At 57.4% G+C, this 115,343-nt stretch carries 91 protein-coding genes and 1 pseudogene (2 of these 92 cut by a window edge); 43 read left to right on the top strand and 49 right to left on the bottom strand.

What is annotated here, in order from left to right; translation table 11 throughout:
* From U5A05_RS07970 to brnQ, 6 genes are all read left to right on the top strand, one after another.
* A protein-coding gene (locus U5A05_RS07970; RefSeq protein ID WP_261741570.1) for a 2-oxoglutarate dehydrogenase E1 component crosses the window boundary here: on the top strand, nt 1-1,244 show its 3' end. It extends 1,588 nt beyond the left edge of the window; the window shows 1,244 of its 2,832 coding nt (coding positions 1,589-2,832); the start codon falls outside the window, past its left edge; its stop codon occupies nt 1,242-1,244.
* A gap of 41 nt (nt 1,245-1,285) precedes the next feature.
* The gene (gene odhB, locus U5A05_RS07975; RefSeq protein WP_261741571.1) at nt 1,286-2,500 is read left to right on the top strand and encodes a 2-oxoglutarate dehydrogenase complex dihydrolipoyllysine-residue succinyltransferase; all 1,215 of its coding nucleotides are present in this window, start codon (nt 1,286-1,288) and stop codon (nt 2,498-2,500) included.
* A 105-nt stretch (nt 2,501-2,605) separates the two neighbouring features.
* Nucleotides 2,606-4,042, top strand: coding sequence for a dihydrolipoyl dehydrogenase (lpdA, locus tag U5A05_RS07980; protein WP_261741572.1), 1,437 nt, complete (start codon nt 2,606-2,608; stop codon nt 4,040-4,042).
* Nucleotides 4,043-4,268: 226 nt separating this feature from the next.
* Nucleotides 4,269-5,435, top strand: coding sequence for an ADP-forming succinate--CoA ligase subunit beta (gene sucC / locus U5A05_RS07985; protein WP_261741573.1), 1,167 nt, complete (start codon nt 4,269-4,271; stop codon nt 5,433-5,435).
* Nucleotides 5,435-6,316, top strand: coding sequence for a succinate--CoA ligase subunit alpha (sucD, locus tag U5A05_RS07990; RefSeq protein WP_048358600.1), 882 nt, complete (start codon nt 5,435-5,437; stop codon nt 6,314-6,316). Before sucC ends, sucD begins: the two co-directional genes overlap by 1 nt.
* 358 nt (nt 6,317-6,674) lie before the next feature.
* A complete protein-coding gene (gene brnQ / locus U5A05_RS07995) occupies nt 6,675-7,988 on the top strand; it encodes a branched-chain amino acid transport system II carrier protein (protein WP_321836071.1) in 1,314 nt (437 codons plus the stop codon).
* A gap of 140 nt (nt 7,989-8,128) precedes the next feature.
* Here the strand turns inward: brnQ and U5A05_RS08000 are convergent, their stop codons facing one another.
* Nucleotides 8,129-8,398 carry a hypothetical protein gene (locus U5A05_RS08000; protein ID WP_261742397.1) on the bottom strand — a complete coding sequence of 90 codons (270 nt, stop codon included), beginning with the start codon at nt 8,396-8,398 and terminating at the stop codon, nt 8,129-8,131.
* A 233-nt stretch (nt 8,399-8,631) separates the two neighbouring features.
* Here U5A05_RS08000 and htpG point away from each other — a divergent pair, with 233 nt between their 5' ends.
* Nucleotides 8,632-10,536 carry a molecular chaperone HtpG gene (gene htpG / locus U5A05_RS08005; RefSeq protein ID WP_261741575.1) on the top strand — a complete coding sequence of 635 codons (1,905 nt, stop codon included), beginning with the start codon at nt 8,632-8,634 and terminating at the stop codon, nt 10,534-10,536.
* A gap of 58 nt (nt 10,537-10,594) precedes the next feature.
* Nucleotides 10,595-11,323 (top strand): dienelactone hydrolase family protein, encoded by a 729-nt coding sequence (locus U5A05_RS08010; protein WP_261741576.1) that lies wholly within the window; start codon nt 10,595-10,597, stop codon nt 11,321-11,323.
* Between the two features lie 192 nt (nt 11,324-11,515).
* Here U5A05_RS08010 and trhP read toward each other — a convergent pair whose 3' ends face one another.
* The 9 genes from trhP to U5A05_RS08055 all read right to left on the bottom strand — a co-directional run bounded on the left by trhP (nt 11,516) and on the right by U5A05_RS08055 (nt 20,941).
* A complete protein-coding gene (gene trhP / locus U5A05_RS08015; RefSeq protein WP_321836072.1) occupies nt 11,516-12,856 on the bottom strand; it encodes a prephenate-dependent tRNA uridine(34) hydroxylase TrhP in 1,341 nt (446 codons plus the stop codon).
* A 65-nt stretch (nt 12,857-12,921) separates the two neighbouring features.
* The gene (locus U5A05_RS08020) at nt 12,922-13,788 is read right to left on the bottom strand and encodes an aldose 1-epimerase (protein ID WP_321836073.1); all 867 of its coding nucleotides are present in this window, start codon (nt 13,786-13,788) and stop codon (nt 12,922-12,924) included.
* A 26-nt stretch (nt 13,789-13,814) separates the two neighbouring features.
* The gene (locus U5A05_RS08025; RefSeq protein WP_261741579.1) at nt 13,815-14,729 is read right to left on the bottom strand and encodes an EamA family transporter; all 915 of its coding nucleotides are present in this window, start codon (nt 14,727-14,729) and stop codon (nt 13,815-13,817) included.
* A 147-nt stretch (nt 14,730-14,876) separates the two neighbouring features.
* Nucleotides 14,877-16,157 (bottom strand): TRAP transporter large permease, encoded by a 1,281-nt coding sequence (locus U5A05_RS08030; protein ID WP_321836074.1) that lies wholly within the window; start codon nt 16,155-16,157, stop codon nt 14,877-14,879.
* Nucleotides 16,158-16,685 carry a TRAP transporter small permease gene (locus U5A05_RS08035; RefSeq protein ID WP_261741581.1) on the bottom strand — a complete coding sequence of 176 codons (528 nt, stop codon included), beginning with the start codon at nt 16,683-16,685 and terminating at the stop codon, nt 16,158-16,160.
* A gap of 61 nt (nt 16,686-16,746) precedes the next feature.
* Nucleotides 16,747-17,730, bottom strand: coding sequence for a TRAP transporter substrate-binding protein (locus U5A05_RS08040; RefSeq protein WP_261741582.1), 984 nt, complete (start codon nt 17,728-17,730; stop codon nt 16,747-16,749).
* A gap of 63 nt (nt 17,731-17,793) precedes the next feature.
* Nucleotides 17,794-18,681, bottom strand: coding sequence for a glucurono-1,5-lactonase (locus tag U5A05_RS08045; protein WP_321836075.1), 888 nt, complete (start codon nt 18,679-18,681; stop codon nt 17,794-17,796).
* A gap of 48 nt (nt 18,682-18,729) precedes the next feature.
* Complete coding sequence (locus U5A05_RS08050; RefSeq protein ID WP_321836076.1) at nt 18,730-19,557, bottom strand: NAD-dependent epimerase/dehydratase family protein; 828 nt, start codon at nt 19,555-19,557, stop codon at nt 18,730-18,732.
* 178 nt (nt 19,558-19,735) lie between these two features.
* On the bottom strand, nt 19,736-20,941 hold the full coding sequence (locus U5A05_RS08055; protein ID WP_395247447.1) for an OprD family porin: 1,206 nt from the start codon (nt 20,939-20,941) through the stop codon (nt 19,736-19,738).
* A 270-nt stretch (nt 20,942-21,211) separates the two neighbouring features.
* On the opposite strand from U5A05_RS08055, the gene U5A05_RS08060 reads away from it, so the two are divergent.
* The gene (locus U5A05_RS08060; protein WP_321836077.1) at nt 21,212-22,294 is read left to right on the top strand and encodes an AI-2E family transporter; all 1,083 of its coding nucleotides are present in this window, start codon (nt 21,212-21,214) and stop codon (nt 22,292-22,294) included.
* On the opposite strand, the gene U5A05_RS08065 is transcribed toward U5A05_RS08060, so the two are convergent.
* Nucleotides 22,291-24,408, bottom strand: coding sequence for a TonB-dependent receptor family protein (locus U5A05_RS08065; protein WP_321836078.1), 2,118 nt, complete (start codon nt 24,406-24,408; stop codon nt 22,291-22,293). The two genes, U5A05_RS08060 and U5A05_RS08065, sit on opposite strands and share 4 nt — an antisense overlap.
* A 435-nt stretch (nt 24,409-24,843) precedes the next feature.
* On the opposite strand from U5A05_RS08065, the gene U5A05_RS08070 reads away from it, so the two are divergent.
* Complete coding sequence (locus tag U5A05_RS08070) at nt 24,844-25,113, top strand: short-chain dehydrogenase (protein ID WP_321836079.1); 270 nt, start codon at nt 24,844-24,846, stop codon at nt 25,111-25,113.
* Between the two features lie 554 nt (nt 25,114-25,667).
* On the opposite strand, the gene nuoN is transcribed toward U5A05_RS08070, so the two are convergent.
* The 22 genes from nuoN to U5A05_RS08180 form a co-directional block, all read right to left on the bottom strand.
* Nucleotides 25,668-27,137 (bottom strand): NADH-quinone oxidoreductase subunit NuoN, encoded by a 1,470-nt coding sequence (gene nuoN, locus U5A05_RS08075; RefSeq protein WP_261741589.1) that lies wholly within the window; start codon nt 27,135-27,137, stop codon nt 25,668-25,670.
* Nucleotides 27,138-27,144: 7 nt separating this feature from the next.
* The gene (gene nuoM / locus U5A05_RS08080; RefSeq protein ID WP_261741590.1) at nt 27,145-28,677 is read right to left on the bottom strand and encodes an NADH-quinone oxidoreductase subunit M; all 1,533 of its coding nucleotides are present in this window, start codon (nt 28,675-28,677) and stop codon (nt 27,145-27,147) included.
* A gap of 38 nt (nt 28,678-28,715) precedes the next feature.
* Nucleotides 28,716-30,569, bottom strand: a complete 1,854-nt coding sequence (nuoL, locus tag U5A05_RS08085) for an NADH-quinone oxidoreductase subunit L (protein ID WP_261741591.1) — start codon at nt 30,567-30,569, stop codon at nt 28,716-28,718.
* Nucleotides 30,566-30,874, bottom strand: coding sequence for an NADH-quinone oxidoreductase subunit NuoK (gene nuoK / locus U5A05_RS08090; protein WP_019412103.1), 309 nt, complete (start codon nt 30,872-30,874; stop codon nt 30,566-30,568). The genes nuoL and nuoK overlap by 4 nt, the downstream gene beginning before the upstream one ends.
* A 1-nt stretch (nt 30,875) precedes the next feature.
* On the bottom strand, nt 30,876-31,379 hold the full coding sequence (gene nuoJ, locus U5A05_RS08095; RefSeq protein WP_261741592.1) for an NADH-quinone oxidoreductase subunit J: 504 nt from the start codon (nt 31,377-31,379) through the stop codon (nt 30,876-30,878).
* Nucleotides 31,380-31,388: 9 nt separating this feature from the next.
* The gene (gene nuoI, locus U5A05_RS08100; protein ID WP_016780194.1) at nt 31,389-31,937 is read right to left on the bottom strand and encodes an NADH-quinone oxidoreductase subunit NuoI; all 549 of its coding nucleotides are present in this window, start codon (nt 31,935-31,937) and stop codon (nt 31,389-31,391) included.
* A gap of 12 nt (nt 31,938-31,949) precedes the next feature.
* A complete protein-coding gene (nuoH, locus tag U5A05_RS08105; RefSeq protein WP_060691357.1) occupies nt 31,950-32,957 on the bottom strand; it encodes an NADH-quinone oxidoreductase subunit NuoH in 1,008 nt (335 codons plus the stop codon).
* Nucleotides 32,954-35,668 carry an NADH-quinone oxidoreductase subunit NuoG gene (nuoG, locus tag U5A05_RS08110; RefSeq protein WP_321836080.1) on the bottom strand — a complete coding sequence of 905 codons (2,715 nt, stop codon included), beginning with the start codon at nt 35,666-35,668 and terminating at the stop codon, nt 32,954-32,956. The genes nuoH and nuoG overlap by 4 nt, the downstream gene beginning before the upstream one ends.
* A gap of 132 nt (nt 35,669-35,800) precedes the next feature.
* Nucleotides 35,801-37,156: an NADH-quinone oxidoreductase subunit NuoF gene (gene nuoF / locus U5A05_RS08115; RefSeq protein ID WP_261741594.1), complete on the bottom strand. Its 1,356-nt coding sequence runs from the start codon at nt 37,154-37,156 to the stop codon at nt 35,801-35,803.
* Complete coding sequence (nuoE, locus tag U5A05_RS08120) at nt 37,153-37,650, bottom strand: NADH-quinone oxidoreductase subunit NuoE (RefSeq protein WP_261741595.1); 498 nt, start codon at nt 37,648-37,650, stop codon at nt 37,153-37,155. Before nuoE ends, nuoF begins: the two co-directional genes overlap by 4 nt.
* Before the next feature lie 2 nt (nt 37,651-37,652).
* Nucleotides 37,653-39,437 carry an NADH-quinone oxidoreductase subunit C/D gene (gene nuoC / locus U5A05_RS08125; protein ID WP_261741596.1) on the bottom strand — a complete coding sequence of 595 codons (1,785 nt, stop codon included), beginning with the start codon at nt 39,435-39,437 and terminating at the stop codon, nt 37,653-37,655.
* Nucleotides 39,438-39,510: 73 nt separating this feature from the next.
* Nucleotides 39,511-40,185 carry a NuoB/complex I 20 kDa subunit family protein gene (locus tag U5A05_RS08130; RefSeq protein ID WP_019828514.1) on the bottom strand — a complete coding sequence of 225 codons (675 nt, stop codon included), beginning with the start codon at nt 40,183-40,185 and terminating at the stop codon, nt 39,511-39,513.
* Nucleotides 40,186-40,195: 10 nt separating this feature from the next.
* A complete protein-coding gene (locus U5A05_RS08135; protein WP_003446990.1) occupies nt 40,196-40,609 on the bottom strand; it encodes an NADH-quinone oxidoreductase subunit A in 414 nt (137 codons plus the stop codon).
* Nucleotides 40,610-41,282: 673 nt separating this feature from the next.
* A complete protein-coding gene (aceA, locus tag U5A05_RS08140) occupies nt 41,283-42,608 on the bottom strand; it encodes an isocitrate lyase (protein WP_003446991.1) in 1,326 nt (441 codons plus the stop codon).
* A 231-nt stretch (nt 42,609-42,839) separates the two neighbouring features.
* Nucleotides 42,840-43,583, bottom strand: a complete 744-nt coding sequence (locus tag U5A05_RS08145) for a secretin N-terminal domain-containing protein (RefSeq protein WP_321836081.1) — start codon at nt 43,581-43,583, stop codon at nt 42,840-42,842.
* A gap of 207 nt (nt 43,584-43,790) precedes the next feature.
* Complete coding sequence (locus U5A05_RS08150; RefSeq protein ID WP_261741598.1) at nt 43,791-44,213, bottom strand: GNAT family N-acetyltransferase; 423 nt, start codon at nt 44,211-44,213, stop codon at nt 43,791-43,793.
* Nucleotides 44,206-45,372 (bottom strand): ribosomal protein uL16 3-hydroxylase, encoded by a 1,167-nt coding sequence (locus tag U5A05_RS08155; protein ID WP_261741599.1) that lies wholly within the window; start codon nt 45,370-45,372, stop codon nt 44,206-44,208. The genes U5A05_RS08150 and U5A05_RS08155 overlap by 8 nt, the downstream gene beginning before the upstream one ends.
* Before the next feature lie 83 nt (nt 45,373-45,455).
* Complete coding sequence (gene purB / locus U5A05_RS08160; protein ID WP_261741600.1) at nt 45,456-46,826, bottom strand: adenylosuccinate lyase; 1,371 nt, start codon at nt 46,824-46,826, stop codon at nt 45,456-45,458.
* A gap of 126 nt (nt 46,827-46,952) precedes the next feature.
* Nucleotides 46,953-47,576 (bottom strand): high frequency lysogenization protein HflD, encoded by a 624-nt coding sequence (gene hflD, locus U5A05_RS08165; protein WP_261741601.1) that lies wholly within the window; start codon nt 47,574-47,576, stop codon nt 46,953-46,955.
* Entirely contained in the window at nt 47,573-48,706 is a 1,134-nt protein-coding gene (mnmA, locus tag U5A05_RS08170; protein WP_261741602.1) for a tRNA 2-thiouridine(34) synthase MnmA, read from the bottom strand. The genes hflD and mnmA overlap by 4 nt, the downstream gene beginning before the upstream one ends.
* 59 nt (nt 48,707-48,765) lie before the next feature.
* Nucleotides 48,766-49,212 (bottom strand): NUDIX hydrolase, encoded by a 447-nt coding sequence (locus U5A05_RS08175; RefSeq protein ID WP_261741603.1) that lies wholly within the window; start codon nt 49,210-49,212, stop codon nt 48,766-48,768.
* A 196-nt stretch (nt 49,213-49,408) separates the two neighbouring features.
* The gene (locus tag U5A05_RS08180; protein WP_321836082.1) at nt 49,409-51,634 is read right to left on the bottom strand and encodes an NADP-dependent isocitrate dehydrogenase; all 2,226 of its coding nucleotides are present in this window, start codon (nt 51,632-51,634) and stop codon (nt 49,409-49,411) included.
* 463 nt (nt 51,635-52,097) lie between these two features.
* On the opposite strand from U5A05_RS08180, the gene icd reads away from it, so the two are divergent.
* A complete protein-coding gene (icd, locus tag U5A05_RS08185; protein ID WP_261742398.1) occupies nt 52,098-53,354 on the top strand; it encodes an NADP-dependent isocitrate dehydrogenase in 1,257 nt (418 codons plus the stop codon).
* 75 nt (nt 53,355-53,429) lie between these two features.
* Here the strand turns inward: icd and U5A05_RS08190 are convergent, their stop codons facing one another.
* A complete protein-coding gene (locus tag U5A05_RS08190; RefSeq protein ID WP_261741605.1) occupies nt 53,430-53,708 on the bottom strand; it encodes a cold shock domain-containing protein in 279 nt (92 codons plus the stop codon).
* Nucleotides 53,709-53,934: 226 nt separating this feature from the next.
* On the opposite strand from U5A05_RS08190, the gene clpS reads away from it, so the two are divergent.
* Nucleotides 53,935-54,297, top strand: coding sequence for an ATP-dependent Clp protease adapter ClpS (gene clpS, locus U5A05_RS08195; protein ID WP_261741606.1), 363 nt, complete (start codon nt 53,935-53,937; stop codon nt 54,295-54,297).
* Between the two features lie 29 nt (nt 54,298-54,326).
* Nucleotides 54,327-56,597 carry an ATP-dependent Clp protease ATP-binding subunit ClpA gene (clpA, locus tag U5A05_RS08200; RefSeq protein WP_261741607.1) on the top strand — a complete coding sequence of 757 codons (2,271 nt, stop codon included), beginning with the start codon at nt 54,327-54,329 and terminating at the stop codon, nt 56,595-56,597.
* A 52-nt stretch (nt 56,598-56,649) separates the two neighbouring features.
* On the opposite strand, the gene U5A05_RS08205 is transcribed toward clpA, so the two are convergent.
* The 6 genes from U5A05_RS08205 to aat all read right to left on the bottom strand — a co-directional run bounded on the left by U5A05_RS08205 (nt 56,650) and on the right by aat (nt 63,870).
* Nucleotides 56,650-58,296: a Na/Pi cotransporter family protein gene (locus tag U5A05_RS08205; RefSeq protein ID WP_321836083.1), complete on the bottom strand. Its 1,647-nt coding sequence runs from the start codon at nt 58,294-58,296 to the stop codon at nt 56,650-56,652.
* 95 nt (nt 58,297-58,391) lie between these two features.
* Nucleotides 58,392-61,106 carry a magnesium-translocating P-type ATPase gene (mgtA, locus tag U5A05_RS08210; protein ID WP_261741609.1) on the bottom strand — a complete coding sequence of 905 codons (2,715 nt, stop codon included), beginning with the start codon at nt 61,104-61,106 and terminating at the stop codon, nt 58,392-58,394.
* A gap of 228 nt (nt 61,107-61,334) precedes the next feature.
* Complete coding sequence (locus U5A05_RS08215) at nt 61,335-61,574, bottom strand: hypothetical protein (protein WP_321836084.1); 240 nt, start codon at nt 61,572-61,574, stop codon at nt 61,335-61,337.
* A gap of 536 nt (nt 61,575-62,110) precedes the next feature.
* Nucleotides 62,111-62,329, bottom strand: coding sequence for a translation initiation factor IF-1 (gene infA / locus U5A05_RS08220; protein WP_002553999.1), 219 nt, complete (start codon nt 62,327-62,329; stop codon nt 62,111-62,113).
* 98 nt (nt 62,330-62,427) lie between these two features.
* A complete protein-coding gene (locus U5A05_RS08225; RefSeq protein ID WP_261741611.1) occupies nt 62,428-63,135 on the bottom strand; it encodes an arginyltransferase in 708 nt (235 codons plus the stop codon).
* 54 nt (nt 63,136-63,189) lie between these two features.
* On the bottom strand, nt 63,190-63,870 hold the full coding sequence (gene aat / locus U5A05_RS08230) for a leucyl/phenylalanyl-tRNA--protein transferase (protein ID WP_261741612.1): 681 nt from the start codon (nt 63,868-63,870) through the stop codon (nt 63,190-63,192).
* A 351-nt stretch (nt 63,871-64,221) separates the two neighbouring features.
* Between aat and ftsK the strand changes: the two genes are divergently transcribed.
* The 6 genes from ftsK to cysG are packed head-to-tail and all read left to right on the top strand — an operon-like array spanning nt 64,222 to nt 71,754.
* A complete protein-coding gene (gene ftsK / locus U5A05_RS08235; protein ID WP_395247450.1) occupies nt 64,222-66,666 on the top strand; it encodes a DNA translocase FtsK in 2,445 nt (814 codons plus the stop codon).
* 50 nt (nt 66,667-66,716) lie between these two features.
* Nucleotides 66,717-67,337 (top strand): outer membrane lipoprotein periplasmic chaperone LolA, encoded by a 621-nt coding sequence (gene lolA / locus U5A05_RS08240; protein WP_133078174.1) that lies wholly within the window; start codon nt 66,717-66,719, stop codon nt 67,335-67,337.
* Between the two features lie 28 nt (nt 67,338-67,365).
* Complete coding sequence (locus tag U5A05_RS08245) at nt 67,366-68,691, top strand: replication-associated recombination protein A (protein WP_321836086.1); 1,326 nt, start codon at nt 67,366-67,368, stop codon at nt 68,689-68,691.
* Nucleotides 68,688-69,062 carry a fluoride efflux transporter CrcB gene (crcB, locus tag U5A05_RS08250; protein ID WP_321836087.1) on the top strand — a complete coding sequence of 125 codons (375 nt, stop codon included), beginning with the start codon at nt 68,688-68,690 and terminating at the stop codon, nt 69,060-69,062. The genes U5A05_RS08245 and crcB overlap by 4 nt, the downstream gene beginning before the upstream one ends.
* A gap of 16 nt (nt 69,063-69,078) precedes the next feature.
* Nucleotides 69,079-70,359, top strand: a complete 1,281-nt coding sequence (serS, locus tag U5A05_RS08255) for a serine--tRNA ligase (RefSeq protein ID WP_261741616.1) — start codon at nt 69,079-69,081, stop codon at nt 70,357-70,359.
* Entirely contained in the window at nt 70,360-71,754 is a 1,395-nt protein-coding gene (gene cysG, locus U5A05_RS08260) for a siroheme synthase CysG (RefSeq protein WP_261741617.1), read from the top strand.
* Nucleotides 71,755-71,864: 110 nt separating this feature from the next.
* Here the strand turns inward: cysG and U5A05_RS08265 are convergent, their stop codons facing one another.
* The 3 genes from U5A05_RS08265 to U5A05_RS08275 are packed head-to-tail and all read right to left on the bottom strand — an operon-like array spanning nt 71,865 to nt 76,597.
* The gene (locus U5A05_RS08265) at nt 71,865-73,052 is read right to left on the bottom strand and encodes an osmoprotectant NAGGN system M42 family peptidase (protein WP_261741618.1); all 1,188 of its coding nucleotides are present in this window, start codon (nt 73,050-73,052) and stop codon (nt 71,865-71,867) included.
* A 23-nt stretch (nt 73,053-73,075) separates the two neighbouring features.
* The gene (gene ngg / locus U5A05_RS08270) at nt 73,076-74,821 is read right to left on the bottom strand and encodes an N-acetylglutaminylglutamine synthetase (protein WP_321836088.1); all 1,746 of its coding nucleotides are present in this window, start codon (nt 74,819-74,821) and stop codon (nt 73,076-73,078) included.
* A 3-nt stretch (nt 74,822-74,824) separates the two neighbouring features.
* The gene (locus U5A05_RS08275) at nt 74,825-76,597 is read right to left on the bottom strand and encodes an N-acetylglutaminylglutamine amidotransferase (protein ID WP_321836089.1); all 1,773 of its coding nucleotides are present in this window, start codon (nt 76,595-76,597) and stop codon (nt 74,825-74,827) included.
* A gap of 320 nt (nt 76,598-76,917) precedes the next feature.
* Between U5A05_RS08275 and U5A05_RS08280 the strand changes: the two genes are divergently transcribed.
* The 3 genes and pseudogenes from U5A05_RS08280 to U5A05_RS24250 form a co-directional block, all read left to right on the top strand.
* Nucleotides 76,918-81,720: an NEL-type E3 ubiquitin ligase domain-containing protein gene (locus tag U5A05_RS08280; RefSeq protein ID WP_321836090.1), complete on the top strand. Its 4,803-nt coding sequence runs from the start codon at nt 76,918-76,920 to the stop codon at nt 81,718-81,720.
* A 228-nt stretch (nt 81,721-81,948) separates the two neighbouring features.
* Nucleotides 81,949-82,161 (top strand): hypothetical protein, encoded by a 213-nt coding sequence (locus U5A05_RS08285; RefSeq protein ID WP_321836091.1) that lies wholly within the window; start codon nt 81,949-81,951, stop codon nt 82,159-82,161.
* 7 nt (nt 82,162-82,168) lie between these two features.
* Nucleotides 82,169-82,312: pseudogene (locus tag U5A05_RS24250) on the top strand (NEL-type E3 ubiquitin ligase domain-containing protein); the annotation flags it as partial.
* 126 nt (nt 82,313-82,438) lie between these two features.
* On the opposite strand, the gene mnmC reads toward U5A05_RS24250, so the two are convergent.
* Entirely contained in the window at nt 82,439-84,418 is a 1,980-nt protein-coding gene (gene mnmC / locus U5A05_RS08290; protein WP_321836092.1) for a bifunctional tRNA (5-methylaminomethyl-2-thiouridine)(34)-methyltransferase MnmC2/FAD-dependent 5-carboxymethylaminomethyl-2-thiouridine(34) oxidoreductase MnmC1, read from the bottom strand.
* A gap of 139 nt (nt 84,419-84,557) precedes the next feature.
* On the opposite strand from mnmC, the gene pap reads away from it, so the two are divergent.
* Complete coding sequence (gene pap / locus U5A05_RS08295) at nt 84,558-86,063, top strand: polyphosphate:AMP phosphotransferase (RefSeq protein ID WP_261741654.1); 1,506 nt, start codon at nt 84,558-84,560, stop codon at nt 86,061-86,063.
* 173 nt (nt 86,064-86,236) lie between these two features.
* Here the strand turns inward: pap and U5A05_RS08300 are convergent, their stop codons facing one another.
* Nucleotides 86,237-87,628, bottom strand: coding sequence for a class II fumarate hydratase (locus tag U5A05_RS08300; RefSeq protein WP_321836093.1), 1,392 nt, complete (start codon nt 87,626-87,628; stop codon nt 86,237-86,239).
* 192 nt (nt 87,629-87,820) lie between these two features.
* Here U5A05_RS08300 and U5A05_RS08305 point away from each other — a divergent pair, with 192 nt between their 5' ends.
* From U5A05_RS08305 to U5A05_RS08335, 7 genes are all read left to right on the top strand, one after another.
* Nucleotides 87,821-88,336: a DUF2059 domain-containing protein gene (locus tag U5A05_RS08305; RefSeq protein ID WP_261741656.1), complete on the top strand. Its 516-nt coding sequence runs from the start codon at nt 87,821-87,823 to the stop codon at nt 88,334-88,336.
* An 11-nt stretch (nt 88,337-88,347) separates the two neighbouring features.
* Complete coding sequence (locus tag U5A05_RS08310) at nt 88,348-88,644, top strand: BolA family protein (protein ID WP_261741657.1); 297 nt, start codon at nt 88,348-88,350, stop codon at nt 88,642-88,644.
* A gap of 99 nt (nt 88,645-88,743) precedes the next feature.
* Nucleotides 88,744-89,682: an oxygen-dependent tRNA uridine(34) hydroxylase TrhO gene (trhO, locus tag U5A05_RS08315; RefSeq protein ID WP_261741658.1), complete on the top strand. Its 939-nt coding sequence runs from the start codon at nt 88,744-88,746 to the stop codon at nt 89,680-89,682.
* A gap of 1 nt (nt 89,683) precedes the next feature.
* A complete protein-coding gene (locus tag U5A05_RS08320) occupies nt 89,684-90,319 on the top strand; it encodes a DsbA family protein (RefSeq protein WP_321836094.1) in 636 nt (211 codons plus the stop codon).
* Nucleotides 90,320-90,329: 10 nt separating this feature from the next.
* A complete protein-coding gene (locus U5A05_RS08325; protein ID WP_261742400.1) occupies nt 90,330-92,126 on the top strand; it encodes an ABC transporter ATP-binding protein in 1,797 nt (598 codons plus the stop codon).
* A 156-nt stretch (nt 92,127-92,282) separates the two neighbouring features.
* Entirely contained in the window at nt 92,283-94,742 is a 2,460-nt protein-coding gene (locus U5A05_RS08330) for an EAL domain-containing protein (RefSeq protein ID WP_321836095.1), read from the top strand.
* 46 nt (nt 94,743-94,788) lie between these two features.
* Nucleotides 94,789-95,574: an iron-containing redox enzyme family protein gene (locus tag U5A05_RS08335; protein ID WP_261741661.1), complete on the top strand. Its 786-nt coding sequence runs from the start codon at nt 94,789-94,791 to the stop codon at nt 95,572-95,574.
* 82 nt (nt 95,575-95,656) lie between these two features.
* Here the strand turns inward: U5A05_RS08335 and U5A05_RS08340 are convergent, their stop codons facing one another.
* From U5A05_RS08340 to U5A05_RS08355, 4 genes are all read right to left on the bottom strand, one after another.
* Nucleotides 95,657-96,397, bottom strand: a complete 741-nt coding sequence (locus U5A05_RS08340) for a YciK family oxidoreductase (RefSeq protein ID WP_261741662.1) — start codon at nt 96,395-96,397, stop codon at nt 95,657-95,659.
* Nucleotides 96,398-96,439: 42 nt separating this feature from the next.
* The gene (mupP, locus tag U5A05_RS08345) at nt 96,440-97,111 is read right to left on the bottom strand and encodes an N-acetylmuramic acid 6-phosphate phosphatase MupP (protein ID WP_261741663.1); all 672 of its coding nucleotides are present in this window, start codon (nt 97,109-97,111) and stop codon (nt 96,440-96,442) included.
* 3 nt (nt 97,112-97,114) lie between these two features.
* Nucleotides 97,115-97,813: a bifunctional 2-polyprenyl-6-hydroxyphenol methylase/3-demethylubiquinol 3-O-methyltransferase UbiG gene (gene ubiG / locus U5A05_RS08350; protein WP_261741664.1), complete on the bottom strand. Its 699-nt coding sequence runs from the start codon at nt 97,811-97,813 to the stop codon at nt 97,115-97,117.
* 63 nt (nt 97,814-97,876) lie between these two features.
* Nucleotides 97,877-99,208 (bottom strand): TRZ/ATZ family hydrolase, encoded by a 1,332-nt coding sequence (locus U5A05_RS08355; RefSeq protein ID WP_261741665.1) that lies wholly within the window; start codon nt 99,206-99,208, stop codon nt 97,877-97,879.
* 107 nt (nt 99,209-99,315) lie between these two features.
* On the opposite strand from U5A05_RS08355, the gene mtnA reads away from it, so the two are divergent.
* The 13 genes from mtnA to rfbA all read left to right on the top strand — a co-directional run.
* Nucleotides 99,316-100,392 (top strand): S-methyl-5-thioribose-1-phosphate isomerase, encoded by a 1,077-nt coding sequence (mtnA, locus tag U5A05_RS08360; protein WP_321836096.1) that lies wholly within the window; start codon nt 99,316-99,318, stop codon nt 100,390-100,392.
* Nucleotides 100,393-100,735: 343 nt separating this feature from the next.
* Nucleotides 100,736-103,399, top strand: coding sequence for a DNA gyrase subunit A (gyrA, locus tag U5A05_RS08365; protein ID WP_261741667.1), 2,664 nt, complete (start codon nt 100,736-100,738; stop codon nt 103,397-103,399).
* Between the two features lie 203 nt (nt 103,400-103,602).
* On the top strand, nt 103,603-104,688 hold the full coding sequence (gene serC, locus U5A05_RS08370) for a 3-phosphoserine/phosphohydroxythreonine transaminase (protein WP_261741668.1): 1,086 nt from the start codon (nt 103,603-103,605) through the stop codon (nt 104,686-104,688).
* Complete coding sequence (gene pheA / locus U5A05_RS08375; protein WP_016780245.1) at nt 104,688-105,782, top strand: prephenate dehydratase; 1,095 nt, start codon at nt 104,688-104,690, stop codon at nt 105,780-105,782. The genes serC and pheA overlap by 1 nt, the downstream gene beginning before the upstream one ends.
* A gap of 11 nt (nt 105,783-105,793) precedes the next feature.
* Entirely contained in the window at nt 105,794-106,906 is a 1,113-nt protein-coding gene (gene hisC, locus U5A05_RS08380) for a histidinol-phosphate transaminase (protein ID WP_261741669.1), read from the top strand.
* Nucleotides 106,907-106,910: 4 nt separating this feature from the next.
* A complete protein-coding gene (locus U5A05_RS08385; RefSeq protein ID WP_261741670.1) occupies nt 106,911-109,142 on the top strand; it encodes a bifunctional prephenate dehydrogenase/3-phosphoshikimate 1-carboxyvinyltransferase in 2,232 nt (743 codons plus the stop codon).
* Nucleotides 109,142-109,828, top strand: a complete 687-nt coding sequence (cmk, locus tag U5A05_RS08390; protein ID WP_395247222.1) for a (d)CMP kinase — start codon at nt 109,142-109,144, stop codon at nt 109,826-109,828. Before U5A05_RS08385 ends, cmk begins: the two co-directional genes overlap by 1 nt.
* A 123-nt stretch (nt 109,829-109,951) precedes the next feature.
* Nucleotides 109,952-111,646, top strand: coding sequence for a 30S ribosomal protein S1 (gene rpsA / locus U5A05_RS08395; protein WP_019826775.1), 1,695 nt, complete (start codon nt 109,952-109,954; stop codon nt 111,644-111,646).
* Between the two features lie 325 nt (nt 111,647-111,971).
* Nucleotides 111,972-112,268: an integration host factor subunit beta gene (ihfB, locus tag U5A05_RS08400; RefSeq protein WP_003447108.1), complete on the top strand. Its 297-nt coding sequence runs from the start codon at nt 111,972-111,974 to the stop codon at nt 112,266-112,268.
* Nucleotides 112,269-112,292: 24 nt separating this feature from the next.
* Nucleotides 112,293-112,544: a LapA family protein gene (locus U5A05_RS08405; RefSeq protein ID WP_261741672.1), complete on the top strand. Its 252-nt coding sequence runs from the start codon at nt 112,293-112,295 to the stop codon at nt 112,542-112,544.
* A 530-nt stretch (nt 112,545-113,074) separates the two neighbouring features.
* Complete coding sequence (locus U5A05_RS08410; RefSeq protein WP_261741673.1) at nt 113,075-114,532, top strand: MBL fold metallo-hydrolase; 1,458 nt, start codon at nt 113,075-113,077, stop codon at nt 114,530-114,532.
* Nucleotides 114,533-114,640: 108 nt separating this feature from the next.
* On the top strand, nt 114,641-115,168 hold the full coding sequence (gene rfaH, locus U5A05_RS08415) for a transcription/translation regulatory transformer protein RfaH (RefSeq protein WP_321836097.1): 528 nt from the start codon (nt 114,641-114,643) through the stop codon (nt 115,166-115,168).
* A 161-nt stretch (nt 115,169-115,329) separates the two neighbouring features.
* On the top strand, nt 115,330-115,343 hold the start of the coding sequence (gene rfbA, locus U5A05_RS08420; protein WP_321836098.1) for a glucose-1-phosphate thymidylyltransferase RfbA. 883 nt of this gene lie beyond the right edge of the window; the window shows 14 of its 897 coding nt (coding positions 1-14); the start codon lies at nt 115,330-115,332; its stop codon lies off the right edge, out of view.

The following is a 115,343-nucleotide window of genomic DNA, read 5'->3' on the forward strand; positions in this document are numbered from 1 at the left end:
TCAAAGAGCCTAACAAAGAGCTGTTTGTAGACTGGCGCCCATACCTGGGTCACGCCTGGACTGCTCGTCACGACACGCGTTTTGATCTCAAGACCCTGCAAGAACTGTCGGCCAAGCTGCTGGAAATTCCAGATGGCTTCGTGGTTCAGCGTCAGGTTGCGAAGATCTACGAAGATCGTCAAAAAATGCAAGCCGGCGGCCTGCCGATCAACTGGGGTTATGCCGAAACAATGGCATACGCAACCCTGCAGTTCGAAGGTCACCCGATCCGCATGACGGGTCAGGACATTGGTCGCGGTACGTTCTCGCACCGTCACGCCGTGTTGCACAACCAGAAAGATGCTGGCACCTACATTCCTCTGAAGCACCTGTTCGAGGGTCAGCCACGTTTTGACCTGTACGACTCGTTGCTGTCGGAAGAAGCAGTATTGGCGTTCGAATACGGTTACTCGACCACCACGCCAGAGGCGCTGGTGATCTGGGAAGCCCAGTTCGGCGACTTCGCCAACGGCGCCCAGGTTGTAATCGACCAGTTCATCACCAGCGGTGAGCACAAGTGGGGCCGTCTGTGCGGTCTGACCATGTTGCTGCCACACGGTTATGAAGGTCAGGGCCCGGAGCACTCCTCTGCACGTCTTGAGCGTTACCTGCAATTGTGCGCTGAGCACAACATTCAGGTGTGCGTACCAACAACTCCTGCACAGATCTACCATCTGCTGCGCCGCCAGGTTATCCGTCCGCTGCGCAAGCCGCTGATCGTCCTGACACCGAAGTCGTTGCTGCGTCACAAATTGGCAATCTCGACCCTGGAAGATCTGGCCGAAGGTTCGTTCCAGACCGTTATTCCGGAAATCGATGCGCAAGATCCGGCGAAAGTCGGTCGCATCGTGCTGTGTAGCGGCAAGGTCTACTACGACCTGTTGGAAAAACGCCGTGCCGAAGGTCGTGATGACATCGCCATCGTGCGTCTTGAGCAGCTGTACCCGTTCCCTGAGGACGACTTGATTGAAGTCCTGGCTCCGTACAAAAACGCCAAGCATATTGTTTGGTGTCAGGAAGAGCCGATGAACCAGGGTGCCTGGTACTGCAGCCAACACCACATGCGCCGCATCATTGGCGGTCACGACAAGTCTCTCGTACTTGAGTACGCGGGCCGTGACGCTTCTGCTGCACCTGCTTGTGGTTACGCATCGATGCACGCTGAGCAACAGGCAAAACTGTTGCAAGACGCGTTCACTGTTTAACGCCTTCGCGCACTGAAACCGAATTTAAGGAACCAAAGAACATGGCTATCGAGATCAAAGCCCCAACATTTCCGGAATCGGTTGCCGATGGCACCGTTGCCACCTGGCACAAGCAACCGGGCGACGCTGTAAAACGCGACGACCTGATTGTTGACATCGAAACCGACAAGGTTGTGCTGGAAGTACTGGCTACAGCTGACGGCGTTCTGGGCGCTATCGTCAAGAACGAAGGCGACACCGTTCTGTCCGACGAAGTTCTGGGCTCCATCGTTGAAGGCGGTGTTGCTGCTGCCCCAGCCGCTGCTGCACCGGCCGCACAGGCTGCTGCTCCTGCTGCTGATGGCGAAGACGATCCTGTTGCTGCTCCTGCAGCTCGCAAGATCGCTGAAGAAAACGGCATCAACATCGCTTCCGTTGCCGGTACTGGCAAAGGCGGTCGTGTGACCAAGGAAGACGTAGTTGCTGCTGTTGCTGCCAAAAAGGCCGCTCCTGCTGCTGCGCCGGCCAAGGCCGCTGCTCCTGCCGCTGCTGCTCCGGTATTCGCTGTTGGCGACCGCGTAGAAAAACGCGTTCCGATGACCCGCGTTCGTGCCACTGTGGCCAAGCGTCTGGTTGAAGCTCAGTCGAACATGGCGATGCTGACTACTTTCAACGAAGTGGACATGACTGAAATCATGGCACTGCGTTCGAAGTACAAGGACCAGTTCGAGAAGGCCCACAACGGCGTGCGCCTGGGCTTCATGTCGTTCTTCGTCAAAGCTGCTACCGAGTCGCTGAAACGCTTCCCGGCTGTGAACGCTTCGATCGACGGTTCCGACATCGTTTACCACGGCTTCGCCGACATCGGTGTTGCTGTATCCAGCGACCGTGGTCTGGTGGTTCCGGTTCTGCGTAACGCAGAACTGATGAGCCTGGCTGAAATCGAAGGCGGTATCGCTGCTTACGGCAAGAAAGCCCGTGACGGTAAGCTGTCGATCGACGAAATGACCGGCGGTACCTTCACGATCACCAACGGTGGTACTTTCGGTTCGATGATGTCGACCCCGATCGTTAACCCGCCGCAAGCCGCGATCCTGGGCATGCACAACATCCTTCAGCGTCCAATGGCAATCAACGGTCAGGTAGTTATCCGTCCGATGATGTATTTGGCTCTGTCTTACGATCACCGCTTGATCGACGGCAAAGAAGCTGTAAGTTTCCTGGTAGCAATCAAAAACCTGCTGGAAGACCCAGCTCGTCTGCTGCTGGATATCTAATAGAAGCAGCTGCAAGCTTCAGGTGACAAGCTGCGAGAAAAAGCAGCTTGGCTTGGGCTTGCAGCTTGCAGCTGACAGCTTGTAGCTAATAGAGGATCTATTTTCATGTCTCAGAAATTTGACGTTGTAGTGATTGGTGCGGGCCCTGGCGGCTACGTTGCAGCCATCAAGGCCGCGCAATTGGGCCTTTCGACTGCTTGCATCGAAAAATACACCGACAAGGAAGGCAAACTGGCTCTGGGCGGTACTTGCCTGAACGTTGGTTGCATTCCATCCAAGGCGCTGCTGGACAGCTCCTGGAAGTATCACGAAGCCAAGGATGCATTTGCTATCCACGGCATCACCACCGGTGAAGTGAAGATGGACGTAGCTGCGATGGTTGGCCGTAAAGCCAACATCGTTAAAGGTCTGACTTCCGGCGTTGCTACCCTGTTCAAGGCTAACGGTGTTACTTCCCTGCAAGGCCACGGCAAACTGCTGGCCGGCAAGCGTGTTGAACTGACCAAGCCAGACGGCAGCGTTGAAATCATCGAAGCCGAGAACGTGATTCTGGCATCGGGTTCGCGCCCAATCGACATTCCACCGGCTCCAGTTGATAACAACGTGATCGTTGATTCGACCGGCGCACTGGAATTCCAATCCGTACCTAAGCGTCTGGGCGTTATCGGCGCTGGCGTTATCGGTCTGGAACTGGGTTCGGTATGGTCCCGTCTGGGCGCTCAGGTAACTGTTCTGGAAGCTCTGGACACGTTCCTGATGGCTGCTGACGCTGCCGTTTCGAAAGAAGCCTACAAAACCCTGACCAAACAAGGTCTGGACATCAAGCTGGGCGCTCGCGTAACCGGTTCCAAGGTTAACGGCGAAGAAGTCGTTGTGACCTACACCGACGCCAACGGCGAACAGACCATCACGTTCGACAAGCTGATCGTAGCCGTGGGTCGCCGTCCGGTGACTACCGAACTGCTGGCAGCTGACAGCGGCGTGACCATCGACGAGCGCGGTTTCGTGTTTGTTGACGATCATTGCGCCACCAGCGTACCGGGCGTATTCGCCATCGGTGACGTGGTTCGCGGCATGATGTTGGCTCACAAGGCTTCGGAAGAAGGCATCATGGTTGTTGAGCGCATCAAAGGTCACAAGACCGAGATGAACTACGACCTGATTCCATCGGTTATTTACACTCACCCGGAGATCGCGTGGGTAGGTAAAACCGAACAGGCCTTGAAAGCTGAAGGCGTTGAAGTTAACGTCGGCACCTTCCCGTTCGCAGCCAGTGGCCGTGCCATGGCAGCAAACGACACCGGTGGCTTTGTTAAAGTCATTGCTGATGCCAAAACTGACCGCGTACTGGGCGTCCACGTGATTGGCCCGAGCGCTGCAGAGCTGGTTCAGCAGGGCGCTATCGGTATGGAATTCGGCACTAGTGCCGAGGATCTGGGCATGATGGTTTTCTCCCATCCAACCCTGTCCGAAGCGTTGCACGAAGCAGCGCTGGCTGTGAATGGCGGTGCCATCCACATTGCCAACCGTAAGAAACGTTAATACCAGACAATAAGAAACCACGGCGGTTTGCCCGTCGTGAGCCTTGCTAGCAAGCCTCACCGCGGAACTTCCGCCGGACGCAGTCTTGTCTTGTTTGACCCAGGCCCGACTCCGCTCACGCGTGTGTCGGGTTTGTTGAAGCAGCACAAGCAGCAGTCACAGGTGGTGCGGCACTAATAAAAGTGCAGCGCCGAATGCGCAGTACCTAACGAAGACGGTAAAAAGCATGAATCTTCACGAGTATCAGGGTAAGCAGCTGTTCGCTGAATACGGCCTGCCAGTATCCAAGGGTTATGCAGTAGATACCCCGGAAGCAGCCGCAGAAGCTTGCGACAAAATCGGCGGAACTGAATGGGTTGTTAAAGCCCAGGTTCACGCAGGTGGTCGCGGTAAAGCGGGCGGCGTAAAGCTGGTTCGCAGCAAAGAAGACGCTAAAGCATTCGCACAACAGTGGTTGGGCAAGCGTCTGGTGACTTACCAGACTGATGCCGCTGGTCAGCCGGTCACCAAGATCCTGGTTGAATCGTGCACTGATATCGCTAAAGAGCTGTACCTGGGCGCTGTCGTTGACCGTTCGAGCCGCCGTATCGTGTTCATGGCTTCCACCGAAGGTGGCGTGGACATCGAGAAAATCGCTCACGACACTCCAGAAAAAATTCTGAAAGCAACTATCGATCCACTGGTTGGCGCTCAGCCATTCCAGGGTCGCGAGTTGGCTTTCCAGTTGGGTCTGGAAGGCAAGCAAGTTACTCAGTTCGCCAAGATCTTCGTAGGTCTGGCCAAGCTGTTCAAGGATCACGACCTGGCTCTGCTGGAAGTGAACCCGCTGGTTATCAAGACTGACGGCGATCTGCACTGCCTCGATGCGAAAATCAACATCGACGCAAACGCCATGTACCGTCAGGCCAAGCTGAAAACTTTCCACGATCCGTCGCAAGACGATCCGCGCGAAGCGCACGCTGCCAAGTTCGAACTGAACTACGTAGCGCTGGAAGGCAACATCGGCTGCATGGTAAACGGCGCTGGTCTGGCGATGGGCACCATGGACATCGTTAATCTGCATGGCGGCAAGCCAGCCAACTTCCTCGACGTTGGCGGCGGTGCTACCAAAGAACGCGTAACCGAAGCGTTCAAGATCATCCTGTCCGACAGCAATGTCGCTGCAGTATTGGTCAACATCTTCGGCGGCATCGTTCGTTGCGACATGATTGCCGAAGGCATCATCGGTGCAGTGAAAGAAGTCGGCGTGAAAATCCCGGTGGTTGTTCGCCTTGAAGGCAACAACGCTGAACTGGGCGCTAAAGTACTGGCAGAAAGCGGCTTGAACATCATCGCTGCTACCAGCTTGACCGACGCTGCTCAACAAGTTGTTAAAGCTGCGGAGGGCAAGTAATGAGCGTCCTGATCAATAAAGACACCAAAGTTATCTGCCAGGGCATCACTGGTTCGCAGGGTAGCTTCCACACCCAGCAAGCCATTGAATACGGCACCAAGATGGTTGGTGGCGTTACTCCGGGCAAAGGCGGTACCACTCACCTGGACCTGCCTGTTTTCAACACCGTGAAAGAAGCTGTAGCTGCCACTGGCGCAACCGCCAGCGTTATCTACGTACCAGCTCCTTTCTGCAAGGATTCCATCCTTGAAGCAGCTTTCGGCGGCATCAAGCTGATCGTTTGCATCACTGAAGGCATTCCTACCCTGGACATGCTGGACGCTAAAGTTAAGTGCGACGAGCTGGGTGTAATCCTGATCGGCCCTAACTGCCCAGGCGTTATCACCCCAGGCGAATGCAAGATCGGCATCATGCCAGGTCACATTCACTTGCCAGGCAAAGTAGGCATCGTGTCGCGTTCCGGCACCCTGACTTACGAAGCTGTGAAGCAAACTACTGATGCCGGTTTCGGTCAGTCGACTTGCGTAGGCATCGGCGGTGACCCGATCCCTGGTTCCAACTTCATCGACATCCTGAAGTTGTTCCAGGAAGACCCGAAGACCGAAGCGATCGTAATGATCGGTGAGATCGGCGGTTCGGCTGAAGAAGAAGCGGCTGCCTACATCAAGGCACACGTGACCAAGCCAGTTGTTTCCTACATCGCTGGTGTGACTGCCCCTGCAGGCAAGCGCATGGGCCATGCTGGCGCAATCATCTCTGGCGGCAAGGGTACTGCAGACGAGAAGTTTGCTGCCCTGGAAGACGCAGGCGTTAAAACCGTGCGTTCGCTGGCAGATATCGGCAAGGCTCTGTCCGAGCTGACTGGCTGGGCTGTCAAATAAGCCTCGCGCTTAACTGACTGCTACACCAGGCAAAGGCCACCTTCGGGTGGCCTTTGTGCGTTCTGGGGTATGCAGCTGCTACGAAGTAATGCCTATCCCAGCGAAGAAAAACCACACCAAACCATTTTTCGATGTCATTCATGCGACAACTGCGTTCGTTCATCGGACAGTCCGCCCTCTAACAGTGCGTTGTAGGAAAAAAATCGGTAATCTTGCCGCCATTCCGCAGTTCTGCGTGAGCATCCCAAAAGGAAGCCGCGCGCTAGACGGGTTGGACTTATACAGACCGACAGCATTTCCCACATCCGTACGGGAAATTCCCCTCTAAATTCCGATTCAGTAGTGTGGTATTTCCGTAATGAAAGTATTGAAAGGCCAGGACATTCTGGCACTTGGGTTTATGACTTTTGCCCTGTTCGTTGGGGCGGGTAACATCATTTTCCCGCCAATCGTTGGCCTGCAAGCCGGGCCTAATGTCTGGATGGCCGCATTGGGCTTCCTGATCACCGCAGTAGGTCTGCCGGTGGTGACTGTTATTGCGCTGGCCAAAGTTGGCGGCGGCATGGATGCACTGAGCAGCCCGATCGGCAAAGTGGCTGGTGGCTTGCTGGCGGCTGTGGCCTATCTGGCTGTTGGCCCGCTGTTCGCGACCCCGCGTACCGCCACTGTATCCTTTGAAGTCGGCTTGGCACCGTTGACCGGGGAGAGCTCGCTGGCGCTGTTCCTGTACAGCTCGGTCTACTTCCTGATTGTGTTCTTCGTTTCGCTGTACCCGGGTCGTTTGCTGGACACGGTAGGGCGCTTCCTTGCTCCGCTGAAAATCATCGCGCTGGCCATTCTCGGCATTGCTGCCGTTGCCTTGCCTGCAGGTGATGTTGGCGTTGCGACCCCTGAATACGTAGCTGCACCGTTCTCCCAAGGTTTTATCAATGGTTACCTGACCATGGATACACTGGGTGCACTGGTGTTCGGCATTGTGATCGTGAACGCCATTCGTTCCCGTGGGGTTGAGTCGCCGAAGCTGATTACCCGTTACGCAATCATTGCCGGCCTGATCGCCGGGGTTGGTCTGGCGCTGGTGTACATCAGCCTGTTCCGCCTGGGCGCGGGCAGCCATGAAGTGGCAGCGGGCGCAACCAATGGCGCGGCAGTACTGCATGCCTACGTACAGCACACCTTCGGTTCGCTGGGCAGCGGTTTCCTGGCGGTGCTGATCGCTCTGGCCTGCCTGGTAACTGCTGTTGGCCTGACGTGTGCCTGCGCTGAATACTTCAGTAAGGTATTGCCACTGTCTTACAAGACGCTGGTGATTATCCTTGCCGTGTTCTCGCTGGCCGTGTCGAACCTCGGTTTGACGCAGTTGATCGCGTTCTCCATCCCGCTGCTGACGGCGATTTACCCGCCGTGCATCGTGCTGGTGGCCTTGAGCTTCTGCAAAGGCTTGTGGCATGCGCAGGCGCGCATCGTTGGCCCGGTAATGCTGGTTTCGTTCCTTTTCGGTTCGATCGATGCGCTTAAAGGCGCTGGCCTGGGCGGTTGGATTCCGGCCCAACTGGCTAACATGCCATTCAGCGATCAGGGCCTGGCGTGGTTGGTGCCGTGCCTTGTGACCCTGCTGGGCGCAGTTGTCTGCGACCGTCTGCTGGGCAAGCGTCAAGAAGCACTCGCGTAATATCCGGATCGCCAAAAGCGTTACCGGATACATAAAAAAGCCCTGCATCTAACGGATGCAGGGCTTTTTTTATGGCTGTGTGTTCAAACACAACAAAGCCCGCATAGCGCGGGCTTTGTTTTGCATCACAAAAAGCGCTGTTACTTGCTTTCTGGAGTTGCCACTGGAGCTGCAGGAACAGCTGGAGCGGCCTCTTCAGCAGCAGCTTTGTTGGACTCGGCCTGAGCTTTGGCCGCTTCGGCATTTTCTTTCGCCGCGTCGTTCACTTTGTCCTGGGCTTCAGACATTTTTTCTTGAGCTTGCTCAGCGTGCTGAGTAGCGTCCTGAGCTTTGTCTTCGGATTTTTTATCGCAGGCAGCGAGGCCAAGCGAAGCAGCCAGCATCAAGGCAACAGCAAAAGTATTACGCATGGGGTGTTTCTCCTTATGAGTAGATCTACGGGGCGTTTGAGCGTTGTCCGATAGCTTAAGTTCCATGCTCGTACACATATATAAGTAAGGCATCGTCCGTTGAAAGTATTGGTAAAAAACCGATGCAACCTCAACAGGCCTTGAAATCTTAACCTAGGGCCCCAACTTTCATCACATCCCGCCACCAACCCATCAGGGCGTGGCTCATGCCATCTAATCGGAGTTTGATAACAATGAGCGTGGAAACTCAAAAGGAAACCCTGGGCTTCCAGACCGAGGTCAAGCAACTGCTGCACCTCATGATCCATTCGCTGTACTCCAACAAGGAAATCTTCCTTCGCGAATTGATCTCGAACGCCTCTGATGCTGTCGACAAATTACGTTTTGAAGCACTGTCCAAGCCTGAACTGCTCGAAGGCGGCTCGGATCTGAAAATCCGTGTGAGCTTCGACAAGGACGCCAACACCGTCACCCTCGAAGACAACGGTATCGGCATGAACCGTGACGACGTGATCACCCACCTGGGTACGATTGCCAAGTCCGGTACTGCTGACTTTATGAAAAACCTTTCGGGCGACCAGAAAAAGGATTCGCACCTGATCGGTCAGTTCGGCGTGGGCTTCTACTCGGCCTTTATCGTCGCCGACAAGGTTGACGTCTACAGCCGCCGTGCCGGAAGCCCTGCAAGCGAAGGCGTGCACTGGTCTTCCAAGGGCGAAGGCGAGTTTGAAGTCGCGACCGTTGAAAAAGCCGATCGCGGCACCAAAATCGTGCTGCATCTGAAGTCCGGCGAATCCGAGTTCGCTGACGGCTGGCGCCTGCGCAACATCATTAAAAAGTACTCCGACCATATCGCCTTGCCGATCGAGTTGCCTAAAGAGCAGGCCGCTGCCGAAGGCGAAGAAGCACCGGCACTGGAGTGGGAAACCGTTAACCGTGCAAGTGCTCTGTGGACCCGTCCTCGTACTGAAGTCAAGGACGAGGAATACCAGGAGTTCTACAAGCACATTGCCCATGACTACGAGAACCCGCTGGCCTGGAGCCACAACAAGGTTGAAGGCAAGCTCGAGTACAGCTCCTTGCTCTACGTACCGGCCCGCGCTCCGTTCGACCTGTACCAGCGTGAAGCGCCTAAAGGCCTGAAGCTGTATGTACAGCGTGTATTTGTCATGGATCAGGCCGAGTCGTTCCTGCCGCTGTACCTGCGCTTTATCAAAGGCGTGATTGACTCCAACGATCTGTCGTTGAACGTGTCGCGGGAAATCCTGCAAAAAGACCCGATCATCGACTCGATGAAAACGGCGCTGACCAAGCGTGTGCTCGACATGCTGGAAAAACTGGCGAAGAACGACCCTGAGAAATACCAGGGCTTCTGGAAAAACTTCGGCCAGGTGATGAAAGAAGGCCCGGCTGAAGATTTCGCCAACAAGGAAAAAATCGCCGGTCTGCTGCGTTTCGCTTCAACCCACGGTGACGACGGTGAGCAAAACGTTTCACTGACCGAATACTTGGCTCGCGCCAAGGAAGGTCAGGACAAGATTTACTACCTGACCGGCGAAACCTACGCACAGGTCAAGAACAGCCCGCACCTCGAAGTCTTCCGCAAGAAAGGCATCGAAGTACTGCTGTTGACCGACCGTATCGACGAGTGGCTGATGAGCTACCTCAGCGACTTCGACGCCAAGAGCTTTGTCGACGTGGCTCGTGGCGACCTCGATCTGGGCAACCTGGACTCCGAAGAGGACAAGAAAGCCGCAGAAGAAGTGGCCAAGGCCAAAGAAGGTCTGGTTGAGCGGATCAAGGCAGCCTTGGGCGAAAGCGTCAGCGAAGTGCGTGTATCGCACCGTCTAACCGACTCTCCAGCGATTCTGGCTATCGGTGAGCAGGACCTGGGCATGCAAATGCGCCAGATCCTCGAAGCCAGCGGTCAGAAAGTGCCTGAATCGAAGCCGATCTTCGAATTCAACCCGGCTCACCCGCTGATCGAGAAACTCGATGCAGAGCAGAGTGAAGAGCGCTTTGGCGACCTGTCGCACATCCTCTTTGATCAGGCAGCCCTGGCAGCCGGTGACAGCTTGAAAGACCCTGCGGCTTATGTCCGTCGGCTGAACAAATTGTTAGTAGAGTTGTCGGTCTAACCGCGCTATAAAAACCCGCTTCGGCGGGTTTTTTTTGTTTTGAGTTCAGGAGTTTTTAATGAAATCAATTACGGTCAGTTCAGTGGCCTATCAAATTGACGGCCAACCTTACGAAGGCCGCCTCGCTTTTGACCCGAGCCGAGAAGATCCGCTGCCGGGTTTGCTGATGGCGCCCAACTGGATGGGCATCAGCGAGGGCGCCGAAGAGATCGCCAAGTCGGTGGCCGAGCAAGGCTATGTGGTGTTGATCGCCGACCTGTACGGCCAGGCCATCCGCCCAACCAACGCTGACGAGGCGGGCGCTGCAATGATGCCGCTCAAGAATGACCGTGCCTTGCTGCGCAAACGGATGTGGGCCGCCTATGACATGCTGAAAAATCAGGGACTGGCCCAGGTCGACAGCAGCAAGCTGGCAACCTTTGGCTTCTGTTTTGGCGGCTGCTGCTCGCTGGAGCTGGCACGTAGCGGTGCACCGCTGCAGGCTACTGTGTCTTTCCACGGCTCGCTCGATACGCCTAACGCTGTCGATGCGAAGAGCATCAAGGGTTCGGTGCTGGTATTGCACGGCGCATCTGATCCATTGGTGCCAAGCGAACAGCTACCGGTGTTTGAGGCCGAGATGAATGCAGCGGGTGTGGACTGGCAATTGACCAGCTACGGCGGCGCAGTGCATTCCTTCACCGACCCGCACGCCAACGTGCCGGGCAAGATGATGTACGACGCCAAAACCTCCAGCCGGGCGTTTACCGCCATGCACAACCTGCTGGATGAAGTGTTTCGCGATTGATATCAGGGCTGTTCATGTAGCCGCTGTCGAGGCACGAGGTCGTTAACCTTGACGACTGCTGCGCAGCCGTACGCAGCCTCGCGCTGCTCGTCAGCGGCTACAGAGATACTTCAAGTGTGGGAGCGAGCCTGCTCGCGAAGATCATTCGCGAGCAGGCTCGCTCCCACTGGGGCTTGACCTGGAACAGAGTATCTACAGGGATCGCGTCATGGTCTCGCTCACGGTCAAATCCCGCATCAGCAACCCATACTGCAAATCCACCTGCTCGGGAATCGGCAGGTACACCGTGTGACCGTCACCCGGTGCCACCTGGGTCGGCAAGCCTGCGCTGTTGTGCAGTCGGTCCAGATCAAAGTGGTAGTTGCCTTTGGGTGTCATCAACTCCAGATGGTCGCCCAGGGCAAAACGGTTTTTCACCTTGACCTCGGCCAGACCGTTGCGCCGCTCGCCGGTCAACTCCCCGACAAACTGCTGGCGATGCGATAACGAACTGCCATGCAGGTAGTTCTGGTACTCATCGTGTACATGCCGACGTAAAAAGCCCTCGGTATAGCCACGCTGTGCCAGTGACTCCAGATCCGTCATCAAGCTGCGGTCAAACTCACGGCCCGCCACTGCATCATCAATCGCCTTGCGATACACCTGAGTGGCCCGTGCGCAGTAGAAGTGGGACTTGGTCCGGCCTTCGATTTTCAGCGAGTGCACGCCCATCTCGGCCAGCCGCGCCACGTGCTGCACGGCACGCAGATCCTTGGAGTTCATGATGTAGGTGCCGTGCTCGTCTTCGAACGCGGTCATCGGTTCATCCGGGCGTTGGGATTCGTGCAGCACAAACACTTCATCGGTGGGTGCGCCTACACCCAGGGTTGGCTCAACCACATTGACGATATTGCCCAGCTCGTTTTCCGTGGCCGGTTTGGTGTCGTACTTCCAGCGGCAGGCATTGGTGCAACTGCCCTGATTGGCGTCGCGCTTGTTCATGTAGCCGGACAACAGGCAGCGCCCGGAGTAGGCCATGCACAGCGCGCCATGCACGAAAATCTCCAGCTCCATGTCCGGTACTTGCTGGCGAATCTCTTCGATCTCTTCCAGCGACAGTTCGCGCGACAGGATGATCCGGCTCAAACCCTGCTGCTGCCAGAACTCGACACTGGCCCAGTTCACCGTATTGGCCTGGACCGACAAATGAATCGGCACCTGCGGGAAGTTTTTGCGCACCAGCATGATCAGGCCCGGGTCAGACATGATCAGCGCGTCCGGGGCCATGGCAACTACCGGTTCCAGATCCTTGAGGAAGGTGCGCAGCTTGGCGTTGTGCGGGGCAATATTGACCACTACGTAAAAGCGCTTGCCTTGGGCGTGGGCCTCGGCGATCCCAATAGCCAGGTTGGCGTGGTCGAATTCGTTGTTACGCACCCGCAGGCTATAGCGTGGTTGGCCTGCGTACACCGCGTCGGCACCATAAGCGAAGGCATAACGCATGTTTTTAAGGGTGCCGGCTGGGGCGAGAAGTTCGGGCGGGGCAAGGTGCATAGTCAGGTCGTTCGCAAAAAGGCGCGATGGTAGTCGAGCCTGACTGCCTGATTATTGACCTGGGTCTATAGGTTGAGCTTGAAGCTGACACTCATGCGGGTGGACTGTCCCTTATGCAGCAGCGTAAGCCCTGGGTGGCCCGGCAGGTGGTGGGCATTGACCGGATGGCTGACGGGTTCGAAGCAGAAGAAGTCCTCTCCCGGCGGGCAATACACCAGGCAGTAACGGCTATCTGTTGCTTGACACTCCAGCGAGTAACCCAGATCCGGCTGACTGATCAGTGCACTGCCATCCCACTCGGTAAAGCAGTTATCGAGTCGGGTTTGCGGCAAGCGGTTGCTCTGGTTGAAATCCCATTGCTCTGGCAGCGCTGCAAGCTCCGTGGGCAGGCCCTGGGTATCGCACAGCCAGACTTGTGCGGTCTTTGCCTGCAACCGGGTGTTGGCGGTGCGTGGCAGATACGGGTGCAGACCCAGGCCATGCCAGGCGGCGCGCTCGTCCTGATGGGTAACGCTCAGTTCGATACATAGCTGGCCGTCACTCAGGGTGTAGCGCAACTGGGCGCGGTACGCAAAAGGGCTGGAACTGTCCAGTTGCAAGCAGGCATGCCGCGGGCTGTGCTCGATCACGCTCCAGGACTGCTGCCAGGCGCTGCCATGAATGGGCAGGGGGCCGGGAGGGTTGTTGGGCTCCAAGGCAAACCAATGGCCGGCGCCATCGAAGCCTCCACTCCCTATCCGGTTCGACCAGGGCACCAGCGGATAACAGGCCAATGCGTTGGCCGAGTGGGTGCTGAGGGCGTCGCTGGCACTTGCGCGCAACAGTGGCAAGCCGCTGGCGATGATGCTCCAGTCCAGGATGCTGCCACCCACTTGCGGAGCCAGGGTCAGCCGGGTCAGGCCGTCTTCAAGGGTCAATAGCACTTGGGGCATGGGACTCTACCGTTAAGGAGGACAGTTCAATCGGCGGTACGGCGCCAGGTGAGCATCACAATACCCGCGACCACGATCAGGCCGCCGATTATTTGGCCGCTGCTGAGCAGTTGATCCAGGATCAGCCAGCCAAACAGCAGGCTCGCCACGGGCTCAACGTTCATTACCGGTGCGTTGCGGGCCATGTTCAGGCGCGTCATGCAGATAAACAGCAGGCAGAACCCTAGACCATACAGCGCAACCAGACAGGCCAGAGCCGTCCAGCCGGTGGACGAGGCGGGTAGCGACACGCCGCCCGGTAGCACGCCACTGACCCCGGCCAGGGCTGCGGCACAAAACACAATCAGCATGGTCAGCATGCTGCGCACCGTGCCGCGTAGGCTCGAGAGTTTGTGATCGGTGATCCAGAGCGCACAGGCGAACACAGAGGCGGCGGCAAAGCCGAAGAGGATCCCTTCAAGCCATTGCGCTTCGGTAGTGCCCTGGCTGGACAGGCGTTCGGGCACATCCAGGGCAAATACCAGACCGCACATGATCAGCCCCATCAGCAGCGCAGCCCGCCGGGTAGGTGCGGCGCCGCCCAGAGCCCAAGTCAGGAGCACCAGCAGAATGGGCGCCACGTTGGCAATCAACAGCGCCAGTGCCACGGGAATCCGCGCCACCGCTGAATAGATAAAGAAGCTTTGCGCCGCGATCAGCAGCCCCAGCAGCAATTGCCAACGCCAGTTGGCGGGGGTCAAGCGAGGACGTTCGCGCTGCCACAACACCAGGCTGGTCAATACCAGCAAGGTCACGCCGGCGCGGCATAGAATGGCCAATAGCAGGCCGGTGTCGTGGTCGAAGGCAATCCGGGCGGCGATATGGTTGCCCGCAAATGCACAGGCCAACAGTACCAGGATCAATACCGCGATATGACGGGGGAACAAAGCAGGAGCAGACATAAGCAACCAGCCTCCTTGGCTGGAAATAAAACCTCTTGGATAACCTTTGTGGGAGCGGGCTTGCTCGCGATGGAATCGCTGCGGTGTTTCAGCGACACCGCGCCGTCTGCATCGCGAGCAAGCCCGCTCCCACGGGCAGGGTGTGGTTTACAGCACCATGCTTGGCAGCCACAGAGAGATGGCCGGAACGTAGGTCACCAGCATCAGCACCATAAACAGCGCCACGTAGAACGGCAGCAGTGCCTTGACGGTGCTTTCGATGGACACCTTGCCCACGGCAGCCCCCACGAACAGCACTGCGCCCACCGGCGGTGTAATCAGGCCGATCCCCAGGTTGACCAGCATGATCATGCCGAAGTGCACCGGGTCGACACCGATGCCGATGATCACGGGCAGCAGGATCGGGGTCAGGATCAGAATCAGCGGTGCCATGTCCATCACGGTGCCCAGCAGCAGCAACATGACGTTGATGCACATCAGGATCACGTAACGGTTATCCGACAGCGTCAGGAACGCTGTGGTGATCTTCATCGGGATTTCCATCAGCGTCAGGATGTAACCGAAGCTGGCGGCGAAACCGATCAGGATCATCACGATGGAAATAGTCCGTACCGCCCGGTGCATCAGCTTGGGCAGGTCGCGCCATTTGTAGTCGCGGTAGATAAACATGGTGACGAAGAACGACCAGAGCACGGCGATGGCGGCCGACTCGGTGGCGGTGAAAATGCCCGACAGAATACCGCCGAGGATGATGACCATGGCCATCAGGCCCCACATCGCGTCACCGGCGATTTTCAGCGCCTGACGCAGCGGGATCACTTCGCCCTTGGGGTAATTGCGCTTGCGCGCGAAGATCATGCACAGGCCCATCAGTACCGCACTGAGTAGCAGCCCGGGCATGATCCCGGCCATAAACAGCGAAGCAATCGACACCGTGCCGCCAGCAGCCAGGGAGTACAGCACCGAGTTATGGCTCGGAGGGGTGAGCAACGCTTGCACCGAGCCGCTGACCGTCACCGCTGTAGAGAACTCGCGGGGGTAGCCTGCACGTTCCATTTCTGGAATCAGTACCGAACCTACAGAGGCGGTGTCGGCCACCGATGAACCGGAAATCGCGCCGAAGAAGGTCGAGGCCACAATGTTGACCAGCGACAGGCCGCCGCGCACAAAACCCACCAGTACCCCGGCGAATGCCACCAGCCTGCGCGACATGCCGCCCTCGGCCATGATCGCACCCGCCAGTACGAAAAACGGTATCGCCAGCAGGGAGAATTTGTTTACGCCGCCCGCGACCTGAATCATCAGGGCATCGAACGGGATATCGATCCACCAGGCCCCGACCAATGCCGACAGGCCCAGCGCATAGGCGACCGGCATGCCAATAAGGATCAGGGCGATAAAGCTGCCCAACAGTACGAAAGCGTCCATTTATACGGCCTCTTCGCTGGCTTCTACGATGTCGAACCGCACGGCACGGCGGTGGCTTTGGTCACCCAGGAAGAGTTTTTCCAGGACGAAGGAAAGAGTCACCAGACCGCCTATAGGGATCGGTAAATAGGAGATGCCTACCCTCACGGACGGCATCTCACCGATAAATTGATTCCAGGTGGTCGCACACAATTTAAAACCCTTCACGGTCATGAACAGGCAGACGATCACCATCAGTATTTGCACCAGCACAGCAACCTTGGAGCGCAGGTGCTTGGGCATGCGCTCCACGGCCATCGCCACGGCCATGTGGGCCCCGGCACGGTAACTGGCGGCGGCACCAAAGAAGGTGAATACCACCATCAACAAAATGGCGGTGGGCTCGGGCCAGCTGGAGCCAGTACCCAGCACGTAGCGGGCAAAAATGCCCCATGGAATGATCAGGGTCATGGTCAGTACCGACAGGCCGGCAATCCCGATACAAACCCGGTACAACATGTCGTTCAAGCGCAGTACGGTATTTTTCATGGGGCTCACCACGCGGCGGAAAACGGGCTGGAGCCCGTCACCGCGGCATTATCGGGCTGACTTATTGAACGGCTTCAATACGCGAGATCAGGTCTTTGTAGTCCGCACCATATTTGTCACGCACTGGCTGAGTCGCGTCGTAGAAGGCTTTTTTCTGTTCTGGGGTGAGGGTGATGAACTCAACTCCACCGGCCTTGAGCTTGGTGATGCTGTCGGCGGTTTTCTTGTCCCAAAGCACGCGTTCTTCAAACTGCGCTTCTCGGGCCAGTTTCTGCACCAGGGCTTGCTGCTCCGGGGTCAGCTTTGCCCAGGTGGACTTGGCCATCACAATGGGCTCGGGCAGGATCAGGTGATCGGTCCAGGTGAAGTATTTGGCGTTCTGGTAGTGGTTGTGTTCAAGAAAGGTGGGCGGGTTGTTCTCTGCGCCATCGATGACGCCTGTCTGCAAGGCGCTGAAGATTTCGCCGGTCGCCATGCCGATGCCATTACCGCCCATGTCGTTAATGGTTTGAATAAATACCGGGTTGCCCTGGACGCGAATTTTCATGCCCTTGAGGTCGCCGATCGCGCGTACTGGTTTCTTGGTGTACAGGTTGCGGGTGCCGCCATCCATCCAGGCGAGTGCGACCATGTTGAATTCGGAGTTGGTGATTTTATCCAGCATCTCCTGGCCGATTTCACCGTCGATGACTTTGCGCATATGGGCCTGATCGCGGAACACGAACGGCAGGTTGAAGGCGTTGGTTTCCGGCACCACGGGGCCGAGGATGCCGAGGCTGACACGGGTCATCTGCACGGCACCGGACTGGAGCTGTTCGACCACTTCTTTCTCTGAACCCAGTACCCCTCCGGCAAACATCTTGAAGGAGATATCGCCGTTACTCTGGGCTTGAAGCTTCTTGCCCATTTCCTGCTCAGCCACCACAGGCGGGTAGCCTGTGGGGTGTACTTCGGCAAATTTGATTTTGATTTCGGCCTGGGCTACTCCTGACAAGCAGAAGGCCAGCGGGAGTGCAGCAATAAGCAGGGTGCGTTTGAAATCCATGGGTCACTCCAAATATTGTTTTTTTTATATCAAGGTGTTGGATCAGCAGTGTCGGCAAGGCAGTCAATTGTTGAATTCGGGCTCCGGCAGCCCCTTGACCCCCGGGCTGAGAGCGAACACGCCCCCAGCCAGCGGTTGGTCGCTGGTATCGCCCACAGGACGAATCGAGGTGACAAACAGGGTGTCCAGATCTGCGCCGCCAAAGGCACACATCGCAGGTTTTTTCACGGGGACGGACAGTGAGCGATCAAGTTTGCCGTCCGGCGTAAAGCGGTGGATCAACCCGGCATCGTTGCCGCAAATCCAGTAACAGCCATCGGCGTCGACAGCAGCGCCGTCGGGGCGACCCGGGTGTTCGGTCATGTCGACAAACAGGCGGCGGTCATGGGGGATACCGGTATCGGTGTCATAGTCGAAGGCCCAGATTTTCTGCACATCGGGGTGTGAGTCCGAGAGGTACATGGTTTTGCCGTCAGGGCTAAAGGCCAGCCCGTTGGGCACAATAAAACCATCAAGTTGCGCTTTGAGCGGTTCGACCTGGCCTGCGCTGTAGCGGTACATAGCGCCCACCGGTGCCCCTGCGGCCATGTTCATGAGCATGGTGCCCGCCCAGAAACGCCCTTGGCGGTCGCAGCGGCCATCGTTAAAACGCATCTCTGGCAGGGCGTGGGTCACGATGGCCAACAGGCGGCTGTCGAGGCTGCCATCGGCGTGTGGCGTGATAGCAAACAGGCCGTTCTCCATCGCGGCGACCCAGCTGCCATTACCTGCCTGAGCAATGCACGCGAGCATTTGCGAGGTTTGCCAGCTTTGGCTTTTGCCATCGGCGGGGCTCCAGCGATGCAAGCGCTTTGCCGGGATATCCACCCAGTAAAGTGCCTGCTGCGCAGTGCTCCAGACCGGGCTTTCGCCGGTGGCGTTGCGTGCATCGAGAATCAGTTCAGCAGTCATGGCGTCTCGATCCTTGTCCGTATTCAGTGTTATGAGCGGGGGCGCGGTTTACTCGTCCCCGAACGGACCTGCCGCAACGAAGGCTCCGCCCTGGTAAACCATGCTCGGATCATTGGCCGCAGGCATCGGCTGGGCCTCGATCTTTTCGCGGAATACTTCTGAGGTGTCGTTGGGCGCAAAGCCCAGGTGCGCGGCGAAACGGTTGTCCCACCACACCTTCAGGTTGTTTGAGGCGCCATAGACCACGGTATGACCAACATTCGGCGTGTACAGCGAGCGCTCGATCAATTGCGTAAGGTCGGCAAAGCTCAGCCAGGTACTCATCATTCGGCGGTTCTGCGGCTCGGGGAACGAGGAGCCGATGCGGATACTGACGGTCTGGATGCCATAGCGATCGAAATAAAAAGTGGCCATGTCTTCGCCATAGGACTTGGACAGCCCGTAATAGCCGTCCGGGCGACGCGGGGAGTGGGCATCCAGGGTTTGATCCTGTTTATAGAACCCGATCACATGGTTGGAACTGGCGAAGATCACGCGCTTGACGCCATGCCGGCGTGCCGCTTCGTAGATATGGAAGATGCCGCTGATATTCGGGCCGAGGATTTCTTCGAACGGACGTTCTACCGAGACCCCGCCGAAGTGCAAAATTGCGTCTACGCCTTCAACCAGTTGGTGAACAGCGTGTTTGTCTGAGAGGTCGCAGAGCTGTATTTCTTCATGGCTGTCGACAGCAGGTGCCATTTGGGCGATATCAGAGAGGCGCAAAACCTTGGCATAGGGCTTCAGGCTTTCGCGCAGTACCTTCCCCAGACCGCCAGCGGCACCGGTGAGAAGAAGGCGATTAAAGGGAATTTGGGCGGTGCGAGTAGTTGGCATCAGATATCCCTGTCTTTCTTGTTATTGTCATCTGTTGTCGTATGACTTGATTGGATTATTCACAGCCATTGCGGTGCTTGTCAATGCAAAATCCGCTGTGGGAGCAAGCCTGCTCGCGATGGTTTCAATCAGTGATGCCATCGCGAGCAGGCTCGCTCCCACAGTCCGAGAGGGCCGCTTAAAGCAACGACAACGGATAGCTGATGAAAATGCGGTTTTCGTCAAACTCGTGAGCGCTGTAGTCGCGACGGATGCTCGCGTTACGCCAGCGCATGTTCAGGTCTTTGAATGTGCCGCTTTGCACGGTGTAGGCCAGTTCTGATTCGCGGCCCCATTCCTTGCCGTCCGTGATGGTGCCGGTGTGGATGTTACTGCCGCTGATGTAGCGGTTCATCATGGTCAGGCCAGGCACCCCAAGCACTGCAAAGTCCAGATCGTGGCGCACTTGCCAGGAGCGTTCCTTGGCCAAGTCGTAGCTGGAGTTGTAGCTATCGTTGGCCAAGGTGCCGCCGCTGGTGCCGTTGACGCGGAACCAGCCATCGTCGCCGCTGATTTTCTGCAGGCCGACATACAGGGTGTTGCCTTTGTATTTGGCCGAAAGCAGGGCGTATGCGGTTTTGTTGTCCAGATCGCCGGCCAGTTTGTTGCCGTCTTCCTTGCCCCAGAAATAACCCAGGTTAGCGCCCAGGGTCACATCGCCGATGGGCTGGCTGTGCAGGACGTTGAGGAATTGCTGCTGGTAGATATCTTCCAGCTGGGCGTACCACACACCGACTTGTGTGCGCTTTTCGTTGAAGCTGTAATCACCGCCGGCAAAGTTGAAGCGGTCGGAGGTAAAGGCGCCTTTGCCGTTGAGCGACATGTCTTCCATGCTCGCGTCGTTACGCGGGCTGTTGGCGCGGAACTGGCCGCCATAGAGGTTCAGACCGGCGAACTCTTTGGAGGTGATCTGACCACCACGAAAGGTTTGCGGCAAGGAACGACCATCGTCCGAGCGCAGAATCGGCAGTACTGGCATCCATTCGCCGATTTTAAGCTCCGTATTGGAGATTTTGGCTTTGGCCGCGACGCCCAGGCGGCCAAAGTTATCGGCCGGTTCGCCATCGCTGTGGGTCGGCAACAACTGTGTACCGACAGTGCCTTTACCGCCGTCCAGCTTCTGCGAGTAGAGCCCCAGCACATCCACCCCGAAACCGACGGTGCCCTGGGTAAACCCGGACTTGACGTCGAGAATGAAGTTTTGTGTCCACTCTTCAGCTTTGCTTTGCGGATAGTCCGGGTTGGTGTAGTTGCGATTGATGTAGGCGTTACGCAGGGTCAGCGTGGCTTTGGTGTCATCCACAAAACCTTCGGCCATACCGCTTAGCGGCAGGGCCAGGCCCATGCTGCCGAGTCCGAGCAAAACCAGCGATCGGGTGTTTCTAGGATTTTTTTGGCGAACGTGAAGGTCGGGGGCGCAGGTAGGTGTGATCATCCGTGGAGCTCCTTGGACATTATTATTTTTGTTATCTGTTGTCATACAACTGCATGGATTTTTTACAGAGTGTGCACAGGGTTGTCAATGCTGCAGGCACGGCGTTTTTGGTGGCCACGGGCGTAGACAGCTACACTGCGTCCATTCCAGGCACTCGCGGCTTACTGACATGGACGGCACATGAACGAAACAAGTCTTCAACGCAAAACCCTGCTGCTGTTGCTGACCTTGGTCACGATTGCCTTTATCTGGATTTTGCTGCCGTTTTACGGCGCGATTTTTTGGGCAGTAGCGCTGGGCATTCTGTTTGCCCCCATGCAACGCCAGGTACTGCTCAAGTTCAAGGGACGGCGAAATCTGGCCACCTTTACCACCTTGAGTGTCTGTACGCTGATTGCAATCTTGCCTGTGATCGTCACCACCGCCTTGCTGGTGCAAGAGGTGGCGATGCTCTACAGCGATGTTCAGAGTGGCAAGATCAACGTCGCCAGCTATGTCATGCAGTTCGAAAATATTCTGCCGGTTCATCTGCAGGAGTGGCTTGACCGCTTTGGCCTGAGCAGCATTGACGGGCTCAGCGAGAAAATCGCCAAAGGCGCGTTGGAGGGCAGTCAGTTCTTTGCTACTCAGGTATTCAACTTTGGGCAGAGTACCTTTGAGCTGGTGGTCAGTTTTTTCATCATGCTCTACCTGCTGTACTTCTTTATCCGCGACGGTCAGTCCATGGTGCGCATGATCCGCAATGCCATACCAATGGCCGAGCAGCACAAGCGCTTGTTGCAAGTCACATTGCGGCGCGTGGTCAGGGCTTCGGTCAAAGGCAACCTGGCAGTAGCCGTCACACAAGGTGCGTTGGGCGGGCTGATCTTCTGGCTGCTGGGCATCCATAGCGCGCTGTTCTGGGCGGTGCTGATGATGTTCCTGTCCTTGCTGCCAGCCGTGGGTGCAGGCATCGTCTGGGCGCCGGTGGCGGTTTACTTCCTGATCACGGGTATGGTTTGGGAAGGGGTGGTGCTGGCGCTGTACGGAGTCTTTGTGATTGGGATGGTGGATAACGTGCTGCGCCCGATCATGGTTGGCAAAGACACCAAAATGCCGGATTTCCTGATTTTGATCTCGACCTTGGGCGGCATGGCGATCTTCGGCCTCAATGGCTTTGTGATCGGGCCATTGATTGCCGCCCTGTTCCTGTCCAGTTGGGGATTGTTCAGCGGCACCCGCCGTAAGGTGCGATTGCCTACCGATATCCAGCCCGGCGATTAACGGAAACTGTACGAGACCCCGACGTAGGCACCCATGCCTTCGCCGGGTGTAGAGCGTGCAGCATCTTTGCCTGCGTCGTCATAACCCGGTGTCACCGTAGCTGCGTAGTGCTGATTAGTCAGGTTGCGCAGGTCGAGCCAGGTTTGCCAGTCCTGCTTGGGGGAGTTGTAGCCCAGCGTTGCGCCAAACAGCATGTAGGACGAGGCGTAGTACGAGTTGGCGTAATCCACCGCCATGCGTGAGGCCACCTGGGTGTTTAGCCCGGCATAGAAGCCCTGCGGATGGTCGTAACGGATTTGCCCCTGGTAGTAGTGCTGCGGGATGCCCGGTAGTTTGTTATCACCAAAGCGCGCGTCATCGCGGTAATGGAAATCGCTGAAGGTGTAGGCCTGGCGCAGCGAGACTTTACCGATTGCGTCACGCTCCCACAGCAGGCTGTTCAGGCCCGCTTCGAAACCTTGGTGCACGGTCGGGCTGGCGTTGGACTCGCCCACGATCGGTCCCAGGTTTTGCGTTGCCGCTTGCAGTTCAACGGTCAGCAGTTCATGGCGCACGGCCGAGTAATACCAGGCCAGATCCCATTGCCCAATCCATGAATCGCCACGGGTGCCCAACTCCAGGGTTGTGGCGGTCTGATTTTGCAGAGAGATGGGCGTGCTCTGGCGGCCGGTTGCTGCACCGCTGCCGACCGGGAACACAAAAGGCGAACTCCATATCATCGACCAAGGGTGCGGCGGCTCTACCGAGCGACTGAGGTTGCCATACACCTGCAGGTTCGGATTGAACTCATAGCGTAGACCGACCCGAGGCGCATAGTCCCAATCATGCTGACTGACCTTGCCGCCGCTCTCGGGGTAACTCACATCGCTTTCGCGGCGGGTGTAGATCAGCGCCATGCCCGTAGTCAGCCACAAGTCGGGGATCAGCTCCAGATCATTGCTGGCGTGCAGCACGGTGTCCGAACCCTGGTAGCTGAAGTCGCGCATCTTGGTGCCGGGGGCATACGCGGTGGTATTGCCCCGAGGTATACGCACATACTCTGATGCCCCGCTATTGGGCAAGTGTTTGGTATTGCGCAGCCCCACCGTGGTTTTGCTTTCGAGGCCGAACAGGGTGTCGCGGCGCTTGTAGTTCAGCGTGCCGCTGACATCGGTATAAGCCACTTTGAGACGATTCGGACCTTCGCGCAGATCCATCGGGTAGTCGTGATAGACCAGGCCCACTTCCAGTTGTGAGTCGTCATCCAGGTACATCGTGGTCTTGTTACCCAGCCATGTACTGCCGGGTTGCGGGCGGGTGTAGTCACCGCTTACATAGGCCGGGTTGGCTGCGCGGGGGTGATGCTTGATCTGTTCTTTGGTCACGCGCCCGGCCAGTTCGTTGTCCGTTTCGCGATAGCGCAGGTAGAAGCGGGTTTCCAATTGCGGGCTGAAGCGATAACCGACGTTGGCGGCGATGCCTTTGCTGCTGCCTCGGGTGTGATCCTGATAGCCATCGGTGTCAGAGTCCGTCAACGACACGTAGTAGTCGAGGTCGCCCAACACTTGCCCGGAACTGATCTGACGCTTTTGATAGCCGTAACTACCTGCTTCGTAGCGTACTTGCAGCGGTGCTGCGTCGTAGCCGGTGTGAGTGACGTAGTTGATTGACCCGCCCAGGGCCAGCGAGCCGGTTTCAAAACCGTTGGCACCGCGCAGTACTTCGGCGCGGCTCAGCCACAAGGGTTCGAACAGCTCGTATGGGGTGCCGCCGGGGCCGGTGAGCGGCAGGCCGTCGAACATCACATACAGCCCGGAGCCGTGGGCGCTGGGGGCACGATTGATGCCCGAGCCGCGCACCGAGACCTTGGCCCCGTCATTGCCTGCTGATTGCGCATAGATCCCCGGCTGGTAGGCCAGGACATCGGCATTGCTGGCAGTGCGGCCGCTCTCGACGCGGGTCATGTCGATCAGGTTGCTGGCGCCTGGGATCTCATTGAGCGCGTTTTGAGCGGCTTGCAGCTCGCTGCTTTCTTCGCTGCGCACCTGCACTTCGCCCAGCTCCAGGGTACTGCCGTAGGCGGGGGCGGTGCAGATCAGCGCCAAAGGTAAAAGTGAAGAAAGGGCAGGGCGCATTAATGGAACTTCCAGATCGATGGGCGGGCGGCGCGCCAGCCTATACAAGCCCGGAATCACTCGCAACTGTCACGGGCTGCAATCCAGTTGTGGGAGCGAGCCTGCTCGCGATGCTACAAGCTCACGTTTTTTCGGGATTTTTCGCACAGGTTTGGCAATTGCTGGGGCCTGGTGCGGGGCCTATAGTCGGTGCTCGCCGATAAGGCGACCGGGTTTGGCGACCTGGGAAGTGCCTGGAAAAATACGTAATTGCTATAAATGCCGGAGCGTGTATTTTGCTCGGTGTGTTTTATGGCAGCTGTACGTGGGAGATCTTCGGGTCTGCCGGGTTTTTCTGGGCTTTAACCGGTTCGCCAACCCGCGTACAGCGGCCACCTGTTTTTGTTTGGCGACGAAAACGGATGGCAAAAACTTTAGAGCACCAGAGGTTTACTTATGAATCATTCACCGTTTGTCCCGCTTACCGCCATCGACTGCACCATTCCTGCCTTGCTGATCGACCGCAACGCCCCACTCGATGTACTTCATGCCAACGCAGCCGCCCGTGTTCTGGCTGTGACCCAACTGATGGAAATGTTCTCCAGCCGAGAAATGCAGCAGGCCGACTCTATTGACCTCAAGCATCTGGCCACGGTTGCGGCGCAATTGCTGCGTGATGGGTGTGACCTGTTGGATGTACTGGGTTGGCGTTTGCGGCCTGCTTGATCTTGTCTGTTTAACAGATGTGTTGAGTACATATCCGGCATTCGCGTTTAACTGGAATATCGGTTTCGCCCTTACGGCGAGGCACTTTTTCCAGACGCCGAAAAAGTACCCAAAAAGGCTTGCCCCGGCGTACGGCCTCCCTGTTTTGTTCACGTGTACTGCGCAATCTCCTGTAGCAGCTGCCGAAGGAACGAGGCTGCGTTCGGTTGCGAAGCGACCGTAAAACCTGAGTCCGGGATTTACCTGAATGAGCGCAGTGTCCGGCTTTGACGACGGCTGCGCCGCCGAACGCAGCCTCGTTCCTTCGGCAGCTGCTACAGGGTTTTGCGCAAGGTTCTGTGGTTTTTGCTTTTGCTTTTGCTGTAGCCACACGGTTGTCCAAACAACGCGAATGCCCCTCACAGAAGGCCGAAACCAATATTTCAGTTAGACACAAATGCCGGATATGTACGCGGTGGGCCAGTTGTTTTACGTCTGTAACACTGGGCGAAGGATCAACAAAAAACCCCGTGAAGGCCAGGCCTTCACGGGGTTTTGGGTACAGCAACTAGCGCTTAGCCAACCAGGCCCAGCGTTGCACGTTGTACCAGTTCCAGCATTGGCTGCGGGTAGACACCCAGGAAGAACACCATTACCGACACCGCCAGCAACATTACGCCGCCGGCTTTTTGTTCCCAGTTCAGCGGAGCATCGTGGCGATGCAGTTTCGGCTCAACCAGGTACAGGGTCACCATCACACGCAGGTAGTAGAACACGCCAATGGCGCTACCCAGGATCAGGGAACCAACCAGCCACCATTGATGAGCTTCAACACCGGTCGCAATGATGTAGAACTTGCCGATAAAGCCAGCGGTCAGCGGGATACCCGCCAGCGACAGCATCATCACGGTCATCACCGCCGTCAGGTACGGACGACGCCAGAACAGGCCGCGGTACTCGTACAGCGCATCAGCGTCACGGCCTTTGTACGGCGAGGACATCAGAGTGATCACACCGAATGCACCCAGGCTGGTCAGCACGTAGGTGATCAGGTACACGCCAATCGCTTCCATGGCCATGCCTTTGCTCGCCACCAGGGCGATCAGCAGGTAGCCGAAGTGGGCGATGGACGAGTAACCCAGCAGGCGCTTGAGGTTGTTCTGGGTCAGGGCCAGCAAGTTACCGAACAGGATCGAGGCAATCGCGATCACGCTCAGTACGTCGCTCATCACGCCGGTAGTCGCCGAAGGCGTGATCTGGAACAGACGCACCATCACCGCAAACACCGCTACTTTTGACGCAGTAGCCAGGAACGCGGCAACCGGCGCCGGAGCACCTTCGTACACGTCTGGAGTCCAGAGGTGGAAAGGCACCAGCGACAGTTTGAATGCCAGGCCGACGAACATCATGCCCAGACCCAGCTGTGCCAGTGGCGCAGGTACGCCAGTGGCTGCCAGGGCGTGACCGATACCGCTGAAGCTCAGGCTGCCAGCTTCGGCGTACAGCAGCGCCATACCGAACAACAGGAACGCAGAGCCAGCGGCCGACAGCACCATGTACTTGATGCCGGCTTCCAGCGAACGCTTGTTGAAGAAGGCATATGCCACCAGACCGTAAACCGGTACAGAGAGCAGCTCCAGACCGATAAACAAGCCAGCCAGGTGTTGCGCGCTGACCAGCACGATACCGCCGGTCGCAGCCAGTAGCATCAGCAGGTACAGCTCTTCACGGTTACCGGGGTAACCCGTGCCGCCTTCACCCAGATAGGCGTGAGCCAGGGTGACGCAAGCCAGGGTGGAAGCCAGGATCAGCCCGATATACAGATAGGCGAAGTTGTCCATCATCAACAGCGGGGTGACAGCCAGTGGAGCAACTTTCAACGCCGGGAAGATTGACAGCAGTGCCAGGTTAAGACCCGCCACCGAAAGCAGGAAGGTCTGTGAGTGGTTGCGGCGCCACGCGATTGCCAGCATCACCACAACAACGGTGAGGCTGGTAATCAGCAGTGGAGCAAGCGCGATAAAGTGTTGGATCGTGAATTCCATAGCGCTCTTACCGGGCCGAAGCGAGTTGAGTGAAGGCGGTGCCGAGCCATTGCTGCACACCATGCATGGTCGCAGCGGAGGTATCGAGGAACGGTTGTGGGTACACGCCGATAAACACCAGCAATACCGCCAGACCGAGCACCATGATCAGTTCACGTGCATCCATGCCGGCCAGTACAGCGTCGGACTTGGATGGGCCGAAATAGGCGCGGTGAATCATGATCAGCGAGTAGACCGAACCAAACACCAGACCGGTCGTTGCAATCGCCGTAACCCAAGGGAAGCTGGCGAACGAGCCCATCAGGATCAGGAATTCGCCGACAAAGTTACCGGTGCCCGGCAAGCCCAGCGACGCGGCAGCAAAGAACAGGCTGATGGCCGGCAGGTAAGCAATCTTGGACCACAAGCCACCCATTTCACGCATGTCACGGGTATGCAGGCGTTCGTACAGTTGGCCGCTAAGGATAAACAGCGCCGCTGCCGAAACACCGTGAGCCAGCATCTGCATCACCGCACCTTGCAGTGCAAGCTGGCTGCCGGAGTAGATACCGATCAGCACGAAGCCCATGTGCGAAACGCTGGAGAATGCGATCAGACGCTTGATATCGGTTTGTGCGAAGGCCAGGAACGCGCCGTAGAAAATCCCGATCAGACCCAGGGTCATGGCAATCGGCGCAAACTCGGCCGATGCATTCGGGAACAGCGGCAGGGCGAAACGCAGCAGACCATAAGCAGCGGTCTTCAACAGGATACCGGCCAAATCGACCGAACCTGCGGTCGGTGCCTGTGCGTGAGCATCCGGCAACCAGGAGTGGAACGGTACAACCGGCAGCTTCACGGCAAAGGCAATGAAGAAGCCCAGCATCAGGATGTACTCGGTGGTGAGTGACATCTTGGTTTTCAGTAACTCGGCGTAGCTGAAGGTAATCACGCCGGTGCTGTTGAAGTTGACCAGCACCAGACCTAGGATCGCCACCAGCATGATCAGGCCGGAAGCCTGAGTGAAGATGAAGAACTTGGTCGCGGCGTAGATACGGGTTTTCTTGCCGTCAGACGAACTGTGACCCCAGAGCGCGATGAGGAAGTACATCGGCACCAGCATCATTTCCCAGAAGAAGAAGAACATGAACAGGTCGATGGCGAGGAACACGCCAACCACGCCGCCCAGGATCCACATCAGGTTCAAGTGGAAGAAGCCCACGTGACGCTGAATTTCTTTCCAGGAACACAGGACCGACAGCACACCGAGCAAGCCGGTCAGCAGGATCATCAGCAGCGACAGGCCGTCCAGCGCCAGGTGCACGCTGATACCGAAGCGTGCAATCCAGGTGTGCTGGAACTCAAGCGCCCAGGTCGGATCGGCGCCAGGCTGTGGCGCAAATGAGTAGTTCCCCTGAGACCACAGCCAAAGGCCGAGGGCAAGCTCAAGGGACATGGTCAGCAATGCAATCCAGCGGGGCAGGGTGGAGCCGAAACGCTCACCCAGCCAGCACAGGAGGCCGCCGATAAAGGGGATCAGGATTAGCCAAGGCAGAATCATGACGGGCTCAATTCCTTTCGCAAAGTCGAAGGTTCATATCAGACCGCTACCAGTACGATGGCGCCCATGACCAGTACAGCACCGGCGGCCATGGATGCAGCGTACCAACGCAGTTGACCGGTTTCGCTGCGGCTCAGGGCGTTATGCCCGGCCTTGGCCATCTTCGGGATCAAACCAATGGTCTGGTCCAGAGGATCTTTGGCCAGCAAGCGGCAGATCAACAGATACGGTTTGACGAACAGTTTGTCGTACAGCCAGTCGAAGCCCCAGGCAGCGAACCACCAGGCCGACAGGAAGCGACCGATGCCGCTGTTGGCGACTGCGGTTACAAAGCGACGCTTGCCCAGGTACAGCAGGGCGGCGAGCAGGATACCGGCCAGGGCGATGGCACCCGAGGCGATTTCCAGGCTGTGCTTGGCTTCACCGCCAGCATGGCCAACGCTTTGTGGCAGAACACCAGCCAGTGGCGGAGTGATCATGGCGCCGATAAAGGTCGACAGTACGATCAGCACGCTCAGTGGCAGCCAGTAGGTAACGCCGTGGCCCGCGTGGGCTTCAGTCTTGGCTTCACCGTGGAACGTGATGAAGATCAGGCGGAAGGTGTACAGCGAGGTCATGAACGCACCGACCAGACCGGCATACAGCAGTTCGTTGTTACCGCTGGCGAAGGCTTCCCAAAGAATTTCGTCCTTGGAGTAGAAACCGGCCGTCAGCAATGGCAAGGCAGACAGTGCCGCGCCACCGACGATAAAGCTGGCGTAGGCCAATGGCAGTTTTTTCCACAGGCCGCCCATCTTGAAGATGTTCTGCTCGTGATGGCAGGCAACAATCACCGCACCGGAAGCAAGGAACAGCAGGGCCTTGAAGAAGGCGTGGGTCATCAGGTGGAAGATCGCGCCGTCCCAGGCACCCACGCCCAATGCCAGGAACATGTAGCCAATCTGGCTCATGGTCGAGTAGGCAAGGATACGTTTGATGTCGGTTTGTACCAGTGCGGCAAAACCGGCCAGTACCAGGGTCACACCGCCGACGATGCCGACCAGGTGCAGTACGTCAGGCGCCAGAGTGAACAGGCCGTGGGTACGTGCAATCAGGTAAACACCGGCCGTTACCATGGTCGCGGCGTGGATCAGTGCCGAAACCGGTGTAGGACCGGCCATCGCATCTGCCAGCCAGGTTTGTAGCGGCAGTTGCGCAGATTTACCCACAGCACCGCCCAGCAGCATCAGGGTGGCCAGCACGATCCAGAAATCACCGGCCTGGAACTTCTGCGGTGCCAGAACCAGCAGCTCTTGAATATTCAGCGTGCCCAGTTGCTGGAACAGGATAAACAGGCCGATGGCCAGGAACACGTCGCCGACACGGGTCACGATAAAGGCTTTAAGTGCGGCGTTACCGTTGTTGCGGTTGCTGTAGTAGAAACCGATCAACAGATACGAGCACAGGCCCACGCCTTCCCAGCCGAAGTACACGAACAACAGGTTATCGGCCAGGATCAGGAACAGCATGCTGGCGATAAACAGGTTGGTGTAGGCGAAGAAACGCGAGTAGCCGTCTTCACCGCGCATGTACCAGGAGGCAAATACGTGGATCAGAAAGCCCACACCGACGACCACACCCAGCATGGTCACCGACAAGCCGTCCAGGTGCAGGGCGAAGTTGGGTTTGAAATCACCCACCGACATCCACTGCCACAGCACTTGCGTGAACTGACCGCCCTCAGGCGGCGACACGTTGAATTGCCAAATCACAAACGCGGCCACGATGGCCGACAGGCCAATGGAGCCGACGCCGATCACGGCCGAGAGGTTTTCGCTGAAGCGTCCACGGGAGAACGACAGCAGCAAAAAGCCGAGCAGGGGGAATACAAAAGTCAGAAAGAGAAGGTTCATCCGCGCATCTCACTGGCAGCATCGATATCAAGCGTATGGAAGCGGCGATACAGCTGCAGCAGGATCGCCAGGCCAATACTGGCCTCAGCGGCTGCCAGGGTGATCACCAGGATGAACATGACTTGCCCATCCGGCTGCGCCCAGCGTGCACCGGCAACGATGAAGGCCAGTGCAGCGGCGTTCATCATGATTTCCAGACTCATCAATACGAAGAGAATGTTGCGACGTACCATCAGGCCAACCAGACCGAGGCAGAACAGGATGCCGGCCACTGCCAGTCCATGTTCGAGAGGTATTCCTGGCATCTTATTGCTCCTTCGCCTCAGTACGGCCCAAGTGGAACGCCGTCACAGCTGCAGCAAGCAGCAGCATCGAGGCGAGTTCGACCACCAGCAGATACGGACCGAACAGGCTGATGCCCACGGCTTTAGCATCGATGGTGGTTTGACCGATTGCAGCACCGCTCTGGTGAGCGAACAGCACGTACAGCAGTTCGGCCAGCAGCAGGGCGGACAAAATGGTTGGCCCGATCCAGATCCCCGGCTTGAGCCAATGGCGTTCTTGCGTCACCGAGGCAGGGCCTTGGTTGAGCATCATCACCACGAACACAAACAGCACCATGATGGCACCGGCGTAGGCGATCACTTCGAGCACACCGGCAAACGGTGCGCCCAAGCTAAAGAACGTCATCGCCACGGCAATCAGCGAAATAATCAGGTAGAGCAGGGCGTGCACAGGGTTGGTGTTGGTGATCACGCGTAGCGTGGACACGACAGCGACACCCGATGCGAAATAGAAAGCGAATTCCATCGTTCTTCCTTAAGGCAGCAAGCTCTTCACGTTGATCGGCTCGGCTTCGTTCTGGGCAGCGCCTTTCGGCTTGCCTTCAACGGCCATACCAGCAACACGATAGAAGTTGTAATCAGGGTTCTTACCGGGACCGGAGATCAGCAGATCTTCTTTCTCGTACACCAGATCCTGACGTTTGAACTCGGCCATCTCGAAATCCGGAGTCAGCTGGATTGCGGTGGTCGGGCAGGCTTCCTCACACAAACCGCAAAAAATGCAGCGTGAGAAGTTGATGCGGAAGAACTCCGGGTACCAACGGCCATCTTCGGTTTCGGCTTTTTGCAGCGAGATGCAGCCAACCGGGCACGCTACGGCGCACAGGTTACAGGCTACACAACGCTCTTCACCGTCCGGGTCGCGGGTCAGGACAATTCGGCCACGGTAACGCGGTGGCAGATAGACCGGTTCTTCCGGGTATTGCAGCGTGTCACGCTTGCGGAAGGCATGGCCAAACACCATCACCAAGCTGCGAAGCTGGGTGTAGGTGCCATGCACGATGTCAAACAGGTACTTGAACATGGGTCTCTATCCTCACTGAACCGCGCCGGCAGGCGTGTTTAACAACACGACTGCAGCGGTCACCAGCAAATTGATCAGGGTCAGCGGCAGGCAGAACTTCCAGCTGAAGTCCATCACTTGGTCATACCGTGGGCGCGGAATAGAAGCGCGCAGCAGGATGAAGATCATGATGAAAAACGCGGTCTTCAGGGCGAACCAGATAAACGGGATCTGCGGCAGGATGCCGAAAGGCCCGTGCCAGCCACCGAAGAACAAAGTCACCAGCAACGCCGAGATCAACACGATCCCGATGTATTCACCGACGAAGAACATGCCCCATTTCATGCCGGCGTATTCAATGTGGTAACCATCGGCCAGTTCCTGTTCTGCTTCCGGCTGGTCGAACGGGTGACGGTGAGTCACGGCGACGCCAGCGATGAAGAAGGTCAGGAAACCGAAGATCTGCGGAATGATGAACCACAGGTTCTGCGCTTGATATTCAACGATGTCGCGCATGTTGAACGAGCCAACCTGCACCACGATGCCCATCAGCGCCAGGCCCATGAACACTTCGTAGGACACGGTTTGCGCCGAGGCACGCAAGGCACCCAGCAACGCGAACTTGTTGTTGCTCGACCAGCCTGCGAACAGCACCGCATAGACCGAAAGACCGGCCATGGCGAAGAAGAACAGGATGCCGATGTTCAGATCCGCCACGCCCCAGGTCGGGGTGATCGGGATAATCGCGAAGGCGATCAGCAAGGCGCTCATGGCCACGACCGGTGCCAGGGTGAAAATCACCTTGTCGGCAAACGGCGGGGTCCAGTCTTCCTTGAAGAACATCTTGATCATGTCGGCTGCGATCTGGAACGCGCCGAACGGGCCTACGCGGTTCGGACCGTAACGGTCTTGCCACAGGGCCAGCAGGCGACGTTCAACCCAGCTCAGCAGCGCGCCGCAAACCACTACGGCGAGCAGGATTACCACGGCTTTGAGCACCGAGATAATCACGTCGATCACTTCAGGCGTAAACCAGGTCATTGGGCTGCCTCCTGCAAACCGTCAACGGTAAGGCCAAAGATCGCAGGCGGAATACCTGCCAGGCCAGCAGGCAATGCCACCAGGCCTGAACCCAGCTCTTCATTGATGCGCAGCGGCAGACGCAGGGTCACACCGGCAACGTTGAGGCTGAGCAGGGCGCCATCATTCACACCCAGGCGGTCGGCTTCGGCTTTGGCCAATGCGATGTAAGCGGCTGGAATGCGTTCCTGAACCGGCGCGGCCTTGGAAGAGTTCTCTTCGCTGCCCAGCAGGTGGAAGAACGGCACGACTTGCCAGGTGCCGCGTGCCGGGTTGAAAGCGCCCGGAATGTTGGCGGACCAGTTCAGCGAATCACCTTTGCTTTCGATCAGGCGGGTGCCTGGGTCGCCAGCGCGGATATGACCACCGACTTCGTCCTGGAACTTGTTCCACGCTTGTGGCGAGTTCCAGCCCGGCGACCAGGCGAACGGCACTTGTTGGCGCGGTTCGACGGAGCCTGAGTAACCTTCCATGGAGTAGGCGAACGCGGTGTCCGGATCTTGTGGGGTACGTGGCTCGTGCACGCTGATATTGGCGCGCATTGCGGTACGGCCACTGTAACGCAGCGGTTCGCGAGCCAGCTTCATGCCTTTGATACGGAACGCAGCAGACGGCGCGGCATCAACGATGCGGGCGAGTGCAGGTGTGCTCGCAGCAGTGGCTTGAGTCACGTGGTCGAGCAGAGTCCAGTCAACCGGCTTGTTCAGCAGGGTGCTGCGCAGGGCATGCAACCAGCGCCAGCCTTCGTGAACCAGGATGCTGGCGTCCAGGTAAGTCGGGTCGAACACCTGGAAGAAACGCTGGGCGCGGCCTTCCTGGCTGACCAGAGTACCGTCGCCTTCAGCGAAGCTGGCAGCCGGCAGCACCAGATCGGCACGGTCGGTGGTGGCAGTCTTCTGGTGGTCAGCAACGATGACTACTTTGGCAGCGTCCAGAGCAGCATTGACCTTGACGGCGTCAACGCGAGTGAACAGGTCGTTTTCCAGTACCACGATGGCGTCGGCTTTACCGTCGATCACCGCTTGCAGGGCGGCGTCTACCGAGTCGCCGCCGAGCATGGCCAGGCCGAGGCTGTTGGCTTCCGGCACGATCAGGGTGATGGAACCGGCTTTCTCGCGCAGGTGCAGGGCCTTGGCGATATTGCCTGCGGCTTCGATCAGGGCTTTGGAGCCCAGCGAAGTACCGGCAATGATCAGTGGGCGCTTGGCCGCGAGCAACGCGTCAGCGATACGCTTGGCCAGTTCCAGTGCTTCAGCATCCAGACCGGTAACGGCAGGTGCGCTGGCATCAATGGCGTGGGCCACGGCGAAACCGATGCGGGCCAGGTCGTCTGGAGCGGCGTGAACGCATTCTTCAGCCACGTCGTCGAGCTTGGTTTCAGCCAGGCTGGCGATAAACAGCGGGTTCAGCGCGTGCTGGCCGATGTTTTTCACCGCGGCGTCTAGCCAAGGCTGAACGCGCATGGCGTCAGCCATGTCTTCAGCCTTGCCCTTGACCGATTGACGCAGCGACAGCGCCATACGGGCAGCGGTCTGGGTCAGGTCTTCACCGAGTACGAAAATAGCGTCGTGATCTTCGATCTCGCGCATGTTCGGCACTGGCAGTGGGCTGTCTTTGAGAACTTGCAGCACCAGACGGATGCGCTCCAACTCACCGGCTTCGATGCCGGAGTAGAAGTGCTCGGCGCCGACCAGTTCGCGCAACGCATAGTTGCTTTCGAGGCTGGCGCGTGGCGAACCGATACCGACGATGTTGCGACCGCGCAGCAGGTCAGCTGCTTTATCCAGTGCAGCGTCGAGGCTCAGCTTGGTGCCGTCTGCCAGCAATGGCTGACGTGGGCGATCTGTGCGGTTGACATAGCCATAGCCGAAACGGCCACGGTCACACAGGAAGTACTGGTTAACCGAACCGTTGAAGCGGTTTTCGATACGGCGCAGCTCGCCATAACGCTCGCCCGGGCTGATGTTGCAGCCGCTGGAGCAACCGTGGCAGATGCTTGGCGAGAACTGCATGTCCCACTTGCGGTTGTACCGCTCGGAGTGGGTTTTGTCAGTAAACACGCCAGTCGGGCAGACTTCGGTGAGGTTGCCCGAGAACTCGCTTTCAAGCACGCCGTCTTCAACGCGACCGAAGTACACGTTGTCATGGGCGCCAAATACACCGAGGTCAGTGCCGCCAGCGTAGTCTTTATAGAAGCGTACGCAGCGATAGCAGGCGATGCAGCGGTTCATTTCGTGGGAAATGAACGGGCCCAGTTGCTGGTTCTGGTGGGTACGCTTGGTGAAGCGATAACGGCGCTCGTTGTGGCCGGTCATCACGGTCATGTCTTGCAGGTGGCAGTGACCGCCTTCTTCGCACACGGGGCAGTCGTGCGGGTGGTTGGTCATCAGCCATTCAACGACGCTGGCGCGAAACACTTTCGCTTCTTCGTCGTCAATGGAGATCCAGCTACCGTCGGTGGCCGGGGTCATGCACGACATGACGATCCGACCACGCTTGTCGTTCTCGTCGGTGTACTGCTTGACGGCGCATTGGCGGCAAGCGCCAACACTGCCCAAGGCAGGGTGCCAGCAGAAATACGGGATATCGAGGCCTAGCGACAGACACGCCTGTAACAGGTTGTCTGCCCCATCGACTTCGAGATCTTTGCCGTCTACGTGGATAGTGGCCATGGTTCAAAGGTCTTCGTTGGCCCGGTGTCAGCGGGCGTGGCTAATGGAATCTTGTTATGTGTTCGAAACAACTCAGCCTTACGGCGTTATCGAACGATCAGAGAGCGGCACGGACCGCTCTCCTTCAGAACGTTACGCGCCGATAACAATCGGGCGTGCCAGAGGTGGAACCCCAGGTTTTGCTTGCGCAATACCGGCTTCGAACTCTGGACGGAAATACTTGATCGCGCTGCCCAATGGCTCCACGGCACCCGGTGCGTGAGCACAGAACGTCTTGCCAGGGCCGAGGAAACCGACCAGACCCAGCAGGGTCTCGATATCGCCGGGCTGACCTTCGCCGTGTTCGATCGCCATCAGGAGCTTGACGCTCCATGGCAGACCATCACGGCAAGGGGTGCAGAAACCGCACGATTCGCGAGCAAAGAACTGTTCCATGTTGCGCAGCAAAGACACCATGTTGACGCTGTCGTCGACGGCCATGGCCAGACCAGTACCCATACGGGTGCCGACCTTGGCGATGCCACCGGCGTACATTTGTGCGTCCAGGTGCTCCGGCAGCAGGAAGCCCGTACCGGCGCCGCCTGGCTGCCAGCACTTGAGCTTGAAGCCGTCACGCATGCCACCGGCGTAGTCTTCGAACAGCTCGCGAGCGGTGACGCCGAACGGCAGTTCCCACAGGCCAGGGTTCTTCACTTTGCCGGAGAAGCCCATCAGCTTGGTGCCGTGGTCTTCGCTGCCTTCGCGGGCGAGGGATTTGTACCAGTCAACGCCGTTGCCAATGATGGCCGGTACGTTGCACAGGGTTTCAACGTTGTTCACGCAGGTCGGCTTGCCCCATACGCCCACAGCGGCCGGGAAAGGCGGCTTGGAACGCGGGTTGGCGCGACGGCCTTCGAGGGAGTTGATCAGTGCGGTTTCTTCACCGCAGATGTAACGCCCGGCGCCGGTGTGAACGATCAGTTCGAAGTCAAAGCCCGAACCGAGGATGTTCTTGCCCAGCAGGCCTGCTGCCTTGGCTTCTTCGACAGCACGGCGCAGGTGCACGGCAGCGGTGGTGTATTCGCCACGCAGGAAGATATAGCCGCGGTAGGTTTTCAGTGCACGGGCACTGATCAGCATGCCTTCGATCAGCAGATGGGGCAGTTGCTCCATCAGCATGCGGTCTTTCCAGGTATTGGGTTCCATTTCATCGGCGTTACACAGCAGGTAACGGATGTTGATGGATTCGTCTTTAGGCATCAGCCCCCACTTCACGCCCGTGGGGAAGCCCGCGCCGCCGCGACCCTTGAGGCCCCCGTCTTTCACGGTCTGGACGATATCGTCCTGAGACATGTCAGCGAAGGCTTTGCGAGCGGCTGTGTAACCGTCCTTGGCCTGGTACTCGTCGAGCCAAACGGCCTCGCCGTCGTCACGCAGACGCCAGGTCAGGGGGTGGGTTTCTGCCGAACGCTTGATCAGGTTGGCAGGGCCGAAAGAAGTCAGACTCATGGGTAGGCCTCCAGCAACGTGGCGACGCCAGCAGGCTGCACATCACCGAATGTGTCGTCGTCGATCATCAACGCCGGCGCCTTGTCGCAGTTGCCCAGGCAGCACACTGGCAGCAGCGTGAAGCGGCCGTCAGCAGTGGTCTGGCCCAGGCCGATGCCCAGCTTGTTCTGGATTTCGCCGACCACTGATTCGTGGCCGCCGATGTAGCAGACCATGCTGTCGCACACACGAATGACGTGGCGGCCGACGGGCTGGCGGAAGATCTGGCTGTAGAACGTGGCCACGCCTTCAACGTCGCTGGCAGGGATGCCCAGCAGTTCGCCGATGGCGTAAATGGCACCGTCCGGCACCCAGCCGCGTTCCTTCTGAACGATCTTCAGGGCTTCGATCGACGCTGCGCGTGGATCTTCGTAGTGATGCATCTCGTGCTCGATGGCCGAGCGCTCGGTTTCGCTCAGGGCGAAACGGTCTGTCTGGATAAGCGTGCTGTTCATGCTTAGCGGTCCACGTCGGCCATAACGAAATCGATACTACCCAGGTACGCAATCAAGTCCGCGACCATTTCACCTTTGATCACCGAAGGGATCTGCTGCAGGTGCGGGAAGCTTGGAGTACGAATCCGGGTGCGGTAGCTCATGGTGCCGCCATCGCTCGTCAGGTAATAACTGTTGATACCCTTGGTCGCTTCAATCATCTGGAAGGATTCGTTGGCCGGCATTACCGGGCCCCACGAAACTTGCAGGAAGTGCGTGATCAAGGTCTCGATGTGCTGCAGCGTGCGCTCTTTAGGTGGCGGCGTGGTCAGCGGGTGATCCGCCTTGTACGGGCCAGCTGGCATGTTGCGCATGCACTGCTCGATGATTTTCAGGCTCTGGCGCATTTCTTCGACACGCACGATGCAGCGATCGTAGGCATCGCCGTTGGCCGCCAGCGGGACTTCGAATTCGAAGTTCTCGTAGCCGGAGTACGGGCGTGCTTTACGGATGTCGAAATCGCAACCGGTCGAACGCAGGCCAGCACCGGTGACGCCCCATTCCAGTGCCTCTTTGGTGTTGTAGGCGGCAACGCCGATGGTACGACCACGCAGGATGCTGTTGTCCAAAGCGGCTTTTTGGTACTCGTCCAGACGCTTTGGCATCCAGTCGATGAATTCCTTGACCAGGCGTTCCCAGCCGTTCGGCAGGTCGTGTGCAACGCCGCCGATGCGGTACCAGGCCGGGTGCAGACGGAAGCCGGTGATGGCTTCGATCACTTTGTAAGCGCGCTGACGGTCGGTGAAGGTGAAGAACACCGGAGTCATGGCGCCCACGTCCTGGATGTAAGTCCCCAGGAACAGCAGGTGGCTGGTGATACGGAAGAACTCGGCCATCATGATGCGGATGGTATCGACCCGGTCCGGCACCTTGATCCCGGCGAGTTTCTCAACCGAGAGCACGTACGGCAGGTTGTTCATCACGCCGCCGAGGTAGTCGATACGGTCGGTGTACGGGATGAAGCTGTGCCAGGACTGGCGTTCGGCCATTTTCTCGGCGCCACGGTGGTGGTAGCCGACGTCTGGCACGCAGTCGACGATTTCTTCACCGTCCAGCTGCAGGATGATACGGAAGGCGCCGTGAGCCGAAGGGTGGTTCGGACCCAGGTTGAGGAACATGTAGTCCTCGTTCTCGCCGGAACGCTTCATGCCCCAGTCTTCAGGACGGAAGCGCGCAGCTTCCTCTTCCAGTTGCACTTTGGCCAGGGTCAGGCTGTATGGGTCGAACTCGGTGGCACGGGCCGGGAAGTCCTTGCGCAGCGGGTGACCTTCCCAGGTCGGCGGCATCATGATGCGCGACAGGTGCGGGTGGCCTTTGAAGTCGATGCCGAACATGTCCCAGACTTCGCGCTCGTACCAGTTGGCGTTCGGCCAGATACCGGTCACGGTCGGTACGCTGAGGTCGCTCTCGGACAAGGCGACCTTGATCATTACGTCACTATTACGCTCAAGCGACATCAGGTGATAGAAGACGGTGAAGTCTGCACCCGATGGCAAGCCCTGACGCTTGGTGCGCAGACGTTCGTCTACACCGTGCAAGTCATAGAGCATGACGTAAGGTTTTGGCAGGTTACGCAGGAAGGTCAGGACTTCAACCAGTTTTGCGCGGGTAACCCAAAGCACCGGCATGCCGGTGCGTGTGGCCTGGGCGGTGAACGCTTCAGGGCCAAAACGGGTGTTCAGTTCGACAACCACATCTTGGTCGTCAGCCTTGTAAGGCGGGATGTACAGAGCGGAGCCTGTAGTCATGGTTTTTTATCGCTTTCGGTCAACGTAAAGAATGAAGCCAGGGTTTCGTTCTATGGATAGAAACGGCGCTGGATCAAACTTCGTCGGGGCTGCGCAGGTTGGTTACCTGAATACGCTGTTCGCGGCGCTGTTCCTTTTGGGACGGCATCTCGGCGCGGTAAACGCCTTGGTCACCGACAACCCAGGAAAGTGGGCGACGCTCCTGGCCAATCGACTCTTGCAAGAGCATCAAGCCTTGCAGAAAAGCCTCTGGGCGGGGTGGGCAGCCTGGCACGTAAACGTCCACGGGCAGGAACTTGTCGACCCCTTGAACCACGGAGTAGATGTCGTACATGCCGCCGGAGTTGGCGCAAGAACCCATGGAGATAACCCATTTAGGCTCAAGCATTTGCTCATACAGACGCTGAATGATCGGCGCCATCTTGATGAAGCAAGTACCGGCAATAACCATGAAATCCGCCTGACGCGGCGATGCCCGGATAACTTCGGCGCCAAAGCGCGCGATGTCGTGGGGCGCCGTGAAGGCGGTGGTCATTTCCACGTAGCAGCACGAAAGGCCGAAGTTGTACGGCCACAGGGAGTTTTTACGCCCCCAGTTGACCGTGCCGTTCAGCACGTCTTCGAGTTTGCCCATGAAAATGTTTTTGTGGACTTGATCTTCTAACGGATCGGCAACGGTTTCCCGTGTGCCGATCGGGTATTGCTCGTTAGGAGCATCCGGGTCGATCCTGGTGAGTTCGTATTGCATTGCCAAAGCCTCATTGTTTCAGCTTGGCCTGCCGCTTACGACGAGCTTCCGGTGCCCAATCAAGAGCACCCACCCGAAATAGGTAGACAAGGCCTGCCAACAGAATTGCTATGAAAACGAGAGCTTCGACGAATCCGGTCCAGCCGCTTTCGCGAACAGACACAGACCATGCAAAGAGAAAGAGGGCTTCGATATCGAAGATCACGAACAGCATCGCGACCAGATAGAATTTGGCTGAGAGCCGCAAGCGGGCGCCACCGGTAGGTAGCATGCCGGACTCGAACGGTTCGTTTTTACTGCGCCCCCAGGCTTTTGACCCGAGGAGGCTGGAAACACCGAGCATGAAGGCACAAAGGCCGACAACACCGAGAAGGAAAATGGCAAAGCCCCAGTTGTGGGCTATGAGTCCTGTCGCTTCGGGCATGCTGGAAATCCTTAACAGAGAGCAAAGGTCTCTGAGCTTGAAAAGGTAATAAAGCAGTGACGTTATGTCGCAGTGCTATTGATTGCCGGGATTTTATGGCTAAACACCCAGCAAGTAAATTTTCTAAGATGAATTAATTCAGTCCTTTAGTGGTATGGCCTTCCTTGAATGTGCTGTAGGCCTTGTGGTCCGGGCATTACAGCGTGTTTCAGGGAATATCTTTTACAGGGCTGGTAATCAACAACAGCAACTCTAAATGATAATCAATACTGTTTAAGTGTGTTGCCTTACGTCGGGTTGGTTGAAGTTGGCTTATATATGCGCAGTTAGCAAGTTTTGAACTTGGCTTTGTAGCGCGGTTTTTATTTTGAGGCATGGATCTGGGTCAAGTTTTTGTCGAAGGTGAGGAGGTTCTGTAGCAGCTGGCGAAGGAACGAGGCTGCGTTCGGCGGCGGAGCCGTCGTAAAACCTGATACCGCAGTGGGTCAGACAAACCCGGGACGAAGGATTTACGGTCGCTGCGCAACCGAACGCAGCCTCGTTCCTACGGCAGCTGCTACGCAGGGATGTAAGTCACCCCGCAGGCAAAAAAACGCCCCGAACCAGTCGGGGCGTCATGTAAAAGGCATTGCGTTTTTGCTTTACGGGCTGGGCAATGGCCGTGGTTCCACTATCAGTGGAACTGTTCTTCTTCAGTCGAGCCGGTCAGGGCGGTTACCGAAGACGAGCCACCCTGGATTACGGTGGTCATGTCGTCGAAGTAGCCAGTGCCCACTTCCTGCTGGTGCGCAACAAAGGTGTAGCCTTTGGCGGCGTCAGCAAATTCCTGCTCTTGCAGTTTTACGTAGGCAGTCATGTCGTTGCGGGCGTAGTCGTGCGCCAGGTTGAACATGCTGTGCCACATATTGTGGATGCCAGCCAGGGTGATGAACTGGTGCTTGTAGCCCATTGCCGACAGTTCGCGCTGGAACTTGGCGATGGTCGCGTCGTCCAGGTTTTTCTTCCAGTTGAAGGAAGGCGAGCAGTTGTACGACAGCAGTTGGTCCGGGTATTCCTTTTTGATCGCTTCAGCAAAGCGGCGGGCTTCGTCCAGATCCGGCTTGGCAGTTTCGCACCAGATCAGGTCGGCATATGGAGCGTAGGCCAGGCCGCGAGCGATGGCTTGATCCAGGCCAGCGCGCACTTTGTAGAAACCTTCCTTGGTGCGTTCGCCAGTGACGAACGGCTGATCGTATGGGTCGCAGTCAGAGGTCAGCAGATCAGCCGCGTTGGCGTCGGTGCGGGCCAGGATGATGGTCGGTGTGCCTGCAACGTCAGCTGCCAGACGAGCAGCGGTCAGCTTTTGTACCGCTTCCTGGGTAGGGACCAGTACTTTGCCGCCCATATGCCCGCATTTTTTAACCGATGCCAGCTGGTCTTCGAAGTGAACGCCAGCGGCGCCTGCTTCGATCATGCTTTTCATCAGCTCGTAAGCGTTCAGTACGCCGCCGAAGCCGGCTTCAGCGTCAGCCACGATTGGGGCGAAGTAGTCGATGTAACCCTGGTCGCCCGGGTTTTTACCGGCTTTCCACTGGATCTGGTCAGCACGGCGGAACGAGTTGTTGATGCGCTTGACCACGGTTGGAACGGAGTCCACCGGGTACAGCGACTGATCCGGGTACATGGATTCGGCAGAGTTATTGTCTGCCGCCACTTGCCAACCCGACAGGTAGATAGCCTGGATACCGGCTTTAACCTGTTGTACTGCCTGGCCCCCGGTCAGGGCGCCCATGCAGTTGACGAAATCTTTCTCGGGACGGAAGGACGGGTGTGCGCCCTGTGTCACCAGTTTCCACAGCTTGTCAGCGCCCATTTTTGCAAAGGTGTGCTCGGGTTGAACCGAGCCGCGCAGGCGGACCACGTCAGCAGCGGAATAATCGCGAGTCACGCCTTTCCAGCGTGGGTTTTCGGCCCAGTCTTTTTCAAGGGCTGCAATTTGCTGTTCGCGTGTCAGTGCCATGGAGATAAACCTCGTCGCATAGGTCTGGGTTGAAAAATATTTGCTCCACCAGGCACACAACAATGTTGTTTGGCGTGAATGGCTACTCGCTGCCGGTACAGGCTCCAGAGCCTTTGCGGGGTCTCTGATCAGCGGGAGCGGGGCCATCATGCCTTTGCATTTTTGAGGCGTCAAATGTTTTGTAGTGCTTTTTTTATAACACTACATAATTGCGTAAAAACGACTTGCCGGTCAGTTTTGGCCCTTTTGGTCGAGTGCGTCGACTTTAACCCGCAGCGTCAGGTCATCCCGGCCTTGAGTAGAGTAGCTGCGGGTTTGCGCCTGATTATCGGTCTGGTTTTGGCCGTTGATGCCTGCCAGGGTGATCCACTGGCCGAGAGGGCCGCTGACCTGTGTGTCGGTACTCTGTGTGTTCACTACATCCGGCTGCTCCTGGCTCATACGGTCACGGGTCGTGCTTATCGCCAGGTGTACCGTTTCACCTGTGACGCTGGCGGTGACATAAAAACCCCGAGTGACGTTGCGATAGTCGGTCTGTGTCAGGACCCGGCCGTAGGCGTCTGTCTGGGTGCTGGTGAGCGGCACGCTGTGCCCGGTCTGGATAAATGCCGGAGTGCCTTCGGTGGTCTGGATTTGCTGAACGCCGCCGTCGCGGCTGGCGGTGCTGATGACGCGGGTGTTCGGGGCGGTGTTCGACAGGTTGCTGTCGCGGGTGTCGACAGTGATCAGCAGGCGTTTGGCAGGTTTGTCGAGTTGTGCGAGCAGGTCTTCGAGGTTTTGAATCTTTGAGGTGGATGCCTCGACGATCAGTTGGTTGCCGTAGGCGCTGACTTTGCCGTTTTTGCCGATAAAGTTCTGCGCGATGGGTAGCAGATCGGTGCTGGTACGGTTTTGCAGGGTAATCACTTGAGTGTCGGCAAGGGTGCCAAGGCTTGCCAGCATCAGCAGGCCCGCGATGAAGGGGCGTAGGGACATGTCCGTTATCTCCGCAATGCTTGAAAGAACTGAGCGTGAGTGTGCCAGATAGCAAAACGCCCTGCGATCCGGGGATGGCAGGGCGTTTTGGAATAGGCTTTTGTAGCCGCTGCCGAAGGCTGCGATAAAGGCTAAAGGCCCTTCAACATCAGGGTCGCTTCGCAACCCATCGCAGCCTGCGGCAGCAGCTACACAGGTTTGCGCAAATCAGCTCGCACGCACCATATCAACATGGGGAATCCCTGCTTCGAGGAATTCTGCGCTGACGATCTTGAAGCCCAAGCGCTCGTAGAACGGCGTGGCATGCACTTGTGCACTGAGCATTTGCTGCTTCAGGCCGCGCTTTTCAGCCTCTTCGATCGTGGCTTGCATCAGCGCATCGCCGACTTTCAGGCCGCGCCAGTCCTTGAGGACCGATACACGACCGATATGGCCGTCCGGCAACAGCCGGGCAGTACCAATCGGAAAGTCGCCTTCATAAGCCAGAAAATGCACAGCATCGGCATCGTCTGCATCCCACTCCAGTTCTGGAGGTACAGATTGTTCGGCAATAAACACCGCCTCACGAATGCGTCGAAGTTCGGCGTTGTCCTTTTGCCAGTCGGCGACACGTACGTGAATGCTATTCATCAGCGAACCCCAGGCTTCCTTGTTTGACCAGCTCACAGAGCAGGTTGCGTCCGTCTTCATCGGCCAGCCATGCGCCGAGGTTGTCGGTGTGCAGCGCGTCAGCGGCGCAGATCATTTTCAGCAGCTCGCGCAGTTTGCCTGGCAGCAGGCGGCTTTGACCGCTGGCGAACAACAGCAGGTCTTCATCCACTTCAGACCAGGCCAGGCGTGCGCTCGGGTTGCGAATCAGGATGGCGCCCTGTTCCAGGCTGCCCAGCAGGTCTTCTTCTTCGAGTTCAGGGCCGACCACGAGTTCCGGGTAGCGCGGCTCGGTCATGAACTGGCCGAACCAGGTCAGCAGCATGCGCTCGTCGCTCATGTGCTCGGTCAGCAGGCTCTTGAGGCGGCCAAGGGCGTCATGCTGGATTTGGTGCGGGTCGCTTACCGGCTGTGCATCGGCGTCGGTGTAGCGATCTTCATCCGGCAGGTACTGGCTGAGGAAGTCGGTGAAGTGGGTCAGCACTTCGGCGGCGCTCGGGGCGCGGAAACCTACCGAGTACGTCAGGCAGTCGTCCACGGCAACGCCGCAGTGAGCCAGGCGCGGTGGCAGGTAAAGCATGTCGCCAGGCTCCAGGGTCCACTCGTCGGTGGCCTGGAAGTCGGCCAGGATGCGCAGGTCGGCATGTTCCAGCAGCTTGCTTTCGGAGTCGCACATCTGGCCGATCTGCCAGTGGCGCTGGCCGTGGCCTTGCAGCAGGAACACATCGTAGTTGTCGAAGTGCGGACCCACGCTGCCACCGGGGGCGGCGTAGCTGATCATCACGTCGTCGATGCGCCAGCTTGGCAGGAAGCGGAAGTTTTCCAGCAGCTCGCCGACTTCCGGCACGAACTGGTCAACCGCTTGCACCAGCAGGGTCCACTCGCGCTCTGGCAGTTTGCCGAACTCGTCTTCGGCGAACGGGCCGCGGCGCAATTCCCATGGGCGCTCGCCGTGTTCGATGATCAGGCGCGATTCGACTTCTTCTTCCAGTGCCAGACCGGCCAGCTCGTCGGCGTCGATCGGGCTTTCGAAGTCAGGAATGGCCTGACGGACCAGCAATGGCTTCTTCTGCCAGTAGTCGCGCATGAACTCGCGTGCAGTGATGCCGCCCAGAAGTTGAAGAGGAATATCAGGATTCATGTGTAACCTATTGAAAAAATGCACTTTGTAATCGGGAATAAAAACGCCCGGCACGGCCGGGCGTTAATAGGTCGTTGCAGCGATCAGATGCGCTTGGCTTGCTCGACCGCGTTGCCAATATAGTTGGCAGGGGTCAGCAGTTTCAGCTCGGCTTTGGCCGCTTCCGGCATTTCAAGGCCGTCGATGAAAGTTTGCAGCGCTTGAGGGCTGATGCCCTTGCCGCGGGTCAGCTCTTTGAGCTTTTCGTACGGGTTTTCAATGTTGTAGCGGCGCATTACGGTCTGAATCGGTTCAGCCAGGACTTCCCAGCAAGCATCTAGGTCGGCAGCGATTTTCTGAGCGTTCAGCTCAAGTTTGCTGATGCCTTTGAGGCTTGCCTCGTACGCGATCACGCTGTGAGCAAAGCCCACGCCGAGGTTGCGCAGTACGGTGGAGTCGGTCAGGTCGCGCTGCCAGCGAGAGATTGGCAGCTTGCTGGCCAAATGCTGGAACAGGGCGTTGGCGATACCCAGGTTGCCTTCGGAGTTTTCGAAGTCGATCGGGTTGACCTTGTGCGGCATGGTCGAGGAGCCGATTTCGCCAGCGATGGTGCGCTGCTTGAAATAGCCCAGGGAGATGTAGCCCCAGATATCGCGATCGAAGTCGATCAGGATGGTGTTGAAACGGGCGATGGCGTCGAACAGTTCGGCGATGTAGTCGTGCGGCTCGATCTGGGTGGTGTACGGGTTGAAACCCAGGCCCAGTTCGTCTTCGATAAAGGCGCGGGCGTTTTCTTCCCAGTCGATATCGGGGTAGGCCGACAGGTGGGCGTTGTAGTTGCCCACGGCGCCGTTGATTTTGCCCAGTAGTGGTACAGCAGCCACTTGAGCGATTTGACGCTCAAGACGGTAAACCACGTTGGCCAGTTCCTTGCCCAAAGTGGTCGGCGAAGCCGGCTGACCGTGGGTGCGCGACAGCATTGGCACGTCGGCGAACTTGATTGCCAGCTCGCGGATGGCGTTGCTGGTTTGACGCATCAGCGGCAGCATCACGTCATCACGGCCTTCGCGCAGCATCAGGGCGTGGGACAGGTTGTTGATGTCCTCGCTGGTGCAGGCAAAGTGGATGAATTCGCTGACGTTGGCCAGTTCAGGCAGCTTGGCGGCCTGTTCCTTGAGCAGATACTCAATGGCTTTTACGTCGTGGTTGGTGGTGCGCTCGATCTCTTTAACGCGCTCGGCGTGCTCCAGAGCGAAGTTTTCTGCCAGTTCGTTGAGAACGGCGTTAGCTTCGGCGGAGAAGGCCGGGACTTCAGGGATGGCAGCGTGAGCAGCCAGGCGCTGGAGCCAGCGAACTTCAACCAGAACGCGAGCACGGATCAAGCCGTATTCGCTGAAAATTGGGCGCAGGGCCTGGGTTTTGCCGGCGTAGCGGCCGTCAACAGGGGAAACCGCAGTGAGCGAAGAGAGCTTCATGGGGTGTTCTCGGACAGTCGGGCAACGAAATGGGGCGCGTATCATACATGAAAAAAACGGCCGGTCCGTTGCCAAGTGACCGGCGTCATACGCGTATCGAATTTAAACCTGTGCCTGCTGCGTGCTTCAGTTGCCGCGCAGCATCGGGTAAAGCTCTTTGAGCAGCTTGCGGCGGCTGATGACCAGCTGCCAGCGGTGGCCACCCAATTGGCGCCAAAGCCGTGCTGAGCGGATACCGGCCAGCAGCAGAGCGCGAATTTTTGAGGCGTTGTTCGGTTGCTGCAGGTTGCGCATGTCGCCATGCACCTGGATCCGCTGGCGCAAGGTGCTCAGGGTGTCCTGATACAGTGCGCCGCAGGCAGCGACCACGTTTTCGTGGGCCGGGCCGAAATGCTCGACCTGGGACTGGATCTGCGGCAAGCGTTTGCCGATCAGTTCCAGCATGTCGTTGCGCTTGGCCAGTTGACGTTCAAGGCCGAGCATCGACAGCGCATAGCGTAAAGGCTCGCGCTGCAAGGTGTTGGGATCGCGCTCAAGGGCGCCGATCAGGGCACGATAGCCTTCGCGCAGGTTGATGTCGTCACCGCCAAACACTTCCAGGGTGTCTTTAGGGTCGCGCACCAGCAGGCTGCCGAGCATGCAGCTCAGATCGGCTTCGCTGACCTGTCCGGTCTTGGCAATCTTGTCCACCAGTACGGCTGCGAGAAACACGCCGCCCAGGGCTACCAGTTGCTCCTGAGTCGGGTTCATGGGCGCTTGCCCTTGCTGGACCAGGGCTCGGCCACTTCGATCACGCCGCCACCCAGGCAGACTTCGCCATCGTAAAACACCACGGACTGGCCAGGAGTGACTGCGCGCTGCGGGTCATCGAAAGTTGCGCGATAGCCGGTGGCGGTTTTTTCCAGGGTGCAGGGCTGATCGCCTTGGCGATAGCGAACCTTGGCTGTCAGGCGCAGCGGGGTGCTCAGATCAATCGGGTTGACCCAGTAAATCTCGGAGGCGAGCAGGGCGCCGGAGAACAGCCACGGGTGATCATTGCCTTGGCCGACGATCAGCTCGTTGTGCTCCAGGTCTTTGATCAGCACGTACCACGGCTCGTCGCTGGCGTCTTTCAAGCCGCCAATGCCCAGGCCCTGACGCTGACCGATGGTGTGGTACATCAGGCCGTGGTGGCGACCGATGACTTCGCCTTCGGTGTTTTTGATTTCACCGGGCTGTGCCGGCAGGTATTGCTTGAGGAAGTCGCTGAAGCGGCGCTCGCCGATAAAGCAGATTCCGGTGGAGTCTTTTTTCTTCGCCGTGGCCAGATCGTGTTTTTCAGCGATCCTGCGCACTTCGGGTTTTTCCAGCTCGCCGACCGGGAACAGGGTCTTGGCGATTTGCTCGCCGCCGACGGCATGCAGGAAGTAGCTTTGGTCCTTGTTCGGATCCAGGCCCTTGAGCAGCTCGGTACGGCCATCAATGTCTCGACGGCGCACGTAATGGCCGGTGGCGATCAGATCGGCGCCGAGCATCAGGGCGTAGTCGAGGAACGCCTTGAACTTGATTTCACGGTTGCACAGGATGTCCGGGTTCGGCGTACGGCCGGCCTTGTATTCGGCCAGGAAGTGCTCGAACACGTTATCCCAGTACTCGGCGGCAAAATTGGCAGTGTGCAGCTTGATGCCAATTTTGTCGCACACGGCCTGGGCGTCTGCCAGATCATCCATGGCGGTGCAGTAATCCGTTCCGTCGTCTTCCTCCCAGTTCTTCATGAACAGGCCTTCCACCTGGTAGCCCTGCTCCATGAGCAGAACGGCGGACACGGAAGAATCGACACCGCCGGACATACCGACAATGACGCGCTGCTTTTCGGGGGCGACTAAGGCTGGATCACGCATAAGGTTTCAATGAGTGTCTTGAAAAAGGACGCGATTCTAGCAGGCCCAGGCGCTCAAGGCTAAACCGAAGGGCGGATTAACGACAGGTCGAACAATTTACCGCTCAGATAATCGTCGATGCACTGCAGGGTCATCTCGCTGCGCCAGCGTTCGCGCTGCTCCAGCAGCTCGTCACGGGTTAGCCAGAGCGGGCCGATGATGCCAGTGTCCAGTTGGTATTCCGGGTGGTGCTTGACGGCCTTGCCGGCAAAGCAGATGCGCTGGTAGGTCACGCCGTTGCTGGGGGCGGTGTACAAATAAATGCCGATTACGCCGGTCAGTTCCACGTCATAGCCGGTTTCTTCGAGGGTTTCGCGGATGGCGGCGTCGATTAGGCTCTCGTTCGGGTCCAGATGCCCGGCCGGTTGGTTAAGTACGACCTGTTCGCGTTTTAACTCTTCAACCATCAGAAAGCGGCCATTGTCTTCAACGACTGTGGCGACGGTGATGTGGGGTTTCCATTCCATGGGGTGGGTCTCGAGGGTGATTAATCTGTGGGAGCGAGCCTGCTCGCGAAATTTTCAAGAGCGCTGCGATTATCCACTAAATACTCGGTCGTTCACGACATTCGCGAGCAGGCTCGCTCCCACAGGGTTTGTGAGGGACGTAAAAACACAAACCCCGGCATCGTGGGCCGGGGTCTGTGGTGTTGCTCTGTTGCTCTTACACCAGTGAGGCGATGATCGCGTTCAGCGTGGCGCTAGGGCGCATTACTTTGCTCACCTTGTCGGCGTCGGCGTGGTAGTAACCACCGATGTCGACCGGCTTGCCCTGCACGGCGTTGAGTTCGGCAACGATTTTTGCCTCGTTCTCGGCCATGGCTTTTGCTACAGGAGCAAATTGGGCTTGCAGTTCTTTGTCTTCAGTCTGGGCAGCCAGGGCCTGAGCCCAGTACAGCGCCAGGTAGAAGTGGCTGCCGCGGTTGTCGATGTTGCCGACTTTGCGCGATGGCGATTTGTTGTTGTCGAGGAACTGGCCGGTGGCCTGGTCCAGAGTCTTGGCCAACACCAACGCTTTCGGGTTGTTGTAGGTCGTGCCCAAGTGCTCCAGGGAAGCGGCAAGTGCCAGGAATTCACCCAGCGAGTCCCAACGCAGGAAGTTTTCTTCCAGCAGTTGTTGCACGTGCTTTGGAGCCGAACCGCCTGCGCCGGTTTCAAACAGACCGCCGCCATTCATCAGCGGAACGATCGACAGCATCTTGGCGCTAGTGCCCAGTTCCATGATCGGGAACAGGTCGGTCAGGTAGTCGCGCAGTACGTTGCCGGTCACCGAGATGGTGTCCAGGCCCGCACGGGTGCGTTCCAGGGTGAAGTTCATGGCATCTACTGGCGCCATGATGCGAATGTCCAGACCGCTGGTGTCGTGGTCCTTCAGGTAGGTTTCTACCTTTTTGATCATTTCGGCGTCGTGGCTGCGCTGTGGGTCCAGCCAGAATATGGCCGGGGTGTTGCTGGCGCGAGCACGGTTGACGGCCAGTTTGACCCAGTCGCGGATCGGCGCGTCTTTGGCCTGGCACATGCGCCAGATATCGCCTTCTTCAACCTTCTGTTCCATCAGCACGTTGCCGTTGCTGTCTGTTACGCGAACAACGCCAGGGGCCTTGATCTGGAAGGTCTTGTCGTGGGAGCCGTACTCTTCGGCTTTTTGCGCCATCAGGCCAACGTTTGGCACGCTGCCCATGGTGGTCGGATCGAACGCGCCGTGCTTCTGGCAGTGTTCGATGGTCGCCTGGTAGATCGTGGCGTAGCAGCGATCCGGGATCAGGGCCTTGGTGTCTTGCAGCTGGCCTTGCGTGTTCCACATTTTGCCGGAGTCACGGATCATGGCTGGCATCGAGGCGTCGACGATAACGTCGCTCGGCACGTGCAGGTTGGTGATGCCCTTGTCCGAGTTGACCATCGCCAGTGCAGGGCGGTTGGCGTATACGGCTTCGATGTCGGCTTCGATTTCAGCTTGCTTCTCGGCTGGCAGCGCCTTGATGCGAGCGTACAGATCGCCGATACCGTTGTTCAGGTTGAAACCGATTTCTTTCAGGATGTCTGCGTGTTTTTCCAGCGCATCCTTGTAGAACTCGGCCACGATCTGGCCAAACATGATCGGGTCGGAGACCTTCATCATGGTGGCTTTCAAGTGAACCGAGAACAGCACGCCCTGTTTTTTGGCGTCTTCGATTTCGGCCGCTACGAACTCGCGCAGGGCTTTTTTGCTCATGACCGAGCAATCGATGATCTCACCGGCCTGAACGGCGGTTTTTTCTTTCAGGACGGTAGTGGTGCCGTCTTGAGCGATCAGTTCGATTTTAACGCTGCCCGGTGCTTCGATCAGGGCGGCTTTTTCGCTGCCGTAGAAGTCGCCTTCGCTCATGTGAGCAACGTGCGACTTGGAGTCGGCAGCCCAGGCGCCCATTTTGTGCGGGTGCTTGCGAGCGTAGTTCTTGACCGACAGCGGTGCGCGGCGGTCAGAGTTGCCTTCGCGCAGAACCGGGTTTACGGCGCTGCCCATGACTTTGCTGTAACGCGCTTTGACTTCTTTGTCAGCGTCAGTGGTCACGGTTTCCGGGTAGTCCGGGATATCAAAGCCCTGCGATTGCAGTTCCTTGATCGCGGCCTGCAATTGCGGGACCGAGGCGCTGATGTTAGGCAGCTTGATGATGTTGGCTTCAGGAGTAACGGCCAGAGCGCCCAGTTCGGCGAGGTGGTCAGCTACAGCCTTGGCACCCAATTGCTCGGGGAAGCTGGCAAGGATGCGACCTGCAAGAGAGATGTCACGCGTCTCAACAGCAATATCAGCGGGCGCAGTGAAGGCTTCGATGATAGGCAGCAGTGAATAGGTGGCGAGCGCCGGAGCTTCGTCGGTGAAGGTATAGATGATCTTCGAACGGTTGGGCATTTCGGATTAACTCTCTTCTTTGCTGAGCGTGCTCAGATTCTCGAGATGCGCAGGGTAGGCGCTTTCGTTCACAGTGAACAATGAGCCGAAAGTCGAGGTTCTTCGCGGTGATGTGAATGCATCAGTAGAGCGTCAAGCGGTCGAGCCGGGGTAACGGCTCAGCCTTTCTAGGCCTGAAAGACTCATTCCAGTAGGTGTTTCACAGTGACTCCGTGGTCACCGACGCAGTATACATAGGTCACTAATGTTCCTGCGAGGGGTGCGGCCTATCACGAATCATCCATTGGTCTAAGACCCTGCGTCAAAATGCCCTTGTTTTTGGCGTTTTATCCAATGTTTACGGGGTTGCAAAGGGGGGCGGTCGAGGTTGCAATCATGCGTTCTGAACATTCGGTTTGCGTGCTGATTTAACTGGGTTACGCTCGGGATCGGCATGATGTTCCACCCACAAATGGAGTTCAGCATGGGATACAACAAGATCAAGGTTCCAGCCGCAGGTGAAAAAATCACCGTCAACGCCGATCACTCGCTCAATGTTCCCGACAACCCCATCATTCCCTATATCGAAGGGGATGGCATCGGTGTCGACATCAGTCCGGTGATGATCAAGGTGGTCGATGCGGCAGTGAACAAGGCCTACGCCGGCAAGCGCAAGATTTCCTGGATGGAAGTCTATGCAGGGGAGAAAGCCACCCAGGTCTACGACCAGGACACCTGGCTGCCTCAGGAAACCCTGGATGCGGTAAAGGATTACGTGGTCTCGATCAAAGGCCCGCTGACAACCCCTGTGGGCGGAGGCATTCGCTCGCTGAACGTGGCCCTGCGCCAGCAGCTCGATCTGTATGTATGTTTGCGCCCGGTGCGCTGGTTTGAAGGTGTGCCTAGCCCGGTTAAAAAGCCGGGCGACGTCGACATGACGATCTTTCGCGAAAACTCCGAAGACATTTATGCCGGAATCGAATGGAAGGCTGGCTCGCCTGAAGCAATCAAGGTGATCAAGTTTCTGAAAGAAGAAATGGGCGTGACCAAGATCCGTTTTGACCAGGACTGCGGGATCGGGGTCAAGCCGGTATCCAGGGAAGGCACCCGGCGCCTGGCGCGCAAGGCGCTGCAATACGTGGTTGATAACGACCGTGAGTCGCTGACCATCGTGCATAAAGGCAACATCATGAAGTTCACCGAAGGTGCCTTCAAGGAGTGGGCCTATGAAGTGGCGGCTGAAGAATTCGGCGCGACCTTGCTCGATGGCGGGCCGTGGATGCAGTTCAAGAACCCTAAAACCGGACGCAATGTAATCGTCAAGGATGCGATTGCTGATGCCATGCTCCAGCAAATCCTGTTGCGTCCTGCGGAATATGACGTGATTGCGACGCTCAACCTGAACGGTGATTACCTGTCCGACGCTTTGGCCGCCGAAGTGGGCGGTATTGGTATTGCGCCGGGCGCCAACCTGTCGGACACCATTGCCATGTTCGAGGCCACCCACGGCACGGCACCCAAGTACGCGGGCAAGAATCAGGTCAACCCGGGTTCCTTGATCCTGTCTGCGGAAATGATGCTGCGGCATATGGGCTGGATCGAGGCTGCCGACCTGATCATCAAGGGGACTAATGGCGCGATTTCGGCCAAAACCGTGACCTACGATTTTGAACGATTGATGGAAGGTGCAACGCTGGTTTCGTCGTCGGGCTTCGGCGATGCGCTGATCGCTCATATGTGAACTGAGCAGGCATAAAAAAACCGGCCGATTCGAGTGTTTGAATCGGCCGGTTTTTTTTGCGGCGAGTCCGGGGGGTCAGACTGAGAGGCTGGTTACCTCTGGCGCATTCGCAAGGGCGGTGACGGGGCCCTGGGCGTTAGTGATCTCAACGGCATGCAGGCCTTTGGGGCCCTGGATTATTTCGAAGCTCACGGGCTGGCCAGCCTTGAGCGTCTTGTAACCGTCCATCTGGATTGCCGAAAAATGCGCAAAAAAGTCAATCGGGTTTCCGTGTTCATCGATGCCTTCCTTGGCCTGCGTATTAATGAAGCCGAAGCCCTTGGCGTTGTTGAACCACTTGACCTTGCCTTGCATACTCATATCCCTCTGCTGCAAAACTCCATCACTGGAGTATCATCCAGTTCACTCGCACAGAAACCAGTAAATATGGTTGACTGTGCGGACCATTTTTCCCACTGTGGGCATTAATGGTTGTAACACCGTTTTACCGATAGTCAAGGTCACGCGGCGGCGCTGTTGCAATTTGACACCTTCGCCTCCATCACTGTATTTGCACAACCTACGACGAACCTTTTTTTCCATGCATGCAATCAGCCAGACTCGACTAACATTCAATCAGGATCAGTCCGATTTTGATCACGAAGACTCCGCTGGCTTGGCTGTGCAAGAGGCTAAGCCTGCGCTTCAGGCGCCGCCGATGTACAAGGTGGTTTTGTTTAACGATGACTACACACCCATGGATTTCGTTGTCGAAATACTTGAGGTGTTTTTTAACTTGAATCGCGAATTGGCGACCAAGGTCATGCTGGCCGTCCATACAGAAGGACGGGCCGTGTGCGGCATTTTTACCCGCGATATCGCCGAGACCAAGGCCATGCAGGTAAACCAGTACGCGCGTGAAAGCCAGCATCCGCTACTCTGTGAAATCGAGAAGGACGGTTAACGCCGACCACTTGGGTATGAGGTGAAGCCATGTTAAATCGCGAGCTCGAAGTCACCCTCAATCTTGCCTTCAAGGAAGCGCGCTCCAAACGTCATGAGTTCATGACGGTTGAGCACCTCCTTTTAGCGCTTTTGGATAATGAGGCAGCCGCAACCGTTCTACGCGCCTGTGGCGCAAACCTCGACAAACTCAAGCATGACCTGCAAGAGTTTATTGATTCCACGACTCCCCTGATTCCCGTCCACGACGAAGACCGCGAAACTCAGCCAACCCTGGGTTTTCAGCGGGTCTTGCAGCGTGCTGTATTCCACGTGCAAAGCTCCGGCAAGCGTGAAGTGACTGGCGCCAATGTGCTGGTTGCGATTTTCAGCGAGCAGGAAAGCCAGGCCGTGTTTCTGCTCAAGCAGCAGAGCGTTGCCCGTATTGATGTGGTCAACTTTATTGCCCACGGCATCTCCAAGGTGCCGGGGCATGGTGATCACTCTGATGGCGAACATGAAATGCAGGATGAAGAGGGCGGCGAATCGTCATCTTCAAGCAATCCTCTGGACGCCTACGCCAGCAACCTGAACGAGTTGGCCCGCCAGGGTCGGATCGATCCGCTGGTAGGGCGCGAGATGGAAGTTGAGCGCGTTGCCCAGATTCTGGCGCGTCGGCGTAAAAATAACCCGTTGCTGGTCGGTGAGGCTGGTGTGGGTAAAACCGCAATTGCCGAAGGCCTGGCCAAGCGCATCGTCGACAATCAGGTGCCTGACCTGCTGGCGAACAGCATCGTCTACTCCCTTGATCTCGGCGCTTTGCTGGCGGGTACCAAATACCGCGGCGATTTCGAGAAACGTTTCAAGGCGCTGCTCGGTGAGCTGAAAAAACGCCCGCAGGCGATTCTGTTTATCGATGAAATCCACACCATTATTGGTGCGGGCGCTGCGTCTGGCGGCGTGATGGATGCCTCCAACCTGCTCAAGCCTTTGTTGTCTTCGGGCGACATTCGCTGCATCGGCTCCACTACGTTCCAGGAATTTCGCGGAATTTTCGAGAAGGACCGCGCCTTGGCGCGCCGCTTCCAGAAAGTCGACGTGTCCGAGCCTTCGGTTGAAGACACCATTGGCATTCTGCGCGGGCTTAAAGGTCGCTTTGAACAGCATCACGGCATCGAGTACAGCGATGAGGCCCTGCGTGCGGCGGCTGAGCTGGCGTCGCGCTACATCAACGACCGGCACATGCCGGACAAGGCCATTGATGTGATCGACGAGGCGGGTGCTTATCAGCGTCTGCAGCCGGTCGAGAAGCGGGTTAAACGCATCGAAGTCGCGCAAGTTGAAGACATCGTTGCGAAAATCGCCCGTATTCCGCCAAAACACGTCTCTGTCTCGGACAAGGAACTGTTGCGCAACCTTGAGCGCGACCTGCGTTTGACCGTGTTCGGTCAGGATGCTGCGATTGATTCGTTGTCCACCGCGATCAAGTTGTCCCGTGCCGGGCTCAAGTCGCCAGACAAGCCTGTGGGTTCGTTCCTGTTCGCAGGGCCGACCGGTGTCGGTAAAACCGAGGCTGCGCGCCAATTGGCCAAGGCCCTGGGCATCGAACTGATCCGTTTCGACATGTCCGAGTACATGGAGCGCCACACCGTATCGCGTCTGATCGGTGCACCTCCGGGCTATGTCGGTTTCGATCAGGGTGGTTTGCTGACTGAAGCCATCACCAAGCAGCCGCATTGTGTGTTGTTGCTCGATGAAATCGAAAAGGCGCACCCCGAGGTCTTTAACCTGCTGTTGCAGGTCATGGACCACGGCACGCTGACCGATAACAACGGGCGCAAGGCGGACTTCCGCAACGTGATCGTCATCATGACCACCAACGCGGGTGCTGAAACAGCTTCTCGGGCTTCGATCGGGTTTACTCATCAGGATCATGCTTCCGATGCGATGGAAGCGATCAAGAAGAGCTTCACTCCCGAGTTCCGCAACCGCCTGGACACCATCATTCAGTTTGGTCGCCTCAGTCACGAGGTCATCAAGCATGTGGTGGACAAGTTCCTTACCGAACTGCAGGCGCAGCTGGAAGACAAGCACGTGCAGCTTGAGGTGTCGGACGCGGCGCGTGGCTGGTTGGCCGCGGGTGGCTATGACGCACTGATGGGGGCTCGTCCGATGGCGCGTTTGATTCAGGACAAGATCAAGCGTCCGCTGGCCGAGGAAATCCTCTTTGGCGAACTGGCCGACCATGGCGGTGTGGTACACATCGACCTGGAAAATGGCGAGTTGACCTTCGAGTATGAAACCGCAGTCGAAATGGCTTGATGTAACACAGCAGTAAAAAAGGCGCCCTCGGGCGCCTTTTTGCTGTCTGCAGCTAGCTGGTCGGGCTCAGGCTCGCCGCTGGGTTGTGCTCGGTGTGGCGCTCCAGCACCGGGTAGCCCAAAGCGGCAATATGGTGATGGACACGACGGTAGTCGCGCAGCACCCGCTGGAAAATATCCCCGGATTCGGCCCAGGCCGTCTTGTCATTCTGCAACTTGCGAAAGTGCTCGCGGCTAGCCCTGGCCTCCAGTTTGCGTACGGTTTCCTTGTGGTTGATCAAGGCCTCGGCTGCGGCTGCGTTTTCGCTTAAAAACGCGGTAATGGCCAGGTTCAGGCTCTCCAGCAGTGCCAGGTGCATGGCCTGGATATGCATCAGCTCGAAAGAAGAAAAGCGCTCCCCTCGGCGTGTCCTGCGTACGGCCAGTTGCGCCAGGTTGTTGAGAATGTCCCCGGCATGTTCCAGGTTGATTACGAACATCAGGATTTCCTGGGCGCGATCGGCATCGTCATCGCTCAGGCCGTCGTGGCCGATATCGGCAAGATAGGCGCGGATCGCTGCACTTAGCAGGTCGATGGAGTGATCCAGTTGCCGCACCTCGTTCATTGTCTGCTGATCGACCTTCTCAAACAGTTGCAGGACCTGATTGAGCATCAGTGAAGTCATGTCCGCCAGGCGCAAGGCTTCGCGCACGGTATTGGACAGGCCTATATTGGCCACTTCCAGCCCGGCTTCGTCCAGATACTGTGGCATGCCAGGGTCCGCTGGCGGATCTTGCTGAGGAAACAGGCGGGTCAGCAGGCGTGCGCAGGGCTCGGTCAAACCGATAAACACCACTGCCAGCACCAGATTGAACGCGGTGTGCAGGTACACCACCATGTGCGCCGGGCCGATATCAGTTCGGGCCAGATAGTTGGCAATCAGCGCCAGGCATGGCAGCAACACCACGGTGCCCAGCAGGCGGATCAGCAGGTTGCCCACAGGCAGGCGGCGTGCAACAGGCGAGCTGGCGCTGAACACCGATGGCAAGGCGCCGCCGATATTGGCACCGAGCATCAGGGCAATGGCGGTCACGGGTGTCATCATGCCTGCGCCTGCCAAAGAGGCGATCAGCAGCACCACTGCGACGCTGGAGTGGCAGATCCAGGTCAGTAGTACTGCGGCGATCACCGCTATGATCAAGTCGCCTTCCAGGCTATGCATGATGGCGCGAAACACCGAAGTCGCCTCCATGTGGGCCAGGGTAGCACTGAGCAAACTCAGGGCCAGCAACATCAGGCCCAGGCCGATCAGCGCGCAGCCGACGCTTTCGTAGCGCGAATCATCGCGCAAGCGATACACAATAAAGCCCACCAGCAGGATGATCGGCATCGCCAGCGAGGTATCGAAGCTCAGCAGTTGCACCACCAGAGTCGAGCCGATATTGGCCCCCAGCATCACCGCCAGGGCGGGTGCCAGGCTCAGGGTGCCAGCTGCGGTAAACGAGGTTGCCATCAGGCTGACCGCTGTACTGCTTTGCAATACGCCGGTAATACCGATTCCGGAAATCAGTGCCATCCAGCGGTTATTCAGGTTGCGCCCCATCCAGTTGCGCAGTTGGGTGCCAAATCCGCGCAGCAGGGCTGTGGAAATCATATGGGTGCCCCAGAGCAAAAGTGCGATGGCGCCCGCGAGGTTGAGTAACAGAGTGGTTCCCGACATAAGGAATCTCCACAAAACAAGCATTCATGTCTTACGAGGTCGTAATACGAAGGCATGGGCTGGCGCGATAAGGCGCCAGCCCATGGCGATTCAAGTCAGTACCACTGCTTGAAACGGCGGATGTAGATGGTCTTCATCAGTTGCGCGACGCAGCAGTAGCTGAACAGGGTGGCTACCAGCCAAGGGAAGTACGACAGCGGTAGCGGCTCCAGGCCAACCAATGTACCCAGCGGCGAGAACGGCACGTAGATCCCCAGCACGATCACAATGATGGTCATCATGGTCACCGGCCATGCGGCGGTGCTCTGGATGAACGGGATCTTGCGGGTTCGCAGCATGTGTACGACCAGGGTTTGCGAGAGCAGCCCCTCGATAAACCAGCCGGACTGGAACAGGGTCTGCATTTCCACGCTGTTGGCCGAGAACACGTACCACATCAGGGCAAATGTGGTGATGTCGAAGATCGACGAAGTTGGCCCGATCCAGATCATGAAACGCCCGATATTTTTCGCGTCCCACTTACGTGGTTTTTGCAGGTATTCCTTGTCCATCTTGTCCCACGGCAATGCCAGCTGGGAGATGTCGTACATCAGGTTTTGCAGCAGCAGGTGAATCGACAGCATCGGCAGGAAAGGAATAAAGGCGCTGGCCACCAGTACCGAGAACACGTTGCCGAAGTTGGAGCTGGCGGTCATGTTGAGGTACTTCATGATGTTGCCGAATGTCTCGCGACCTTTGAGCACACCCTCTTCCAGAACCATCAGGCTCTTTTCCAGCAGGATGATGTCGGCCGATTCCTTGGCAATGTCCGTGCCGCTGTCCACCGAGATACCCACGTCGGCATCACGTAGGGCTGGGGCATCGTTAATGCCGTCGCCAAGGAAGCCTACGGTGTGGCCGTTGGCTTGCAGTGCTTTGAGTACACGGGACTTCTGCAGCGGGGTGAGCTTGGCGAATACGGTGCGTTGCTCGACCTCCAGTTGCAGCGCGGCGTCGTCCATCGCCTCGATTTCCGGGCCGAGTAATGGCGCGCCTGGTTCCAGGCCGACCTGACGGCAAATCTTGCTGGTGACCACGGCGTTGTCGCCGGTCAGCACCTTGACCGCTACGCCGATGTCCCGCAGGGCTGCAATCGCCGGGCCTGCGGTTTCTTTTGGCGGATCAAGGAAGGTGAGCATGCCGCGGATTACCAGATCCCGCTCGTCAGCGGTGTTGTATTGCTTGTGCGCCTGGGCCTTGGGGATGTCGCGGGTGGCGACCAGCAATACCCGGAAACCGTCCTCATTGTATTCGGTGGCCAGTGCCAGCAGTTGCTCGCGGCGTGCAGGGTCCAGGGCGACGGTGGTATCACCCTCCATCACATGGGTGGCAATGCCGAGCATTTCTTCAACAGCGCCCTTGCACACCAACAGGTGGTCGCCTTGGGTGTCCTTGACGATGATCGACAGGCGCCGACGGACGAAGTCAAAGGGCAGCTCATCCACCTTGCTGTAGTTGAGCGGAGCGTTGAACCTGGAGTCCTGTTGGGCAAATTGCACCACCGCCTGATCCATCAGGTTGCGGATGCCGCTTTGGAAGTGGCTGTTGAGCCAGGCCAGAGCCAGTACCGATTCATCACGCTTGCCGCTGGGGTTGACGTGATGCTCAAGGATGATGTGATCCTGGGTCAGGGTGCCGGTCTTGTCGGTGCACAGCACATCCATGGAGCCCAGGTTCTGGATCGCATTCAGGCGCTTGACCACCACTTTGCGCTTGGCCATGGCGGTTGCGCCCTTGGCCAGGTTGGCGCTGACAATCATTGGCAGCATTTCCGGGGTCAGGCCGACCGCCACTGCCAGGGCAAACATAAAGGCATCGCCCCAATCGCCCTTGGAAAAGCCGTTGAGGAAAAACACGATCGGCACCATGACCAGCATGAAGCGGATCAGCAGCCAGCTGACGCTGTTGACCCCACGGTCGAACGCGGTTTGCGTGCGAGAGCCGACGATTGCCTTGGCCAGTGAGCCAAAGTAGGTGCGCGGGCCGGTGGCGACCACTACGGCGCGGGCGGTGCCGCTGACCACGTTGGTGCCCATAAAGCAGATGTTGGGCAAGTCCAGCAGGTTGCTCTGATCGGCAGCGGTGCTGGAGGCGGACTTTTGTGTGACATCCCCCAAGGTGTCGTATTTCTCCACGGGCAAGGCTTCGCCGGTGAGGACTGCCTGGCTGATAAACAAGTCGCGGGATTCGATCAGGCGAATATCCGCCGGGATCATGTCGCCAGCCGACAGCTGAACGATATCCCCGGCCACCAGCTCGCGCATCGGCACTTCATGCACCGAAGTCTTGCCGCCGGTTTTATCCCGCCGTACAACGGTGGCGGTGGTGCGGACCATGGCTTTGAGGGCTTCGGCGGACTTGGCCGAGCGATGTTCCTGCCAGAACCGCAGCAAGCTGCTGAGGCCAACCATCAAACCAATGATGATGACTTTGGTCAGGTCGCTTTCTTCGCCATCGCGCTCTGGCAGCCAGTAGTCGGTGAAAAAGCTGATAACGGCCAGGGTCAGCAGTACATAGATGAACGGGTTATGCAGGGCCAGCATGAACTGCACGATGGCGTGAGGCGGTTTGTCGTGAGCCACCTCGTTGTAGCCATCTGTCTGCAGGCGTTCGGCGGCGTCTTGCTCGGTCAGGCCGGCAGTTGTGGCGCGGACATTGGCCAGAGTGGCCGAGAGACCGTTTTGTGCTTCCCGAGCGGCACGCATGGACAGTTTGTTGCTGTCGCTGGTGCTGTTCTTGTCTCGAACTTTAGTGTTTTTTACGGCGCTCATGATGAGAACTCCTGTCGCCAACTCTTGACCAAACATACGTTGGCTTACCTATTTAAAGGCGAGCCAATGTATGCCGAGTCGCAAACTTCGCAATCGGTTTTAATGAAGTGTTAAGTGCGCTTTAAAGTCCCGCTGCAATTAAGTTGTTAATGCCCACGCAGCGGGTAACTACTGGCTTCTTCCATGGGGAACTCCAGTGAATTAAAGTTGTTTTCAGTTAATGGGTAATCAGCGCCAAGCGCGACTCTGCGGGTCCTGAGAGTCGGCCATGCTCCAGCGCTGCTCCAGTTGGCCTGTGGCAGGATTGACGCGCCAATGCACCTGGCGGTGCGCAGGTTTTATGCCGGGAACCGGAGTGGAGAAGGGTGATTTGGTCGAGCGAGCATAAGTGGGCTCGCGGGACAGTTTCACACGCATGCTCGAGGTAAAGGCGCGAACGCCGGGTAGTACAGGGGTTTGAAAGGTCATAACACACCTCGTGACCGGACGGCGCCGGTGAGGTCGTTACGTTGGAGCATCAGGCTCTAGCGCAGTTGACCCCGCCGTGCAGGCGAGTCCCGTCAATGTCTGGGTTTAGCGCCCGGATCTCCGTAATTACGGTGACCGGACAGCGACTAGATACTGTGTCCATTGGCTTCTTTTGTGAAGTTTATAGGCGGCCTGAATGACCGGCCTGTGCAATCTACTTAGACTGCAGGGGTAAGTCAATGTTAACGCCTGGCAAGTGACGGTGGTACAGCAACGGTTCAGGAAGTTTGGAAGTTATGAAAGTGCAGTGTTTGATATGTAATGAATAAGACAAAAAAGTTACAGGCGAGCAAAGTTTAGTAGTGCAGCTAAATCCGTGGGAGTGAGCCTGCTCACGATGGCATTACTGCGGTTCGTTTGGCAGACGGTGTCGCCTGTATCGCGAGCAGGCTCGCTCCCACTGATGTTGTGGGTGTCAGGCAAATCCCGGGCAAACAAAAACGCCCGGCAGAGCCGGGCGTTTTGTATTGACTTGATTAGCGAGCGCGGTAAGTGATACGCCCTTTGCTCAAGTCATAGGGCGTCAGCTCGACGCGCACTTTGTCACCGGTAAGAATACGAATGTAGTTCTTGCGCATCTTGCCGGAAATATGCGCGGTTACGACGTGCCCATTTTCCAACTCCACACGAAACATGGTGTTGGGCAGGGTGTCGACGACAGTGCCTTCCATTTCGAAGCTGTCTTCTTTCGACATGCAGTAAAGCCCTCGGTGTCCAATGAATGGCCCGGTGCAACTGCGCCAGGCAAAAGCGGCGTGCATTGTGCCCGAAAAATGGGGTTTAAGCCAAGGGTTCAATCAAGAGAGCTCCATCTCTGATTAATCAGCAGCTCAATGGGCCGGTATTCGGTCTTGTAATTCATCTTTTTGCAGTTCTTGATCCAGTATCCCAGGTACAGGGCATCCAGCCCCATGCGCCGGGCCTCGGCAATTTGCCAGAGAATCCCGTAGCGCCCCAGACTGCGGCGTTCCTCGTCAGGGTCGTAGAAGGTGTACACCGCAGACAGACCATTGGGCAGCACGTCAGTGACGGCGACCGCCAGCAAGCGGCCATCGAGGCGGAACTCGTAGAATCTCGAGAACGCCAGATCGCGTACCAGAAACGTCGAGAATTGATCGCGGCTGGGCGGATACATGTCGCCATCGGCATGGCGTTGCTCGATATAACGTTGATAAAGGTCAAAATTTTCTTCGCTGAACCCTGGTTTGACAGGCTGTACCTGTAAATCGGCGTTGCGCTTGAAAATGCGTTTTTGCTGACGATTGGGCATAAAGCGCGCAACAGGAATGCGCGCCGGGGTGCAGGCATCGCACTTCAGGCAATGCGGGCGATAGAGATGGTCGCCACTGCGCCGGAAACCCATCTCGGACAAATCGGCATACACCTGCACATCCATCGGCTGACTGGGGTCGAGGAACAGCGTAGTGGCCTGTTCGTCAGGCAAGTAGCTGCAAGCGTGAGGTTGAGTGGCATAAAACTTCAAACGCGCCAGCTCGGTCATGATGGGCCCTCGCAAATCTTTAAATTAAGTGTAAGCCAGCGTGCAAAAGTGCGCCTACAAAACCCACTGTGCAGGTGTGGGCTGGTCGAGATGATTGCGCAAATACTCGGCAAATTGCGTTCGCGGGATTGAGCGGGCGCCGAGGCTCTCGAGGTGGTCAGTAGGCATTTGACAGTCAATCAGTACAAAACCCCAAGCCTGCAGCTGTCTGACTAATGTGACAAAGCCGAACTTTGAAGCGTTGTCGGCGCGGCTGAACATCGACTCGCCAAAAAACAGCTGCCCCATTGCCAGGCCATACAGTCCACCCACCAGTTCGCCGTTATCCCAGACTTCAACCGAATGGGCATGGCCGCGAGCATGCAGTTCGATGTAGGCGTTTTGCATGTTGTCGGTAATCCACGTGCCGTCCGCATAATCGCGCGGTGCTGCGCATGCCTGAATCACGGCTGCAAAGTCGCGGTCAAAACTGACCTGATAGCGTTGCTGGCGTAACAGTTTGCCCAGGCTGCGGGACACGTGCAGCTCTTCGGGGAACAGCACTGTGCGCGGGTCGGGCGACCACCAGAGGATCGGCTGGCCTTCGCTGAACCACGGAAAGCAGCCGTGGCGATAGGCCTGGATCAGCCGGTCTGCCGACAGGTCGCCGCCTGCGGCCAGGAGCCCGTTGGGCTCGCGCATGGCTTTTGCCAGGGGCGGGAATGTCAGAGTGTCGCGTTTTAACCAGGTCAGCATGGCTTTGGGTCTTACAGAAGAAGGGGAGGGCGGCTGCAACTCTGTCACGCAAATGCGGTCTCAGTCGATCTGCCAGCGAAATGTAAGCTCTGTTTTAACGGCGGTATAAGTCTTTGTCACAAAAGGTAATACATGCTCAAATTGGCGCTTCTCAGCCAGGCGCAAGTGGAATCTGATCGTCGCTTGAGCCAGCGTGGCATCAACGGCTTAAACCCGTACAATGGCCTGCCTGTTTACGCTGATCTAGACTGCACCAACGTTGCTGCAGGGAATAATACAAGGCTGGTTTCATTTAAAGTCTGAATTTGTCGCCTGCTCGATATGAGCAGTATTTTGCAGTCACCTTAGTCAATTAATAGTTGGGCGCGCCACAGGCGCAGGAAAAGACCCGTTTTGAAGAAATCCACAGTAGCACCCAAAGCAGTTCCTCTCTGGCGTCAACAGTTGCACTACCGGCTCAAGGAAGGTGCATTGATCGCTATCGGCGCCCTATGCCTGTTCCTGATCATGGCCCTGTTGACCTATGGCAAGGACGATCCCGGCTGGAGCCATAACAGCCGTGTCGTGGATGTGCAGAACTTCGGCGGCCCTGCGGGCTCCTACAGTGCTGACATCCTGTTTATGGTGCTCGGTTACTTTGCCTATATTTTCCCGTTGCTGCTGGCGGTCAAGGCGTACCAGATCTTCCGCGAACGGCATCAGCCTTGGCAGTGGAGTGGCTGGTTGTTCTCATGGCGCCTGGTAGGCCTGGTGTTTCTGGTGATTTCGGGGGCGGCACTGGCCCATATCCACTTTCACTCCGCCGTGGGCCTGCCAGCAGGCGCGGGCGGTGCTCTGGGCGAAAGCCTGGGTGATCTGGCCAAGAATGCGCTGAATATCCAGGGCAGTACCCTGTTGCTGATTGCGTTGTTCCTGTTTGGCCTCACCGTATTCACTGACCTGTCATGGTTCAAGGTCATGGACGTGACGGGCAAAATCACCCTTGACCTGTTTGAACTGATCCAGGGGGCGGCCAATCGCTGGTGGTCAGAGCGCAACGAGCGCAAGCAGCTTGTGGCCCAACTGCGAGAGGTTGATAACCGGGTCAATGACGTGGTCGCGCCTAGCGTTTCCGACAAGCGTGAGCAGGCCAAGGCCAAAGAGCGCCTGATCGAGCGTGAGCAGGCGTTGACCAAACACATGTCCGAGCGTGAAAAGCACGTACCGGCAGTTATCGCTCCGGCACCGCCCAAGGCCCCTGAGCCGAGCAAGCGAGTGCAGAAAGAGAAGCAGGCCCCGTTGTTTGTGGACAGCGCGGTTGAAGGCACGCTGCCGCCGATCTCGATTCTGGATCCGGCAGAGAAAAAACAGCTCAACTACTCCCCTGAATCTCTGGCGGCCGTTGGTCACCTGCTTGAAATCAAGCTCAAGGAGTTCGGCGTAGAAGTGTCGGTGGACTCGATTCATCCGGGCCCGGTGATTACCCGCTACGAAATCCAGCCTGCAGCCGGGGTCAAGGTCAGCCGTATTTCCAACCTGGCCAAAGACCTGGCGCGTTCGCTGGCTGTGACCAGTGTGCGGGTGGTTGAAGTTATCCCGGGCAAAACCACGGTCGGTATCGAAATTCCTAACGAAGACCGGCAGATCGTGCGGTTCTCCGAGGTGCTGTCGACCCCTGAGTACGACAACGCCAAGTCTCCCGTGACTCTGGCCTTGGGCCATGACATCGGTGGGCGACCGGTGATCACCGATCTGGCGAAAATGCCGCACTTGCTGGTAGCCGGTACAACCGGTTCCGGTAAGTCCGTGGGCGTGAACGCCATGATCCTGTCGATTCTGTTCAAGTCTGGCCCCGAAGACGCCAAATTGATCATGATCGACCCGAAGATGCTTGAACTGTCGATCTACGAAGGCATCCCGCATTTGCTGTGCCCGGTGGTTACGGACATGAAAGACGCTGCCAACGCCCTGCGCTGGAGCGTTGCCGAGATGGAGCGCCGTTACAAGTTGATGGCCAAGATGGGCGTGCGTAACCTCGCCGGCTTCAACCAGAAGGTCAAGGACGCCCAGGACGCTGGCGAGCCACTGGTCGACCCGCTGTACAAGCGTGAAAGCATTCACGACGAAGCACCGCTGCTGGTGAAGTTGCCAACCATCGTGGTGGTGGTCGACGAATTCGCCGACATGATGATGATCGTCGGCAAGAAGGTCGAAGAGCTGATTGCCCGTATTGCCCAGAAAGCACGGGCCGCAGGGATTCACTTGATCCTCGCGACCCAGCGTCCGTCGGTGGACGTGATCACGGGTCTGATCAAGGCCAACATCCCGACCCGTATGGCGTTCCAGGTGTCGAGCAAGATCGATTCGCGCACCATCATCGATCAGGGTGGCGCCGAGCAACTGCTGGGCCACGGTGACATGTTGTACATGCCGCCCGGCACCAGCCTGCCAATCCGGGTACACGGTGCGTTTGTTTCCGACGATGAAGTTCACCGTGTGGTCGAAGCCTGGAAGCTGCGCGGCTCGCCGGACTACAACGAAGACATCCTTGCCGGGGTTGAAGAGCCTGGCAGCGGCTTTGACGGCGGCAGCAGCGATGGCGGTGATGACGCTGAAACCGATGCGCTCTACGACGAGGCCGTACAGTTCGTACTTGAGAGCCGTCGTGCCTCGATCTCTGCGGTTCAACGTAAATTGAAGATTGGTTACAACCGCGCTGCCCGAATGATCGAATCCATGGAAATGGCCGGGGTTGTCACCTCGATGAACACTAATGGCTCGCGCGAAGTACTGGCGCCGGCCCCGATGCGCGATTGATCTGCCCAGGGCTGTATCGGGCGGGTTCTAACTAATCAATGAGGATGTCCATGCGTTTTGTCAGCATGCTGTTGCTACCGGTACTGGCTTTTTCTTCGCTGTCGGCCCATGCCGATGCCGAGAGTGTGAAACGTCTTGGTCAATTGCTCGGCTCCGACACCATCACGGCGCGCTTTTCACAGCTGACGCTCGATGGCAGTGGCACTCAATTGCAGGAAACTGCCGGTGAAATGTCGGTTAAACGTCCGGGCCTGTTCTACTGGCACACCGATGCGCCACAAGAGCAACTGATGGTCTCCGATGGCCAGAAGGTTTCGCTGTGGGACCCGGATCTGGAGCAGGTCACGATCAAAAAGCTTGATCAGCGCCTGACCCAGACCCCGGCCCTGTTGCTGTCGGGTGATGTGTCGAAAATCAGCGACAGTTTCGATATCACCTCCAAGCAAGCCGGTGATGTGATGGACTTCACCTTGAAGCCCAAGACCAAGGACACGCTGTTCGACTCCCTGCGCCTGTCGTTTCGCGGTGGCAAGATCAACGATATGCAGTTGATCGACAGCGTGGGCCAACGCACCAACATCCTGTTCACCGGGGTCAAGGTCAACGAGCCGATTCCTGCTTCCAAGTTCAAGTTCGATATCCCGAAAGGGGCTGATGTCATCCAGGAATAAGCCCTGGAAGAGGTTTCAAACGCTGCCCATGGATCTGTTTCGAAGTGCCCCGATTGCCCAGCCCCTGGCTGCCCGTTTACGTGCAGCCAATCTGGATGAGTACGTCGGTCAGGAACACCTGCTCGCTCGCGGCAAGCCCTTGCGTGAAGCGCTGGAGCAGGGCGCGCTGCATTCGATGATTTTCTGGGGGCCGCCGGGCGTGGGTAAAACCACCCTGGCGCGGTTGCTGGCAGAAGTCTCGGATGCACACTTTGAAACCGTTTCGGCGGTACTGGCCGGGGTCAAGGAGATCCGTCAGGCGGTCGAAATTGCCAAGCAGCAGGCGGGCCAGTACGGGCGCCGCACCATCCTGTTTGTTGACGAAGTGCATCGCTTCAACAAGTCGCAGCAGGATGCATTTTTGCCCTATGTCGAAGATGGCACCCTGATTTTTATCGGTGCCACCACTGAAAACCCTTCCTTTGAGCTGAACAACGCACTGCTGTCGCGGGCGCGTGTCTATGTGCTCAAAAGCCTCGATGAGGCGGCCCTGCACAAGCTGGTGCAACGAGCCCTCACGGAAGACAAGGGGCTGGGCAAGCGCGGCCTGAGCCTGAGCGATGAAGGCTTCCAGATTTTGCTGCGGGCGGCTGACGGTGATGGTCGGCGCCTGCTCAACCTGCTGGAAAACGCCTCTGACCTGGCCGAGGATCACAGCGAAATCGGCACCGACCTGCTGCATAACCTGCTGGGCGATACCCAGCGGCGCTTCGACAAGGGTGGCGAAGCCTTTTACGACCAGATCTCGGCCCTGCACAAGTCGGTGCGTGGCTCCAACCCGGACGGTGCTCTGTACTGGTTCGCGCGAATGATCGACGGCGGCTGCGACCCGTTGTATATCGCCCGGCGGGTGGTGCGCATGGCCAGCGAAGACATCGGCAACGCCGACCCGCGCGCGCTGAGCCTGTGCCTGTCGGCCTGGGATGTGCAAGAACGTCTCGGCAGCCCGGAGGGCGAGTTGGCGGTGGCCCAGGCCATCACCTATCTGGCGTGTGCGCCAAAAAGCAACGCGGTGTATATGGGCTTCAAGGCCGCACTGCGCAGCGCCGCCGAATACGGCTCGCTTGAAGTACCGCTGCATTTGCGCAACGCGCCGACCAAGCTGATGAAACAACTGGGTTATGGCGACGAATACCGCTACGCCCATGACGAACCTGACGCCTATGCTGCTGGCGAAGACTACTATCCGGACGAGCTGGAGCCGTTACAGCTGTATCAGCCAGTTCCGCGGGGGTTGGAGCTTAAGATCGGCGAGAAGCTCAAACATCTTGCTGCACTGGATCGTGCCAGCCCCAAACAGCGGAGAAAACCGTGATCCCAGTGATCGTTGCTGTATCAGTGGGCGGTGTTGCAGGCACATTGTTGCGCTTCGCCACGGGAAACTGGATCAGCGCCAATTGGCCGCGGCACTTTTATACCGCGACATTGGCCGTTAATATCGTGGGCTGCCTGCTGATTGGCCTCCTTTACGGACTTTTTTTGATGCGCCCGGAAGTACCGATTGAAGTCCGAGCGGGACTAATGGTCGGTTTCCTGGGTGGTTTGACTACTTTTTCATCCTTTTCACTGGATACGGTGCGCCTGCTTGAAACCGGGCAAGTGCCATTGGCACTGGGCTATGCGGCCCTCAGCGTATTCGGCGGGCTGCTCGCAACCTGGGCTGGCCTGTCCCTGACCAAACTTTGATAAACGAGAAACCGACATGCTCGATTCCAAACTGTTACGTGGCAACCTGCAGGACGTAGCGGATCGCCTGGCATCCCGTGGCTACACGCTGGATGTGGCACGCATCGACGCGCTGGAAGCCAAGCGTAAAGAAGTTCAGACCCTGACCGAGAAGCTGCAGGCCGAGCGCAATGCCATCTCCAAAAGCATTGGCCAGGCCAAGGCTCGCGGTGAAGACATCGCGCCACTGATGGCCAGTGTCGAAACCATGGGCAGCGATCTGGCCAATGGCAAGGTTGAGCTGGAAACCATCCAGACTGAACTGGACTCGATCCTGTTGAGCCTGCCGAACCTGCCGGATGCTTCCGTGCCGGTTGGCGCTGATGAAGACGACAACGTCGAGATCCGTCGCTGGGGCACGCCTACTGCCTTCGATTTTGAAATCAAGGACCACGTTGCGCTGGGCGAACAATACGGCTGGCTGGATTTCGAAACCGCCGCCAAATTGTCCGGTGCCCGCTTTGCCTTGCTGCGTGGGCCAATCGCACGCCTGCACCGTGCACTGGCGCAGTTCATGATCAACCTGCACATCAACGAGCACGGCTACGAAGAGGCTTACACGCCTTATCTGGTTCAGGCGCCAGCGCTGCAGGGTACTGGCCAGTTGCCGAAGTTCGAGGAAGACCTGTTCAAGATCAGCCGTGAAGGCGAAGCCGATCTGTACCTGATCCCGACTGCCGAAGTGTCGCTGACCAACATCGTCGCCGGCGAAATCGTTGAGCACAAAGCCCTGCCGATCAAGTTTGTGGCGCACACGCCGTGCTTCCGCAGTGAAGCCGGTGCGTCGGGCCGTGATACCCGCGGCATGATCCGTCAGCACCAGTTCGACAAGGTTGAAATGGTGCAGATCGTTGAGCCTTCCACCTCGATGGATGCACTGGAAGGCCTGGTTGGCAACGCCGAGAAGGTTTTGCAGCTGCTTGAACTGCCATACCGTACCCTGGCGCTGTGCACCGGCGACATGGGTTTCAGCGCGGTCAAAACCTATGATCTGGAAGTGTGGATTCCGAGCCAGGACAAGTACCGCGAGATTTCGTCGTGCTCCAACTGCGGTGACTTCCAGGCCCGCCGCATGCAAGCGCGTTTCCGTAACCCGGAAACCGGCAAGCCAGAGCTGGTTCACACCCTTAACGGTTCCGGTCTGGCTGTAGGCCGCACCCTGGTAGCCGTGTTGGAAAACTACCAGCAGGCTGACGGCTCGATCCGTGTGCCTGAAGTGCTCAAGCCTTACATGGGCGGCATTGAGGTCATCGGCTAAATGGAGTTTCTGCCGCTGTTTCATAACCTGCGTGGCAGCCGTGTACTGGTGGTCGGTGGTGGGGAGATTGCCTTGCGCAAATCCCGGCTGCTGGCCGATGCCGGTGCGGTGCTGCGGGTGGTCGCACCCGCCATAGAGCCCCAGTTGTGCGAGTTGATAAACAGCAGCGGTGGCGAACAGGTGCTGCGCGGCTATGTTGAAGCTGACCTTGAAGGTTGTGTGCTGATCATCGCCGCCACCGACGATGAGCCACTCAACGCCCAGGTCTCCGCCGACGCCCGTCGCCGCTGTGTGCCGGTCAATGTGGTGGATGCGCCTGCGCTGTGCAGCGTGATTTTCCCCGCGATTGTCGACCGTTCGCCGTTGATCATTGCCGTATCCAGTGGCGGCGATGCGCCGGTGCTGGCGCGGTTGATCCGGGCCAAGATTGAAACCTGGATCCCTTCGACCTACGGTCAGTTGGCGGGCCTCGCGGCGCGCTTTCGTAGCCAGGTCAAAGGCCTGTTCCCTGATGTGCAGCAGCGTCGCGGGTTCTGGGAAGACGTGTTCCAGGGCCCGATTGCCGACCGTCAATTGGCCGGGCAGGGCGCTGAAGCCGAGCGTTTGCTGTTGGCCAAGATCAATGGTCAGGCGGCTGAAACCACCGGTGAGGTTTATCTGGTAGGTGCCGGGCCGGGTGATCCGGATTTGCTGACGTTCCGCGCGCTGCGCCTGATGCAACAAGCTGACGTGGTGCTCTACGACCGCTTGGTGGCCCCGGCGATTCTTGAACTGTGCCGTCGCGATGCCGAGCGGGTGTATGTGGGCAAGCGTCGTGCCGAGCATGCGGTGCCGCAAGACCAGATCAACCAGCAACTGGTCGACTTGGCCAAGCAAGGCAAACGCGTGGTGCGGCTCAAGGGTGGCGATCCGTTTATCTTTGGCCGTGGCGGTGAAGAGATCGAAGAACTGGCTGCCCACGGGATTCCGTTCCAGGTGGTGCCAGGGATTACCGCTGCCAGTGGTTGCGCGGCCTATGCCGGGATTCCGCTGACCCATCGTGATTACGCGCAGTCTGTGCGTTTCGTGACGGGCCATTTGAAAGACGGCACCAGCAATCTGCCCTGGAATGACCTGGTGGCACCGGCGCAGACGCTGGTGTTTTACATGGGCCTGGTAGGTTTGCCGATCATCTGTGAGCAACTGATCAAGCACGGTCGTTCAGCAGACACCCCGGCGGCGTTGATCCAGCAAGGTACTACATCCAATCAGCGTGTCTTCACTGGCACTTTGAAGGACTTGCCGACGTTGGTGGCGGAGCATGAAGTTCATGCGCCGACACTGGTGATCGTGGGTGAGGTAGTGCTGCTGCGTGAGAAGCTGAAGTGGTTCGAAGGCGCTCAGTCGCAGGACTAGGGTTTTGTGGGAGCGGGCTTGCTCGCGATGGTAGCACTGCGGTTTGCCTGACAGACCGCGTCGCCAGCATCGCGAGCAAGCCCGCTCCCACATTTGTCTCAGGGTCCTTTTTAGCCCCGATTATCCCCCACCAGACTCTCCACCGACGGCACCCGCGTGTCGCTCTCCATCTGTGCATCGTGCTCGATCTGATGACTGAAGCGATCCAGTGACCCTTGTGCGGGCTGCGCATCGCTGGCAAAGACCGGCGGGCTGAGGATGTAGGCGCCCAGTAAACGGCTCAACGCCGCCAGGCTGTCGATATGGGTACGCTCATAACCGTGGGTCGCATCACAGCCGAATGCCAGCAGGGCGCACCGAACATCGTACCCGGCCGTTACCGCAGAATGAGCATCGCTGAAGTAATAACGGAACATGTCACGTCGTACCGGCAGTTCGTTTTCGCTGGCCAGGCGCAGCAAATGCCGCGACAAGTGATAGTCGTACGGCCCGCCCGAATCCTGCATCGCCACACTCACCGCGTGCTCGTTGGAATGTTGGCCCGGTGCCACCGGGGCAATATCAATGCCCACAAACTCACTGACATCCCAGGGCAAGGCGGCTGCCGCGCCATTGCCGGTTTCCTCGGTGATGGTGAACAGCGGATGACAATCGATCTGTGGTTGTTCGCCGCTTTCAACGATGGCTTTCAAGGCTGCGAGCAGGGCCGCGACCCCGGCTTTGTCGTCCAGATGCCGGGCACTTATATGACCGCTTTCGGTGAACTCGGGCAGCGGGTCAAATGCCACGAAATCGCCAATATTGATCCCCAGCGAGTCGCAGTCGGCCCGCGTGGCGCAGTAAGCGTCCAGGCGTAACTCGATATGGTCCCAGCTGATCGGCAGTTCATCCACCCCGGTATTGAATGCATGACCTGAGGCCATTAACGGCAACACACTGCCGCGAATCACGCCATTGTCGGTAAACAGGCTAACGCGACTGCCTTCGGCGAAGCGGCTGGACCAGCAACCGACCGGGGCCAGTATCAGTCGGCCATTGTCCTTGATCCCCCGCACGCTGGCGCCAATGGTGTCCAGGTGTGCAGAGACCGCGCGATCCGGGCTGCTTTGCTGGCCCTTGAGGGTGGCGCGCAAGGTGCCGCGCCGGGTCAGCTCAAAGGGAATGCCCAACTCGTCCAGGCGTTCGGCGACATAGCGCACGATGGTGTCGGTAAAACCGGTGGGGCTGGGGATGGCGAGCATTTCCAGCAATACCCGTTGCAGGTAGTCGAGGTCAGGTTCAGGGAGGGTACGATTCATAAAAACTCCTGAGGGGCAGTCAGCTACAGAGCAGGCTGACTGTGGGGAAACAGCAAATCGACAAAACGTTCGGCAGTGGGCTGTGGCTCATGATTGGCCAAGCCGCAGCGTTCATTGGCTTCGATAAACACATAGTCCGGTTGGTCGGCAGCAGGCACCATCAGGTCCAGCCCGACCACAGGAATATCCAGCGCCCGGGCTGCGCGAATGGCCGCGTCGGCCAGCACCGGGTGCAGCACGTCGGTTACATCTTCGAGGCAACCGCCGGTATGCAGATTGGCGGTGCGGCGCACCGCAAGTATCTGCCCTGCTGGCAAGATACTGTCGTACTCGTAGCCTGCGGCCTGCACGGTGCGCAGGGTTTCAGCATCCAGCGGGATACGGCTTTCGCCTTCGGTGGCGGCTTGACGGCGGCGGCTTTGGGCTTCTATCAGGCGCTGGATATTGTGCAGCCCATCGCCCATCACCTGCGCGGGTCGGCGGATGGCCGCAGCCACCACTTCAAAGCCGATTACCACCACCCGCAGGTCGAGCCCTTCGTGGAAGCTTTCGAGCAGCACCCGGCTATCGAACGCCCGTGCTGCCTCGATGGCCTGTTGCACCTGTTCGATGTTGTCCAGGTCCACCGCCACGCCATTGCCTTGCTCGCCATCCACAGGTTTGACCACCACCCGGGTGTGCTGCTCAAGAAAGCCCAAATTGTCATCGGCATTACCGGCCAGTTGCTGGCTGGGCACGTTCAAACCTGCCTGGCTCAAGACCTTGTGGGTCAGGCATTTGTCCTGGCACAGGCTCATGCTGATGGCGCTGGTCAAGTCGCTCAGTGATTCGCGGCAGCGAACCCGCCGCCCGCCGTGGCTGAGGGTGAACAGCCCGGCAGGCGCATCATCGATTTGCACATCGATTCCGCGCCGGTAAGCCTCTTCGACCACTATCCGGGCATAGGGGTTGAGCCCGGCTTCAGGGCCCGGCCCCAGAAACAGGGGTTGGTTGATGCCGTTTTTACGCTTGATGGCAAAAGTCGACAGGGTACGGAAACCCAACTTGGCGTAGAGATTTTTGGCCGAGGCATTGTCGTGCAGCACCGATAGATCGAGATAGCTCAGGCCTCGGCTCATAAAGTGCTCGATCAAATGCCTTACCAACACTTCGCCGACGCCGGGACGCGAACACTGCGGGTCGACCGCCAGGCACCAGAGGCTGCTACCGTTTTCGGGGTCGTGAAAGGCGGTGTGATGATTCAAGCCCATGACGCTGCCAATCACCGCGCCGCTGTCCTCATCTTCGGCCATCCAGTACACCGGACCGCCTTGATCACGGGCGGTGAGCAATGCCGGGTCGATGGGCAGCATTGAGCGCGCCTGGTACAGCGTGTTGATCGCGGTCCAGTCTGCCTCGCTTTGTGCTCGGCGGATGCGAAAGCCGCGAAATACGCGGGTGGCCTGGCGGTAATCGGTAAACCACAGGCGCAAGGTGTCCGACGGATCGAGAAACAGTTGTTGCGGAGATTGCGCCAGTACGCGCTGAGGTGCGGCGACGTACAGCGCAATATCGCGCTCGCCGGGCTGCTCGTTGAGCAGCTCATCGGCCAGGCTGCCAGGGTCGGGGAACGTATGCCCGATCAGCAACCGGCCCCAGCCGCAATGCACGGCGACGGGCTGGGCGTCGAGTTCGCTGCCGTCTTCGGCAAAGCGTGCCTGCAGGCGTTCATATGAAGGCGTCTGGCCACGTAACAAACGTTGGCTATAAGCCGTAGCGAGGGGTTTCATCGGTCAGATTCCTTGTTCGCTCAGCCACATGTTCAAGGTTGCCAATTGCCACAGTTTGGAACCGTTCAGGGGCGTCAGTTGGCCTTGCGGGTTACTCAGCAATCGATCCAGCATCGCCGGTTGAAACAGGCCGCGATCCTGGCTGGGGTCCAGCAGCAGGTCGCGCACCCAATTGAGGGTGTTGCCCTGCAAGTGCTTGAGGCCAGGGACCGGGAAGTAGCCTTTTTTGCGGTCGATCACTTCGCTGGGGATTACCAGTCGGGCGGCTTCCTTGAGCACTTGCTTGCCGCCGTCCGGCAGTTTGAAGCGGGCCGGAATCCGCGCCGAGAGCTCGGCCAGCCGGTAGTCGAGGAAGGGTGTGCGCGCTTCAAGGCCCCAGGCCATGGTCATGTTGTCGACCCGTTTTACCGGGTCATCCACCAGCATCACCGTACTGTCCAGGCGCAAGGCCTTGTCCACCCCTGCGCTAGCACCCGGCTGGGCAAAATGCTCACGGACATAATCCCCGGCCGCATCATTGGCCGTCAGCCACTGCGGTTGCACCGTCGCCTTGTATTCGTCATAGCTGCGATCGAAGAACGCTTCGCGGTAAGCGGCATATGGGTCGCTGGCGCCGTCGACCTGCGGGTACCAGTGATAACCGGCAAACAGTTCATCCGCGCCCTGGCCGCTTTGCACCACCTTGCAATGTTTGGCCACTTCCCGTGATAGCAGGTAAAACGCAATACAGTCGTGGCTGACCATCGGTTCGCTCATGGCGCGCATGGCCGCTGGCAATTGCTCGATGATTTCGTGTTCGCCAATGCGCAGTTGGTGATGGCGCGTGCCGTAGTGCTTGGCGATCAAGTCCGAGTACTGGAATTCATCACCGCGCTCGCCACCTGCGTCCTCAAAACCGATGGAAAAGGTCGACAGATCCTGTACGCCCACATCCCGCAGCAACCCCACCAGCAAGCTTGAATCAACGCCGCCCGAAAGCAGTACACCGACATCCACCGCCGCCCGTTGGCGAATGGCCACAGCCTCGCGGGTACTGTCGAGTACACGGTCGCGCCAGTCTTCGAGGGTCAAATTGACCTCGTCGGCATGGGGGCCGTAGGGCAGAGTCCACCAGGTTTTCTGTTCGGTACGCCCGTTGGCGTCGATGCGCATCCATGTCGCCGGTGGCAGTTTTTCGATCCCGGCAATCAACGTGCGGGGCGCGGGCACTACGGCATGGAAGTTGAGGTAATGGTTGAGCGCCACCGGGTCGAGCATCGGGTTGATATCACCGCCCTTGAGCAACGCTGGCAAGGTCGAGGCAAAGCGTAGGCGGGCATCGGTACGCGACAGGTACAGCGGTTTAACCCCCAAACGGTCGCGGGCGATAAACAGGCGCTGGGTATCGCGCTCCCAGATGGCAAAGGCAAACATGCCATTGAGCTTGGGCAGCAGTGCTTCGCCCCAGGCGTGATACCCCTTGAGCAGCACTTCTGTGTCGCCATCGGAATAAAAGCTGTAGCCCAGGGCTTCAAGTTCGGTACGTAGTTCGGGGAAGTTATAGATCGCGCCATTGAAGGCCAGCGACAGGCCAAGTTGGCCGTCGACCATTGGCTGGGCGGAACCATCGGACAAGTCCATGATTTTCAGGCGCCGATGGCCGAGGGCGACGGGGCCCTGACTGTGAAAACCCCAGGCATCGGGGCCACGTGGAGCGAGGTGGTGGGTGATGCGTTCGATGGCTGCCAGGTCGGCAGGTTGTTGATCAAAACGTAACTCGCCAGCTAATCCGCACATGGTGTGTAAATCCTTGGTATCTCTGCATGTGTTGCTACCGGTATGACTCGGCGCCTTTGCGGGGCGCCGGGTAGCGCTTGGGCCCGGTTTTAAAGGGCAATGCTGCGCTTGGCGGCCTTGCCAGCCCGTACGGCGCGAGTCTAAAAACCCCCGAGCCGTCATGAATGACCGTGTTTTATCGAGTGACTGAGGGCCGGATCGTTCAATAAAAGTTACCGATGGTCCTCTTGCAAGGGCTGCATATTTATCTATGTCATGGCCTCGGTTGAGCGGCGCTAGGTTGGTTACCTGTTTTACAGACCGACTCAAGAAGGCCGAAAATGACGCCCACTGCTTATGCTCAACGTCTGGATGCGCGCCAGACCACTATCAGTGATCTCGAACCGCTGGAGCTGGTACACAGCCATATGCCCAAGTGGTTGCTTGGCGCCACGCCCCAGCACATGGATGCACTGAATACGTCGATGGCGCAAAGCCGCTCATACCACGGACGGGTCGGCAAAAAATTTGCACAATTGCAAAGTATTGAAGCCTATTGCGCTGCATTGCTGAGCACTGCGGTGCGACGAAAATTCGGCCCGCTGCTGGATATTCATCGCGACTATCTGGCGGTCACGCATGTGCATTTGATAACCGATGACACGCTCCTGGCCACAATCCGCCATTACACCGTTCACGATGAACCCAAGACACTGTTATGGGCGGCCTTGCAGAACTTTTCTGCGGACGAAGCCACCCGCGGGGGCTTCAATCCACAAAGCCGGATTCTTCACCGCGGTTACGCCGGGCAAGTCAGCCCGGTCAAACCCCATCAATTTGCAGCGCTGTGTCGCACGCTGGACCTGGGGCTTGAATACCAAGCCTATCTGGAGCGCTTTCTGGGAGTTAAAGCGACTGGCAACCAGAGCGGTGATGCTACGCATCTGGCAACTGAATCAGACCTGCGATTGCTCAAACGCTATGACATGGAAGTGGATGCGCATATAGCGTTCTTCAAAAAGAACATCAGCGAGACCGCGTACAAGGCACTGCTTTCGGTCCTGGCAAACTCTGGCGTCCAGAGGCTGGACGCCAAGCCTGTTTTTCAAAGCTCGCTGTCGATTCTCGACACGGTGATTGATGGCGTGGTGATCTTCTCCCCGGACACGCTATTGCTGCACCCCGACAACCGCTTGATTGCCTATATCCCTAACGACCCTAAATCACCTTTTTTCGAATTCCGCTCGCTGCAAGTGTTTGTCGATGAGTTAAAACAGCGGCTGCTGGACCCGGACTACGCACAGTTTTTCTCGCGCTTTGTGGCCTTGAGCGCCAGGGCGGCGTTTATTCAAAGGGTCAATGCCAAACCAGACTATCTGGGCCTGACAGCCGCGCCATTGGGCATGCCAGCAGCGAATTACTTGTGTGCGGTACAACTCAGAAACATGTTCGCCGACGCGCAAATGCTGGCGGTGCCTACCGGGGTACTGGATGAACGCGAGCGCGAGCAACGTTGGCAGTTGTACAAGAATGTCGGGCTGATGCTGGTGAATGTCGCCGCACTTTTTGTACCAGCCCTGGGTTACATGATGCTGGCGGTCGCTATCGGCGAAATGTTGAAGGAAGTGTATGAGGGCGTGGAAGACTGGACTCAGGGCGATGTCGATCATGCCCGTGAACACCTGTTGAACGTAGCCTGGGATGTTGCAATCAACGCGGCGGTAGTAGCGGGTGTTGTCGTTGCTAAAAAGGTGGTCAGTCGATTAAGCGACGCCACAAAATCTTATTTTGCAGACTTTCAGCCCATTCGGCGTGATGACGGCACGGTGCGACTCTGGGATAAAAATCTTCAGCCCTATGAGCAAGCAGGTATTGCGCAACACAGGCACCGGGCCGATGCGCAAGGTTTTATCAACCATGACGGTAAGTCGCATGTAGAAGTGGCGGGCAAGCATTATTCGGTCGAGCTGGATGGCGCGTACAAACAATGGCGGATTTCGCACCCGACACGGCCAGATGCCTTCAGACCCGCCTTGCTGCATAACCGCGAAGGGGCCTGGCAGCATGTGCATGAGTGGCCGCTGGAGTGGGATGGCAGCGAAACGTTGCTGGGCCGTTTGGGCGCAATGACAGCAACCCTGAGTGAGCAAAGGCTGGAGCAAATAAGGGCGCTGACCGATACCCCGCAAGGGGTGATGCGCCGTGTGCATCTGGAAAACCTGGCACCGCCGCCGTTGCTCAAGGTCAGCCTCAAGCGTTTTGAAATTGACCAGCAGCTCAGCACATTTATCGAGCAAATGACTGCCAGTGAATACAACGCCCCGCGCTGGGCCGACCTGCAAATGCAGTTGTTACCCATGTTGCCGGGCTGGCCTGTGGGCAAAGGCCTGACAGTGGAGGACGCTACCGGCTACACGCTGGCGCAATACGGCACCGCACAGTGGGTTGCCTCCTCGAACCTCCACCTCACTTCGGCCATTACGGATCAGGGCAAGCTGCTGGAGGCCGTGCTGGCCGGGTTGAGCAGTGTCCAGGGCAAGGCGCTGCTGGGCCGTGAGTTGAGTGATGCGGCCGCGCCAGCCCGAGTACTGGCCCAAAAGCTGGCGACGTATGTGCAGGAAAACTGGAACAGCGTCTTTGAACATTTGTACGAGGGCTTTAATGTTTCGAAGGTGCCTGAGGCCAGCGCCATCGAGGCGTCATTTCCTGGATTGCCGCGTGCGGTGAGTCAGGCCATTGTCGAGTCGGCCAGCCCCCGCCAGCGCGAACTGTTACGCACATCCAAAGTACCGCTGGATATCGCGGAGCAAGTGCGGGTGTTGTTGCGCGAGGCCAGGATCAATCGGGCGCTGGAGGGTTTTTACCTGCAGACCCCAGTGAGTGATGACACTGAAAAACTGATCCTGCATTTTTTTCAACAGTTGCCCGGATGGCGACTGAGCAGTGCGCTGGAAATTCGTGAAGGTTCGTTGATGGGCCCCGTGACCCATCGTTGGGGCCAGGCGCAGCCCGACGCGACACGGGTTCTGGTCAAAACCCCCAAGGGCTACCAGCGCTATGCACCTAGTGGGCAACTGCTGGTCCTCCAGGCGGATGCAGAAGCCCCTTTGTCGACGGCGATTTACCAATCCCTGACCGGGTTGGAGCGTCAGGCAATGGGCTTGCATCCTGTGGGTCAAACGTCCGAGCTCAATGCCGCGCTTGGCCTGCTGGCGGTGCAGGCGCGTGATGAGTCATCCCGCATACTGGGCATGCAGCCGGTCAAGCCGCGCTTCAGGCCGCCTGCGGTCCTTGCGGATGCACGCGTTGGTTATCCGTTGTGCGGCATGCGGGCGGGCGGGCATTCCAGCGCCTTGCGGCGTCGTGTGAGTGAGCTGTATCCCGAATTTGATCAAGACCAGGTCCTGGATTATCTGGACGGTTTTATCGAGCGCAGGGAGGCACCGCTGCAAGCATTGCGCGAGCGCAAGCGTGAAAGAACGGCATTGCGCAACAGCTTACAGTTCTGGATTGATGCCGCTCCTGAACTGGGGACTAAAGACGCGATACACGATTACGCCGAAAACAGGTACCACGCGGCCGGGCTGATCGAGCGCATATGGCGTAAAAGCCCTAGCAACGTGCCTTGGGCCAGCAGTGATGACATACACAGCTTGAGCCTGGAGGGTTTACGTGTGGGCAACCTTCCGCAGTTGCCTGCAGTGGCTGACTTCAGCCATGTGCGCGAGCTGAAACTCAGCAATATGGATTGCAAGGACCGAGCTAACCTTTTCCTCGAGCATTTCAGCGGTCTGACTGCGCTTGAAATGGATAACAACGAAATGGCTCATCTGCCAGTACAACTTGAGCGCATGCCCAACCTGCGACGTTTATCGCTGGCGCGAAACTTGTTGTACATGACCACCAGCAACGCATCGGTGCTGAACGCGTTGAGCAGCCTGGAAGTGTTGAATCTCAATGACAACCTGTTGGGGCCGTTGTTGAGTTTCAATAATCACGCGCACTTGCGGCGCGTGTATTTACGCCGTACCTGGATCCAGGTTTGGCCTGAAGGGCTGCTTTCCAGACCATTTCTGGAAGCTGCCGACCTCAGGGAGAACCAGATTCTTGAAATTCCTGAACAGGTGTTTCAGGCCTCGCCCAAGATCATTCGAAATATCACGCTATCCAATAACCCGCTGTCGCCCTCAAGCCGTTTGCAGTTAGGGCGGTATGTCATGCAGGGCGGCAGCAGTATGGGAATCAGCAGTGAGGAGTTGCTCAGTGAGATGCTGGCGTTCGAGTTTTGGACAGCGGGCATTACCAGCAACGAACTCAGCCAGCGCGAGTTGTTATGGAATAACTTGCGAGCCAATCCGGCTTCCGAGGACTTTTTCATCGTGATCAGTCGTTTGACCACCACGGCGGATGCCCATACGGTTCGCCAGGATTTGAGTCGGCGGGTCTGGGAAATGATTGAGGCGGCGAGTCAGAACAGTCAATTACGCAGTGATTTGCTGAATATTGCCGCCTCCCCGCGTAGTTGCAGTGACAGTGTAGCGGTGACTTTCAGCGCGATGGAAATCCAGGTGTTGCTGGCAGAAATCTCACGCGGCGCCTCATTTCAGCAAGCCCAGTTGTTGCATTTGGCCAAGGGACTGTTCCGGCTCGATAAGTTGGCAAGTATTGCGGCTGAGACATGCGAGGAGCGTTTGGCACAAGGCAGGGCAACAGTAGATGAGCTTGAGGTTAACCTGGCGTACAGAATCGGCTTGTCTCAGGCACTGGAGCTGCCCGGCCAGCCCAAGAGCATGTCGTTCCGAGGGTTGGCCGGAGTGACTGAAGCGGATTTGGACATGGCCAGGGTGGAAGTCCAGAACGCTGAAAGGTCGGGTTCCATGGCGGTATTCATCACTACGCTCGAGTTCTGGAAAGCCTACATGGCCAGTACCCACAAGGCGGAGTACACCGTTTTGACCGAGCCTTACTTCGAGGCATTGCATGGGTTATTGAGACGATCGCCAGAGATGAACAGTGCGCGCTATTTACGCAGTGTCGCGCAGGTGCGCAACGAGATGGATGCAGCTGTCGATGCCTGGAACCTGGAAAAAACCCAGGCGTTGATTGCCAAGGATAGCCCCGGAGAGTGGTCGACAGCCCTGTAATCAACGCCCATGTGTTGGGCTGCAGCTTAGCGTTCTTCGTTTGCGACGATAGATATCTACGGCAGGCCGGTGCGCTTGCGCCGCTAGCTTGGGGCCTTCTTATCCATGATCCTGAAGGTCACACAGGTGCGTACCGAAGAACCCCAACCCCTTAACACCCGGCAAACCTCGCTCAGCGATGCAGATGCCCGCTCGGCAGCGTTTGTCCCTTAGCTATAACCGCTGTATATGAACCCCGGAAATATCAACGTACTGGCGAACCTGGGCAATCTCGAAGTACTGAACCTCAATGGCAACCTGCTGGGGCCAATGCTCGATCTAAGTAGGTTGCCCAAGCTGCGCCGGGTATCGATGCGTCGCACCGGGCTTGATGAGTGGCCACGGGGGTTGCTGACCGGCCCCTGCTGGCACTGCGGCACAAGGTTGCCCGGCGCCAGATGAATTTGAGGTGCATCTGGCCTGCCGGGTCGGCCTGGGGAGAGTACTAGGGCTGCCCAGCCAGCCGGAAAACATGCACTTCAATGTGTTGGGCGGGGTCAGTGAGGTCGATCTGCCATCGGCCAGGCTGCTTGTCGAAGTGGCAGAAAGGTCGGTGCAATTACCGGCTTTTGTCAGTAGCCGTGATTTTTGGCGCGATTATCTGATTAAAAAAACAAAGTCGAGTTTTCGGCATTATTGCCGCCGCACCCCTCCGCCATTGGCCAGAATCCGGATTTGTTCACTGCCCGCGTATGAGGGCGCGCAGCACAAAGCGATTAGGATGACAGGCCTCTGCAACCGCTCGGGGAACGGGCTGCGCTTCGTTGTTGATCCACGCCGCCAGTATTTCGCCCGACAGCGGGGCGGTAATCAGCCCGCGTGAGCCGTGGCCACTGTTGACGTACAGACCACTCAACCATGGGCAAGGCGTGTCGGGCGTTTGTCGCGCATCCTTGCGCAGTACCGCATAGGCGCTCGCAAACTGCTCCGGGTCTGACAGTGGCCCGACAATCGGCAAGTAGTCCGGGCTGGTGCAGCGGAAGGCGGCCCAGCCTTGCAGGGTCTGAGGATCCAACTGCTCATTGCCGAGACGCTGCTTCAGGTCCGGTGAAATCTCCTCAAGCAGGTCAAGGTTGCTCTGATGTCCGGCGGGGGTGGTGGACAGGTCTTCATTGTGGAAGTCGAAACTGGCGCCCAGGGTGTGCTCGCCGAGTCGACCGGGCGCAACATAACCTTCGGCACAGACCACGGTTTTGAGCACAGAGCTGGCTGGGGTTTCGGCCAGTTGAGTGATTTGCCCGCGAATACGCTTGAGTGGCAGACCGCTGCTGGCCGGGAAACGTTTGACTTCGGCGGCACCCGCCAGGATTACCACGGGCGCACTGGCCAGCAACTGATCGCCCTGGCAGGCGTGCCATTGGTCGCCAACCTTGTTCAATTGCAATACGTCATGGTGAGTCATGATCTGAACGTTGGCGTGTAGCGCCTGGTAATGGCACAACGCAGGCGGGTGCACCCAGCCACCTTCGGGGTAGAACAGGCCGCCGTGAGCCAGTTCGACCCCTGCCAAGGCCTGCGCCGCAGGCTGATCAAGCAAATGCACCAGCGCTGCCGGGAACGCGGACGCCAATTGCGCTTGGCGTTCAGCCTCTTTTTCGTTGAAGCCCAGCTGCAGGACACCGCAGTCGTCCCAGTCACGACCGCGTTGCAGTTGCTCCAGCAAGCGACGGGTGTACCCGAAACCACTGACAATCAATTGCGACAGAGTGGTGCCGTGAGCCGAAAGCTTCATGTACAAGATGCCTTGCGGGTTGCCCGAGGCTTCTTTGGCCAGGCGCTCGTGGCGCTCCATTAACGTGACTTGCCAGCCACGTCGCGCCAGGCTGTTAGCGCTGGCGCAACCCGACAGGCCGCCGCCAATCACAATCGCCTTGCGCTCGTCGGTGTGCCGAGGCGGGCGAGCAAACCAGGGTTTGGTATCGGTGCTGGCGGGTGTGTTTTCAGGCAAGCCAATAAAGGCGCCGCGTAGAATTTCCCACTTGTGGCCGATGCCCGGCGTGCGCCGCATCTTGAAACCAGCCTCATTCAGCGCCCGGCGTACCCAGCCGGTGCTGGTGAAGGTACTGATGGTGGAGGCGGGGGCCGCCAATCGAGCCAATTGCGCGAACAGCTCTGGTGTCCACATGTCCGGGTTTTTCGCCGGTGCAAAACCGTCGAGAAACCACGCGTCAATCTGTGCATCCAGTTGCGGCAGTTGCTCCAGCGCGTCACCGATCATCAGGGTCAGCGTCACACGGCCATCGGCCAGGCTCAGGGTTTGAAACCCCGGATGAATGGCAAACCAGGCTGCCAGTAATTGTTCACTCCAGGTAGCCAGTTCAGGCCAGAGAGCCAAGGCGCGCTTCAGGTCTTCGCGGGTCAGCGGGTATTTTTCGACACTGATGAAGTGCAGGCGCGCATCGGGTCGCGCCGTTTCTTCGAATAACTGCCAGGCACAAAGAAAATTCAGGCCGGTGCCGAAGCCGGTTTCGCCAATAACCATCTGGCCGTTAGCGGGGAGGGCGGCGAAGCGCTCTGCGAGGGCATTTTGTTCGATAAAGACATAACGGGTTTCTTCGAGACCCGACTTGTCCGAAAAATACACGTCATCAAACACCCGCGAACGGGGGCGGCCTTGGTCATCCCAGTCAATCTGGGCATTGGGCATTTCAGTATTCATGTGTGGCTCGGCATCGGCAAGGCGGCCATTCTAGCCGATCAGTCACGACACGATTGATCCAAGACAGTTTTGTGAGTGTTGTTCCTACACGTTCGGGTGCAATCCGCTAGGCTTGTGAAATCTTGCCAGGGAGCTTTCCATGTTCGAATCTGCTGAAATCGGTCATGTAATCGATAAAGAAACCTACGACAGAGAAGTTCCCGCCTTACGCGAAGCTTTGCTTGAAGCGCAATACGATCTCCATCAGCAGAAGCGTTCTGCCGTAATCGTATTGATCAATGGCATTGAGGGCGCCGGTAAAGGCGAGACGGTAAAACTGCTGAATGAGTGGATGGACCCGCGGCTGATCGAAGTGCGTACTTTCGATAGCCAGACCGATGAGGAGCTGGCGCACCCGCCTGCATGGCGGTACTGGCGGCAATTGCCGGCCAAGGGCCGCATGGGGGTGCTCTTCGGCAACTGGTACAGCCAGATGATTCAGGGTCGGGTTCATGGGCGCTTCAAGGATGCCGTGCTCGATCAGGCGATCAATGGTGCGGAGCGTCTGGAGAAGATGCTGTGCAACGAAGGGGCGGTAATTTTCAAGTTCTGGTTCCACTTGTCCAAGAAACAGATGAAAGCCCGGCTCAAGGCACTCAAGGATGACCCGTTGCATAGCTGGCGTATCAGTCCATTGGATTGGCAGCAGTCAGAAACTTACGATCGCTTTGTGCGATTTGGCGAGCGTGTGATTCGTCGAACCAGCCGTGACTACGCTCCCTGGAGCATCGTGGAGGGTGTCGATCCGTACTACCGCAGTCTGACAGTGGGCAAGATCTTGCTCGAAGGTCTGCAAGCCGCGCTGAATGAGCCCAAGACCAAAGTCCGGGCCACTCATGTCGCGCCGTTGGCTGAAGTCCAGGACGGTTTGAGCCTGCTCGATTGTCTGGATATGACACAGCAGCTGGAAAAAGACGATTACCAGGAGCAGTTGATTACCGAGCAGGCACGCCTGTCGGGGTTGATGCGCGACAAACGGATGCGCCGCCATGCGTTGGTATCGGTGTTTGAAGGCAACGATGCGGCAGGCAAGGGCGGTTCGATCAAGCGCGTGGCGGCGGCACTCGACCCGCGTCAGTACAGTATCGTGCCGATTGCTGCACCTTCTGAAGATGAGCGTGCACAGCCTTATCTGTGGCGCTTCTGGCGACAGATTCCGGGGCGCGGCAAGTTCACCATTTTTGACCGTTCATGGTACGGGCGGGTGCTGGTTGAGCGGGTTGAAGGCTTTTGTACTCCGGCTGACTGGATGCGCGCCTACGGTGAAATCAATGACTTCGAGGAACAGTTGCGCGATGCGGGGGTGATTGTCGTCAAGTTCTGGCTGGCGATTGATAAAGATGTACAGCTTGAACGCTTTCATGAACGCGAAGAGATTCCGTTCAAACGCTTCAAAATCACCGAAGAAGACTGGCGTAACCGCGAAAAGTGGGATGTGTATCGCAAGGCGGTGTGCGACATGGTGGACCGTACCAGCACCGAGATTGCACCCTGGACGCTGGTAGAAGCCAATGACAAACGCTGGGCGCGGGTAAAGGTGTTGCGCACCATCAACGAAGCGCTGGAAGCCGCCTTCGAGAAGAGCGACAAAAAGCACAAGAAGTAAACAAAGACCTTCTCATCTTGCGTAGCAGCTACCGAAGGAACGAGGCTGCGTCCGATTGCGAAGCAATCGTAAAACCTGAGTCTGCGGTTTAGCCGATAGAACGCCAGTTTAGGTTTTACGACGGCTTCGCCGCCGAACGCAGCCTCGTTCCTTCGGCAGCTGCTACAGTTTTCTTAGTGCTTGCCAGGCCCCAGCATGTTCTCCGGGCGTACCCACTGATCAAATTCTGCATCGGTCAGATAACCCAGTTCCAATGCGGCTTCGCGCAGGGTCAGACCTTCTGCATAAGCCTTTTTGGCGATCTCGGCAGACTTGTCGTAGCCAATGTGCGGGTTGAGTGCAGTCACCAGCATCAGGCCGCGCTCCAGGTGCTCGGCCATTTTTTCGGCGTCAACCTCAAGGCCGGTCACGCAGTGTTTTTGGAAGTTGCTGCAACCGTCGCCCAGCAACTTGATCGACTGCAACAGGTTATGAATGATCACCGGTTTGTAGACGTTCAGTTGCAAGTGGCCCTGGCTTGCGGCAAAGCCGATGGCGACATCATTGCCCATTACCTGGCAGGCCAGCATCGACAGCGCTTCGCATTGGGTCGGGTTGACCTTGCCTGGCATGATCGAGCTGCCCGGCTCATTGGCTGGCAGTTTGATTTCGGCCAACCCGGCACGTGGGCCAGAGCCCAGCAGGCGGAAGTCATTGGCCAGTTTCATCAAGGTAACGGCCAGGGTTTTGAGTGCACCCGAGAGGGTGGTCAATGGTTCGTGACCTGACAGCGCAGCAAATTTGTTCGGCGCCGTGACAAATGGCAAGCCCGACAATGCCGCGATTTCAGCCGCTATCGCTTCTGCGAAACCGTGGGGCGCGTTGAGCCCGGTCCCTACGGCCGTGCCGCCCTGGGCCAGTTCGCATACCGCCGGTATGGCCGAGCGTATGGCGTGCTCGGCGTAATCGAGTTGCGCGATATAGGCCGACAGTTCCTGGCCAAATGTGATCGGAGTCGCGTCCATCATGTGGGTGCGGCCGGTCTTGACCAGTTTCATGTGCTGGGCCGACAGCTCTGCCAATCCGCCAGCCAACTCACTAATTGCTGGCAGCAAGTGTTCATGCACCGCTTTGGCGGCGGCGATATGCATGGCGGTCGGGAAGCAGTCGTTGGAGCTTTGTGAACGGTTGACGTGGTCGTTTGGGTGGACGGGCGATTTGCCGCCACGACCTTTGCCTGCCAGTTCGTTGGCGCGCCCGGCGATAACTTCGTTAGCGTTCATGTTGCTTTGCGTGCCACTGCCGGTCTGCCATACCACCAGCGGAAATTGATCGTCGTACTGCCCATCAAGCACCTCATCGGCGGCCTGCTCGATCAGGCGGGCAATATCAGCGGGCAGGTCACCATTGCGGTTGTTGACCCGGGCAGCAGCTTTTTTGATCAGTACCAGAGCGTGCAACACGGCCAACGGCATCTTTTCATTGCCGATGGCGAAGTTGATCAACGATCGTTGGGTTTGCGCCCCCCAATAGGCCTCGTCGGCCACGCTGACTTCACCCAGGCTGTCGGTTTCGATACGGCTCATCGGCTCTTTCTCCTAAAGGTCTGACCAGACAGCTTAGGCGCTGGTTTGCGTCCGGGGTTCAATCTGGTGTTTTTAATGCTTTTGGTCAGATGATGAGAACGTCTATCAGACTCGGGGTTGAGTGACAGACTTTAATAGGCGCAGAATGGCCGCCCTTGGGGTTCAACCTCGCTTGCTAGAAAAGGAAACTCGATGACCCGTCTTCGCGCCATCTGTACAGCGGTTGCTCTGGTTTGCGCCAGCGGCCAGGTTTTCGCCGATACCGCCAGTCACGCTGCCAGTGCTGAAACGTTCCTCAAACTGGCTCATGCCGACAAGCTGGGTACCCCGGTTTACATGCAAGTACAGCAGATGTTTGCCCAGCGTTTTGAGCAAACCAAAGCGCCAGCCTCCAAGAAAGCCCTGCTGGAAACCTACCAGGCCAAGGCCAACACTGCTCTGGACCAAGCCATTGGCTGGGACAAGCTGAAGCCTGATATGGTCAAGCTGTACACCACCAACTTCAGCGAATCCGAACTCAAGGATCTGGTAGCGTTTTACCAGTCGCCACTGGGCAAGAAAGTCCTGGAAAAAATGCCGCAGCTGACTCAGCAATCGGCGCAAATGACCCAGGCCAAGCTGGAAAGCGCAGTGCCGGTGGTCAACAAGCTGCTGGAAGACATGACTACCGAGCTGGAGCCAAAAGCGGCCCCGGCCAAGAAGAAGTAAGCGGAGCCTGAATGAGCATGCAACACCGTATTGAATCGGCGCTTGGCGCATTGCAACCCGAGCACTTGAGCGTGTTGGACGAAAGCCATATGCACAGTCGCGGGTTACAGACCCACTTCAAGGCAGTGGTAGTCAGCGAGCAATTTGCCGGGCTCAACAGCGTCAAGCGTCACCAGAAGGTTTACGCCACTTTGGGTGATCTGATGGGCGAGTTCCATGCGCTGGCTTTGCACACGTATACGCCTGATGAATGGGCAAAAATCGGCACGGCCCCGGCTTCGCCGACCTGTGCCGGCGGTGGGCACTAAGTCGTCTTTTTGCTAGAATCCGCAGCGCGCCGCATAGTCGGCGCGTTTTTTTTTGCATCCGGTTCACCCTTTACGAGGGTAGCCACCTGGAGAAACACGATGACTGCGCCTGTTGTTGTAGCTGCACTGTACAAATTCGTCACCCTTGAAGATTACGTAGCCCTGCGTGAGCCGTTGCTCGCGGCAATGGTCGATAACGGCATCAAAGGCACGTTGCTGATTGCCGAAGAAGGGATTAACGGCACGGTTTCCGGTAGCCGTGAAGGCATTGACGGGCTGATGGCCTGGCTCAAGACCGATCCGCGCATGGTTGATATCGACCATAAAGAATCCTACTGCGATGACCAGCCGTTCTATCGGACCAAGGTCAAGCTCAAGAAAGAAATCGTTACCCTTGGCGTAGAAGGCGTAGACCCGAACAAGAAAGTCGGAACCTATGTCGACCCCGAGAACTGGAATGCGCTGATCAGCGATCCGGAGGTGTTGTTGATCGACACCCGTAACGACTATGAAGTATCGATCGGTACGTTTGAGGGCGCTATTGACCCGAAAACAACCAGCTTTCGCGAATTTCCTGACTACATCAAAGCCAATTTCGACCCGGCCAAGCACAAGAAAGTCGCAATGTTCTGCACCGGCGGTATTCGCTGTGAAAAGGCTTCGAGCTATATGCTCAGCCAGGGTTTTGACGAGGTTTACCACCTCAAGGGCGGCATCCTGAAGTACCTCGAGGAGGTGCCGCAGGAAGAAACCAAGTGGCAGGGCGACTGCTTTGTATTCGATAACCGGGTTACCGTACGCCACGATCTGACTGCCGGTGAGTACGACCAGTGCCATGCGTGCCGCACCCCGATCAGCATCGCGGACCGTGAGTCGGAACACTATCAGGCCGGTATCAGCTGTCCGCATTGCTGGGACACCCTGAGCGAAAAAACCCGTCGCAGCGCCATTGATCGTCAAAAGCAGATCGATCTGGCCAAGGCGCGTAACCAGCCGCACCCGATTGGCCACAACTACCGTAAACCTGCCGAGGTTTGAGATGAGTGCACGTCTGCTCTATGTGATGGATCCGATGTGCTCATGGTGCTGGGGTTTCTCGCCCATCGCCGAGGCGCTGGTTGAGCAGGCGCAGGCCGCAGGCGTTGAGTTGCATCTGGTGGTGGGCGGTTTGCGCACCGGCAGTGGCTCGGCGCTTGAGCCTGCTACCCGGCGCTATATCCTCGAACACTGGCAGGCAGTTACAGACGCCACCGGGCAGCCATTCAAGTTCGACGGCGCCTTGCCTGACGGTTTTGTCTATGACACCGAGCCCGCCTGTCGGGCCGTGGTGGCGGCTCGCAGCTTGGCCCCCGATTGCGCCTGGAAGTTGGTGAAGCTGATTCAACAGGCTTTCTATGAGCAGGGGCGTGATGTCACCCAAGCCAGTGTGCTGGTTGAACTGGCTGAGACAGCAGGGTTGCCGCGTATCGAGTTTTCTGCCGTGTTTGACACGGCGCAGCAGCATGCAGCGACAGCCGCCGACTTTACCTGGGTGCAAGACCTGGGGATTGCCGGGTTTCCGACCTTGCTCGCCGAGCGCAATGGTCAACTGGCGTTGCTGACTAATGGCTATCAGCCGCTTGGACCGTTATCTGACCTGCTCGCTCGCTGGCTAGAACGCGCCACGCGTGTTTGATCCTGCTGCTGTGCCGCCCGGCCCCAAGGCGGACCGTCTGACGTGGGCCGAGATACGTCGCCTGGCCCTGCGTCATAAAAAAGCCCTGTGGATTGCCAACGGCGTGGCCGTGCTGGCTACGCTGTGCAGTGTCCCTATTCCCCTGCTCCTGCCCTTGCTGGTGGACGAAGTGTTGCTGGGCAACGGTGATGCCGCGCTGAAAATCATGAATCACTGGCTACCGGCTGCCTGGCAAAGTGCAGCGGGCTACATTGGCCTGATGTTGGTGATTACCTTGATGCTGCGTTGCGGGGCGCTGTTGTTTAACGTGCTGCAAGCTCGGCTGTTCTCGCGGTTGGCCAAGGACATTGTGTTTCGCATCCGCTTGCGCTTGATTGAGCGCTTGAAGCGAATTTCGCTGGCCGAGTATGAAAACCTTGGCAGCGGCACCGTGACCACGCATCTGGTCACCGATCTCGAAACGCTGGACAAGTTTGTCGGTGAAACCCTGAGCCGGTTTTTGGTGGCGATGCTGACACTGGTGGGGACTTCGGCGATTTTGCTGTGGATGCACTGGCAGTTGGCACTGTTGATCTTGCTGTTTAACCCGCTGGTGATCTACGCCACGGTGCAACTGGGCAAGCGGGTCAAACACCTTAAAAAACTCGAAAACGATAGCACTGCGCGTTTTACCCAGGCCCTGACCGAGACCCTGGACGCGATTCAGGAAGTTCGTGCAGGTAATCGCCAGGGTTTTTTCCTTGGTCGTTTGGGGCTGCGGGCGCGAGAAGTTCGAGATTTTGCTGTGGCCTCGCAATGGAAGACCGATGCATCAAATCGTGCCAGCGGTTTGTTGTTCCAGTTCGGTATCGATATTTTTCGCGCTGCGGCGATGCTGACAGTGCTGTTTTCGGACCTGTCGATTGGCCAAATGCTCGCGGTGTTCAGTTACCTGTGGTTCATGATTGGACCGGTCGAGCAGTTGCTTAATTTGCAATATGCCTTCTATGCCGCCGATGGTGCCGTGACCCGGATCAACCAACTATTGGCGCGAAGCGACGAGCCGCAATATCCCGGTGGAGCCAATCCGTTTGTCGGGAACCAGACAGTCGGTATTGAAGTGCGTGACCTGAGCTTCAGTTATGGTGAGGAAAAGGTCCTGGATCATTTGAACCTGACCATTGCACCGGGGGAAAAAGTGGCCATTGTGGGCACCAGTGGCGGCGGTAAAAGCACGCTGGTGCAACTTCTGCTGGGGTTGTATACGCCCCAGTCGGGAAGCATCCGCTTTGCCGGCGCGAGCCAGCCCGAGATTGGCCTGCAAACCATACGCGAGCATGTTGCTGTGGTGCTGCAGCACCCGGCGCTGTTCAACGATACCGTGCGCGCTAACTTGACCATGGGCCGTGAGCGGACCGATGAAGCGTGCTGGCATGCTCTGGAAATCGCACAGCTGGATGGCACCATTCGTGCTCTGGCGCAGGGCCTGGACAGTATTGTCGGACGTTCAGGTGTGCGTTTGTCGGGTGGCCAGCGTCAGCGCCTGGCAATTGCGCGGATGGTGCTGGCCGAACCCAAGGTAGTGATCCTCGACGAGGCCACCAGTGCCCTGGATGCAGCCACCGAATACAACCTGCATCACGCTTTGGGAAAATTTTTGAGCGGGCGTACAACTTTAATCATTGCCCACCGCTTGTCTGCGGTAAAACAGGCAGACAGAGTGTTGGTGTTTGATGGCGGGCGTATTGCCGAAGAGGGTGATCACCAGCAGTTGATTGCAGACGGCGGGCTTTACGCCAAACTCTACGGGCACCTTCAGCAAACTTGATGGGTTTGTATTAAGTGAGGTGAATTGCTCGGGCGAAGGCCTTTTTGACGATGTTGAGCATGTGTGGTTGCTCAAGCCGTCGAAAATTGGCCTAGGCTGAGCTGTAGTGAGATTTTCTCTCTGGTTTTCATCTGACGCCATGAAGCAAGGAAACTCATGAAATCAAAACACCCCCACGGGACACCACGCTTGTTGGGTATTGTTTGGCCCTTTATTGCAGTCGTGCTTTTCCAGGCGTTATTGGGGTGCGTGAGTCTGTATATGCTCTCGGCAGTAAGAAGTTATGTCGGGGGCGAAAGTTTGTGGTCCAAGGCCCAAAAAGACGCTATCTACTTCCTCTATGTGTATTCCGATACGCATGATCCAGCTTATTTCGATAAATATCAGCAGGCTAGAAGCATCCCTCAGGGCGATCACAAGTTGCGTCTGGCGATGGATCAGTCCCCCTCTGATGAGGTAGCTGCTCGCGAAGGTATTTTGCAAGGCGGCAACAGCCCGGAAGATGCCGACAGCATTATTTGGTTTTATCGCTACTTTCGTCACGTAAGTTATATGGAAACGGCCATTGAGAAGTGGTCCGTGGGCGATGCTTACCTGGTTCAGCTCGATAATCTGGCTCAAGAGATGCACCGTACACTGCTTGGCGGTCACGTCACTGATGCGGACTCAAAACGCTGGGCGGACGGTATTTTTGCCATCAATGAAGGTATTGCGCCTGCAGCCAAGGCCTTCAGTGATGCCCTGGGAGAAGGCTCACGCTTTGTTTGGCGGTTACTGGTTGTTATCAACCTGGTTACGGCGCTGGGGCTGATTCTTCTGGTGCTCAAGCGTACTCATAAAGTTCTGGCCCAGAGTCGTGCATTTGCCCAAGCCTTGCAGTTGGAAAAAGAACGGGCACAAATCACTCTTGCGTCTATTGGCGACGGCGTTATAACGACCGACGAGAAGGGCGCGATTGCTTACATGAACCCGGCGGCCGAGCAACTGACTCAATGGAAGTCCGAGCAGGCCCACGGCGTTACTCTGGCGGCGTTGTTCAAGTTGCTCGACGACAATGACCAGGATGATGGCTTCAAACTGATTGATCGGCTTCTCAGTGGCCAATTGGGTAATAGCCGCGATCACTCACGACAGATCCAGCGCATGGATGGCAGTACGGTTGCTGTCACGCTGGTGGGCGCGCCGATTGTCCATGCTGGAGAGGTGAGTGGGGCGGTGTTGGTGCTGCATGACATGACCCAAGAGCGCCGGTACATTGCCAATCTGTCCTGGCAGGCGACCCATGATGCACTGACGGGCCTGGCCAATCGTCGCGAATTTGAATATCGCCTGGAGACAGTGCTGAAGAACCTGGGGCGACAACAGGGTCGGCATGCATTGATGTTCCTCGATCTGGATCAGTTCAAACTGGTGAATGACACTTGCGGTCACGCGGCGGGTGATGAGCTGTTGCGCCATGTTTGTGTGCTGCTGCGAACCGGGTTGCGCGAAGGCGATACGTTAGCTCGCCTGGGAGGCGATGAGTTCGGGATCCTGCTGGAAAACTGCCCGGTGGATATGGCCGAGAGAATCGCCGGAGGCCTGCGTCAGGCGGTGCAAAACCTGCATTTCGCCTGGAAAGGGCGGCCGTTCATGAGCACCATCAGTATTGGTCTTGTACATATCCATCAAACCCCGGTAACCCTTGAGTCGCTGATGCGTGCAGCGGACATGGCCTGCTATATGGCCAAGGAAAAGGGGCGCAACCGGGTGCAGGTCTATCATCTGGATGACACGGAACTGTCATTGAGATTTGGTGAAATGGCTTGGGTGCAGCGTCTGCATGTAGCGCTGGAAGAAAACCGTTTTTGTCTCTACTCGCAGGAAATCACCCCCTTGGGGGCTGAGCCGGAGGGGGGCGGGCACATCGAAATTCTGTTGCGGTTGCAGGATGAGAGCGGGCGAATGGTTTATCCAGACAGCTTTATTCCGGCTGCTGAGCGGTATGGGTTGATGAGTTCGATAGACCGCTGGGTGGTCGAAAACGTGTTCAAAATCATTTCTGAGTGTACGGCCCAGGTAGGGGCGCAGCCGATGGCCATGTGTGCCATCAACTTGTCAGGATCGACCATTGGTGATGATGATTTCCTGGAATTTTTGCATGAGCAGTTCAAGTGTTATGGCGTCTCGCCCAAACTGATCTGCTTTGAAATTACCGAAACCAGCGCGATCGCTAACCTGGGCAGTGCTATTCGGTTTATCAATGATCTCAAGTCATTGGGTTGTATGTTCTCTTTGGATGACTTTTGTGCCGGCATGTCTTCGTTTGCATACTTAAAACATCTTCCTGTCGATTTTTTGAAGATTGATGGGAGCTTCGTCAAGGATATGCTGGACGACCCGATCAATCGGGCTATGGTTGAAGTTATTAATCATATTGGCCATGTGATGGGAAAACGCACAATTGCCGAGTTTGTGGAAACGACACAAATTGAACAGGCATTGATCGAGATCGGGGTTGATTATGCGCAAGGCTATATAGTTCAACGCCCACAGCCGTTTACCTTTGATAGCTTGTTGCACCGGCCCAAACGGTCCAGAGCCTTGACGTTGAGGTCGCCGGGTAATCTGCGTTGACAGGTTACATATTCTTTAAAGTCATCTCTCGAAAAGGACTTGGATTGTGATTGATGTATTTAACCGTACTGGGCCTCTAATGGAGGAGACGAGTTACCCGCAGTGGGCTCAGCAACTGATTCGCGACTGCAGCGAGAGCAAGCGCCGGGCAGTCGGGCACGAAATTTACAGGCGCATGCGGGATAACACGCTAAGCCCCAGAGCCATGCGAGCGTACCTGATTGGCGGCTGGCCGGTGGTTGAGCAGTTTTCGCTGTATATGGGTCGTAACCTTGGCAAAACCCGTTATGGGCAACATCCGGGTGAAGACATGGCGCGCCGCTGGCTGATTCGCAATATCCGGGTTGAACTTAACCATGCCGACTACTGGGTATATTGGGCCCGGGCACATGGCGTGAGCCTTGAAGAGTTGAACGCACAGGACATACCTGCGGAATTTCAGGCATTGAACGATTGGTGCTGGCATACCTGTGCGACGGACTCACTGGCTGTGGCCATGGCGGCTACCAACTACGCGATTGAAGGTGCCGTGGGTGAGTGGGCGGCTGCGGTGTGTTCAAAAACTGTCTACGAAGAGTCGTTCCCGCTGGAGGGGCGTAAACGCACGATGAAGTGGCTGAAGATGCATGCTCAGTATGATGATGAGCATCCTTGGGAAGCGCTGGAAATCGTGTGTACCCTGGCGGGGATGAACCCGAGCCAGGAGCTGATTGCCGAGCTGCGCAAGGCAATTTGCAAGAGCTACGATTACATGTACTTGTTTTTACAAAGCTGCTTGCAGCTCGACAAGGCCCCCGTTGTGCGTGAGCGCAGGGAGCTGGTTGAGAGCTGAAGCCCCGCTAGCCGTTTTTTGAGCGCATAAAAAACCGCAGGCTGCATTCACATGCAGGCTGCGGTTTTTGTTTGTCGCTATGTTACTGGGCGTCGAAGGCTTGGCCGTTAATTCCGGTGCTGTCCGGGCCCATCAGGTACAGGTAAACCGGCATGATCGCGTCCGGCTCTGGATTGCTCTCGGGGTTTTCACCCGGATATGCCAGGGCGCGCATGCTGGTGCGAGTCGCGCCTGGGTTGATGCTGTTGGAGCGTACTGCAGAGACGCTGTCGACTTCATCGGCCAGGGTTTGCATCAGGCCTTCGGTTGCGAATTTCGATACGCCATAAGCGCCCCAGTAGGCGCGACCTTTGCGTCCGACGCTGCTGGAGGTGAAGATCACCGAGGCGTCCTGCGACAGTTTGAGCAGGGGCAGCAGGGTGCTGGTGAGCATGAACGTGGCATTGACGTTGATCTGCATCACGCGCATGAAATTCTCGCCTGACAACTGCTCCAGAGGCGTACGCGGGCCAATGATCGAGGCGTTGTGCAGCAGTCCGTCAAGATGGCCGAACTCGGTTTCGATCATGGCAGCCAGTTCATCGTATTGATGCGGCAGGGCGGTCTCGAGATTGAACGGGATGACGGCCGGTTGCGGATGACCGGCGGCTTCGATTTCGTCGTAAACCTGGCTCAGGTTGGCCTCGGTCTTGCCCAGCAGCAGTACGGTTGCGCCGTGGGCGGCATAGGTCTTGGCAGCCGCAGCGCCGATGCCGCGACCGGCGCCGGTGACCAGAATGACCCGGTCCTGAAGCAGGTTGGGGCGGGCGGAATAATCAAACATAAAAAACCTCAACAAAAATCGAAGATCGTTAGCGGACGTTTGTCAGCAGCTGCACATCGCGTTATCCAGCACTTTGCGCAGTTCGCCCGGGTGATCGACCACCACGTCGGCACCCCAGTGATCAGGGTTGTCGTCGGGGTGTATGTAGCCAAAACGCACGGCTGCGGTTTTAGTCCCGGCGTCTCGGCCGGACTCGATGTCGCGCAGGTCATCGCCTACAAATAGGACGCTGGCCGGGTCCAGGTCAAGCATCTTGCAGGCCAGAATCAACGGCTCGGGATCAGGCTTGCTGTTGGTTACGTGGTCCGGGCAGATCAGCAGCGCCGAGCGTTCGGCCAGGCCCAGGCGCTCCATGATCGGCTGTGCGAAGCGCACTGGCTTGTTGGTGACGACGCCCCATACCAGATGGGCTTTTTCGATATCGGCCAGCAACTCTTCCATGCCATCAAACAGCTTGGTGTGTACTGCGCAATCACGCTGGTAGCGCTCCAGGAACTCCTGGCGCAGTTCTTCAAAGCCGGGTGCGTCCGGGTCCATGCTGAAAGTCGCGGCCACCATGGCGCGGGCACCGCCGGAAATTTCATCGCGGATCAGTTTGTCGCCAATGGGCGGCAGATCACGATCGGCGCGCATGGCCTGGCAGATGGCAATAAAGTCCGGCGCGGTATCGAGCAGGGTGCCGTCCATGTCAAAAAGAACTGCTCTTAAACGCATGCGTTACTCCTCGCGAAGGGTCTGGATCATGTAATTGACGTCTACATCGCTGGCCAGTTTGTAGTGTTTGGTCAGCGGGTTGTAAGTCAGGCCGATGATGTCTTTAACGCTCAGACCGGCCTGGCGGCTCCAGGCACCGAGTTCGGAAGGGCGGATGAACTTCTTGAAGTCATGGGTCCCGCGCGGGATCAGCTTCATGATGTATTCAGCGCCGATAATCGCGAACAGATAGGATTTTGGGTTGCGGTTGATGGTCGAGAAGAACACCTGGCCGCCGGGTTTGACCATGCGATAGCAGGCGCGAATCACGGAAGCTGGATCAGGTACGTGCTCCAGCATCTCAAGACAGGTCACCACATCGAATTGCTCGGGCATTTCGTCTGCCAGGTCTTCGGCGGTGATCTGGCGGTATTCAACACTCACGCCGGACTCAAGCTGATGCAGTTGTGCCACGGCCAGCGGTGCTTCGCCCATGTCGATGCCCATGACGGTGGCGCCGCGTTGAGCCATTGACTCGCTGAGAATGCCGCCGCCGCATCCGACGTCGAGGACTTTTTTGCCAGCCAGTTGCACGCGCTCGTCAATCCAGTTGACGCGCAGTGGGTTGATGTCGTGCAGCGGCTTGAATTCGCTTTCACGGTCCCACCAGCGATGGGCTAGCGCTTCGAATTTAGCGATCTCGGCGTGGTCAACGTTGCTCATGGGTAAATCCTCTAAAGCTTAATAATCTGGTGAAACTCCGGGCTCAGGCCCGAAGGTACTGAATCAATGAGTATGGCCGCTTATGCGTTCACCCCAGGCCTTGGCTGTGGCGCTGAGCTGTTGCTCGTCCATGCGGGTCAGGCATCGATCATCGAGCAGTTGCTTGCCTGCAACCCACAGGTGCTTCACGCAATCACGGCCGGTGGCGTAGATCAGCTGTGAGACGGGGTCGTAGACCGGTTGCTGGGCCAGCCCGCTGAGGTCAAATGCAACCATGTCGGCGGCTTTACCGATTTCAATCGAGCCGGTGTCACTTTCAATGCCCAGGGCGCGGGCGCCATTGAGCGTTGCCATGCGCAGCGCGCGGTGGGCGTCCAGCGCGGTGGCAGAGCCAGCAACGGCTTTGGCCAGCAAGGCTGCGGTGCGGGTTTCGCCTAGCAGGTCGAGGTCGTTGTTGCTGGCTGCACCGTCGGTGCCGACCGCTACATTGACTCCGGCTTGCCACAAACGCTCCACCGGGCAGAAACCGCTGGCCAGTTTCAGGTTGGACTCCGGGCAATGAATCACGCTGGAGTTGCTTTCTACCAGCATTGTCAGGTCGTCATCGCTGATCTGGGTCATGTGCACGGCCTGGAAACGCGGGCCTAGCAGGCCCAGGCGCGCGAGACGGGCGACGGGCCGCTCGCCATGTTGCTCGACAGCCTGATGCACCTCGAAAGCGGTTTCGTGTACGTGCATATGAATAGCTGCATCCAGCTCATCGGCGATTACCCGGATTTTTTCCAGGTTATCGTCGCCGACAGTGTAAGGCGCATGGGGCCCAAAGGCGATTTTGATCCGCGGGTGGTACTTCAGATCAGCGAAAAGCTCGATGGCCTGACGCAGGGATTCATCTGCGCTGCTGGCGCCGGGAATCGGAAAGTCGAGAACGGGAATCGCGATCTGAGCGCGAATGCCGCTGTTGTGGACGCACTCACTGGCGACCTTGGGGAAGAAGTACATGTCGCTGAAACAAGTGATACCGCCCTTGAGCTGTTCGGCGATCGCCAGATTGGTGCCGTCGCGCACGAAGTCTTCATCGACCCACTTGGCCTCAGCGGGCCAGATGTGCTGCTCCAGCCAGGTCATCAATGGCAGATCATCGGCCATGCCGCGGAACAATGTCATCGCGGCATGACCGTGGGCATTGATCAGCCCGGGGCTGAGCAGCATGTCTGGCAACTCGCGGGTTTCGCTGGCAGCCAGCTTCAGGGCTTGCTGGCGAGACCCAATGAATACAATGCGACCGTCGCGAATGCCAACCCCATGATCCTTGAGTACGACACCGGCCGGTTCGACAGGCACCAGCCAGGTGGGTAGCAGCAATAAGTCCAGGGGCACGGTCGGGATCGGCATCGAAAACAGTTTCCAGTGCGTTTTAAAAGGAGGCGAAGTATACCCGAGCGTCTTAAGGGTGGGCTCGCTATAATCGGCAGCTTTGTTTCTGGGTAATAGGGGAAGGCATGCGCGATCGACTGTTGGCTGCGGAAAAAGTTAAGGCCATCGATTGGCGGGATGACGCCCTATACCTGCTGGATCAGCGCAGCTTGCCCCTTGAAGAAACATGGCTGGCTTACACCGGCGCCGAAGATGTGGCTCAAGCGATCCGCGATATGGTCGTGCGGGGTGCTCCGGCGATCGGTATCACGGCGGCCTATGGTGTGGTGCTGGCCGCACGTGCGCGCAAAGCTGTTGGCGGCGACTGGGTAGCGGCGCTGGAGGAGGACTTCACCCTGCTGGCAGGTTCGCGCCCAACGGCGGTGAATCTGTTTTGGGCTTTGAATCGCATGCGAGATCGATTGTCCCGAAGCAAGACTCGGGCTGATGTTTTGCAGGTGCTTGAAGCTGAGGCTGTGGCTATTCATGAGAGTGATCGTGAGGCCAATATGACGATGGCGCAATTGGGGGTTGATGTAATCCGCCGCCACCAAGGCAACGCTCAGGCCGTACTGACCCACTGCAACACTGGAGCGCTGGCCACAGGTGGCTTTGGTACGGCGTTGGGCGTTATTCGTGCCGCCTGGCTGGAGGGCATGATCGAGCAAGTCTATGTCGACGAAACCCGTCCCTGGCTGCAGGGCTCGCGCCTGACTGCGTGGGAGCTGGCCAATGAAGGTATCCCGGTGGTGCTTAATGTTGACTCGGCAGTGGCACACATCATGAAAACCAAGGGCGTGACCTGGGTGATCGTGGGGGCTGACCGAATCACCGCCAATGGCGATGTGGCGAACAAGATCGGGACGTACCAGTTGGCGGTAAACGCCATGCACCACGGCGTGCGCTTTATGGTGGTGGCCCCGAGTTCGACCATTGATATGGACCTGGCCACGGGCGATGACATTCCGATTGAAGAGCGCGACGGTCGCGAGTTACTGGAAGTGGGCGGCAAGCGGGTGGGTGCCGATGTGCAGGTGTTTAATCCGGTCTTTGATGTAACCCCGGCCGACCTGATTGACGTAATCGTGACCGAGAAGGGTGTGATTGAACGTCCGGATGCGGCAAAACTGGCTCAATTGATGTGTCGCAAGCGATTGCATTAAAAGTTGTGCTGCGCTGACTCGGTTCGCGCAGGTTTTATGCCGGATTCAGTCTGTCCTGCAGTCCTCGATTTGCGCTCAGAGCCCTCCTGAACACGCTCAGGCCGATCACTGACCCAATTACTATGTGCCTTGCGCATCTGAGGGATAGGTGCGTGGCGGCGATTGTGATAACATTCGGCGGTTTCCAGGGTGGCCCGCAAAGGTTGCCCTTACTGCGCAAATCCGTGACATAACTTGTTGATTTGTCGTAAGTCGTTGCATGGCACGTGGCCAGCGGCGACGAGCTTCGTTCGTCCCGAATGGATGTGGCGAAGTTTCACCCGAAAAAGGAATCAGGCTTCTCATGGGCGAACTGGCCAAAGAAATCCTCCCGGTCAATATCGAAGACGAGCTGAAACAGTCCTACCTCGACTACGCGATGAGCGTAATTGTCGGGCGGGCACTGCCTGATGCACGCGATGGCTTGAAGCCCGTGCACCGGCGTGTGCTGTTTGCGATGAGCGAACTGAACAACGACTGGAACAAGCCGTACAAGAAATCTGCCCGTGTGGTCGGTGACGTAATCGGTAAGTATCACCCGCATGGTGATACCGCTGTTTACGACACCATCGTTCGAATGGCTCAGCCATTCTCTCTGCGCTACCTGCTGGTAGACGGTCAGGGTAACTTCGGTTCGGTCGACGGCGACAACGCTGCTGCCATGCGATACACCGAAGTTCGCATGACCAAGCTGGCCCACGAGTTGCTGGCCGACTTGCACAAAGAGACCGTGGACTGGGTGCCGAACTACGACGGCACGGAAATGATCCCGGCCGTCATGCCGACACGAATTCCCAACTTGTTGGTCAACGGCTCCAGCGGTATCGCTGTGGGCATGGCCACCAATATCCCGCCGCACAACCTGGGTGAAGTCATCGATGGTTGCCTGGCGCTGATCGAAAACCCGGAGCTGAGCATCGATGAACTGATGCAGTTCATCCCGGGCCCGGACTTCCCTACTGCTGCGATCATCAACGGTCGCGCAGGCATCATCGAAGCCTATCGTACCGGTCGTGGCCGTATTTACATGCGCGCCCGCTCCATGATCGAAGACATCGACAAGGTCGGTGGTCGTCAGCAGATCGTCATCACCGAGCTTCCTTACCAGTTGAACAAGGCGCGTCTGATCGAAAAGATCGCCGAGCTGGTTAAAGAGAAGAAGCTCGAAGGCATCACTGAACTGCGCGACGAGTCTGATAAAGACGGTATGCGCGTGGTGATCGAACTGCGCCGTGGTGAAGTGCCGGAGGTTATTCTTAATAACCTGTACGCCCAGACCCAGCTGCAAAGCGTTTTCGGTATCAACATCGTTGCGTTGATCGACGGTCGTCCACGTATCCTGAACCTCAAGGATCTGCTGGAAGCCTTCGTTCGTCACCGCCGTGAAGTGGTTACCCGTCGCACCGTTTTCGAACTGCGTAAAGCCCGTGAACGTGGTCACATCCTTGAAGGCCAGGCAGTTGCCCTGTCCAACATCGACCCGGTTATCGCGTTGATCAAGGCCTCGCCAACGCCGTCGGAAGCCAAGGAAGCGCTGATCAGCACCCCTTGGGAGTCCAGTGCAGTAGTGGCGATGGTTGAACGTGCCGGTGCCGATTCGTGCCGCCCGGACAACCTTGATCCGCAGTACGGTCTGCGCGAGGGCAAGTACTTCCTGTCGCCAGAACAGGCGCAAGCCATTCTTGAATTGCGCTTGCACCGTTTGACCGGTCTTGAGCACGAGAAGCTGCTGGCCGAGTACCAGGAAATCCTCAACCAGATTGGTGAGCTGATCCGCATCCTCAACAGCGCTGAGCGCTTGATGGAAGTGATCCGCGAGGAACTGGAAGTCATTCGTGCCGAATACGGTGATGTGCGTCGTACTGAAATCCTGGATCACCGCCTTGATCTGACGCTGGGCGACATGATCCCGGAAGAAGAACGCGTTGTGACCATCTCCCACGGTGGCTATGCCAAGACCCAGCCTTTGGCTGCGTACCAGGCCCAGCGTCGTGGTGGTAAAGGTAAATCGGCTACTGGCGTCAAGGATGAGGACTACATTGCTCACCTGCTGGTTGCCAACAGCCACACCACGCTGCTGCTGTTCTCCAGCAAGGGCAAGGTGTACTGGCTCAAGACTTATGAAATCCCTGAAGCGTCCCGCGCTGCCCGTGGTCGCCCACTGGTGAACCTGTTGCCGCTGGGTGAGGGTGAATACATCACCACCATGCTGCCGGTCGAGGAATACACCGAAGGTCACTTCATCTTCATGGCAACTGCCAACGGTACCGTGAAGAAGACCCCGCTGGAATCCTTCAGTCGTCAGCGCAGCGTAGGTTTGATCGCGCTGGAGCTGGACGAAGGCGACGTATTGATCAGCGCCGCGATCACCGATGGCGAGCGCGAAGTGATGTTGTTCTCCGATGGCGGCAAAGTAACCCGCTTTAAAGAGTCCGATGTGCGTGCCATGGGTCGTACTGCTCGCGGCGTGCGCGGCATGCGTCTGCCAGAAGGTCAGAAGCTGATTTCGATGCTGATCCCTGAAGAAGGCAGCGAGATCCTTACCGCTTCGGCGCGTGGATATGGCAAGCGTACGGCAATCAGTGAGTTCCCTGAGTACAAGCGTGGCGGTCAGGGCGTTATCGCCATGGTCAGCAACGAGCGTAACGGTCGTCTGGTCGGAGCAGTCCAGGTGCAGGACGGCGAAGAGATCATGTTGATTTCGGATCAGGGCACTCTGGTGCGTACCCGTGTCGACGAAGTCTCGAGCTTGGGCCGTAACACCCAGGGCGTTACCTTGATCAAGCTTGCCAGCGATGAAACGCTGGTCGGACTTGAGCGGGTTCAGGAGCCTTCGGAAGTTGAAGGCGAGGAACTCGAAGGTGAGGGCGAAGGCGGTGCAGAGCTCAACGACGAGGCCATCATCGATGGTGGCGACGGCGAGCAACCGCTAGAGGCTGGCGCTGACGAAGAAGAACCGCAGGAATAAGCGGACACAGAGGGGGCGGATGAGAATTCGCCCCCTTGTTGTATGTCCGGTATGAAAGTTTGCGACACTGTGGGAGCGAGCCTGTTCGCGATGGCGTCAGCACGGTATATCAGATAGACCTTGCTGCCCGCATTGCGATGCAAGCCAAGAACGTGTCGAGTGTTGTTTTATTGCGTGACCACCAAATCAGAGTGAGAGTGGAAGTGAGCAAACGAGCCTATAACTTCTGCGCAGGTCCTGCTGCGCTACCTGAAGCTGTCCTGTTGCGTGCCCAGTCCGAGTTGCTCGACTGGCATGGCAAGGGCCTCTCGGTCATGGAGATGAGCCATCGCAGCGATGAGTTCGTGTCCATAGCGACCAAGGCTGAGCAGGATTTGCGTGACCTGCTGTCTATTCCCTCGAACTACAAAGTCCTGTTTCTGCAAGGCGGCGCAAGCCAGCAATTTGCTCAGATCCCGCTGAATCTGCTGCCTGAAAATGGCAAGGCGGATTACATCGATACCGGTATCTGGTCGCAGAAGGCTATTGAAGAAGGTTCGCGTTTCGGTCACATCAACGTGGCAGCTACCGCCAAGCCCTACGATTACTTTGCAATTCCTGGTCAGAATGAGTGGAACCTGTCGAAAGATGCGGCCTACGTTCATTACGCGCCAAATGAAACCATCGGTGGCCTGGAGTTCGACTGGATTCCGCAAACTGGCGATGTGCCGCTGATCGCTGACATGTCCTCGGACATTCTGTCGCGTCCGGTTGATGTTTCCCGCTTCGGCATGATCTACGCCGGCGCCCAGAAAAACATCGGTCCGAGCGGTATCGTGGTCAACATCATTCGTGAAGACCTGCTGGGCCGGGCACGTTCGATTTGCCCGACCATGCTGGATTACAAAGTCGCGGCCGATAATGGCTCGATGTACAACACGCCGCCGACGCTGGCCTGGTATTTGTCTGGCCTGGTGTTCGAGTGGCTGAAAGAGCAGGGTGGCGTTGAGGCTATTGGTAAGCTCAATGAAGTCAAGAAACGTACCTTGTACGACTTTATTGACGCCAGTGGCCTGTACAGCAACCCGATCAACATCTCTGACCGCTCCTGGATGAACGTACCGTTCCGTCTGGCGGACGATCGTCTCGACAAGCCATTCCTGGCAGGAGCCGAAGCGCGTGGGCTGCTGAACCTCAAAGGGCATCGCTCGGTGGGCGGCATGCGGGCTTCGATCTATAACGCGGTAGACATCAATGCGGTCAACGCGCTGGTGGCTTACATGGCAGAGTTCGAAAAGGAACACGGCTAATGTCCGAACAAGAGCTCAAGGCGCTGCGTCTGCGTATCGACAGTCTGGACGAAAAGGTCCTGGAGCTGATCAGTGAGCGGGCGCGCTGCGCCCAGGAAGTGGCGCGAGTCAAAATGGCTTCGCTGGCTGAAGGCGAAGTGCCGGTTTTTTACCGGCCTGAGCGTGAGGCTCAGGTGCTCAAGCGCGTTATGGAGCGCAATAAAGGCCCGTTGGGGAACGAAGAGATGGCGCGGTTGTTCCGCGAAATCATGTCTTCCTGCCTGGCGCTGGAGCAGCCGCTGAAAGTGGCTTACCTCGGCCCGGAAGGCACCTTCACCCAAGCGGCTGCCATGAAGCACTTCGGTCACGCCGTCATCAGCAAGCCAATGGCTGCGATTGACGAAGTGTTCCGTGAAGTTGCAGCGGGTGCGGTGAATTTTGGTGTGGTGCCAGTGGAGAACTCCACCGAAGGCGCGGTCAACCATACGCTCGACAGCTTCCTCGAGCATGACATGGTGATCTGTGGCGAAGTTGAGCTGCGTATCCACCATCACCTGCTGGTGGGTGAAAACACCAAGACTGACAGTATCAGCCGTATCTACTCCCACGCGCAGTCGCTGGCCCAGTGCCGCAAGTGGCTGGATGCGCATTACCCGAACGTCGAGCGTATTGCCGTATCGAGCAATGCCGAGGCCGCCAAGCGGGTCAAGGGTGAGTGGAACTCAGCCGCCATTGCCGGTGATATGGCTGCAGGCTTGTACGGTTTGACCCGACTGGCCGAAAAAATTGAAGACCGTCCGGACAACTCCACGCGGTTCTTGATGATTGGCAGCCAGGAAGTGCCGCCGACCGGTGATGACAAGACTTCGATCATTGTTTCCATGAGCAACCGTCCTGGTGCATTGCATGAGTTGCTGGTGCCGTTCCATGAAAACGGGATCGATCTGACGCGCATCGAGACGCGTCCCTCGCGTAGCGGTAAATGGACCTATGTGTTTTTCATCGACTTTGCTGGCCATCACCGCGACCCGTTGGTCAAAAGTGTCCTGGAGCAAATCAGTCAAGAAGCCGTAGCACTTAAAGTATTGGGCTCATACCCGAAAGCGGTTCTCTGAGGCGATAAAACATGAGCGGTGACTTCCTCGCCCTGGCGCAGCCGGGCGTGCAACAACTTTCGCCTTACGTCCCGGGCAAGCCTGTGGACGAACTGGCGCGCGAGCTGGATCTGGATCCGGCCATGATCGTGAAGCTGGCCAGCAACGAAAACCCTTTGGGTGCGAGCCCCAAGGCGCTGGAAGCCATTCGTGCCGAGCTGGCTGAGCTGACGCGCTATCCGGACGGCAATGGTTTCGCGCTTAAAAGTCTGTTGGCTGAACAGTGCGCTGTGCAGCTGGATCAGGTGACGTTGGGTAACGGTTCTAACGACATTCTGGAACTGGTGGCGCGTGCCTATCTGGCGCCAGGCCTGAATGCCGTGTTCAGTGAGCATGCGTTTGCGGTTTATCCGATTGTCACCCAGGCTGTGGGCGCGCAGGCGCGGGTAGTACCGGCCAAGGACTGGGGGCATGACCTGCCTGCCATGCTTGAGGCCATCGACAGCAATACTCGTGTGGTTTTCATTGCTAACCCGAACAATCCTACCGGGACCTGGTTTGGCGTCGATGCGCTGAACGAGTTCTTGCAGGATGTTCCGGAGCACGTGCTGGTCGTGCTGGATGAAGCCTATATCGAGTATGCCGAGGGCGGTGAGCTGCCCGATGGGCTGGAGTTCCTGTCGGCTTATCCTAATCTGCTGGTTTCGCGCACGTTCTCCAAGGCCTACGGCTTAGCGGCCTTGCGCGTGGGTTACGGCCTGTCGACGGCAGTGGTTGCGGATGTGTTGAATCGTGTTCGCCAGCCATTCAACGTCAACAGCCTGGCCTTGGCTGCTGCTTGTGCGGCGCTGAAAGATACGGATTACCTGGCTCAAAGCCGGCGCCTTAATGAAGTCGGGATGCAGCAGTTGCAGGACGGCTTTCGAGAGTTGGGCCTGGGCTGGATTGCGTCCAAGGGCAACTTTATTGCGCTGGACCTCGGTCAAGTGGCGGCTCCGGTCTATCAGGGGTTGTTGCGTGAAGGCGTAATCGTGCGTCCGGTGGCCAACTACGGGATGCCGAACCATCTGCGTATCACTATTGGTTTGCCGGCGGAAAATACTCGCCTGCTTGAGGCGCTGACCAAGGTTCTTGCTCGTGGTTGATGTGATGTCTGTGCACTCTGTAAAACCGGTTATCGGTCGTTTGGTCGTTGTCGGGCTGGGCCTGATTGGCGGCTCTTTCGCCAAGGGGATGCGCCAAAGCGGTCTGTGTGCGGAAGTGGTAGGTGTTGACCTTGATCCCGATTCCTGTGCTTTGGCTGTGGAATTGGGTGTGGTTGATCGCTGCGAAGCCGATCTGGCAGTGGCCTGTGAAGGCGCTGATTTGATTCAGTTGGCAGTGCCGATTCTGGCCATGGAGAAAATGCTCGGCCTTCTGGCGGGCATGGCTCTTGGCTCGGCAGTGTTGACGGATGTGGGTAGCGCCAAAGGCAATGTCGTGCGTGCTGCGGCGCAGGCCTTTGGTGGTATGCCCGCGCGCTTTGTGCCGGGGCATCCCATTGCCGGATCTGAGCAAAGCGGTGTCGAGGCATCGAATGCCAGTTTGTTCGAACGGCACAAGGTCATTTTGACCCCGGTGGCTGAAACTGATGCCGACGCGTTGGCCCTGGTTGATGCGATGTGGCGCGCCCTGGGCGCAGACGTCGAGCACATGCAGGTCGAACGCCATGACGAGGTGTTGGCTGCAACCAGCCATTTGCCTCATCTGCTGGCTTTCGGGTTGGTGGACTCTCTTGCCAAGCGCAACGAGAATCTGGATATCTTCCGTTACGCTGCGGGTGGCTTCCGTGATTTCACAAGAATCGCTGGCAGCGACCCGGTAATGTGGCATGACATTTTTCTTGCGAATCGTGAGGCGGTGCTGCGCACATTGGATACATTTCGCAGCGATCTCGACGCTTTGCGCGACGCGGTCGATGCAGGGGATGGGCATCAATTGCTGGGCGTCTTTACGCGCGCCCGGGTTGCCCGCGAGCATTTCAGTAAAATCCTGGCCCGCCGGGCATATGTGGACACTATGAATTCCAACGATCTGATTTTTTTGGCAAATCCTGGTGGTCAAGTAACTGGCCGAATTCGCGTACCAGGCGACAAATCCATTTCTCACCGTTCGATCATGCTGGGGTCATTGGCCGAAGGCACGACCGAGGTGGAAGGTTTCCTTGAGGGCGAAGACGCTCTGGCAACCTTGCAAGCATTCCGTGATATGGGCGTTGTGATTGAAGGCCCGCATCATGGTCGCGTGACCATTCATGGTGTTGGTTTGCATGGTTTGAAGGCGCCGCCGGGTCCTATTTACCTGGGTAACTCGGGTACTTCGATGCGTCTGTTGTCTGGCCTGCTGGCCGCGCAGAGCTTCGATACCACGTTGACCGGCGACGCTTCCCTGACCAAGCGCCCGATGAATCGTGTGGCCAATCCGCTACGCGAAATGGGTGCTGTGATTGAAACCGCTGCTGAAGGTCGCCCGCCGATGACCATTCGCGGTGGTCACACGCTTAAAGGCATGAGCTACACCTTGCCGATGGCCAGTGCTCAGGTTAAGTCCTGTCTGTTGCTGGCGGGCTTGTATGCACAAGGCAAGACCTCGGTCACCGAGCCTGCACCGACCCGCGATCACACCGAGCGCATGCTGCAAGGCTTTGGCTACCCGGTTACAGTTGAGGGGCCTACAGCTTCGGTTGAGTCGGGTCACAAGTTGACTGCGACTCATATTGAAGTGCCGGGCGATATTTCTTCGTCGGCGTTCTTCCTGGTCGCGGCTTCGATCGCTGAAGGTTCGGATCTGCTGCTTGAGCATGTGGGTATCAACCCGACCCGTACTGGCGTTATCGATATTTTGCGTTTGATGGGGGCGGATATCACCCTTGAGAACCAGCGCGAAGTGGGCGGCGAGCCGGTGGCTGACTTGCGTGTGCGGGCTGCCAAACTCAAGGGTATCGAGATTCCCGAAGAGCTGGTGCCATTGGCAATTGACGAGTTCCCGGTACTGTTCGTGGCGGCAGCTGTGGCTGAGGGTCGTACGATCCTGCGTGGTGCAGAAGAGCTGCGTGTGAAGGAGTCTGACCGGATTCAGGTGATGGCTGACGGCTTGTTGGCACTTGGCGTCAAGTGCGAGCCGACACCGGATGGCATCATCATTGATGGCGGCACGATTGGTGGCGGTGAAGTCCATGGGCACGGCGACCACCGTATTGCGATGGCTTTCAGTGTGGCTTCGTTGCGGGCAACTGCTCCGATCCGTATTCACGATTGCGCCAACGTAGCGACATCGTTTCCGAACTTCCTGGCATTGTGCAAGCAAGTGGGCATGCGCGTTGCTCAAGAGGTTAACTCGTGATGATTTCAGCGCCGGTTATTACCATCGATGGTCCTAGCGGTTCCGGGAAAGGCACCGTTGCGGGCATCCTGGCCAAGAGTCTGGGATGGAATTTGCTGGACTCCGGTGCTTTGTACCGTTTGCTGGCTTTCGCGGCGGTTAACCATGGTGTTGCTCTGGATAACGAAGCCTTGCTGGCAAAATTGGCTGCGCATCTTGATGTGCAGTTCATCGGGGCGACGGATGGCAAGTCTGCGCGCATTATTCTGGAAGGCGACGAAGTGACTCACGCCATCCGCAGTGAGGGTGTGGCTGCCGGAGCCTCGAAAGTCGCGGCTTTGCCAGCTGTTCGTGATGCTTTGCTGCAGCGTCAGCGTGCATTTCAGGAGTCGCCGGGCCTGGTTGCGGACGGTCGTGATATGGGCACGGTGGTATTTCCTGAGGCTCCGTTGAAGGTATTTCTGACGGCTAGCGCCGAGGAAAGGGCCCGCCGCCGTTACTTGCAGTTGAAGGCCAAGGGCGATGATGTTAGTCTCTCGGGTCTGCTAGATGAGATTCGTGCCCGTGATGAACGTGACACGCAGCGTGCAATAGCCCCGCTCAAACCGGCGGCTGATGCCATACAGCTGGACTCTACGGAGTTGTCCATCGACCAGGTGCTTGAACGCATCATGAGTGAAATCGCGCTTCGCGATATTGCTGGATGACCAAGAAAGCGTGCAGGAGACCAGAAATAGTCCTGCATGCCTTCTTTTATATGAACGTAACCCACATTGTCTGGAATGTGGCAGATGGGCGTATTCCTTCGCCCTTGATTAACAGGAATTAAAATGAGCGAAAGCTTTGCAGAACTCTTTGAAGAAAGCCTAAAAACCCTGAATCTTCAGGCTGGCTCGATCATCACCGCGATCATCGTTGATATCGATTACCAAGCTGGTTGGGTTACCGTTCACGCTGGTTTGAAGTCTGAAGGCCTCATCCCGCTGGAGCAGTTCCACAACGACGCTGGCGAACTGAACATCAACATCGGTGATGAAGTTCACGTTGCGCTGGACGCGGTCGAAGACGGCTTTGGCGAAACCAAACTGTCCCGTGAAAAAGCCAAGCGCGCTGAATGCTGGATCGTTCTGGAAGCAGCCTTCGCAGCAGAAGAAGTGGTCAAGGGCGTTATCAACGGTAAGGTTAAAGGCGGCTTCACTGTCGACGTTAACGGCATCCGTGCGTTCCTGCCAGGTTCTCTGGTTGACGTTCGTCCAGTGCGCGACACCACGCACCTGGAAGGCAAAGAGCTGGAATTCAAGGTCATCAAACTTGACCAGAAGCGCAACAACGTTGTTGTTTCGCGTCGCAGCGTTCTTGAAGCAGAGAACTCGGCTGAGCGTGAAGCTCTGCTGGAATCCCTGCAAGAAGGCCAGCAAGTCAAAGGTATCGTCAAAAACCTCACCGATTACGGCGCATTCGTCGATCTGGGTGGCGTCGATGGCCTGCTGCACATTACCGACATGGCTTGGAAGCGTATCAAGCATCCTTCCGAAATCGTCAACGTTGGCGACGAGATCGATGTCAAGGTTCTGAAGTACGATCGCGAACGCAATCGTGTTTCCCTGGGCCTCAAGCAACTGGGCGAAGATCCATGGGTTGCTATCAAAGCCCGTTACCCAGAAAGCACTCGCGTTACCGCTCGTGTAACCAACCTGACCGACTACGGCTGCTTCGCTGAGCTGGAAGAAGGCGTTGAAGGTTTGGTACACGTTTCCGAAATGGACTGGACCAACAAAAACATCCACCCTTCGAAAGTCGTACAAGTCGGCGACGAAGTGGAAGTTATGGTTCTGGACATCGACGAAGAGCGTCGTCGTATCTCCCTGGGCATCAAGCAGTGCAAATCTAACCCATGGGAAGATTTCTCTGGCCAGTTCAACAAGGGCGATAAAATCTCCGGCACCATCAAGTCGATCACCGATTTCGGTATCTTCATTGGTCTGGACGGCGGCATCGACGGCCTGGTTCACCTGTCCGACATTTCCTGGAACGAAGTTGGCGAAGAAGCCGTACGTCGTTTCAAGAAGGGCGACGAGCTTGACACCGTTATCCTGTCTGTTGATCCAGAGCGTGAGCGCATCTCCCTGGGTATCAAGCAGCTGGAAAGCGATCCGTTCTCCGAGTACGTACAAGAGAACGACAAAGGCGCAATCGTTAAGGGCATCGTGAAAGAAGTTGACGCTAAAGGCGCCATCATCACTCTGGCCAACGATATCGAAGCTACTCTGAAAGCGTCCGAAATCAGCCGTGACCGCATCGAAGATGCACGTAACGTTCTGAAAGAAGGCGAAGAAGTAGAAGCCAAGATCATCAGCGTTGATCGTAAAAGCCGCGTAATCCAATTGTCCATCAAGTCGAAAGACGTTGAAGACGAGAAAGAAGCAATCCAGAGCCTGCGCGACAAGCCAGCTACCTCTGAGATCGCTGCTGGTCCGACCACTTTGGGCGACCTGCTGCGTGCACAAATGGAAAAACAGAACTAAGTTCTGATTGACCATAGAAAAAGGGCGACTTCGGTCGCCCTTTTTTGTGCCTGCAATTTGAGTGGGGCGGCAAAGCGCCTGTGTTGCGCGCTTGCTTGTGCTTCATGTTGCGAGATACCAAGCCTGCGCCAGAGCGCTCATTATCTCTGAGCGAGCTCGTGGATGCCTGCTGCCTGCTGATCGTGATTATCATCACGTCTCTGCGGTGTATTGCCTGGTAGGGAGACTCGTAAATATAAGTCAATCCCTGGGCTGTTCAAATTCTTTCGATCATGCTAAAACCTTTGGAGCGCTGATCTAGCTGCTTGAAAAAGAAGGGAAAAATATGACGAAGTCGGAGTTGATCGAACGAATTGTCACCCATCAAGGGCTACTTTCATCCAAGGATGTAGAGTTGGCCATCAAGACTATGCTTGAACAAATGTCTCAATGTCTGGCGACCGGAGATCGAATCGAAATCCGTGGTTTTGGCAGTTTCTCGCTGCATTACCGTGCCCCTCGGGTAGGTCGCAATCCCAAGACAGGCCAGTCGGTCAGTCTTGATGGAAAATTCGTTCCTCATTTCAAACCGGGCAAAGAGCTGCGGGACCGAGTGAATGAAGATGAGGAAGACGACATTTAATCCTTCAGGGAACAGGAGTTGCCGATGCATAGCATCAAACGTGCAGTGTTAGTGGTGTTTGCTCTGATCGTCATTTTCGGGATCGTGATTTTTATCCTCGAAAACCAGCAGCCCACCGCATTGATATTTTTGGGCTGGCGCTCCCCCGAACTGCCGGAATCGTTGTTTCTCATAGCTGCTTTATTGGTTGGCATGGCGATTGGACCTGTCATGGGTTTTGTGGCCTACAGGCGCAAAGCAGCCAGGCTCAAGCGTAAGTTGCTGGCCGAGTCTTAAGATAGGCGGCCTTTCTTGGGTTTATTTGAAAGGCCTCCTCTGTCCATACGAGAGCGCAGCCAGATTGCGATGCGTGTTCTAGATAAATCAAAGTACGCTATCAAAATTTACTTGTGATTCAGGGTAATTCCCACAAGTTGAAAGCTTGGATTTTTTACCGTGATGGCATATAGCTGGCAATTTGCTTTGCCCGTTATTTAGTGCTTTTTCGGGTGTGCATTGATGTAACGTCTAATGGCTGGAATCAACAGGTGCCTGTGTAAGTAGATTTCTGTGCTTCTTTATAAGACATGCCCGCTTACCAAGCAGTAACGCTCATGTTCACGCCGAAATATATTGCGATTACGGTGCTGTAGTTCTGATTGTATTTGGCCATGTGTCGCGGTTGGGGTCGCACAGGGTGATAGCTCTGAGATAGTGCGGAAAAACCTTGCAAAGTAATCGGCGCCAATTTGACGAATGATGGGGTGCTGTCCTGTCCAGAGTTATGGGCTAATAGCTTCCTCACGGAGCTGTAGCGAGAGTTGGCGATGTCTTATCCCCGCATCATTCACCATGGCGCCGTGAGCGGCGTCACTGGTTCATGCCATCAATTACAGATGAATGCCCATAGCAGCCTTTTAATCGATTGTGGACTGTTTCAGGGCAGTGAGCTGACGGCTAAAGGCACCATTGGCGCCCTGCATCCTGAAATCAACTTTTCGCTTGGCGGCATTAAAGCTCTGCTCGTCACTCATTCCCATGCGGATCATGTTGGCCGTATTCCCTATTTGCTTGCTGCTGGCTTTAAAGGGCCGATCTTATGCAGTGAGCCGACTGCAAAGTTATTGCCGTTGGTGCTGGAGGATGCATTCAAGCTTGAGTTAAGCCGCGAGAAGAAACATATCGAACTCTACTTGCAGCGTTTAAAGCGGCAGCTGATTGCGCTACCGTTTGATCATTGGTTTCGTATTGAGCAAACCGAAACGCTGCATGCACGCGTCCGCTTGCAAAGGGCAGGGCACATACTGGGTAGCGCATATGTGGAGTGCGATCTTGACTACCCGCAAAAGGGCTTGAACCGCCGAATCGTTTTCTCGGGGGATCTGGGCGCTCCACATACGCCCTTGTTGCCAGCCCCTGTTTCTCCTGAGCGTGCCGATGTACTGATCCTTGAAAGCACCTATGGTGATCGTGTGCATGAAGATCGCACGACCCGTCAGGCACGGCTTGAGCACGCCATTGATAAAGCACTGGCGGATCACGGCACGCTGCTGATTCCAGCCTTCAGCATTGGTAGAACCCAGGAATTGCTCTACGAAATCGAAGACATTCTTCATCGCAAGGCGCTTGCGGGTCCTCCACCTGGTCTGTCCGTCAAGGATCAGGTGTTGCCGGTTAACTGGCCGCAGTTGCCGATTATCCTGGACTCTCCCTTGGCCGGCAGACTCACCGGTGTCTATCGTGAACTGGATGACTACTGGGATGCTCCAGCGCAAAGTCGCCTTCAAGGTGGGCGCAAGCCACTGCACTTCAAGCAGATGATCACCATAGACAGTCATGTGCAACACATGCAAACGGTACGTTATCTCGCCAGTACAGGCCGTCCTGCGATTGTAATTGCCGCCGGTGGGATGTGCGCCAGTGGTCGCATAGTCAACTACCTCAAGGCCCTGCTGGGTGACCGAAGGCATAATGTGCTTTTTACCGGTTATCAGGCCCGAGGAACGCCGGGCGCGGCAATACAAAAGTACGGTCCGCAAGGCGGTTTTGTTGAAATGGAGGGGGAGCGCTGTATCATTCGCGCTGGCGTTAGCACTTTGGGCGGTTATTCGGCCCATGCTGATCAACAGGACTTGCTCAACTTCGTTTCGGGTATGGCGCACTGGCCTGAACAAATATGTTTGGTGCATGGCGATATAGAGGCGAAACGAGTATTAGCGAAAAAGCTACTGGGGCTGTATCAAGCACACAATAGATCTGTCGAGGTACTAATACCTGCGGACTAATAGCCCCGCTGCGACTCTATATAGCAGCTACGATCGAACCCAATTGCTGCCATTGGCGCATGCGTAGCGCGATGGCAAAACACGGACGAACCTATAAATGAACTACCCATGCACATAACAAGCGGCTCAGACACCCAGGAACCAGGCGCATCGAAGTCCGGTGACTGGTACTTGGTGCAATGCAAGCCAAGACAGGACGAGCGTGCAGAGGAAAACCTCCTGCGTCAGGGTTATGAGTGCGCACGGCCAGCGTGTCGACGCGAGCGACTGCTGCGCGGCCAGATGCAGCATGTACAGGAATCCCTGTTTCCGGGCTATCTGTTTATACACATGCCACAAGGTGCCAATTGGGCTCCCTTGCGCTCAACTCGTGGCGTAGCAAGGGTTGTGGCCTTTGGGGGGCGTCCACTGGCAGTCAGTCATGAACTGGTAGCGCAACTCCAGGCTCGTGCTGACACCCACATCATCACTGCGTTTAAGCCAGGCGAAAAAGTCACCATCCTTGATCAAGGCTTCGCAGGTATTGAGTCCATTTTCATGACCATGGACGGCGAAGAAAGAGTCATTCTGCTTATCAATTTAATGAATCGCCAGCAAGAGATCAGTTTGCCTTTGGCGAGTATCACCAATCGTTAAGTAAAACTCTGGTCACGGCCAGAGCGACAAAAGCAAACCGCGTTCTCAGGAAATTGACGATGAATCCTGGGGCGGTAGCGTGTCTGATTAAAATAGAATTCAGCCATCACCGGCCGACGTTGTGGGTGATGCACCCCAATAGTTAAGGAAGTGCTTGAAACATGACCCCCTTCAA

It is taken from the genome of Pseudomonas kulmbachensis, assembly GCF_963681935.1.
Taxonomy (GTDB): Bacteria; Pseudomonadota; Gammaproteobacteria; order Pseudomonadales; family Pseudomonadaceae; genus Aquipseudomonas; species Aquipseudomonas kulmbachensis.

Bases quoted from the DNA above. Each gene is read 5' to 3' on its own strand.
- odhB (WP_261741571.1), top strand. From the start codon at position 1,286: ATGGCTATCGAGATCAAAGCCCCAACATTTCCGGAATCGGTTGCCGAT.
- lpdA (WP_261741572.1), top strand. From the start codon at position 2,606: ATGTCTCAGAAATTTGACGTTGTAGTGATTGGTGCGGGCCCTGGCGGC.
- sucC (WP_261741573.1), top strand. From the start codon at position 4,269: ATGAATCTTCACGAGTATCAGGGTAAGCAGCTGTTCGCTGAATACGGC.
- sucD (WP_048358600.1), top strand. From the start codon at position 5,435: ATGAGCGTCCTGATCAATAAAGACACCAAAGTTATCTGCCAGGGCATC.
- brnQ (WP_321836071.1), top strand. From the start codon at position 6,675: ATGAAAGTATTGAAAGGCCAGGACATTCTGGCACTTGGGTTTATGACT.
- U5A05_RS08000 (WP_261742397.1), bottom strand. From the start codon at position 8,398: ATGCGTAATACTTTTGCTGTTGCCTTGATGCTGGCTGCTTCGCTTGGC.
- htpG (WP_261741575.1), top strand. From the start codon at position 8,632: ATGAGCGTGGAAACTCAAAAGGAAACCCTGGGCTTCCAGACCGAGGTC.
- U5A05_RS08010 (WP_261741576.1), top strand. From the start codon at position 10,595: ATGAAATCAATTACGGTCAGTTCAGTGGCCTATCAAATTGACGGCCAA.
- trhP (WP_321836072.1), bottom strand. From the start codon at position 12,856: ATGCACCTTGCCCCGCCCGAACTTCTCGCCCCAGCCGGCACCCTTAAA.
- U5A05_RS08020 (WP_321836073.1), bottom strand. From the start codon at position 13,788: ATGCCCCAAGTGCTATTGACCCTTGAAGACGGCCTGACCCGGCTGACC.
- U5A05_RS08025 (WP_261741579.1), bottom strand. From the start codon at position 14,729: ATGTCTGCTCCTGCTTTGTTCCCCCGTCATATCGCGGTATTGATCCTG.
- U5A05_RS08030 (WP_321836074.1), bottom strand. From the start codon at position 16,157: ATGGACGCTTTCGTACTGTTGGGCAGCTTTATCGCCCTGATCCTTATT.
- U5A05_RS08035 (WP_261741581.1), bottom strand. From the start codon at position 16,685: ATGAAAAATACCGTACTGCGCTTGAACGACATGTTGTACCGGGTTTGT.
- U5A05_RS08040 (WP_261741582.1), bottom strand. From the start codon at position 17,730: ATGGATTTCAAACGCACCCTGCTTATTGCTGCACTCCCGCTGGCCTTC.
- U5A05_RS08045 (WP_321836075.1), bottom strand. From the start codon at position 18,681: ATGACTGCTGAACTGATTCTCGATGCACGCAACGCCACCGGCGAAAGC.
- U5A05_RS08050 (WP_321836076.1), bottom strand. From the start codon at position 19,557: ATGCCAACTACTCGCACCGCCCAAATTCCCTTTAATCGCCTTCTTCTC.
- U5A05_RS08055 (WP_395247447.1), bottom strand. From the start codon at position 20,941: ATGGGCCTGGCCCTGCCGCTAAGCGGTATGGCCGAAGGTTTTGTGGAT.
- U5A05_RS08060 (WP_321836077.1), top strand. From the start codon at position 21,212: ATGAACGAAACAAGTCTTCAACGCAAAACCCTGCTGCTGTTGCTGACC.
- U5A05_RS08065 (WP_321836078.1), bottom strand. From the start codon at position 24,408: ATGCGCCCTGCCCTTTCTTCACTTTTACCTTTGGCGCTGATCTGCACC.
- U5A05_RS08070 (WP_321836079.1), top strand. From the start codon at position 24,844: ATGAATCATTCACCGTTTGTCCCGCTTACCGCCATCGACTGCACCATT.
- nuoN (WP_261741589.1), bottom strand. From the start codon at position 27,137: ATGGAATTCACGATCCAACACTTTATCGCGCTTGCTCCACTGCTGATT.
- nuoM (WP_261741590.1), bottom strand. From the start codon at position 28,677: ATGATTCTGCCTTGGCTAATCCTGATCCCCTTTATCGGCGGCCTCCTG.
- nuoL (WP_261741591.1), bottom strand. From the start codon at position 30,569: ATGAACCTTCTCTTTCTGACTTTTGTATTCCCCCTGCTCGGCTTTTTG.
- nuoK (WP_019412103.1), bottom strand. From the start codon at position 30,874: ATGCCAGGAATACCTCTCGAACATGGACTGGCAGTGGCCGGCATCCTG.
- nuoJ (WP_261741592.1), bottom strand. From the start codon at position 31,379: ATGGAATTCGCTTTCTATTTCGCATCGGGTGTCGCTGTCGTGTCCACG.
- nuoI (WP_016780194.1), bottom strand. From the start codon at position 31,937: ATGTTCAAGTACCTGTTTGACATCGTGCATGGCACCTACACCCAGCTT.
- nuoH (WP_060691357.1), bottom strand. From the start codon at position 32,957: ATGACCTGGTTTACGCCTGAAGTGATCGACGTGATTATCTCGGTGCTC.
- nuoG (WP_321836080.1), bottom strand. From the start codon at position 35,668: ATGGCCACTATCCACGTAGACGGCAAAGATCTCGAAGTCGATGGGGCA.
- nuoF (WP_261741594.1), bottom strand. From the start codon at position 37,156: ATGAGTCTGACTTCTTTCGGCCCTGCCAACCTGATCAAGCGTTCGGCA.
- nuoE (WP_261741595.1), bottom strand. From the start codon at position 37,650: ATGAACAGCACGCTTATCCAGACAGACCGTTTCGCCCTGAGCGAAACC.
- nuoC (WP_261741596.1), bottom strand. From the start codon at position 39,437: ATGACTACAGGCTCCGCTCTGTACATCCCGCCTTACAAGGCTGACGAC.
- U5A05_RS08130 (WP_019828514.1), bottom strand. From the start codon at position 40,185: ATGCAATACGAACTCACCAGGATCGACCCGGATGCTCCTAACGAGCAA.
- U5A05_RS08135 (WP_003446990.1), bottom strand. From the start codon at position 40,609: ATGCCCGAAGCGACAGGACTCATAGCCCACAACTGGGGCTTTGCCATT.
- aceA (WP_003446991.1), bottom strand. From the start codon at position 42,608: ATGGCACTGACACGCGAACAGCAAATTGCAGCCCTTGAAAAAGACTGG.
- U5A05_RS08145 (WP_321836081.1), bottom strand. From the start codon at position 43,583: ATGTCCCTACGCCCCTTCATCGCGGGCCTGCTGATGCTGGCAAGCCTT.
- U5A05_RS08150 (WP_261741598.1), bottom strand. From the start codon at position 44,213: ATGAATAGCATTCACGTACGTGTCGCCGACTGGCAAAAGGACAACGCC.
- U5A05_RS08155 (WP_261741599.1), bottom strand. From the start codon at position 45,372: ATGAATCCTGATATTCCTCTTCAACTTCTGGGCGGCATCACTGCACGC.
- purB (WP_261741600.1), bottom strand. From the start codon at position 46,826: ATGAAGCTCTCTTCGCTCACTGCGGTTTCCCCTGTTGACGGCCGCTAC.
- hflD (WP_261741601.1), bottom strand. From the start codon at position 47,576: ATGAACCCGACTCAGGAGCAACTGGTAGCCCTGGGCGGCGTGTTTCTC.
- mnmA (WP_261741602.1), bottom strand. From the start codon at position 48,706: ATGCGTGATCCAGCCTTAGTCGCCCCCGAAAAGCAGCGCGTCATTGTC.
- U5A05_RS08175 (WP_261741603.1), bottom strand. From the start codon at position 49,212: ATGGAATGGAAACCCCACATCACCGTCGCCACAGTCGTTGAAGACAAT.
- U5A05_RS08180 (WP_321836082.1), bottom strand. From the start codon at position 51,634: ATGCCCAACCGTTCGAAGATCATCTATACCTTCACCGACGAAGCTCCG.
- icd (WP_261742398.1), top strand. From the start codon at position 52,098: ATGGGATACAACAAGATCAAGGTTCCAGCCGCAGGTGAAAAAATCACC.
- U5A05_RS08190 (WP_261741605.1), bottom strand. From the start codon at position 53,708: ATGCAAGGCAAGGTCAAGTGGTTCAACAACGCCAAGGGCTTCGGCTTC.
- clpS (WP_261741606.1), top strand. From the start codon at position 53,935: ATGCATGCAATCAGCCAGACTCGACTAACATTCAATCAGGATCAGTCC.
- clpA (WP_261741607.1), top strand. From the start codon at position 54,327: ATGTTAAATCGCGAGCTCGAAGTCACCCTCAATCTTGCCTTCAAGGAA.
- U5A05_RS08205 (WP_321836083.1), bottom strand. From the start codon at position 58,296: ATGTCGGGAACCACTCTGTTACTCAACCTCGCGGGCGCCATCGCACTT.
- mgtA (WP_261741609.1), bottom strand. From the start codon at position 61,106: ATGAGCGCCGTAAAAAACACTAAAGTTCGAGACAAGAACAGCACCAGC.
- U5A05_RS08215 (WP_321836084.1), bottom strand. From the start codon at position 61,574: ATGACCTTTCAAACCCCTGTACTACCCGGCGTTCGCGCCTTTACCTCG.
- infA (WP_002553999.1), bottom strand. From the start codon at position 62,329: ATGTCGAAAGAAGACAGCTTCGAAATGGAAGGCACTGTCGTCGACACC.
- U5A05_RS08225 (WP_261741611.1), bottom strand. From the start codon at position 63,135: ATGACCGAGCTGGCGCGTTTGAAGTTTTATGCCACTCAACCTCACGCT.
- aat (WP_261741612.1), bottom strand. From the start codon at position 63,870: ATGCTGACCTGGTTAAAACGCGACACTCTGACATTCCCGCCCCTGGCA.
- lolA (WP_133078174.1), top strand. From the start codon at position 66,717: ATGCGTTTTGTCAGCATGCTGTTGCTACCGGTACTGGCTTTTTCTTCG.
- U5A05_RS08245 (WP_321836086.1), top strand. From the start codon at position 67,366: ATGGATCTGTTTCGAAGTGCCCCGATTGCCCAGCCCCTGGCTGCCCGT.
- serS (WP_261741616.1), top strand. From the start codon at position 69,079: ATGCTCGATTCCAAACTGTTACGTGGCAACCTGCAGGACGTAGCGGAT.
- cysG (WP_261741617.1), top strand. From the start codon at position 70,360: ATGGAGTTTCTGCCGCTGTTTCATAACCTGCGTGGCAGCCGTGTACTG.
- U5A05_RS08265 (WP_261741618.1), bottom strand. From the start codon at position 73,052: ATGAATCGTACCCTCCCTGAACCTGACCTCGACTACCTGCAACGGGTA.
- ngg (WP_321836088.1), bottom strand. From the start codon at position 74,821: ATGAAACCCCTCGCTACGGCTTATAGCCAACGTTTGTTACGTGGCCAG.
- U5A05_RS08275 (WP_321836089.1), bottom strand. From the start codon at position 76,597: ATGTGCGGATTAGCTGGCGAGTTACGTTTTGATCAACAACCTGCCGAC.
- U5A05_RS08280 (WP_321836090.1), top strand. From the start codon at position 76,918: ATGACGCCCACTGCTTATGCTCAACGTCTGGATGCGCGCCAGACCACT.
- U5A05_RS08285 (WP_321836091.1), top strand. From the start codon at position 81,949: ATGAACCCCGGAAATATCAACGTACTGGCGAACCTGGGCAATCTCGAA.
- mnmC (WP_321836092.1), bottom strand. From the start codon at position 84,418: ATGAATACTGAAATGCCCAATGCCCAGATTGACTGGGATGACCAAGGC.
- pap (WP_261741654.1), top strand. From the start codon at position 84,558: ATGTTCGAATCTGCTGAAATCGGTCATGTAATCGATAAAGAAACCTAC.
- U5A05_RS08300 (WP_321836093.1), bottom strand. From the start codon at position 87,628: ATGAGCCGTATCGAAACCGACAGCCTGGGTGAAGTCAGCGTGGCCGAC.
- U5A05_RS08305 (WP_261741656.1), top strand. From the start codon at position 87,821: ATGACCCGTCTTCGCGCCATCTGTACAGCGGTTGCTCTGGTTTGCGCC.
- U5A05_RS08310 (WP_261741657.1), top strand. From the start codon at position 88,348: ATGAGCATGCAACACCGTATTGAATCGGCGCTTGGCGCATTGCAACCC.
- trhO (WP_261741658.1), top strand. From the start codon at position 88,744: ATGACTGCGCCTGTTGTTGTAGCTGCACTGTACAAATTCGTCACCCTT.
- U5A05_RS08320 (WP_321836094.1), top strand. From the start codon at position 89,684: ATGAGTGCACGTCTGCTCTATGTGATGGATCCGATGTGCTCATGGTGC.
- U5A05_RS08330 (WP_321836095.1), top strand. From the start codon at position 92,283: ATGAAATCAAAACACCCCCACGGGACACCACGCTTGTTGGGTATTGTT.
- U5A05_RS08340 (WP_261741662.1), bottom strand. From the start codon at position 96,397: ATGTTTGATTATTCCGCCCGCCCCAACCTGCTTCAGGACCGGGTCATT.
- mupP (WP_261741663.1), bottom strand. From the start codon at position 97,111: ATGCGTTTAAGAGCAGTTCTTTTTGACATGGACGGCACCCTGCTCGAT.
- ubiG (WP_261741664.1), bottom strand. From the start codon at position 97,813: ATGAGCAACGTTGACCACGCCGAGATCGCTAAATTCGAAGCGCTAGCC.
- U5A05_RS08355 (WP_261741665.1), bottom strand. From the start codon at position 99,208: ATGCCGATCCCGACCGTGCCCCTGGACTTATTGCTGCTACCCACCTGG.
- mtnA (WP_321836096.1), top strand. From the start codon at position 99,316: ATGCGCGATCGACTGTTGGCTGCGGAAAAAGTTAAGGCCATCGATTGG.
- gyrA (WP_261741667.1), top strand. From the start codon at position 100,736: ATGGGCGAACTGGCCAAAGAAATCCTCCCGGTCAATATCGAAGACGAG.
- pheA (WP_016780245.1), top strand. From the start codon at position 104,688: ATGTCCGAACAAGAGCTCAAGGCGCTGCGTCTGCGTATCGACAGTCTG.
- hisC (WP_261741669.1), top strand. From the start codon at position 105,794: ATGAGCGGTGACTTCCTCGCCCTGGCGCAGCCGGGCGTGCAACAACTT.
- U5A05_RS08385 (WP_261741670.1), top strand. From the start codon at position 106,911: ATGTCTGTGCACTCTGTAAAACCGGTTATCGGTCGTTTGGTCGTTGTC.
- cmk (WP_395247222.1), top strand. From the start codon at position 109,142: ATGATTTCAGCGCCGGTTATTACCATCGATGGTCCTAGCGGTTCCGGG.
- rpsA (WP_019826775.1), top strand. From the start codon at position 109,952: ATGAGCGAAAGCTTTGCAGAACTCTTTGAAGAAAGCCTAAAAACCCTG.
- ihfB (WP_003447108.1), top strand. From the start codon at position 111,972: ATGACGAAGTCGGAGTTGATCGAACGAATTGTCACCCATCAAGGGCTA.
- U5A05_RS08405 (WP_261741672.1), top strand. From the start codon at position 112,293: ATGCATAGCATCAAACGTGCAGTGTTAGTGGTGTTTGCTCTGATCGTC.
- U5A05_RS08410 (WP_261741673.1), top strand. From the start codon at position 113,075: ATGTCTTATCCCCGCATCATTCACCATGGCGCCGTGAGCGGCGTCACT.
- rfaH (WP_321836097.1), top strand. From the start codon at position 114,641: ATGCACATAACAAGCGGCTCAGACACCCAGGAACCAGGCGCATCGAAG.